This window comes from Acinetobacter sp. TY1 (assembly GCF_048551395.1).
In the GTDB taxonomy this organism is placed as follows: domain Bacteria; phylum Pseudomonadota; class Gammaproteobacteria; order Pseudomonadales; family Moraxellaceae; genus Acinetobacter.
This window is the reverse complement of sequence record NZ_JBLYZK010000011.1, coordinates 1-99,530: the sequence shown is the minus strand read 5'-3', so window position 1 is coordinate 99,530 and position 99,530 is coordinate 1. Positions and strand designations below refer to the sequence as shown.

Below are 99,530 nucleotides of genomic sequence, written 5' to 3'. Positions count from 1 at the left end.
TTCGGGGGTATAGTTTGGTTTTTTCATCGGGATAGTCTCTCAGAATATTGACTCTCCGACAAACCCGGTACGGTTCAAGAATATTTAGGTGCATGATCTAAACGAATAAATTGGCTTGCCTTTAATTTCCCTTGATTTTGTACAATAATAAATTTTACATTTTCACCTTTACGTGGCAATCCCCCTTCAGATGGAAAATCTGAGATTTCAAAAAAAATCGTCTCATTATTATCTTGTACTGTGACAAAACCGAAACCATGATCAGGCTGATATTCTTTTACTCTGCCTAAATTATACATGAGCTTATCCATATCCTTACTTCTCATTAGGTTATATGCGATTTAACTATTTTTTTCAAACACTGTTTTGATTGTTATGTGATCAATTTATCACTAATTATCCTATTGCGATGAATGGTTTATTTTTCTCGATTTTTTCCGAGTAATTCATCTAAGGCTTGATTTGATAGTATTTTATTTGGTAAGCGACCTAAAGCACGACGCTGTTCAGCTACCTGCTGTTTTTGTTCAGCAGTGAGCTTGTTTAACTTAATTGCTTGATCTTGTTGATAGTGCTGATAACGCTTATAGGTATATAGACCTAAATTGATACACAATAAGCCAATGAGACCCAAAACAATCCACCACCAATTAACTCCATTACTCTTACGTTGATTTTTCTTAAACCCCTCTTTAACAGTTGGCGCTTTGTAATGCCTATAGCCAAATTTAGCTTTTAAGTTTTGGTAGGTTGAACTCTTATGATACTGTGCAATATCGAGTGAATTACTCTGAACAGGTGGACTTAACGGTACTACAGATTCCACAGATTCCACAGATTCCACAGATTCCACAGATTCCACAGATTCCACAGATTCCACAGATTCCACAGATTCCACAGCGTTGATGTTTAACTCTACTCTAGGCAAGTGTTGTTCAGTGCTATTTTGTAAATCGGCTTGTTTATTGATTTGAATACCATCTTCTGCAAGCGTTACAAGTGGTGTCATAGACTGACGAACAATATCAAAACTATTCTTTTTCACTTCTATTTCTTGCGTATAAGCTGCATTTTTATAATCTAATCGGACAATCAGATTTGCGTGTAGCACACCATTTTTTTCTATAATAGAACACTTAATTCGTTCACCAATATGAGGAGCAATATTTGAATTTGGAAAGTCTGCACTAGCAAAAATAAGCTCTTGTTCATTGTCTAATAATACAATGTGGCCCTTTTTGGTTACTTTGTCATAAATTGTGACCAACCCCTTATAGAACATAATGAAGTACTCATTTTATTATAATTAAAATAAAAAAGGAGGTTATTAACCTCCTCTTTATAATACTCAATTTTAATCTTTTTGAACACTACCAAAAATTTTATCGCCTGCATCGCCTAAACCAGGAACGATATAGCCATTTTCATTTAAACCATCATCAATAGAAGCGGTGAAAATCGTAACATCAGGATGCGCATCTTCAACACGTTTAATGCCTTCAGGTGCAGCAACAAGAACCATCACACGGATGTCTTTACAACCACTTGCTTTCAATGCATCAATTGCAGCAACAAGTGATGAACCTGTTGCCAACATTGGATCAATAATCATGGCAATACGATTTTGTACATCAGGAACTAATTTTTTATAATAAGTTCGTGCTTCTAAAGTTTCTTCGTCACGCTCTAAACCGAGTACAGATACTTTTGCACTTGGAATAAGGCTTAAGAAGCCATCAAGCATACCAATACCTGCACGTAAAATTGGCACAACTGTAATTTTTTTACCCGCAATCCGATCTACAGTCACTTTACCATTCCAACCATCAATTTCATGGTCAACCATTGGCAAGTCTTTAGTTGCTTCATAAGTAAGCAACATAGTGACTTCTTGTGCAAGCTCACGAAAGTTTTTAGTACTAATTTCCGCACGGCGTAATAAACCTAATTTATGGCGGATAAGTGGATGGCGAATTTCTTGGATAGACACGGGAGAACACCTAAAAAGCGAACAATATAATATGGATAGTATAAATGTTTTTTATATAAGAAATAAGAAAAGCCCTCAATCAATGAGGGCTTTTTTTGTTAACAGCTATCGTTTTTTTGGATTACTGAAGTACTAAATGTAATGGTGCAAGCATTTGAGCTTGATTCGCCAAAGCAATAATCGGATCTGGGTAAACACCTACAACGATTACAAGCAATGCAGCAAGAAGTACCATAATACCACCCGCTTTTTGTCCCCAATGCTTATCTGCATCAATACGAGGAGTCTCAGGCGGTGTCATATATAGAACAACCATCACACGCAAGTAATAGTACAAACCAATACCACTACCAATCACGATCATTGCCGCATAGAACCAATGTTGTTGAGACACAACTGTCATCACCAACATGAACTTACCAATGAAGCCTGCTGTCAACGGAATACCTGCAAGTGACAACATCATTACAGTCAATGTTGCAGTCAATACAGGACGACGCCAGAACAAACCACGGTAATCAGCAAGTGATTCGGCTTCATCTACATTGTTGTATGGGCTAGACATCAATGCCACAACACCAAACGCACCAATGGTGGTAATCACATAAGTAAATACATAAGTACCCACTGATGTTAGGCTGAGGAATGATGCACTCACAAGACCCAATAACAAGTAACCGAAGTGTGCAATTGATGAATACGCAAGAATACGTTTCAAGTTCACTTGACGCACTGCAAGTAAGTTACCTGCAAGAATCGAAAGAACAGCAATGACAACAATTACAGTTTTGATTGATTCAATACCAATCACACCTGAAGACAACAAGTAACGAACCAACAAACCAATCATTGCAACTTTAGAAACCGTTGCAAGGAATGTTGCGATTGGTGCAGGCGCACCTGCATAAACGTCTGGTGTCCATTTATGGAATGGTGCGAGTGACAATTTAAACGCAACTGCCGCAATGATTAGACCCAAACCAATAATCGCAAGTGGAGATTCAATCAGTTGGTGATATTGACCAAGATACGTTTGTAACGCAGTCATCACTTCTGGATTTTGTGTCTTCGTCAATGTCCAGAATAATTCATCAACTTGACCTGCAAATGATAATGAACCTACTGTTGCATACACATACGCCATACCCATCAATAACATTGCAGAAGCAGTCGCTGAAAGAACAAGGTATTTAATCCCTGCTTCAAGCGATTTACTACGTTGATACGTATATGCCAATAGACCGTAAACAGGAATCGACATTAACTCAAGGCTAATAAAGAATGATGCGAAGTGTGTGCTTGCAACCATAAGCATTGCACCTGACACTGAAATTAGCATCAAAAGGTACAATTCTTCACGGTTGTCTTTATAATTTTCAATGTACGCATGAGAAAGTGTGAAACACGCAAGCGCAGCAATCAAAATAATAATTTGATAGAACAATGTAAATGGATCAACCATAAACATGCCCATCACCGTTGCAGGTTCATATCCTTTACCAAAAAGCGTAAATAAAATATTGAGCAATGCAAGGTTTAAACCAATTACTGAAACTGTTGCAATTAAATTATGGTTTCGTTTAATTGCAATTAGAATCATCACGACAATTGCGGTCAAAGCCACAATCATCACTGGTGCTAAAGGCATTAAGTCGGAAAAAGAGAGTGTGAAGTTCATGACTTATTGGATCTCCACATTTTGTTGAGTTGCAATTTGCTGAACAGCATCAGCAACATCTTGAGTTGGCGTAAAACTATTTGCTAACCAAGCCATGCTCGAATTTGAAACATCAAGGAACGTTTGCGGGTACAGACCCAACCAAATCAAACCAATCGCACAAACAAGAAGAAGACCAATTTCACGTGCATTGAGATCTTTCAAAGGCGATGCATAATGTTGTTTTTGCTCTTCATTTGGCGTACCAAATAAAGCTTTGTGGATGAGAATAAGACCGTAAAGACCTGCAAAAACCAAACTCACCGCGGCAAGAATTGTAAAGAGTGGGAATTTACCAAATGAACCCATCAAGATCAGGAATTCACCAATAAAGTTACCTAGTCCTGGAATACCGACAAGTGCCGATACAAAGAACATCAAGAAGAATGGCAAATATTGGAACTGACCACGAATACCACCCATCAAGCGTAAATCACGTGTGTGCAAACGTTCGTAAACTTGACCACACATAATGAACAATGCAGCAGAAGATAAACCATGTGCAAGCATCATGATCATCAAGCCTTGGAAAGTCAGGATGTTACCTGCATAAAGTGCAAGTAAAACAAAACCCATGTGCGAAATAGATGTGTACGCAAGCAGACGTTTCATATCTGTTTGTTGGAATGCACACACTGCACCGTAGAAAATACCGATCAAACCAAGAATAATCGCGATATCTGCAAACTGAGCAGATGCTGCTGGGAAGAATGGAATCACGAAACGTAATAAACCATAAGCCGCAGTTTTGATTAGAATTCCTGCAAGGTCAACAGAACCTGCTGTTGGTGCTTGCGCATGCGCATCGGGTAACCAGCCGTGTAATGGGAATACAGGAAGCTTCACTGCAAAACCAATAAAGAAACAGATCATCAATGCATAAGCAAAACTTGATGTTGCAGGGTTAGCATCTAATGCATTTGCTACAGCCATTAAATGTGTATAACCAAATTCAATGCCACCACCCATCATATAACCAGCAATCACAAGTCCTAAAATGCCGACAAGCATAATCAGACCCGCAACTTGGGTATAAATGAAGAATTTAGTTGCAGCATAAACGCGAGATTTACCATCTGCACCTGAATGTCCCCAAAGTGCAATCAAGAAATAGATTGGAACTAGCATCATCTCCCAGAAGAAGAAGAAGAGGAACATATCAATTGCAAGGAAAACACCAATGACACCACCCAAAGACCATAAAAGGTTTAAATGGAAGAAGCCAACGTTTTTCTGAATCTCGCCCCATGAACAGCCTACTGCAAGTACACCGAGTAATGCAGTCAAACCGACCATAAGAAGTGACAAACCATCCACAGCAAGGTGAATGTTAATGCCTAATGTTTTAATCCACTCAATTTTAAACTGTGCAGCCCACTCTGGTGCGCTTACACCCAACTGATAGTTATATGTACCAGAATGCCATAAAGAAATGGTCAATCCTAGTGTAACCAACATCCCTACCAACGCAATATAACGTGGTAGATGTTGGTCGATTTTATCGACCAACCAACAAGCAAAACCTGCAATGAACGGTACGAGGATCAGCGCTGGTAAAATCCAATTGTTTGTGATTTCCATCTTATTTCCCCACGACCTGAATCACGATCAGGATCATCAACACAACCACTACACCAAGAGACATACTTGATGCATATTCGCGTAATAGACCCGTCTGACGTGAACTTGTAAATTTATTACCACCTTTTACAATGGCTGGTAAAAGAAGCCACAAGCCATCAATTGGATCACGACCAAAGATCTTCGCCAATAACAAGTAAGGTTGAACAAATACAAGGTTATACAGTGCATCAAAACCAAATGCATTACGGCAAATATTCACAAGCCCTGCACCAAATGAAGTTGCTGCAAACCCTTTAACCGCATTATAAGCAAATGCAAATAAAACGACGCCAACTGCAAGACCAACGAGCGCAATACCGACAGCAGTATATTCAGCTGAATGCATGCCATGTGTTAAAGCTTCTGAAACTTCAAATACAGGAATGTTTGCAGCTGTCAGTGCTTTTTCAACGGGTGCTTTAAGGAAATAAGCTAAACCTGTTGAAAGAACAGCAAGAATACCCAATGGCGCCCAATATGTTGCGCCTTTGATTTCGTGATATGGCGTATTTTCTTTACCAAAGAATACAACCCAAATTAAGCGGAATGTATAAATTGAAGTTAAGAAAGCACCTGCTACACCCACCCAATACAACCAGCCAAAAGTTGCGATTGACTGACCTTGAACCCAAACAGCACCCAAGATTGCATCTTTCGAGAAGAAACCAACAGTAATGAAAGGAATTGCTGCTAATGCACCACCACCAATGGCAAAACATGCAAACAGGAATTTGTTCTTGTAGAACAAGCCACCCATTTTAAAAATATTTTGTTCGTGATGATACGCAAGAATCACTGCACCAGAAGAAAGGAACAATAACGCTTTAAAGAATGCGTGAGAAAGCATATGGAACAGACCAGCTTGGTATGCTTCAGCACCCACAGCCATAAACATATAACCCAACTGACTCATTGTTGAGTAAGCAAGAATACGTTTGATGTCTGTTTGAACCAATGCAGCAAAGCCTGCAACCAATAATGTTACAGCACCTGTAATTGAGATGAACTGCATTACTTCTGGTGTCATTTCAAACACAGAGAACATACGGCAGCACAAGTAAATACCCGCTGTAACCATTGTTGCTGCATGGATCAATGCTGATACTGGTGTAGGACCAGCCATCGCATCTGCTAACCATGTTTGTAATGGAATTTGCGCTGATTTACCTGCAGCACCCAAGAACAACATGAGTGAAGTCCAAAGTGCAAGGTTATGATCCAATGCCAATACTTTCGGTGCTTCTGCAACGATTGTACCAATGTGCAAAGTACCAAATTGTTGGAAAAGTAAGAACAATGCGATGAGTAAAAATACATCACCCACACGTGTTACTGTAAATGCTTTGATTGCTGCAAAACCATTTTCAGGGTTTTGATAGTAATAACCAATCAATAGGTAAGAACATAAACCTACGCCTTCCCAACCTAAGAATAACAACGCTAAGTTGTCACCCAATACAAGTACAAGCATGCTTGCAACGAATAAGTTGAAGTAAGAGAAGAAACGTGCAAAGTCTTCTTCGCCACGCATATACCACGTTGCAAAGATATGAATCAGGAAGCCTACACCTGTTACCATGCCCATCATGAGTAATGATAGACCATCAAGGTGCAAACTAATGCCCGGTGCAAAATCACCAACGCTAAACCAAGTCCATAAGTTTTGAACCACTGGCGTTGAACCATTGTTTACAAAACCAATACCTGCAATCAATGCGACTAAAGCAGATAAGCCGACAGAACCTGCACCAATAATTGCTGCTACATTTTCAGGAAGTTTATTACGACCTGCCGCTAAAAGGACAAAACCAATGAGCGGGAATAAAATCGTTAGATATAAATAACTCATCCGCGCATCTCACTGGCTGCATCCACATCCAAGTGATGGAAGCGATGGTAAAACTGAAGGACGATTGCAAGACCAATACAAGCCTCTGCAGCGGCAAGTGTCAAAATCAAAATGAACATGATCTGTCCATCTGGTTGCACCCAAGCACTACCCGCAACAACGAATGCAAACGCTGCTGCATTCATCATTACTTCTAAGCTCATAAGAACAAATAAAAGATTGCGACGAACCATTACACCGTAAAAACCAAGTGCAAAAAGGATAGATGCAACGATCAAACCATGTTCTAAAGGAATGTTGCCCATTATTCTTTCTCCTCATCTGCACCTGGTACACGTTTGCCCAAGTGGTATGCAGCTACAAGTGCAGCAAGCAATAACATTGCCGCAACTTCAACTAACAATACGTAATGTGAAAAGAGTGCCTGACCAACCAATTTAGGGCCGATCACTTGCGTACCGAGCAACATGCCTGTAGATGTATAGTCACCAGACAACATCCATACTAAGCATAAGCCCATCAAGAAGCTCAACATCGCTGGTACTGCCCAAGCATCTGAAGTTAACCATTTACGCTCTTGATCTACAGTCTCTTGACCAAGATTCAGCATCATCACAACGAATACGAATAACACCATAATTGCGCCGGCATAGACAATAATTTCAAGTGCCGCTGCAAAAGGTGCTCCAATGGTCAGGAACATACCTGCCACTGCCAACAATGAAACAATCAAGCTCAACAATGCGTGAACTGGCGTTGCATTGGTTACAACACGAATTGTAGAAACAATGGCCACGAGAGCCATTAAATAAAATGGCCACATCATGGTAATAAGCTCCGTACGTCTACAGGTGCGCTTTCACGCTGTGCTTGACCTTTCTCTTTACCATCAATTGCCATACCAGTTACACGGTAGAAATTGTAGTCTGGATATTTACCAGGACCTGAGATCAGTAAGTTTTCTTTTTCGTACACAAGATCCTGACGAACGTATTCGCCCAATTCAAAATCAGGTGTTAACTGAATTGCAGTGGTTGGACATGCTTCTTCACACATACCGCAGAAAATACAGCGTGAGAAGTTGATACGGAAAAACTCCGGATACCAACGACCATCTTCTTTTTCAGCTTTTTGCAGTGAAATACAACCTACAGGACATGCAACCGCACACAGGTTACACGCAACACAGCGTTCTTCACCATCTGGGTCACGTGTCAACACGATACGACCACGGTAACGTGGTGGTACGATCTGTTCGGCTGGTACTTCAGGATATAAAATCGTGTCACGTTTACGTGTGACATGGCTGAACACCATCCACAATGAACGTACGATCGACCCTACTCCAGCTAGAATTTTATACATTTTGTACTCCCTGCTGTCCTAGGCTTGATTCATCAGAATCACAGCACCAGTCACCAAAAGGTTGACTAACGCTAATGGTAAACATACTTTCCAACCAAAATTCATCACTTGGTCATAACGTGGACGCATTAAAGAACCACGAGCCAAGACAAACATCATTACAAAGAATGCTGTTTTGATAATGAACCAGAACGCATCTGGAATGAATGGAATATCTAAGTTAAATGGCGCTAACCAACCGCCGAAGAACAACGTAACAATCAACGCTGAAATTAAGATCACGTTCACGTATTCAGCAACGAAGAACATCCCCCACTTCATACCGCCGTATTCTACATGGTAACCTTCCGCAAGTTCTTGCTCAGCTTCAGGTTGGTCAAATGGATGACGATGCGTTACCGCTACACCCGCAACCACGAATACCATAAAGCCAATGAACTGTGGAATCACGAACCAGACATCACGTTGAGCTTCAACGATGTCACGCAAGTTAAATGAACCTGCAATCGCCACAACACCCATCAATGAAATACCCAAGAACACTTCATAAGAAATGGTTTGAGCAGCAGAACGTAAACCACCGAGCAATGCATATTTGTTATTTGATGACCAACCACCGAACAGTACTGCATAAACTGCAATACCTGCCATTGCCATAAAGAACAATAGACCAATGCTCATATCTGCAACACCTAAGTAAGGTGAAACAGGAATAACCATGAACGACAGTACCGCAGTTGCCATTGCAACTGCAGGTGCCATACGGAACGTTAATTTATCAACAAACTTTGGTGTCCAATCTTCTTTGAACATGATTTTAAGCATGTCGGCAACGATTTGGAACATACCGCCTGGACCAACACGGTTAGGACCATAACGGTCTTGCCACAAACCCAGTAAACGACGTTCAACAAATGACATCAATGCTGCGAGTAAAACCACAGCCAATAAGATGACAATTGCTTGAAGTACTGAGTAAGCAACTGGCCAGTCCTGTGCCCAAGTCGGTAAGGCGCGTAAAGTTTCATTCATGATTACACTCCTACCGCTACAGATACAGGTTCAGCAAGAGAAACCGTAGGTGCTTGACCAACTGGGTAACCAATATAACCTGCAGGTAAATATTCGATGACTTGTACAGGAAGACTTATTTCAGTTTCGCCTGCTTTCACCGTAATGTTTTGACCTTCTTGAACCTTCAAACGTGCTGCATCTTGTTCACCGACTGCAAACACAGCATTTGGAATACGTGTTTCCATCGCTGGTGTTTTCGCCGTAAATTCGCCTGATGCAAAAATATGATGCATAGGAACAAGACGGAAGCTTTCAGGATTCACGACAACAACAGCTGGCGCAACGAAAGTACGGACAGGACGCTTATTCAAACGGTCAAATAGACGTACGCCTGAATCACCACCTTTCAAATGACCACCCACTTTGTCTTGGAGTTTATTCCAAGATTGTGGTGAGTTCCAACCCGCAGACCATGCAAATGGAACCAATGCAGATGGAGTTTGATCACCAACATAACCTTCCATAGAGAATGCTAATGCAGAGTCTTTATCGACAGGTTGTTTTGGTTCATGAATTGAAAGTGGCGCACGAATTGCTGTACGACCTGAATAACGACGCGGTTCACGGGCAATTTTTAAGCCATGTACACGGAAGCCTGCATTCGGTGCAACATCTTGAATCGCTTCAAGTGTAGGCACATTTTTAGCAAGACTTTCAATCACATCATCAAGCACAGTCCATGCAATCGCTTTACCTTGCACACCTGTTTCAATGGCATGCAACCAGCGCCAAGATTCTTTAATCGCAAGTTCAGGCTTGTAATATGACGGATCATAAACTTGATAGAAGCGCTGAGCACGACCTTCTTGAGATACAACTGTACCATCACCTTCAGCAAAACTCGCAGCAGACAGAACAACGGTCGCAGCTTTTACAGTTTCAGTTTCAGTATGATCAAGAACAATCACATTTTTTGCTTTTGCAAATGCAGCTTGAACTTGTTTTGCAGGTAAACGACGGTATAAGTCATTTTCCACAATCATGATTGAGTCGTAATCTTGAGCAAATGCTTGCTCTAAGCTTAAGCCACCAAACAATGCAAGACCCATTGAGTTCACTTCAGGAACAGTTAAAGTCAAACCTGCATTGCCACCAAGGTTCTGTGCAACTTGTGCAGCAGCTTCCATGATCGCAACATCTTGTAAACTTGTACCTGAAATAATCAACGGTTTTTTCGCAGCTTTTAAAGTATCAGCAATGGTTTGAGCAAATGCTTTTGCATCATCATCTAAACCAAGAATCGCTTCACCTTTAACGCCTGCAGCAACTGCAAAACCTAAACGTGCAATGTCATTTGGAGAAGCAACAACTTCACCCGCAGCAACATCAGCAAGACGTGTTTGTGTTGCAGCTAAAATGTAAATCGGAGATTTAGCATCTTGTGCAATCCGTTGTAACGGCTCAGCCAACCACTCTTGTGTACGACGTTCTGCAGCCATTTCTTTGGCTTTATTTTTCGCAGCTTGGCGAACAGACAATGCCATACGTGGTGCAGTTTGCGTTAAATCTTCACCTAGAATCAGTACTGCATCATAGCTTTCAATTTCACGCATACCTGGGTTATAAACACCTTCGGTTTGCATGATTGATGCAGCAAGCTCAACTAGATTTTGCTCTTTTTGAGATAAACCTGTTGAATAGTTTTCTTGCCCAACCAATTCACGAAGTGCAAAGTTTGACTCTAAAGACGCACGCGGCGAGCCAATTCCTAATACTTTTTTACCTTGAATTGCTTCGATTACGGAATCAAGCGCAGCATCTACAGATACAGTTTCAACATTTGTGCCTTTACGGAACTGGGGTTGACGTGGACGATTTTCAAGGTTCACATAACCTGTACCAAAACGACCTTTATCGCAAAGGAAGTATTGGTTCACTTCACCGTTGAAACGGTTTTCTACACGACGAATCTCACCATAGCGTTCACCTGGAGAAATATTACAACCTGAAGAACAGCCTTGGCATACGCTTGGCGCATACTGCATGTCCCATTTACGGTTATAACGTGCAGAATGTGTTTTATCGGTAAATACACCTGTTGGGCATACTTCAGTCAAGTTGCCAGAAAATTCAGACTCTAAAGCACCTGATTCTGGGCGACCGAAGTAAACACGTGATGCATTACCATACACACCAAAGTCTGTACCGCCAGCATAATCGTTGTAATAACGAACACAACGATAACACGCGATACAGCGGTTCATTTCATGCGAAATAAACGAGCCTAACTCTTGGTTATGGTGTGTACGCTTAGTAAAACGATAGCGACGACGGTCATGCTGTGTCATCACAGTCATATCTTGTAAATGGCAATGACCACCTTCTTCACAAACTGGACAGTCATGTGGGTGGTTTGTCATTAAGAATTCTACAATTGATTCACGAAACGAAGTCGCTTCTTTGTCTTCAATTGAGATATAGGTATTGTCAGATGCAGGTGTCATACATGACATGACCAAACGACCACGGGTATCTTCCGGATTCGCATATTGAGTCACAGCACATTGACGGCAAGAACCGACAGAACCTAAGGATGGATGCCAACAAAAATACGGGATATCAATACCCAGACTTAAACACGCTTGTAGCAAGTTTTCTGAGCCATCGACTTCGTAAGATTTGCCATCGACATGAATTGTAGCCATAGTCGAATTCCTTAAGCTTGTTCTACGTTGCTAATTTGAGCGGCAGCATCGACTACCTTCGCTTCAAACTCGCTACGGAAATATTTGAGTGCACCCATTAATGGTTCCATTGCACCAGGTGCGTGAGCACAGAAAGTTTTACCAATCCAAAGCTTACGAGTAAGCTCCTGTAAATGATCGATATCTTCTTTCTTACCTGTGCCATCTTCGATTGCTTTAAGCGCTTTAACCGCCCAAGGCAAACCATCACGACAAGGAGTACAAAAACCACATGATTCACGTGCAAAGAATTCTTCTAAGTTACGTGTTGCTGAAACCATACATTGAGTTTCATCTACAACCATAAGCAAACACGTACCTAAACGTGAACCCGCTTTCATGATTGTTTCCGCATCCATAGGAAGATCGATGTGCTCTGCTGCCAAAAAGTCAGTCGATGCACCACCAGGTAACCATGCTTTAAGCTTCAAGCCATCACGCATACCACCAGCATAGTCTTCAATCACTTCACGCGCAGTCGTACCAAAAGGAAGTTCCCAAAGACCAGGGAATTTCACTTTACCTGATGCACCATAAATTTTTGTGCCTGGATCTTTCGATTTACCTTGAGATAAACCGTTATACCATTCAGGACCACGAAGCATAATTGCCGGTAAGTTGTTGTACGTTTCTACGTTGTTGACAATCGTAGGACGACCCCAAGCACCTGCAACTTGTGGGAACGGTGGTTTAGTACGAGGATTTGCACGGCGACCTTCAAGCGAGTTAATCAATGCAGTTTCTTCACCACAAATATAACGACCCGCACCGGTATGTACATGCATATCGAAGTTCCAACCTGTTCCAAGGATGTTTTCACCCAAGTAACCTTTGGCACGTGCTTGTGCTAAAGCTTCAGTTAAGTAGCCTGCAGCTTCGATGTATTCACCACGAATGAAGATATAACCTTGTGTTGCTTCTAAGGTATAACCTGCAATCAACATCCCTTCGATCAATTGATGTGGAAGTTTTTCCATCAACAAACGGTCTTTGAATGTCCCTGGCTCCATTTCATCGGCATTACAGATCAGGTAACGAGGACCGCCATCATTTGGCGCCATGAGTGACCATTTGATCCCTGCTGGGAAACCTGCACCACCACGACCTTTAACAGTCGCTGCTTTAATGATTTCAAGTACATCTTTCGGTGGCATTTCCAATGCTTTTTTAAAGCCTGCATAGCCTTCAAGTGCTTCGTAATCATCTGCACTGCGAACGTATTCCTGTTTACTCAAACGCCATGTTAATGGGTGAGTTTCAGGGTTACCTTCGCCATAAATTGGTTTTGGTTCAGTATTCATACATACTTCTCCAAGAGCTGTTTAACAGATGTCACTTCAACTAGACCGTGAGTATCTTCATCAATCATCAAAGTTGGACCTTTGTCACAGTTCCCTAAACAGCAGATTGGAAGCAAAGTGAAACGGTTATCGGCAGTCGTTTGACCGTACTGAATCCCCAATTCACGTTGGAATGCTTCTGCTAAAGTTTCCGCACCCATCAAGAAGCAAGCAATCGAATCACATAATAAAATTACGTGACGACCCACCGGCTGACGGTAAATACGGTTATAGAAAGTTGCAACACCTTCTAAATCTGCAACACTCATACTTAACATTTGAGCAATTGCATTCATTTGTGCATCATCGACCCAACCGTTACGGCGTTGTACATGCTTTAACGCATCTAAACACGCCGCACGTGGGTATGGATAATGCTCAATGTGATGTTCAATTTCATGAATTTCGTCCGCAGTCAAAATTCCTTCAACAGTCACACGTGGCTTTTTATCAGTCAAAATCATCATAATGCGTTGCCCCTTAGCGATCCACGTCAGCCATAACGACGTCAATTGTCGCTAAATAAATGATCAAGTCAGATACAAGACTGCCGTTAATCACGGAAGGCATTTGCTGCAAGTGAGTGAACGTTGGTGTACGAATACGGGTACGATAACTCATCGTTGACTTATCAGAAGTCAAGTAGTAGTTCGATGCACCTTTTACCACTTCTGCCATGACTGATGCTTCACCAGCAGGCATTACAGGACCCCATGACACGCTCAAGAAGTGCGTAATCAAGGTTTCAATATCTTGCAAAGTCTTGTCTTTTGGTGGTGGAACTGCCAATGGATGATCCGCTTTATAAGGACCAGAAGGCATGTTATCCAAACACTGTTTGACGATTTTCAATGATTCTTCGATTTCACGATAGTGAACCATAACACGTGCATACGCATCGCCTTCGTACTCTACAGGAACTTCAAAATCATAGTTTTCATAGCCACTGTATGGACGATATTTACGTACGTCAAAATCAATACCTGTTGCACGCAAACCTGTACCTGTAACACCCCAAGCCAATGCAGATTTAGCATCATATTGAGCAACATTACGTGTACGACCAATAAACACTGAGTTTTTCAATGCTGCTGTATGGTATTCCTTCAAACGTTTTGGTAGCCAATCTAAAATATCTTTGATCAGTTTCTGCCAATTATTTGGAAGATCGTGTGCAGTACCACCAATACGGAACCATGCTGGGTGCATACGGAAACCTGTGATTGCTTCTATCGCATCATAGATTTTTTGACGGTCAGCAAACATATAGAATACTGGAGTCATACCGCCGGCATCCTGAATCGCTGTACCCAAATACAATAAATGGTTATTGATACGGAATAATTCAGACATCATGACACGGATACATTGCGCACGGTCAGGAACTGTAATTCCCGCCATTTGCTCTACACCCATCACATAAGGCATGTTCTGCGCACAACCACCCAAGTAGTCAACACGGTCGGTATAAGGAATGAATGAATGCCACGTTTGACGTTCAGCCATCTTTTCCACACCACGGTGGTGATAACCAATATCAGGCACACAGTCTTTCACTTCTTCGCCATCAAGCTGCAAAATCACACGGAATGCACCGTGCGCAGACGGATGGTTCGGTCCCAAGTTCAAGAACATGAAGTCTTCGTCGGCATTACCACGACTTAAACCCCAATCTTCGGGAACGAAACGTAAGTGTTCTTGCTCAAAATCTTGCTTCGCTTGGTTCTGCATATACGGTGTATATTCAGTTGCACGTGCAGAATATTCTTTACGAAGTGGATGACCTTCCCAATAGGTTGGCAACAAAATACGACGGAGCATTGGATGCCCTTCGAAATTGATCCCGAACATATCGTATGCTTCACGTTCGTACCAGTTGGCATTTGGCCAAATATTGGTTGCAGTCGGAATGTTAATATCATTCTCGTTTAACGCAACTTTGATACGAATATCACTGTTACGCTCAAGCGATAACAAGTGATAGAACACAGTGAAGTCAGATGCAGGTAAATCATCACGATGTGTACGTAAACGCTCATCTACCGCAGACAAGTCGAATAGCATCACGTAAGGACGTGACACTGTACGTAAGAACATTAAAACTTCTTGTACGCGAGCACGCTCAACCCAGACTGTTGGAAAGTCTTCAAAGGTTGTTTGCACGTAAAAGTTCTCGCCAAATTTGGCTTTGAGATCTTCTACGATCGCAAATGCTGGGCGGGAATCAACAGGCGCTGATTCTGGCATAGCAATTTCAGTTTCAGCCATTGGCTTGGCTTCCTATTTAATACAAATTCTGTCAAATTTTCCGATGATCATATCCGTCTTAGATATGTCAAACATTCATCAGAAAAAATTACTCAATTTCGTCCATTGAACGTAAGTTTTTCACCGCAATACGTTCAGCATTCTTACGATCACGTTCTGGCATCATCTTTGGCTTATATACAGGCTTAAGATCATCACCAATTACGGCAGAAAGCGGACGGCGTTCCAATTGAATCTGATCCTGAAGCAATAAAAGTGCTTGGATCAAAGCTTCTGGACGTGGCGGACAACCTGGAACATACACATCTACAGGAATGATTTTGTCGACACCCTGAACGACAGAGTAAATGTCATACATACCACCTGAGTTTGCACATGCACCCATTGAGATGACCCATTTAGGTTCAAGCATTTGTTCATATAGACGCTGAATAACTGGCGCCATTTTCACAAAACAAGTTCCTGCAACAATCATCAAGTCAGCTTGACGTGGTGAAGCACGAATAACCTCGGCACCAAAACGCGACAAGTCATGCACACCTGTTAAGGTTGTTGCATATTCTACGTAGCAGCATGAAGTACCAAAGTTAAAAGGCCATAATGAATTTTTACGGCCCCAGTTCACAGCTGTATGTGCAACGTCTTCTAGACGCGTCATAAACACATTTTTATTCACTTCATCTTCAAGCGGATCGGTGACAATCTGACGCTCTTGAAGTGGATACTGGTCAGCTTCTGGATTCGCACGGGTCAATGTATATTTCATTCCCGGGTTACTCCTTTACAGATGACTGAGTCGGTGTTTTATCTTTCACACGACCAGAAGATTGAGCTGGAATTGTTCCTGTCGGATCCATTACCAGTTCTTCAATAGAGTTAAAGCGTGTAATTTCTGCGAGGTCCATATTAGGAGAACCAATTTTAACTTTAATTCCTGCTGCTTTACGCTTATCTGAAGGTGCCCAATTAAGCGCACCAGTCGACATTTCGTAAATCAGACCAACAAGTAAAACTAAAATAAATACAGCGGCTGTTACAAAACCAACCCAACCTACTTCACGCACAGATGCAGCCCATGCATAAAGATAGAGAGCTTCTAAGTCGAAGACGACAAAGAAAATTGCAACAAGATAAAACTTCGCAGACAGGCGGATACGTGCACCACCAGCACCAACCACACCTGATTCAAATTGCTCTTGCTTCGCACGTCCCCATGATTTACCCCCAAGGAGTAAAGGAACGGTGAGCATAAAGACACATAAAAATGTCACGCCGATCACGAAGGCAATGATTGCCCAATCGTATGGAGTAATGGCACTCATGCGGGGATAACTCCTGGCAGGCCTATTATTAACAAAGAATGCATGTATTGGCCTTGTAAATACACCAAACACAAAATAAATCTGGCTAATTGTACCCGATTGAGCAGGTCTGTTGCTAGCTTATAGGTCTAAGTCTTTCGGATGATTTTTTATGCTAATTTCATAATTCCTCTGCATTTATCACTTTAAAGACCTAATCTATCGCTTAATTAGATTCAAATCGAAAAAGTCATTATTATTTCCGAAAATGTATCTCAAATTTACAATACAAATAACAAATCAGACACTTAACAAGCCAAATTAAATCTAGAATATGTCAAATTATTTCAAAAAATGTTTATTTTTATATAAATTCAATCATTTCATCATAAAATTGTATTTTAAATATATCTTGTTACACTCTCTCACCTACTTCTGACCAACCTATAAAACCAAAAAAATAATTTATGATTTTTATCAAGATAAGGAAATAATAGAAATTATTAATTAGTTTCCATTATTTTATTTAAAAATATTACCTCAATTTGATATTTATTAAAAAAATACCAATCAAGCAAATATACCCAACATAAAACCCTAGGTGCGTATATTTATGCTGTATGAATAGACAAAATGTACATCAATCAACAATTTATTTTTCAAATAAGCAACATGATTAATTAATCTTATACATTTCAAACTACATTTAAGGTATATGCTAAAAACCAATAATAAAGAGGACAAACAATATGGACGTAAATTTCAGCCACAAACCTGACTATTTTTTATTTGCTCAATTGCTGATTCGTCATATTGAGGGGTATATTAAAAAACATCCTGATGCAAATAATGCCATTTTTGACTTGCGTGATATTTATGAGCTCTTTCGCCATGATCTCGCATCAACCACGACCAATTTAGAAGGTATTTTAAATATTGCAGATGAGTACACAGTAGATACACTTAATGGGGATCAGAAAATTATTAGCCACTATCATATCAATGCGCAAGAAAACAACTTGCTGATTGATTTTAATAGTGATGCATTAGAAGCACTTCGATCAGGAAAACTGATCGTTCCACCAGATGCCACAGTTCATCGATAATAAAAATAAAGTTTGTTTTAAAGAAAATATGAATCATAAAAAAAGCACCTTTAAGGGTGCTTTTTTTATGATTCATATTTTCTTTTTAAATCGGGTCACAGGCCATGACATAGTGAAACGCGCACCACCTAATGTTGGACTTGCATCTACTTGAATCGTACCACCAAACCAATATGCAATCCGACTCACAATAGATAAGCCTAAACCATACCCGCCCGATGCACGTGTCCGACTATCATCTAAACGTGCAAATGCTTCAAAAACTCGCTTACGGTCTTCTTCTGGAATTCCAGGGCCATCATCTTCAACACAAACATAAGCCATCTTCGTTTCTTCATCGATACCACCTGACAAAGTCACTTGTTTATCACAATACCGAATGGCATTACCTACCAAGTTTTGTACAACACGATGCAAATAACGGCGTTCAGCATCTACTCGCACTGTGTCTGACAAGGGGTTTAAATGAATAATTTTATGCGTTTTTAAAGCTTCTGTTTCAACTGCAACCTGCTCAAGTACGTCAACCAAAATAATATTTTCAAAATCGAGGGATGGTGTCCCCTGTTCCAACTTGGCATACGTCATAATTTCATCAATCAAAGTATTGAGAGCTTCAATATCTTTATCAATCATTTCGACTTGCTGAATTCTATATTCATATTCATCTTCATCTGCAAGCATTTCAAGCGCAAAACGAATGCGTGCAACAGGGGTTCGTAGCTCATGAGATACCGCCCGCATTAACTCTCGTTGCGACTCAATCAAACGCTCAATATGATCCGACATACCATTATAACTACTTGCCAAGCTTGCCATTTCATCGCGACCTTCAACAGGCACACGCATACTCATATCGCCTGTTCGAATCACATCTAAAGCTTGATTAACCTGACGCAATTTTCGCTGTATAGGGACAATTAAACCGTAAACCCCTAAACTAATGAGAAATAGGCTAAATAAGGTGATGCCTGCAGCAAGTTTAAATGGCATCCAATTAAACATTGGAATTGGACCCATAACCAAAACTGAACCAAGTGCATTCGGCATTGGATATAATACCGAGATATTTGTGCCATTTTCGCTAGCACTATCTCGATACACAATCACACCTTGATCTGCACGTAAACGTCCAATCTGTTCAGAATCTAAATTCAATTCCGCCGTTTTTTTAATATCAACAGGATAATAAAAATGTTGTTGAATTTTTTTAAGATATTCTTGCTCTTGACCCGGGTAGTACACTAAATAATCGAGAATAAAAATTGGCAAAGCTTTCATCTGCTTTTCACCAATTGATTCAATCTTTATATATAAATAGTGTTTCGGATCATTTTTCATCCCGATCACAAGGTAAGCCGTTTTTTTCTCAGCATCATAGCGAACAACCGCTTTACGCTCTGCTATTCGCTTTTCTTCAGTACGAGATAATTCAACTTTTGAAGCATCAAGATAGTAAATAGGAAGCTCCAGCAAATCTGAAGCATCCGAGATCCAATCCATTTTTTGCTGTTGGGTTTGCTGTCTTGCCACACCCTCGCTAATTACAAACGAAATACCGTCAGTGAGCGACTCTCGGTATTCTTGTGCACGTTGATAATTAATAACCTGAACCAGCAGATAACCAAAAATCGCCACAAGAAATACTAAAATGACCAATCCTGCGTAAATTCGCAAAAATATACTGTGTCTAGACACGCCCTTCACCCACCGACAATTCGCCTATTGGAAATTGGGGCAATTTATAGCCCCAATACTCATTTATAGACCATTGGTTTCTTTTACAAACAAGTAACCTTTACTACGCACAGTTTTAATACGTTTTGGATTTTCAGGGTCATCACCAATTTTTGGACGAATACGTGAAATACGCACATCAATCGAGCGATCTTGACCATCATATTCAATGCCACGTAGACGTTCAAAAATATCTTCGCGCGATAAAATACGACCAGCATTCGATGCTAACAACCATAATAAGTCATATTCAGCACTGGTAAAGTCAACCAACTCACCATTAAGAGTGACTGAGCGACCACCATTATCAATCACAAGATCATCAAATTCGATACGTTGTGCTACTTCATCGTCTGGTGTTTTATCTGTACGGCGTAACAAAGCACGTATACGCGCTAACAAAACACGAGGCTGTACAGGTTTTGCAACGTAGTCATCTGCACCCATCTCTAGGCCAAGAACTTGATCCATATCTTCTGTACGTGCAGTTAACATCAAAATCGGTTGATGATAATGTGGACGAACTTCACGACAAACGGTTAAGCCATCCGCACCCGGCAACATGACATCAAGTACAACCATGTCTGGCTGCTCAGCAATAATTCTACGAATCGCACGATTACCATCAGGCTCTACCCCGACTTCCAACCCATTACGAATCAAATATTCTTGAGTAAGGCGTGCAAGACGCTCATCATCTTCAACAATTAGAATTTTTGGTAATTTTTCTTCCTGGCTCATACAAGACCCCTGTAATTTGTTTCCATATCTACTGTAAATGTCGCAGATTCAACACACTATAATTGGCAATATACACACGTTTACATTGTAAACAAGACCCCATTCACCAAACTGATACATGTAAATATCAATTTGTTATCTTTTTTTATCAATTGAATTCAATTCGCTTTTAACATGTATTTGTATGTAACTAGAAAGCTTGGCACAAGACACATATTTACGATTAATTTTTAAACAAAATATTTCATTGTTCATAATATAGCTGATCAGTTAACACCTTTTTTACTTATCCACATAGTTATCTATAAGCACTTTGTTTTGTCTTTGTTATGCTATGCCCTTGTCTGATAAGGCATATAACAAATCTAATTGTAAATAGACAAGTCTAGGTAGAAAAACTGATTGATCAGGGAAAAAACTTTCTCAAAATGTCAATATTGATCTCACCTAAAAATTACCGTATCTTGTGTCTAAACCTAAATTAAACCACTAAGTCTTGTGTTTAACCTCAAATATCGTGACCTGACTATTTTTTAGCTCCAGTGCGATTCAAACGGCTTATAAACATAACAATGATGTCAATGGAGCTATGCTGACAATGAGCGTAATTACCACACCCGGTCAACTTCAAGTGATCAAACGTACAGGTGATGTTGCACCTTTTGATGCAGATAAAATATCTGTTGCGATTGGCAAAGCCTTCCTTGCAGTTGAAGGTCAGCAAAGTGCTGACTCAAGCCGTATTCACGACCGTATTACACAATTAACAGAAATGGTGATGAATACATTCAGCCGTCGCTTACCTTCTGGTGGCACGATCCATATTGAAGAGATTCAAGATCAGGTTGAACTTGCACTAATGCGTACAGGTGAGCAAAAAGTAGCTCGCTCTTATGTTATTTACCGTGAACAACGCACAACTGCTCGTCAGCAAACCAATGCACATCATCACCCAACGCTCCAAATTACCGATGCGAAAGGTCAGCTTCAGCCACTCGATTTAAGCAAGTTACAAGCAACGATTGAAAAAGCAAGTGAAGGCTTGGAAGGCATCAACGTTCAAGCTGTAATCGATGAAACCGTTAAAAACTTATATAACGGTGTAAAAGCATCTGATATTGCGACCACGATGATGATGGCGACTCGCACACGCATTGAACAAGAACCAAACTATACTTATGTGACTGCTCGTTTACTTCGTGATGAGCTTGTAAGCACAGGTTTAGCATTCTTAGAATTAGCTGCGGATACAGTTGAAGGCGATGCACTTGAAACTTTCTTAAAGAAAGGTATTGAGCTTGATCTTCTTTCTCCAGAATTATTGAACTTTGACCTTGCTAAATTGGCTGCTGCGATCAAACCTGAACGCTCAAATCAATTTACCTATTTAGGTCTACAAACATTGTTTGACCGTTACTTCATCCATTCAGATGGCGTACGTTTTGAATTACCGCAATTGTTCTATATGCGTGTATCAATGGGTCTTACACTCAATGAAGAAAACCGTGAAGATCGTGCAATCGAATTCTATGACTTATTGTCTAGCTTCGACTACATGGCATCTACACCAACATTGTTTAACTCAGGTACGCTTCGCCCTCAGTTATCAAGCTGTTATTTGACCACCATTGATGATGACTTGTTTGATATTTATGGCGCAATGCGTGATAACGCAATGTTGTCTAAATGGGCAGGCGGTTTGGGTAATGACTGGACACCCGTTCGTGCTTTGAACTCATACATCAAAGGAACTAACGGTAAATCACAAGGTGTGGTTCCTTTCCTTAAAGTTGCCAACGATACTGCTGTTGCAGTAAACCAAGGTGGTAAACGTAAAGGTGCAGTGTGTGCATACCTTGAAACTTGGCACTTGGATATTGAAGAATTCCTAGAGCTTCGTAAAAATACAGGTGATGACCGTCGCCGTACACATGACATGAACACAGCAAACTGGGTTCCTGACCTATTTATGCAACGTGTATTTGAAGATGGTGAATGGACACTGTTCACACCTTCTGAAACACCTGATCTACATGATTTAACAGGTCTTGAGTTTGCTGAACGCTATGCGCACTACGAAGGCATCGCAAAAGAAAATAATATGCTACACAAAGTCATTCGTGCGAAAGACTTATGGCGCAAAATGTTATCTATGTTATTTGAAACAGGTCATCCTTGGATCACATTCAAAGACGTATGTAACTTACGTTCACCACAACAACACGTGGGTGTTGTTCACTCATCTAACCTTTGTACTGAAATCACTTTAAATACAAATAAAGATGAAATTGCAGTATGTAACTTAGGTTCGATTAACCTTGTACAACACGTTCAAGGTGGTGTTTTAGACCGTGAGAAATTGGCGCGTACTGTTAAAACAGCAGTTCGTATGCTCGACAACGTAATTGACATCAACTACTACGCTGTTCCTCAAGCACGTACATCAAACTTGAAACATCGTCCTGTAGGTATGGGTATCATGGGCTTCCAAGATGCTTTATATGAAATGAATCTTGCTTATGGTTCAGATGCAGCGGTAGAGTTTGCTGATGAATCTATGGAAGTCATCAGCTACTACGCAATTTCAACTTCAAGTGATTTAGCCGTTGAACGTGGTACATACGAAACATTTAAAGGTTCATTGTGGGATCAAGGCATCTTACCAATTGACTCTTTAGACATCGTTGCAAAATCACGCCCAGAACGTATGTTTGAAGTTGACCGTACTCAACGTTTAGACTGGGACACTTTACGTGCCAAAGTTCAAAAAGACGGTATGCGTAACTCAAACGTGATGGCAATTGCGCCAACTGCAACCATTTCAAACATTTGTGGTGTTTCTCAGTCAATTGAGCCAACATTCCAAAACCTCTATGTAAAATCTAACCTTTCTGGTGAATTTACAGTGATCAACCCGTACCTAGTACGTGCGTTAAAAGATCGTGGTCTTTGGGACTCTGTGATGGTCAATGACCTGAAACATTTTGAAGGTTCTGTACAAAAAATTGCCCGTATTCCTGAAGAATTAAAAGCAATTTTTGCAACAGCATTCGAAGTTGAGCCTCGTTGGATTGTTGATGCTGCATCACGCCGTCAAAAATGGATCGATCAAGCACAGTCTCTTAACCTTTACATCGCTGGTGCAAATGGTAAGAAACTTGATATGACGTACAAAATGGCATGGTTGCGTGGTCTTAAAACCACTTATTACCTCCGTGCTTTGGGTGCGACTTCTGCTGAAAAATCAACAATCAATACTGGTGCATTGAACGCAGTAAAAGCAACAACTGTTGCGAGTCCTGTTGTCGCAGCACCTGTTGTTGAAACGAAAAAATCTGAAGCTATTGAAGAAGATGGTTTTGCAAATGCAGCGCCAGTGCCAATGGCGTGTTCAATTGACAATCCTGATTGTGAGGCTTGCCAGTAATTTAAATCCACCCGACTCTCCTTTTCCAAAGGAGGGAGAAAAGTCCCCCTTAACAAAGGGGGATTTAGGGGGATTCTAAATTTTGAAAATATTGTTGTAGTTTTTATATTATCGCAACTTTAGCTAAGTGACTCTCACCACGAAGCTTTCAAAAATTAGACATAAAAAAAAGGGAACCCTCTCACAGATCCCCTTTCTAGTCTAAGAACCGAGTTCTTCGACATATTGCTTCGCAAAAAGCAGGTGAATAATCGCCTGATCTCGCAATATCGTCAAGGACTTTTGAGTAACAACTGCTCTAACGATATCGAAGGAGATTAAAATGGCAGTTTATTCCGTAAGTTATGACTTAGTGAAGTCTGGTCAAAAATATGATGCTGTTATAAGCGAAATAAAAAGTTTTGCTGAATGGTGCCATGTCATGGATTCTTATTGGTTCGTTAGTACTGTTTTATCTGCCGAGCAAATAAGAGAAAGACTTCAGAAGCATACTGATAACAACGATCTAATCCTCGTAATGCAAGTGTTAAAAAACCATTCAGGATGGTTGAAACAAGAAACGTGGGATTGGATAAATAAACATATTTAAATATGTTTATTAAGATGAGGCTAAGAAATGTTCCATTTAAGTCATAACTACGAGTTAGGCATTTTTGTACTAATCTTAGCCTTTTTGATTTTTTATGTTCCTGTCGCGTATGCATTTTTTGCCATTCGTAAACAACACCAGCGTAAGCAAAATAAGTAGTATCGATACCCAATCTATCGAACAAGATTAAGACAGTCATCGGTAAAACTTAATTTTGCTTACACATAATGAGCGTATAGTAAGACATCTCTTGCTTGAGATGTCTAAACAAAAGATATAAAGCAACGAAGAGAGAATTGATATGTCTATCCTAAGTTGGGACGATTTCGAAGATGATGAACCGAAACAAGCTGCACAAGCTGACCAGCCTGCGCCCATCGAACCGCAGAAAACGACTAATTCACAAGTGGTATCTGATGCACAGCACTCAGCGCCGAGTGTGGCAGCATCACAACCCGCTAGAGCCAATAACAATCGACCAACAGATCCAGCCGATCCATTGGCAAGAGCATCTAACGCCTTAGAAAATTTAGATGTTGCACCAGGCTTAGAAGAGCTTGAAATGGGTGCTCAACGCGTTCAAGTTGATGACAAAGCAATGATCAACTGTCGTGCTGACTTGAACCAACTTGTACCATTCAAATACGAATGGGCTTGGCAAAAGTATCTAGATGGGTGTGCAAACCACTGGATGCCACAAGAAGTGAACATGACGCAAGATATTGCATTATGGAAATCCGAAAATGGCTTAACTGAAGATGAGCGCACCATTGTTATGCGTTCACTTGGTTTCTTCTCTACTGCAGATTCATTGGTTGCAAACAACTTGGTATTGGCAATTTACCGCCACATTACCAACCCTGAATGCCGTCAATACATTTTACGTCAAGCATTTGAAGAAGCGATTCACACACATGCTTATCAATACTGTATCGAATCATTAGGTATGGATGAAGGCGAAGTCTTCAACATGTACCGTGAAGTACCAAGTGTTGCACGCAAAGCAGCATGGGGCCTGAAATATACTCAATCTTTATGTGATCCAACATTCCAAACGGGTACACCTGAAAACGATCAAATTTTGCTTCGTAACCTGATTGCATTCTACTGTGTTCTTGAAGGGATCTTCTTCTACTGTGGCTTCAGTCAGATTTTATCTATGGGTCGTCGCAATAAAATGAATGGTGTTGCTGAGCAATTCCAATACATTTTACGTGATGAATCTATGCACTTAAACTTCGGTATCGATATGATTAACCAAATCAAAATCGAAAACCCAGGTTTATGGACAGCAGAGTTCCAAGAAGAAATTATTCAAATGATTCTTGAAGGTACAATGCTTGAAATTGAATATGCGCGTGACACTATGCCACGTGGCGTATTAGGTATGAATGCTGCAATGATGGAGGAATACCTGAAGTTCATTGCAAACCGTCGTTTAGCACAACTTGGCTTACCTGAACAATTTGCTGGTGTAAATAATCCATTCCAATGGATGTCTGAAATGATGGATTTACGTAAAGAGAAGAACTTCTTTGAAACGCGTGTTACTGACTATCAGACTGGTGGCGCTTTAAGCTGGTAATCTATTGATATTATTAATAAAACCGCCAAAAATGGCGGTTTTATCATTCAGTATAAATAAAAAATATGGTCAATATCAATTGATTTTTTCCACAACAAACTCAATAAAAATAAATAAAAAAATTAGTGTCATTTATATCTCAACCTAAATTTTTAATTTTTGCATTTCAAAGCACAATTAAGTTGATTTTATTGACTAATTTTCATGCTAATATTCAGATTAAATATCCACATACATTCAAATGTAAAATAATTAAATTTAACATTCAAACATTTATAACAGTGAAAATAATGAGGAAAATATGCAAGGTACTATTCTAGATTATGCAATTCAAACCAATACAGGTGTAATTAGTGGCGATGACCAACAACGCTACAATTTCAGCGGTTCAGAATGGCAAGGACAACGTGCGCCAACACGTGGAGATCGTGTTGATTTCAATATTGATGCGCAAGGCAATGCAACACAGATTTATATAGCGATCAATCACAATAGCCCAATCAATCAAATATCAGATCAACTCAATAAATTATCTGACCAAAATAAACATGAAGAACAATACAATCCAATTGATTGGTTTGTTAAAAGTTTAAAAAATTACGCAAATTTTTCGGGACGCGCTCGTCGCAAAGAATATTGGTTTTTCATTCTTGTACAATTTGGTGTAATACTTATCGCAAGCGTGATTGATTCTATTATTTTCAAAAAACCCTCAGTACTCTACATGCTAACAGCATTAGCCCTATTTATCCCATCCTTAGCGGTGTCAGTTCGCCGCCTACATGATATTGGGAAGTCAGGATGGTGGTACTTAATTTGCCTTATTCCTCTTATAGGAGCTATTCTACTTATTGTATGGTTCGCAACAGAAACAAAACCTGAAACAAATCAATGGGGAAAACCTGCGAAATAAAACCATTTCAACAGCGTAAAACCTGCATGGATTACGCTGTTTTTTCAATACTCATAGTATTCAAATACTATAAATTTATACAGATTCATGAAAGGTGGTATTTCAGACTATTCCACACTAAATAATACCGAGATTATTTTTGGGCATTAATTTTAATCGTACCAAACTAAAAATAACAACTCCAAGGCTTGTCGTAGCCATACATCATTTACATAGCATTGATCAATCAGGTTGATAGCACCTGTTATTTTTACCATTATCGGCGGGTACTGCCTCATTATTTGGTTAGCACGTAGCACCACTTCTAAAAAAGAATAAATATGGAGTACTTGCACATCAAAAAATAAAACTTAAAATAAGTGATTCTTATTATTTTTAATCAAAACAAAAAAGAATGTACAAATTCATGTACATTCTTTTATTTAATAAATACGTTATATATTTAATAAATACGTTATAAAAATACTAATATTCAACCATACTTATGCAGGAATACGTAATACCTGACCTGGAAAAATATCATCTGCATTTTTCAACAATGGACGATTTGCTTCAAAAATCTTATTGTATTGGTTTGCATCACCATAAAACTCTTTCGAAATTTTAGAAAGATTATCACCTGATTTTACTGTATAAAACTTACTTTCAGGCTCTGGTGCCACCACTGTCATCTGATCATCGACCTGTGCCACATGATCAATATTACCCACCGCAAGAATAATTTTTTCTTTATCTGCTTGAGTCTGTACTTGACCCGCAATGGTCGCCAAGTCTGATGCGCCATTATAGCTAACAGATAATCCTGTTACAGGTAAGCCCAATGCTTTAATGTGCCCTAAAAGCTTGTTTGCGATTTCTTGCGCTGATGGCTCTAAAGGAGTTGCTGGTGCAGCTTGAGTTTCTGCAGGTGCTGTATTTTTTTTACCAATGCCTTTAATAAAATCAAAAAGACCCATTGTTATTCTCCGTTGTGTATTTAGCTGTGTTTATTGAAGTGTTTTAAAAATTATGACTCTATTTTTATATCTAAAAAATATACTGAAAGTTGTTCTCATTGGTAAAACAAACGTAACGATATGTAAACAAGTATGTATTAAATTTATGATTTTAAAATAAAAAGCCACCTTACGGTGGCTTTCAATTCAGCACAGACTGAAATCTAACAATTAACCAAGTTTTTTAGAAACATAGTCAATTGCAGATTGAACAGTTGTGATTTCGTTAGAATCTTCATCTGGAATTGTAATGTCAAAGTCATTTTCGAAAGACATAACAAGCTCAACTAGATCTAAAGAATCAGCACCTAAGTCATCCATGAAAGATGCTTCGTTTTTGATTTCTTCAGCTTTAAGACCAAGTTGTTCAGCAACCGCTTGTTTAATGCGTAGTTCGATATCGCTCACAGGAATTCTCCTCATTGCTTGTGGCGTTTATAATTGCCACTAGTTTAATTGAATTTTAAAAATTTTCAAAGTTTACACATCGCATTAAGCCATGTATAAACCACCATTTACATGTAACACTGTACCTGTGATGTAACTTGCCTTGTCAGAAGCTAAGAAACTCACCGCATTGGCAATGTCTTGTGTCTCACCAAAACGACTTAATGCAACCTGATCACTCATTTTTTTACGAATCTCTTCGCTAAGTTGTTCAGTCATTTCTGTTGCAATAAAGCCTGGTGCAATACTATTTACAGTAATCTGACGACTACCCATTTCTTTTGCAAGGCTACGGCTAAATGCCTCAATCCCTGCTTTGGCAGCAGAATAGTTTGCTTGTCCTGGGTTAGCAAAATGTGCAACCACAGAACTAATGTTGATGATGCGACCGAAACGCGCTTTAGTCATACCTTTCAATACACGTTTAGACAATCGGAACACCGCTTTCAAATGAATATTGAGAATGTCATCCCAATCATCTTCAGACATACGAAGCAATAAATTGTCTTTGGTAATGCCGGCATTATTCACCAAGACCATTACTGAACCATATTTTTGTTCTATGTCTGATACTAAGGCATCAATTGCAGCACCATCACGTACATCAAGTACAGCACCCACCCCCTGATCAGCAAATGATACAGAAAGTTTTTCCGCACCTGATTCAGAAGTTGCCGTACCAACAACAAAATAACCGTCTAAAATAAGTTGCTGAGCAATGGCTGCGCCAATCCCTCGGCTTGCACCTGTAACAAGTGCAACTTTACGTTCTTGCGTCATGCAATTTTTCCTTCTGCCACTAGAATGGCATTCAATGCATCTTCCATACGGCTTTGCGTATCCAAAGGAAGAGCTTTTTCAATATTCGGCAATCGTTTTGCAAGATTGCTCAATACATTACCAGGACCACACTCTGCAACATACTGAATTCCTTGATCCTGTAAATATTGCATGGTCTTCGTCCACTGCACAGATTGATAAAGTTGCGCAGTTAAATTTTGACGTAATTGCGCGACATCAGTCGCAATCGCAGCGTTGACATTTTGTAATACAGGAATAGATGGCATCTCAATGGCAGTTTGTTCCAACGCTTCTGCAAACTTTTCTGCTGCTGGCTTCATCAGTGAGCAATGCGATGGAACAGAGACAGGCAGTGCAATAGCTTTACCACCACTCTCTTTCGCTGCCACCATGACTGCTTCTACTTTGGCTTTATCACCAGCAACAACAACTTGACCTTGTGCATTGTAATTTGCAGCATCGACAGAACCTTGTCCATCAACACTTGCTTGCGCGCAGAGTTCAAGCACTTTGGCATCATCCAGACCCAAAATTGCCGCCATCGCACCTTGACCTTGTGGTACAGCCGATTGCATCAACTTGCCACGTAAATGAACCAACTTCACAGCATCTGTCAGTGTCATTGCATTTGCCGCAACCAATGCACTGTATTCACCAAGTGAATGACCTGCAAGGTATTTTGGTGCAACACCACCTAAATCTAACCATACACGCCATAATGCAATACTTGCTGTTAAAAGCACAGGTTGTGTATTTTCAGTCTGATCGAGACCTTCTCCACTTTGCGCAATGTGCCATAAGTCACAACCCAATGCTTCAGAAGCTTCCGCAAAAGTTTCACCTACCACAGTAAACTGTTCAGCAAGCTCTGCAAGCATCCCGACTTTTTGTGAGCCCTGTCCTGGGAACAAAAATGCAGTTTTAGTCGCTTGAGCCGCTTGCTCGAGTCGTTTAGCAGACATATAAAAAGTCCCTTATTTAATCTTTGCTCGTTTCCGATGCGGCAATTCTACAGTAAATAAAAATTATTTTAATTGCGAAATACAACAAAAAAAGCAGATTTTACAAACAAAAAAAGGGAGCTTTCGCTCCCAATTTTTCACCAAGCTTACGCTTAATGCTGTTTCAATTATTCAGCAGCAGTTGCTTTAGCGAACAATTGACGACCACGGTAGAAACCGTCTTTAGTTACGTGGTGACGACGATGAGTCTCACCCGTAGTTTGGTCTACAGTTAATGCATTCTCGGTTAAAGCGTCATGTGAACGGCGCATGTCACGGCGAGAGCGACTTTTACGGTTTTGCTGAACGGCCATGATGGCTCCTTACAAATCGAAAAAATGGATCAGAACAAAGTCGGTTGTCTTAACTCGGCAGTATAACATAAAAATCAGTTAAGTTTACCTTTTAGACCTGCAAGAATATCAAACGGATTATCCTGTTTTTCTTCTACAGTGTCCTGAACAACTGGTTGATGCTTATGCTCACAAACGTCATGCTTAGGAGACAAAGGCATCAACAATAATAATTCATCTTCTATAAGTGCGAGTAAATCTACAGTCGGTGAGGTATTGGTTAAATAATCCCCCTTCGTTGTAGCTTCACTTTCACCTAAGACGATGAAATCAGCATCCTCATCCAAGCGCTCTATCAGTGACTCATCATCAACAAGTGCAAGATGGAAGTCTGAAGATAACGAAATTTCAACTGAATCCAAACAACGTTGGCATTCCACTGGAACTTGCGTTTCTACATGACCATCTAGCCAAATGATACGATGATACGCATCCATTGATAGCTTACAGTCTATGGTAATCAATTGATTATCAATTGATCCAACAGCTTCACGGGTAATTCGAACAAAACGAGACAAAGGCAGTGTTCCTGCCCATGCGTAGCCTTGTTCGGCCCATTTAAACGGCTCAATCTGTGCCGGAAAGGTATTTGCTGACATAATTTAGGCGGCAATTCTACAAATTCATCGGTACTCTGTCAAAGATTAAGATACAATTTTGTACTTATTTAGACAGATCATTTGGGTAATACAAGTCATGCAACAGTTGCAGCCGCAACCTGAAGTCACTCCTTCATTACAGTTCAATACAAATTCAACTCCAATATCTGCTGAGAACCTAGCCCTTGCACAACGTTTTCAATGGGTAGATTTACAGACTGAAGCTCAACAAGTTGATTGGCTTATCTTACACTTTAATGATTGGTTTTCCCACTTAAATGTTGTGCTGATTCGTGGAATTGATGAACCCGAATATTTTCCTTCGGTAGAACAACAACCTGCTCGTATTCAATTTGCACATGGTTTTTTTAACAGTGCATTACATGAAATTAGCCATTGGACGATCGCAGGCGAACAACGCCGACTTTTGCCTGACTTAGGCTATTGGTATGCACCCGATGGTCGAACAGCTGAACAACAGGCATTATTTGAATCGGTAGAAATTAAGCCACAAGCCATTGAATGGTTATTTTCTAAAGCCTTTGGTCGTAAATTTCGTGTATCACTTGATAATTTAACAGGTGATGGTGGTGATGGCGCTGTATTCAAAGACAATGTTTTCGCTCAAGTTCAAGATTATTTTAGCGGTAAAACGAAACTTCCACGTGATGCTCAACGTTTTATTGACTGTATTTGTACTAGCCTTCGCGGTGGCAAAACATTACAAAAGCACGATTTCTTACGTAGCGAACTCAATTAATCAAACTTCTATAGATTATAGATGATTCTATGCATTTCTAACTAAGTGAATATAACCCATGCTCAAAAACCAAGAAATAATCACTGTATTGCTAGAAAAAATAAAATTTGGCTTTCAACAAGGTGACCGAGAACTTTTAAAAAGTATATCTACATCACCTGCTCTTCTTGCATCGCTAATGAATACGCAAACTAAGCAAGAACGACAACGTATCATTTCCAATGTGCTACGCTTTTCAATATTCATAAAACTACTGTTTGTTATGGTTTGGGTTGCTTTTATATTCATTATTTTAGGTTCAAAAATGACCTTTCAATTTCATTCTTTACAAGATTCATTGTTTCGTTATGGATTTCTGATTGTATCTATTTATCTCTTATCGAAAAATATTCGCCATATCATCTACAATCGAAAACTGAGAAAGATAATCCAATTATGTTGAAATAATATGATTTAAAGTCAAATCGTCAAGATAAAATATCTCTCTTGAAATCATCAACTTTCTTTCGACAATTGGTCTATAATTACAATAATAATGATGTTTAATTGTACTAATTTTCACTACTATATAAATAGATAATTTGAATCAGGAGAAAAGATATGCTGCATTTAAGAGTACATCCTGACAACCCACAACCTCGTCTAATTAGCCAAGCTGTTGAACGCATACGTGCTGGTGATGTGATTGTTTATCCAACTGATGCCGCCTATGCCATTGGTTGTCAAATTGGTATTAAAAATGCCATGGAACGTATTGCACAAATTCGTGGACTTGGGGCAAAACACCAATACGCCATTATTTGTGCAGATTTATCTGATATTGCAACATATGCCAAAGTCGACAATGCCATGTACCGACTACTTAAAGCCAACACCCCTGCCGTGACGACTTACATATTGCCTGCAACAAGTGAAGTGCCTCGGCGTTTAATGCATCCGAAGAAAAAAACCATTGGACTACGCGTACCAAGTAATACTGTTTGCCAAATGCTACTTAAAGAACTTGGTGAACCTTTACTGACCAGTACGCTGATCTTACCTGGGGATGATGCACCACTCGATGATCCTTATGACATTGAGCAACAACTTGAAAAACGCATTGATGTGTTTATTGATAGCGGACTCGGAACTTTAACCACCACAAGTATTGTCGATTTATCAGGGCTAAATCCCGAAATCATTCGTCGCGGTGTCGGTGATGTAAGCGCATTTGAATAATTCAATATCTCAAATGATTTGAGACAATCATTCAAAAAATAGCCATTGGTCATTTAAAATGCCAATGGCTGATTTATATCAGTGATTAATCAAACACATTAATGATGTGTAAATAAGAACATATTTAACTTACTGTTGCCATTAAACGCTCTTTAATTTCTTTTTCTAAACGCCCTGTAATTGGATATTGTTTCATAAACTCTTCAAGACGAGTTTTTTGTTGACGATTTACTGTAAAATTATCCTGTTTTAACCAATCTTGAAATGCAAATGAAATACGCTTCCACTCTTCATCCAACATTGAAAAACAAGCCGTATTTCGGTTTTTGCCTTTCACAATACGATCTTGACGGAGTGTTCCTTCATAAAGGAAACCTAAACGTACAGCAGCATTGATAGATGCTTCATTCAAATCATCACAACGCCATTCAATTTTACGAAAGCCTTTGCAAAAACATTCTTCCAATAATAAGTAGATCACTTCTGTTGCAGCAGTCGTTTGTCTAAGTTGATCGGAAAAATAAAGATTACCAATTTCAGCAACCTGATCTTTTTCACGAATATTAATCAATCCCACCCATCCAATCGCCTGATGCCCAACCTGTACTAAATAGTGCAGTGCATGCTTTAATGCAAAATTAGATTTCAACGCGCCTTCAAGCTGAACTTGAAAAACAAATTCATCATAAGGCAAATAAGTCCAAACACCTTTATTGCTTTCACGTTCAATCGTTCGCCACATACTACGAAATAATGTTGAATCAGATTCTAATGTTTGCAATGGAATCAGTTTACCCCAACGACCATTAAGTTGTTCTGGCTGAAAATGTTGTGCTTGCTCAAGTTGAACATCAACACCAACCTGTTGACTTAAATCATTTTCTTGTATTTTTTGATAATTAAGCATCTTAATTCTTTAATTTTGTGACAAAATTTACAATAATGCATATTTTTGTAATTTTATCCACCTTTATTAACAAATAATTTTGAATACCAACTGAATAAAGAAAAAACCTTAACTTTTTTCGGGTTTTTTATCATTTTTATACATTTGGTAATTTATTCATCAGCATTTTTGCTCTAGAATAGGCAAACTTTCTCGAAATGCTTTTCGACATTCACTTTATCTTCTCTTTTATTCTGTAGTGATCTTCGAATCGCTTTTTTCATGCCTTTGAAAATTCGCGTGGCTAAAAACGGTAATGACTTTAGTAAATCATGATGTAATCGATCATCAAATGTTGCACATCCGTGTATTGGATGAATGGCAAGACTCGATCCCTGATGATCTGTATATTCCTCCCGCTGCATTCGAAATTCTGCTTGAACATTTCGAAGGACCACTCGATTTTTTAATTTATTTAATTCAAAAAAATGGCTTTGATTTATTACAACTTGATATTGCGCCTATTGCTGCACAATATTTGTCGTATATCAATGAAATGAAGTCACTAAATATTGAACTAACTGCAGATTATTTGGTCATGGCAGCTCTATTGGCAGATTTAAAATCACGTTTGTTATTGCCTAAACCGAAAGCAGTCACTTTAGAAAAAGATCCGAAAAAAGAACTGATTGACCGTTTAGAAACCTATTTACGCATTAAACAAGCAGCTGAACGCTTGGGTAAAATGCATATTTTAGAACGAGATACATTCAATAGTAATGTGTCATTAGGCGATATTCCTGTTGTTCAAGAAGGTTATGATGTTGCTTTGTTAAAAGATGCGCTGTATTGCATTTTTAACCGTCCTGAACCTGTAACGCATAATATTGAACAAGAACCTGTATTACTTGAAGAACGTATTGCCTATATTGAATATATGACTCAATCTGGCAATATCTTAGGTTTCAACGATTTACTTCGACCAAGTCAAGGTCGGATGGGTTTAGTCGTGACATTTATGGCGATTTTAGAACTGACTCGTCAAAATAAAATTCATATTCTTTCTTCAGGTGTCGATGCGCCATTGACGATACAAGGGGCAACACCATGAATATAGAACAAGATCAAAATTTTCAAGCCGATGAACATCGCCATGAAATTTTAATGCAACTTGAAGCTATTATTTTTGCAAGTGATGCGCCTGTTTCTGTTGCCCGTTTAAAAGAAGCGTTTCAAGATCAGTTCAATAAAACTGAATTACGTCATTACTTGCAGCAACTTGCCGTTCTGCAACATGGACGTGCAATTGAATTAATTGAAACTGCACAAGGTTACCGTTTTCAAGTCCGTGCAAAGTATCGCAATACGATTGCTCAAGTCTGGCCTGAACGCCCAACAAAATTATCTCCGTCACTGCTGGAAACCGTTGCAGTGATCGCTTACCATCAGCCCGTGACACGTGCTGATATTGAGCAAATACGGGGAGTTACGAATAATAGTCAGCTACTTCGGACATTATTTGATTGGAATTGGATTAAAGAATCTGGTTTTAGAGAACTCCCTGGAAGACCTGCGTTGTTGGTGACAACGCCCCAATTTTTAAATGCATTTGGCCTTGTTTCATTGGGTCAGTTGCCTCCCCTACAGGATGCCAAGGAAGCTTTTATGGCGTTGGATGCGAATGCTCCAAAATCATAAATAGGTGCACTGTTGAATATTATTTCTAAGGTTATGCTGTCATGAGTGAAAAATTACAAAAGGTGCTTGCGCGCGTTGGACTGGGGTCCCGCCGCTATATGGAAGAAGTCATTGCCGCAGGTCGTGTGAGCGTCAATGGTGAAGTTGCCTCTGTTGGTGAACGAATCGAACCCAATGATGAGCTTCGCATCGATGGTCGTAAAGTTCAGTTCCAAATTGAAGATGAAATTCGTCGTCGTGTGTTGATTTATTACAAACCAGAAGGTGAAATCTGCTCACGTAGCGATCCAGAGTCACGTCCAACAGTTTTTGAAAACTTACCAACCATTGCCAATGATCGTTGGGTCATGGTCGGTCGTTTGGACATCAACTCTACAGGTTTGTTAATGTTTACCAATGATGGTGAACTTGCTAACCGTTTGATGCACCCATCAAATGAAATTGAACGTGAATATGCTGTGCGTGTCATGGGTGAAGTAACGCCGCAACTGAAAAACAACATGATTAATGGTGTTGTTTTGGATGATGGTCCTGCAAAGTTTGAATCTTTCTCTGAAATTGGTGGTGAAGGGATCAACCGTTGGTATCAAGTTGTTGTAAAAGAAGGTCGTAACCGTGAGGTTCGTCGTATTTTTGAATCTCAAGGGCTGAAAGTTAGCCGTTTACTTCGTACTCGTTACGGTACAGTTATTTTACCACGTGAATTGCGCACAGGTCGTTGGATGGAATTGGACAAGAATGATATCGACAACTTAACAAAAGCTGTTGAGTTGAAACCACGTCAGGGTACAGGCTTATATGGTATGGCAAAACGCCGTACTGAACGTATGCAAGACAAACCTTTAGCTGCACGTCGTGGTGGCTATTTACGTCAACAACGCCGCGATACAGAAGGTGAAAACCAACCTGAACAGCAACAACGTGAATATCGTAACATGGGTGATAATAACCGTTTCGATAACCGTAATAATGACAATCGCTTTAACAACCGTTCACCACGTCCAGATCAGCGTACAGAACAACGTGGCGATCAACGCACTGAACAGCGTGGCGATAAGCGTCCTTATGGCGATCGTCCTCAGCGTAATAACTCAGCGGAAAATCGTGGTAATAGCTTCAATGCAGGCAATAACGATAATCGTGGCAATCGCTTTAATGCAGGTAACTCGGAAAACCGCGGTAACAGCTTCAATGCACGTAGCACTGAAAGTCGTGGCAACCGTTTTCCAAGTGAACGTCAAATTCGTACACCACGTCCTTCGTTCGATCAACAAGAACGTAGCGAACCACAACAAGTTGAAAAGAAAAAACCATTTGTCGTAAATAAAGGTTTCAAAAAGTTCTAAATTAAAGCGACATTTTTAAATGGTCTTTAAAAAAGAAGCCACTCAAATGAGTGGCTTCTTTTTTTGTTAGAATGAAATTTAATATTTTTCACAACACCTTATAAAATTGCACTTACTAAGCGCTTAGTATATTCATGCTTTGGTGAAGCGTATAACTCATCGGAATTGGCAATTTCAACAATCTCACCGTGGTTCATGACCATAATCTGATCAGAAATATATTTTACTACAGCCAAATCATGTGAAATAAAGATATAGCTCAACCCAAACTCATCCTGCAAATCTTGTAATAAATTCAATACTTGTGCTTGAACAGAAACATCCAATGCCGATACAGATTCATCACAAATCAAAATTTCAGGCTTCAAAGTTAAACAACGTGCAATGGCAATACGTTGACGTTGTCCCCCCGAAAACTCGTGCGGATAACGATCAAATGCTTGCGTAGGTAAACTTACACGCTCAAGTAAATCTAACGCCATTTGCTTACGTTCTACATCATTTTCACCAATTTTATGAACCTGCATTGGCTCCATCAAAATCTGTCCGACAGTAAAACGTGGATTTAGCGATGCATAAGGATTTTGAAAAACAATTTGAATCTTACGTTGATATTGAGTGAACTCTTTTTCAGACATCGCTAAAATATCTTTGCCTTGAAACAACACTTTACCGCTCGTTGCTTCTTGCAATCGCATCAGTAATAAACCAATGGTGGTTTTGCCTGAACCAGACTCTCCCACCAAGCCTAAAGTTTTACCCTTTGCAAGTTGAAAAGAAGCTCCTTTCACCGCTTGAAACTCATCTTTAGCGAAAAAACCTTTACGGTTAAAAAATGATTTTTTTAAATCATGTACATCTAGAATGATTTCTTCACTACCGTCTAAACCACGTTTATGATCTGTTGTATTCAACTCAGAAAGTGTCATACTCTCCACCCAATGACCATCCTGCTGTTTCAGAAAATCACTAATCACAGGTAAACGATAAGGTCGATGTAATAAAGAAGGACGACAAAGTAATAATGCCTTGGTATAGGCATCTTTCGGAGATTCCAAGACATCTTTTGCCAAGCCTTTCTCACGAATTTCACCATGACGCATCACAATCACTTCGTCTGCTATTTCACTAACCAAAGCCAAATCATGGGTAATGAACAGCATCGACATTTGACGACGTTTGCGTAAAGATTCAAGTAAATCCAAAATTTGCTTTTGAATCGTAACATCTAAGGCAGTTGTTGGCTCATCAGCAATGAGTAATTTAGGTTCACAAGCGATTGCCATAGCAATCATGACTCGCTGCTGTTGTCCTCCTGAAAGCTGACTTGGATACGCATCTATCTTCGTTTCAGGTGATGAAATACCGACTTCTTTGAGCAATTCTAAAACACGTTTTTTGGCTTGCTTACGCCCATAACCCAAATGAATACGCATGATTTCTGCAATCTGATCACCCACAGTAAATACAGGATTGAGTGATGACATCGGTTCTTGGAAAATCATGGCAATATCTTTACCACATATGGCCCGCATTTCTTGAGTTGAAAGACTGATTAAGTCTTTACCTTCAAACATGATTTTACTTTTTTTAGCAATTTCAGACTGTCCAATAGACAGCAAAGCCATCATTGCCAATGCTGTGACTGATTTACCACTACCCGATTCACCAACCAATGCCACTGTTGTATTTGGTGGTATTTGAAAAGAAATACCTTTGACTGTTTCGGTAAGTTGCTTATTTTCACCTTTAAAACAAACACTGAGATTTTCAACGCTGAGTAGCACAGAAGGTGTAGCGTTTTGTTCTGACATCTTTCTGCTCCTTACTTCAGTTTCGGGTCAAGTGCATCACGTAATGCATCGGTAAACATTGAAAATGCTGTGACTAGAACGGCCATCGCGACAGATGCTGCCACCAACTGCCACCATTTACCTAAAATCAATTCACTTTGCGCTTCATTGAGCATACTGCCCCAAGACACGACCCCTACCGGTACACCAAAACCTAAGAAGCTGAGAATCACTTCAGACTTAATAAATGAAACAACCAAAATGGACATTTGAACAAGCGCAATATGACTAACATTCGGAAAAATATGCACAAACATACGACGCATATGACTCACGCCAATGGCTTTGGCAGCCAATATATATTCACGTGAAGTATGTTTCATATATTCCGCACGGATGAGACGAAACACACCTGTCCAACCCGTCAACCCGAGAATCAGAACAATGGATAATATGCCTTTTTGTTGCAGTACAGCCGCAATTGCCAAGACTAAAAGTAAATAAGGAATCGAAGTAAAAACGTTATAGAACCAATTCAGGAGATCATCAACCCAACCGCCAAAATAACCAGCGATTGCACCTAAGAATGTTCCAATAACCACTGCAATTAAAGCGGAAATTAATCCCACTAAAATTGAAGTTTCAGCACCTTTAATGGTTTTTAATATAATATCTCGTCCCCATTTATCGGCACCAAAAGGCAAGCTGGTTTTCAGTTCGCTTTGTTGATCAAGTAAATGACCATCCAATTGTTGATCTATGGCTCTCATATCTTCTGCAAGTGGGTCTTGAATGCCATAATAATCAATTTGATTGCTCGATTGGTTTACTGTGCTTTGCTCAATCATTGTTGAGCGATCTATAACTTTTTGATCTATGGCTATGAATGTCGGTGGTGCATAACTCACAGCTACTTCTTTATTCCAATCTTTGGCGATCAAGCCTGTCATGGATAAAACCAACATCAGGAAAAAACTCAGCACAATGAACAATGAAGCCATCGCAATACGATCTGCTTTTAAACGACGCATTGCCAAGCGCCTTATACCTGATGATAAGTCTTGTTGTGAGGTATTAATTTTTTTAGTGAAAATATTAAGCATCATTCTCACCTACTTCAACTGTACACGTGGATCAACCACTTTATAGATGAGGTCTGCCATCAAATTAAAGATCATCGTTGCAGCAGCAACATAAACCGTAATGGCTTTAATTACAGGAAAATCACTACGCTCAACTGCAATAATCACTTCCCGCCCAATACCAGGAATACCGAAGAAACGCTCAATTAAAAAGGCACCAATGAGCAATGCAGGTAAACTTGACATCACATCCGTAATGATCGGAATGGATGCATTACGTAGGACATGCACACCTAAGACGCGTCGCTCACTTACGCCTTTTGCACGTGCTGTTCGAACATAGTCCTGATTTATTTCATCTAAAATAAAGCTTCGATATAAACGTAATGTTGGCGCAACACTGACCACTAACATAATCAAGATTGGAAGCAATGAATATTTCAATAAATTTTCGCTAAAGCTTCCCCCCCAACCTTGTACGGGAAACCAACCGAGCTTGTAGGCAAAAAAGTATTGGAACACAATGATATAAACCAAAATACTAATCGACATACCAATAGTACACAGCATCATCAGCATACGATCTGTCAATGTACCTCGAACCGAAGCAACTGCAAGTGCCAGAATGATTGAAATGACGGTTTGTAATATGACCAAAGGAATCATAATGGTGAATGATGGTCCCAAACGTGTCAGAATAATCGCTGAAACTGATTCGCCTGTACTCCAACTCACACCATAATCAAAGGTAATAATTTGCTTGATGAAAATGCCTAACTGTACATAATACGGCTGATCGACACCCAATTGTTGACGTATATTTTCAATTTGTTCAAGATTTGCCATTTTCCCTGCAAGAATATATGCAGGGTCACCACCGACCCAATTGAACAAGAAAAAAATTAGCAAAATCACACCCAACATGGTGGGAATCATTTGCCATAAACGCCGTATGATATATGCCAACATTCTTCATTCCTTTGTATTATTTTTTTGAATAACTTTTTTGAATTCGGTTTAATGGCGCTGACCTGTAATTTCTTGAAAGAATGCTTTGTTATCAGGTTCTCGACCTAAGAAATCGACCACAAGCTGCTTGGCTTTTTTCTGTCCGCCTTGTGACAAGATCGTTTTACGGTAGCGTTCACCCACTTCAGGATTATTTAAGTTATGTCCAAAAGCTGAAAGCATATCGAGAGCGATGACTTCAGACCACATATAACCATAGTACCCAACTTGATAGCCCCCCATAATGTGACCAAACTGCCCTGGAAATTCTGTCGTTGGCGTATAACCTAAGGCTGTTTTACCTTCTAATTTCTGCCATGTTTCAAGCGGTTGGGTTTGCAGTGCATCTGCGGTATGAATCGCCATATCATACTGTGCATATAATGTTTGACGTGCATATTTCAAACCACGCCCATAATTATGTACATCTTTTAATTTGGCAATTAATGCATCATCGACTCTAGGGCAAGCAGGTTGGCAGAAATCTGCAAGTGTTGAAAGAGTTTCTTTACGGCGTGCCCATTCTTCATACATTTGTGATGGTGCCTCAACAAAATCGCGCTCTACCGATGTTCCAGACTGTGAAGCATAGCGCGTATTGGACAATATGCCATGTAATGCATGACCGAATTCATGGACAAATGTTTCCAACTCATCACTATTTAAACCTTTACGATTAAAATTAGTGACGAGTGCTGAAATCGGTTTACGATCCGTCAGCGTACTTCCTCCTCGCACTCCCCATACAGCTGCATGACCATACTTACCTTCACGAGGAAATTTATCTAAATATAAACCACCTAAGAGCTGACCAGTTTTTTTGTCTGTTACATCATAATATTCAACTTCATTTTGCCAAGTTTCAACTTTGACAGGTTTAAATTCAATACCATACAGGTTGGATGAAATTGCAAATAACCAATCTTGTGATGCCTGTGTCGGGAAATATTCACGTAATTTTTCTTGATCAATTTGATACTTTTCTTGCCGTAATTTCTCACTCCAATAACCTTCACTCCAACGATTAATCTCTGCTTTTTCAACAGAAATATTAAGTGTTTTCGCTTTAAACTCACGTAAGGTTTGTACTTCTTTTTTCTCTAGAGGAGTAACAATATTATGTACTTCATTTAAAAATTGATTCACCGTTTCAGGATTCTGCGCCATGCGATTTTTTAGTTTCCAATCGGCATAACTTTTATAACCGAATAATTGTGCAAGCTCATAACGTAAATCTATGGCTTGTTTTAATAGCACTAAATTTTTTTCTGTTCCACGGCGTGTATAAGCAATTTGATAACGCTTCCGAGCATCATCACTGTCAGCAAGCTGCATAAATGGCAAATATTCAGGATAATCAAAACCTAGTAAATACTGACCCTGTTCATTTTTCTTTAAATTGGCAATATAACTGTTCGGTAAACCCCTTAACTCATCTGCAGAAAATTCAACTTTTTCAGGATTATCACGAATATTCCGCGCGAATTCTTGCTCAATCTTGGTCAAATTATCCAAAATAATTTTTAAACGAGCCTGTTGATCTTTAGAAAGTTGAATTCCCATATCTTCAAAATCATTTAAAATGTCTTGCCGATATTTAGCATCAATATCATTACTTGTTTTAATTTTTTTGATTTGTTGATAAAGCGCAGCATCTTGATAAATTTCAGTTTGATACTGATTAATTTTCACTTCACAATCATCTGCGGCTTGACGTACTTCCGCACTCGGATTGACATTGCTATAAAAACTAACAGGACCAATAAAATCATCAAATTCAGCAAAAATTTGATCCCACCGTGCCAATGCATTATTTTGAAGTGGCATTTTTGCAAATGTCGCTAATTTTACTTTTAAAGTGGCAATTTGAGCATCACATTGTGTCGTAATCGTTTTTGCATCTAACTGAGGTAAAGTTGCACGTTGTTGCTCAGCAAAAGTTATTTGACCTATACCCATTGTTAACATACACAAGGTGGTGAGTTTAAACATTTTCATCTTTTCTCTAAGCCTTTATTTTTGCAATTTCTCATTTGAAACTACATACAATTCAATATTCATAATAAAAATCTAAGTCATGAATATCAGTTATTTTTTCAGGTCAAAGTACATCCATTCTGATGGAATAATCGGATGCTTTTTAAACCCAATCACTTTTGGTTGAGCTAAAGCATTGCGATACCGTGTCGACTCCATTTGCACAGGCATATAAACTTCCATAATGCGTGCCATTTTCCGATATAAGGCATCACGCTCAGGACTTGGACGCATTTTTTGTGTCTGTTCATATAAACGATCATATTCAGGAATTTTCATGCAGCCATTGTTGGTGGCATGAATATTTTTGCCATAAAACAACTGCATAAAATTGTCGGCATCTGGATAATCTGCAATCCATGCAGATGCTTTGAACATGGTTTTACACTGTTTTTCAGCTTTAATCCCTTCAGCAAAAGGCATCGCTTTAGTGGTCATTTTAATCTTAATACCATCCAAAGTTCTTTTCCAAAACTCAGCCCCTTGCTGACTTCGTGCGGTATTTCCAATGGTCATTTCTATCACTAAGGGCTTTCCATTAGGCAATGTACGCCACCCATCTGCACCAACTTTATAGTGATAGCGATCGAGCAATAAATTGGCGGCTTTAGGCGAATAAGGAATACTGCTTCTATAATTTGGATCATAGCCTACAACACCATAAGGAATCGGATATTGCAGTTTTTTTGCATCGCCCTTAGATAAGATTTTGATTTGATTATCCGCAGAATATGCCATTGCCATTGCACGGCGTAACGCAATTTTTTCTTTGCTCAAACCACCTACGACTGGGTTTTGCATATTCCAATAATGATAATCAATGGATGGGTCGGCAATCCGTGAAAGTTGTATGCCTTTTTTTACCAATTCAGGTTTTAACTGACCATTTTCAATGGCTTGTGCTGTTAGATCTCCCCCCAAGACAAAGAGGTCTGTTTCATTTTTACTAAATGACAACCATCGTGATTGCTCTTCTTCCATGACTTGAATATCTATAACGCCAATTTGAGGCATTTTTTTGCCTTTCATTACATTAACGATTTTCTGATCTTCAGGACTTGAGGCTTTAAAATCCCAAATAAAACCTCGAAAATCAGGATTGGCTTTTAAAATAATCCGTGAACCGGGCACCCATTTTGCAAGTACGTATGGCCCCGTTCCTACAGGATTTTTCATGGCAAAGCCTGATTGATCTCGATAATATTCAATCACTTCACGAGCCACTGCACCTGCAGGTTGATGGGCAAGCAGCATCGGAAAGTTTTGATCGGGCTGAATCAGTTTAATCACAAGCGTATAACGATCAGGAGCGGATAAGCCTGTCACAGGCAGATCATAGTTAAACTTACCTGTTTTTTTGGCTTGTTCGAGTACTTTATCCATGCCTAAAAATTTACCATCAAACAACCAACTGTTCGGTGAACGTAACGTTGGATCAAGTAAACGCTTATAAGAATATACATAATCTTGTGCGGTCAATTCTCGTGCTTTACCTTTAAATGCAGTATCTTTTGCGAAATAAATACCTTTTTGAATTTTAAAGGTATAGGTCAGACCATCTTGACTCACATCAGGCAATGCAACCGCAGTACGAGGGACTAACTTTAATGGTGATGCCAAGTAGTCATAGGTATACAACCCTTCAAAAATTGAATTATGTACATGTGCAGAATATAAATCCTGTGTTCCAGCAGGATCAAAACCTGTTTCCGCCACTGGAAAAACATAACGTAAAATTTTATTAGGATCGGCAGAACTTTGAGCAAATGTGGGTAAAGCGCCAACGAACAATGCACTTCCCAATAAAACCCAACCTCCACGCTGTATCAATGTCCGATTCAAATTATCCCTCATTATGTTCTTTAACGTATTCTTATCTTGCGCTTGATTTTTTCATCACAACGAATCTGCTTCATTTACTTTGAATGTATTTTGTTGTTTATCGCAATTCTATTTATACCTTGAATAAAGTAATAAAAGTCAAAAAGAAGGTTCATTTACGCTATTTTTCTTTTTCATACTCATGATATCCGCATATTAGATACTAAAAATCATACTTAAAACTATCGCATTCACCATGTCGTTATTGTCTAATTACTTTTTATATGAAAAGATTTCTATTCACTTCAAAATATAAAAATTAATTTTTAAATATGAAACATAAGTATTTTATTTATCTCATTTTGCTCATTATTTGGCTTTTAGCAAGTGCGTATATGGCTTGGCAAGGACAATATATTTCAAGCTATCTTGAGTCGCGCGGTATGCTTCAACAAGAGTATAATTATCCTACAGATGGTGTACTTTTCTGCATTGCAGTATATGCTTTTGTCTGTATCAATTACGCATTATTATTTAGTTTTGATTTTTGCATTAAGCACCCATACAGCAGTTACTTACTTGCAACTATTATTCCTACACTAATGACTGCATTGGCTTTTTTAGGTGCAATGCATGCCTCAAGTCATTGGGGCGCTTTTATTGTGGTCATGCTTTTTACATTTTTATTACACTTTTTATTGGTGCCTATTCTCATGAGCATCCATCGGAAATATATTTCAAATTTACCAAAGACAGCCGAGTAAAAGCTGTCTTTTAAATTTTCATATTACCCAATATTTTAAACTGATTGATTCTGTTTCCAAAATGCATATAAATCGGTATCTGAACTAGACTTTAACTGAGTAAAGCTTAAACCCTCTTGCACGTGTGGGTCTAAGCGTAACTTTTCAGCAATACTTGCTGTCGATAAACCATATGGTTCAGCATCTACATTGCTAAAAGCATAAATAATTTTTTCAATACCAGACATTCGCATCGCAGCCAAACACATGGGACATGGTTGCCCACTCGCATAAACAACACAATCTTTCAGTAAAGTACTTTGCAATTTTAGTGTTGCCTGACGTAATGCATTCAATTCCGCATGTGAAGTCGGATCACCTGTCGTCAAAATTTGATTCACACCTGTACTGACAACTTCACCATTTTTGACAATCAGCGCGCCAAATGGACGACCACCCTGTTCCACATTGGCTTTGGCAAGTTCAACTGCCTGAGTTAAAAAATGACTATCTTTCATCGTATCATCATTCATGGTAGGTGCGTTCATCACTTTATCCATCACATTTCATTCAAAGCATTGAATTATAAATACTGATAGCCAATTTTCTCAACGTGCTTTCTTACTATGTCCGTATCCTGCACACGATGAACTAAAAATACATAAGCATCTGAATCTGTGTCTATTTGCCCAATGGTCAATCCGTGAGGCAATAAACCCTGATTATAAACCGTAAATACACCGTCATTTGATACGGTCGCATCCTGACCAAACTGCGTATTTGCATCAGGCAATTGCGTTTCAATCTGCCAATTATCCTTTAAAATATATTCTAAATGCCACTTTAAATCTGTAGCTTCTTGCTTCCAATCCATATTGACAAATAATCGGATGTTTTCTTGCCATAAATACTGAATTAACTCATCAAGTGGACTAAAAAAACCATCTTCATCAGCTTGTTTGAGTTGCTGAATATGCTCAATGACAACTACTCTTTTAGAATGATTCTGTAGTGCAATATCTACTAGCTTTAAATACGCATTTTTCTGTTCAGGCTCTAAGTTATCAAGCTCACCATGGTCTTCAGACTCAATAACTTCATGATTTGGATCAGGCTTTGATTTATAAACGCGCTCAACTTCTTGCCTCAGTGCAACAAAGGACTGTTCTATTTTCTGAATGGTTGCGGAATCAGTCACCGCTTCATGTAAAGCAGGGATTTGATACCATTTAACATCTATCCCAGCCTGACATTTTCGTAATTCTAATTGTGCTTCAATTTTTGCAATAAAATAGAATTCGCTTGGAAAATTTGCATCATCAATATCATAGAAAATCAAAGCCACAGGTAAGTAAAAATCACCTTCCGAAGTGCTATAAGGAAAACCATCTCGGCTTAAATGAACAAATCTAAATTGTGATTTAGCAGAGGACTGACCCAAAAGTTTCTTAAAAAATCCAACAGGTTCAGCAACAAAAAATTCAAATAGATTTTGTTCAGTTTGTTCAAATAACTCATCGAACTTTTTAAGATCAATCACTCGACTGCTTAAAGCATTCTCTGCTAATTGATTTTGATGATAATAAATCCGTACCATTCTTAAGTTCTTATTTATCGTATATTCATCTTCAAATTATAGGAATATCAATCCATAGACTGTTCGGAAAATGTTTCGCCAAATATCCTTTTAAATACTCTGCGGTGTCTTTAGAAATGAGTTCATCTTGTGATTCATCTTTAAGATTATAGGCAACAGCATATAGCTCTAAACCACGATTTTTAATGGCTTCCAGACTTAAAATAGTATGGTTAATACTGCCCAAACGCCCTGAAGTCACAAAAATGATAGGATGTTTTTTCTCAGCCACATAATCAATAGTCAATAAATCGGTCGTTAATGGAACCATTAAACCACCTGCTCCCTCAAGCAAAACGATTTCATATTTTTCAGCGAGTTGTGCAGTGGCATTTTCTATTTTTTGAAAATCAATTTCACGACCATCAATTTTGGTCGCTAAATGTGGCGATGCAGGATAAGTGAAAATCTCAGGCATAGTCAGCTTCATTTCATCTTCAGGAAACCACCCCATACCCATAATTTCACGATGCTGTTCAATGTCTTCTGAAATATCAACATTGCCCGTTTGAATTAGTTTTTGCGTGATGGTTTTTTTGCCTTGCGCATTCCACAATTTTGCCAAATAGCCTGTCGTGTAAGTTTTACCAATGCCTGTGTCAATACCACTAATAAAGTAAACTGAACCTGTCATGGCATTCTCCGTGCGATGCAATAAATCGGATGATAAGTCAACAGATACTGCTGTTGACCTAACTCATCACTGAATGAAAATTTTTGATAATCTTGATAAAAATCTGCAAGTGTTTGTTTCGTCCAACGAAAATTAGACGCGGTTGCCGTTACACCTGTGGCTTTTAAATGTTGTAAAACGTGTTTCGGATGGTCAAAGTTTAAATGCGCAATTTGCTCTGAAATATGCAAAATTTCAAAACCATTTTTTTCAAGTAAACGCTGAATATTTTTAACAGATAAATAATCTAAACCCTGCCCTGTTAAGGTTTTAATTTCTTCTAGGTTTCGCTGTCCAAAGGTTGAAAAGCAAAAATATGCCTGATGATTTAAAGTTAAAAAACCTTTTTTGAAAATAGCTTCTAAATTTGTCACCCATTGCAAAGCTGAACTCGAAGCAATCAAATTTAAATCTTCTGGAAACTCCAGCTGTTCAATATCGCCAATCAGATATTCTATCTTGGCATTGGCTAGAAAATGTTGCTGAATTTCAGAATAGAGATCATTTAAAATCAGTTTTTTAAACTGTAAATTTTCCATCAATAAATGGCTTAAATTACCCGAACCACACCCTATTTCAAAAATATTGAGCGATAAATGAGATAATAAATTAGGACAATATTCACCTATTAATTCAAATAAATGCTGTGCAATCTGTTTTTGTACAACGGCATGTCCTGAATAGCTTTGCCCTGCTTGTGCAAAACGCAAAGCCACATGTGATTTATTTATTTCAGATTTTTTATTCACGCGATCCATCACCATCAGCTCACAACAATTGTGCAAGCTGAGCAATTTCAACATCGGAAATTTGTGCAGTCAATGAAATACGTAATCGTGAACTATGTTGTGGCACAGTCGGTGGACGCACAGGCATGATGTAAAAACCTGCATCTTGTAAAGCCTTTGCTTTCTCTACAGTTTTTGTCGACTCACCAATAATAACAGGCACAATATGTGAAGTTGATGGGCAATCAAAACCTTTGGAAATCACAGCTTGCTGTAAAGTTTGGCTGATCTGTTGTAAATGCTGACGCTGAGCATTTAGATTCAGCACTTTTTTAAAAATAAAATCTGTCCAAGCCATACAAATGGGCGGTTGTGCAGTACTAAAAATAAGAGGACGCATCGAATTTATTAAATAATCTCGAATAATCGAATGACAAATCAAATAGCCACCAATCGAGGCCATCGCCTTACCAAAAGTTCCGACTAAAAAATCAATATTATCGACTACGCCATATTGTTCAGCACAGCCCAAACCTTGCTCACCACGAACACCAATCGCATGCGCCTCATCGACATACAGCATAACTTTTGAAAATTGCTTTTTAATTCGAACCAATTCAGCTAAATCGGTTTCATCACCATCCATGCTAAAAATGGATTCTGTGACGATAATAATGCGTTCGAAGAGTTCATCTGCATGATATTTTTGTAAAAGCTCTGTCAAATGTCCGAGATCATTATGACGATAACGCACATATTTCGCAGTCGATAAACGAATCCCATCTATCATACTGGCATGAATCAGTTTATCGGCAAGAATCAGCGTTTTACTGTCAGATAATGCAGGTAAAACTCCAATATTCATGTGATAGCCACTGTTAAATAATAGTGCAGAACGACCATGAAAAGCCTGACTTAAACTCGCTTCAAGCTGTTCATACTCTGCGAAATTTCCTGTCAATAAACGGGAAGATGATGAACTCATCCAACGCTGGGCATTTGGTGTTTCATCAAAAAACTGTTCACGAAGCTCAATATCGGATGCTAAACCTAAATAGTCATTCGATGCGAGATTCAACATTTTTTTATGCTGAATGGTGATGTAGCGATCTTGCTGAATATTGGACGTAAATTGACGTAAATTGCCTTGTTGTTTTAGGTCATCAAGCTGGGCTGAAAAATGCTCAAGCAAATGGTTCATGCAACATACTCCTGATTTGGAGTCATGGTTTCAACAACTTCAACCATTTGTTCCAACAAAATTTTTAATTCTTGCTCAGAGATAATGTAAGGAGGCATCACATACACCAATTTTCCAAATGGACGAATCCAAATACCACGGCGTACAAACTCTTGTTGAAGGATTTTCATATCAACATTAAAGGTCAATTCGACTACACCTATTGCGCCTAAAACACGTACATCACGCACATGGTCAAGCTGTTCAAGTGGCTGTAAATTTTTACTTAATTGTTTTTGGATGCGCCCTATATTGGCTTGCCAATCTTGTGAAATCAGTAATTCTGTGCTTTTTACAGCCACCGCACATGCAAGCGGATTTGCCATAAAAGTTGGACCATGCATAAACACGCCTGCTTCGCCTTGACTGATGGTTTCAGCGACTTTCTTGGTAGTTAATGTCGCTGATAAGGTCATGTAACCACCCGTCAAACCTTTGCCTATACACATAATATCAGGTTCGACACCTGCCCACTCCCACGCAAAGAGTTTTCCTGTACGCCCAAAACCTGTAGCAATTTCATCAAAAATCAATAGGATATTGTATTTTTCACACAACAATTTAGCTTGACGTAAATATTCAGGATGGTAGAAACGCATTCCACCTGCCCCCTGAACAATCGGTTCTAAAATTAAACCTGCAATGTGTTCATGCTGTTCTGCTAAGGTTTTCTCAAGTTCAGCTATGTCATCCTGATTCCATTCTTCATCAAAACCCACCTGTGGTGCTGGTACAAAAATCCGATTCGGCAAACTTGAACCAAAAATTTGATGCATCCCCGTAACAGGATCACAAACCGACATGGCATTCCATGTATCTCCGTGGTAGCCCGAACGTGGCGTGACAAAATTGTTTTTAATAACCTTGCCTTGAGCATGCCAAAACTGCACCGCCATTTTCAAAGCCACTTCGACAGCGACTGAACCTGAATCAGCAAAGAAAATTTTATCTAAACTTGGCGGAGTGATTTTAAGCAGTAATTTTCCCAGTTGAATCGCAGGATCATGGGTAAAACCACCAAACATGATATGTGACATATTTTGTAGTTGATCAGTCACCGCCTGATTTAGCTCAGGATGGTTATAACCGTGAATCGCACACCACCAAGATGACATCCCATCAATGAGTTGACGACCATTTTCAAGTTCAATGATTGCCCCTTGTGCCCTTTTCACCTTAAAAGTCGGTAATGGATGTGTCATCGAAGTATAAGGATGCCAAATATGTTGTTGATCAAAAGCTTGATCATCTAATCCGGTTAATGAATTAGTCAATGAATCGGTCATCCTTAACTCCATGTGCAACATCTACAGCAAAAAATTTAATTCACTGATCTTAAACCTGCATGAATTAAAAATAAATTGCGAGATTTGCCACTTATCAGGATGTTTGATTTATTTTTTGTAAATATTGGCAGATTTTGTCAGTTATGCTTTCAAATTGAAAAATAGGAAAGCCATGTGAGCCACTTACTAACTCAACCGCTAAAAACTTTGCATTGAAATTTTGAAGATTCTCTACAACTTTGTAACTAACTAAAAAATCTTGTTTAGCAAACAAATGATATTGATGACCTATATAATTTTTTAAGATACTCACAGTATTAAGTTGCTCCAAACAATTCAAACCTTGTTTTAAAATGTCTAAATTCTGTGGCTGTATCAAACCTTGTAAAGTGACAAATTCTTGCTTATGGGTTGCTGTACCCTGACAAACCATAAAGCCAAATTTACGTAATGTCGCAATGGCATCATGTTCAAAAGACTGTGTAAAGTTCTGAAATGTCAGTTGATCCATTGCCGTATGCCATTCTTCATTTTGTACAAAAGAAGGATTCGATGCTAACGTAATCAAAGTTTTTTGCTGCTGAAATTGTTTTGAAATTTGATCAACCAAGAGTGTTGCAAGTTGCCCACCCAATGACCAACCTATAATTACATCAAAATCTTTGGCTTTTTCTACTTGTTCTTGCAAAATATGCTCATCTAAAGCATTAAAAATATTGATCAACTCAACGATATGACCTTTAGCTTCTAAAGCCTGTTTAAGTGATGCCAACAATTTTGTTCCACCGCCCCAACCTGTAATGAGTAAAATATTTTGCAAGATAGATCCAATTTAAAAGTGTGTTTGTAATGAGTATATCGAGTTCTTAAACAATTATTCATTGCAAATCAATATCAATAACATTATTCACTCACAAGATTTTGAAAAAATTGCTAAGATAAAATTGTACTCATTGAGGGAAGTAACCATATGTCAAATCAACAAATAAAGTCATCAAAAATATGTCATATCAGTCTACTTTCCACCCTACTCATTTTCGGGTTCAATAGTACAGCTCAAGCAGAGACTTCAATTTTATCAGATCCATCAAATCAACAAAAACAATGGGTTGGAAAACCTGCACCCGCTTTTAAACTGCAAGACCAAAACTCTAAATGGCATGAGTTAAAGCAATACAAAGGCAAATGGGTTGTCTTATATTTTTATCCTAAAGACAATTCACCTGGCTGTACCCAAGAAGCCAATGAATTTAAAGCACTTTATCCGCAATTTATTAAAAACAATGCCGTAGTTTTTGGTGTTAGCTTAGATGATGTCAAATCACATCAAAAATTTTCTGAAAAGCTAGGGCTAAATTTCCCAATTCTTGCTGATCAGAATCACCAATTGGCAACGCAGTTTGGTGTTGTACGTAATTTAGGTATTACCAAAATTGCCAAACGTGAAACATTCCTTATCGATCCACAAGGCACTATTGTTTATCACTACAGCAGTGTCAATACACAAACCCATGCAGGGCAAGTATTGGCGGATATTCAGAAATTTTCTAAAAAATAAAATGGTCTATGATGTACTTTAATAAAATACATCATAGATATAATTTCTTTTAAAGAATAAATAATTAATAGTGATGTATTTCACTTTAATACATTCATTTCTTTGTAATTCCAAAAAATTAACAAACTTTCCACGCTTAGCTTTAAACGGGAAGTCAATTGTTAACCCTGAATGACTTGTTAAATTTAAATCATCTACATGATATTCATAGAATTCACCATATTTTGTCTTATATTTACCTGAATAATAGGCACAACCCTCAATAATATTATTAGGATCTTCCGCTTTAAATAGAGCGTACTTTGGCAAAACAATATATGTATATACAGGTCGTATGATCAACTGAAAAAGCATCAATAACAAAAGTAAAAGTATCACAGGGATAAAAACAGTCTTGTGGTTAAAGTCTATCATTGTTTTAAATTTTATCACTGACTATCACCCACTCACACATAGAGCACCTCATCATATCATTATTTTATTCAGTCATAATCAATTACCAATCTTCTTAATATAGATTTTCAATTCCTAAAAAAGTTAAACATTCTTAAATTTTTATTCAATTTCAAAGAAATGCTTTTCTGTCACAAGCTTAATTTTGATCTCATTATAATACCGAATCATTGGATCTCGAACGTCTTTACTTAACATATCAACAAAACTATCTTCTTTCATGAGTTTAGAATACGTTTTATAACCCAAAATTAATTTTTGTGGTTCTGCATTCTCTCTAAAATCTTTAATTCGCTTATTAAGCTCTTTTAAATCAATAATCATATTTACCACTCCCGACTGTTTTACCGACTGTAGCAATTAATTATTACAGTTTAATTGTCACGCTTTTCAAAAATAAAAACTTTAGTTCTATTCATGGAGTTTCAAATTGAATTCATTCTATTGACCAAAAATATCATCAGACTTTCCCATTCTCGTCATTGCACTCTGTACTTTATTTAGTACACTCGAAATACATAACAATTTTAAAGTCATATACAAAGGAACAGCTATGAGCGAGGCTTACATCATTGATGCCATTCGCACACCACGCGGAAAAGGGAAAAAAGATGGTTCACTCTATGAAGTGAAACCGATTACATTACTCACCACATTACTCAACGAACTCAAAGATCGCCACAATTTAGACACCTCTAAAGTTGATGACATCGTACTCGGTTGCGTGACCCCTATTGCCGATCAAGGTGGTGATATTGCCAAAACTGCAGCGATTGCGGCAGGTTGGAACAATGATGTTGCAGGTGTTCAGATTAATCGCTTCTGTGCATCGGGTTTAGAAGCTGTCAATATGGCAGCGCAAAAAGTTCGTTCAGGTTGGGAAGATGTTGTCGTTGCAGGTGGCGTAGAATCAATGTCACGCATTCCAATGGGTTCAGATGGTGGACCTTGGGCGCTTGACCCTGAAACAAATTTAAAATCACATTTTGTTCCACAAGGTATTGGTGCCGATCTGATTGCCACTTTAGATGGTTATAGCCGTTCAGATGTTGATAGTTTTGCGGCAAACTCTCAACAAAAAGCTGCTGCTGCACAAGCTGCAGGACGTTTTGATAAATCTGTTGTGCCTATAAAAGACAAAGCTGGTGTATTAATTTTAGATAAAGATGAGTTTATCAAGCCACAAACAACGGCTGAAGGCTTGGCAAAACTTAATGCAAGCTTTGAAATGATGGGTGGTATGGGCTTTGATGCAATTGCTCTTCAACAGTATCCTGAAGCACAAAAAATTAACCATGTACATCATGCAGGAAACTCATCAGGTATTGTCGATGGTGCTGCAGTGGTATTACTCGCTTCTGAAAAAGCAGTGAAAGAACAAGGTTTAAAACCTCGTGCTAAAGTTCTTGCAACTGCACTTGTGGGTACAGACCCAACAATCATGCTTACAGGTCCTGCACCTGCTGCACGTAAAGCTTTGGCAAAAGCAGGCTTAACCATTGACGATATTGACTTATTTGAAGTGAATGAAGCTTTTGCATCTGTTGTGATGCGCTTTATCAATGAATTGAAAGTTCCTATGGAAAAAGTCAATGTGAATGGTGGTTCTATTGCGATGGGTCACCCACTCGGTGCGACAGGTGCAATGATTTTGGGCACACTGCTTGATGAATTAGAACGTCAAGGCAAAAAACGTGGTTTAGCAACATTGTGTGTAGGTGGTGGCATGGGTATTGCGACCATTATTGAGTTGGTATAAGGAGAATAATAATGAGCGCAATTCAATATGAAAAAAATGCGGATGGTATTGTTATCCTTACACTAGATTCGCCAAATCAATCTGCAAACACCATGAATAGTGACTTTCGTGTCGCTTTAGAAAATATTGTTTCAAAGCTTAAATCTGAAACAGATATGACAGGTATCATTTTCCGTTCAGCGAAAAAAACCTTCTTTGCAGGTGGTGACTTAGACGAGCTGATTCAAGCTCGCCCTGAAGATGCAACACCATTTTTTGAAATGATTCAAAAGATGAAAGCAGAGTTTCGTTATATTGAAACTTTAGGTCTTCCAGTCGTCGCTGCTTTAAATGGTACGGCGCTTGGCGGTGGTTGGGAAATTGCTTTAGGTTGCCACGCACGTATCGCACTCAATGATCCAAAAGCAAAATTCGGTTTACCTGAAGTGACTTTAGGTTTACTTCCCGGTGGTGGTGGTATTGTGCGTATGGTTCGCCTTTTAGGCTTACAAAATGCATTTCCATTCCTCATGGAGGGTAAGCAGTTTGGTGTAGATAAAGCTAAATCTTTAGGTTTAATTCAAGACACAGCTGAAACTATTGAAGAGCTGATGGATAAAGCGATTGCTTGGGTCAAAGCCAATCCAAAGTCACAACAACCTTTTGATGTAAAGGGCTATAAAATTCCAGGTGGTGATCCTAAAACCCCTGCTGTTGCGCAAGTTCTTGCGATTGCACCTGCAATGCTGCGTGATAAAACGAAGGGTTGTTATCCTGCGCCTGAAGCAATTATGTCTGCTGCAGTTGAAGGCGCTCAGGTCGATGTTGATACAGCACTGACGATCGAATCACGTTATTTCACTTACCTTGCGACAGGTCAAGTGGCGAAAAATATGATCGGTACATTCTGGCACGGTCTAAATGCCATTAAAGCAGGTGCAAGCCGCCCTAAAGATATTGCAAAATGGCAAGCAACGAAAGTTGGTGTACTTGGTGCAGGTATGATGGGTGCAGGTATTGCCTACTCAACTGCGACCAAAGGTATTGCTGTTATCCTGAAAGATGTTTCTCAGGAAAATGCCGATAAAGGTAAAGCTTATAGCCAAAAACTTCTCGATAAACGTGTTTCACAAGGTCGCATGACAGCTGAAAAACGTGATCAAGTTTTAAGTTTAATTACAGCGACAGCAAATGCTGAAGATTTAAAAGGCTGTGATTTGATTATTGAAGCTGTATTTGAAAATCAAGAACTTAAAGCAAAAGTAACACAAGAAGCTGAACATTACCTTACGGATGGTGGTGTGTTTGCATCAAATACATCGACATTGCCAATTACAGGTTTAGCAAAAGCTTCTAGAAATGAAGCAAACTTCATTGGTCTTCATTTCTTTAGCCCAGTCGACAAAATGCCGTTGGTTGAAATCATTAAAGGTCAAAATACGTCTGCGGAAACTTTGGCAAAAGCATACGACTATGTTCAGCAAATTGGTAAAACGCCAATCGTGGTGAATGACAGCCGTGGTTTCTTTACAAGCCGTGTATTTGGTACTTTCGTCAATGAAGGCTTGCGTTTACTTGCAGAAGGTGTACACCCTGCACGTATTGAAATGGCAGCGCTTAAAGCGGGTATGCCAGTGGGTCCATTGGCAATTCAAGATGAAGTTGCATTGACTCTGTCTGAACATGTGACCAATGAAACGCGTAAGGCATTGCAAGCTGAAGGTAAAGACTTACCGCACTCGCCTGCCGAAGATGTATTAAAACATATGATTCACGAGTTTAACCGTAAAGGTAAAGCTGCTGGTGCTGGTTTCTATGAATATCCTGAAAGTGCTAAAAAATATCTTTGGAATGGTTTGAGCCATTGGTCGAAAGAAGTGGATATTTCTGAACAAGAAATGATTGATCGTTTCCTCTTTGTTCAATCTTTAGATACTTTGCGTTGCTATGAAGAAAATGTACTTGAATCTGTGGTTGATGCCAATATTGGTTCAATCTTCGGCATTGGTTTTGCGCCGTGGACAGGTGGTGCAATTCAATTCTTAAATCAATATGGTTTAGAAAAAGCATTACTACGTGCCAATACACTTGAAGCAAAATATGGTGAGCGTTTTAAAGCACCACAGAAATTAAAAGATTCTGTTACTCAGGGTAAAATCAGCTAACTTATTTTGATTTTTAATCAACAAAAAGGGATTGTTCGCAATCCCTTTTTTATCTCTAAAAAATACATCTAAAAAATTTGATTCACCATAAAAAAGGCGATATAAAATTGTATCCGCTAGCTTTGAACCATCATTTCACTCAAATTACTGCTGATGAATCATACTGATTCACAAGATTAAAAATATAAGAATCTAATGCATATTTAAGCTAAAAGTATCCCTCAATAAATCATAGTTTTTACATTTTTTTGGTCTGAATATTGTACTTTTCATGTTATAACATTACTTAGTTCTTATCCTTTTTATCTGGAATACTCCCATGTCAGATGCCATTAAGTCTCAAGAAATTGCCAACGAAAAAAAAGGTTGGAAAGGTTTATTCATTGCCGCTGTTCTCAGCGTGTTTTTTCTAGGCATTTTTTATATGGCAATGAGTAATGAACCTGATTATATGCCAAGCAAGCAAAATCAAACTCAGCCTAATAATCAAGCGTCTACAGAACATCAACACAATGGTAAAGCCATGTCTGATGAAGAAATGAAACAGATGAACCATACAGAATCGTCATCTGAACATGCACATTAATAACATTAAAAAATGATTTGATTACGCTTATCGCAGATCAAAATAAAAAAGGCTTATAGCATGCTATAGGTCTTTTTTATTTATATATCGTACAACTCAAAGTGATTGAACTAAATCAAGTAGAAGTATCAAGCATCATAGCCATATCAACATGTGGAATACCACAATCTAAATACTCACTGCCCTGTACAGCAAAACCTAAACTTTCATAAAAATGAATTGCATGAACCTGAGCGGACAGTTTTAATAATGGACGTTGTTCAATTTTTGCCTGAAAAATAATCTGTTGCATCAGTATTCGACCAACGCTTTGACCACGATATTGGCTTAAAACTGCAACTCGACCCACACTGTGATTTAACAATAACCGTGCTGTTGCAATCGCCTTTTGCTCGTCATAAACCATGAAATGCAACGCGATTGCATCTTGATCATCCCATTCATCTTCTGCTGCAATACCTTGTTCTTCAATAAATACAGCTGTACGAATATGACGTGCATCTTGCTCTACAACAGCCCAATCTGCATGTTGAATATTTAATCCTTTCATATACACATTTTTCCTCTGTATTTGCTAAACACTCTACAATTTCAAAAACAATAAATATGTGTAAAGCCGCCACAATTTTTAAATTAGTGTTAATTTAAGTACGAACTACATCATACTTTTACATAGACCTAACTCAAAATATGAAATTTAAAACATTAAAATATACATTCATCCTCAGCACTATCCTTAGCTCAGGAATTGCATCTGCACAGAAAGTTGATGAACCTCGTGCCATTGCGCTAAGTAATGCCATGATTCAAATGTTTGCGACTACACATCTAAACAAGCCAGATGCACAAATCAAAATGACCGCTTTAATCCAAAATGTATCTGAAGCAGATATTCGCAAAGAAAATCAACAGAGTTTATCTACCTTTGCTTCCCCAACAGCGAGTATGTTTGCAACTTTAGAAGAACAATTTGGCGTAAGTGATTTCAAAGTGATTAAACCTGCTTTTGAACATCAACTCAAAACGCAAAATTCTTTTTATCAAAGTTGTAAGATTTCAGGAAAAGTCGCTGAACAACAAAATGACTTACTTGTTCCTATTTTGTGTCAAATCCCCGATTTTGATATGAATACACTCAACATTCCTGAACGTAGAAGTAGCGAAAGTGATGCTCAGTTTATGGCTCGTTCAATTGATACGCTATCGACAAGTTTAGATAAAGCCCCTAAAAAAGCATTTCCAACGCATATTTTAATCCATCGTCAGGATCAACTTTATATCCCTGAAATGGATTCATCACAGTACTTTCCAGGCAGTATCACGCAACAGATTAGTGGTACACCTGAAGAAGAACTCGATACACAAATAGATGAAGAAGATGCCGCACCTTAAAGCCCAATAAATTTTCAATCTGAAAATCAAGGTAATGAGCAACTTTAAAATTAATCATTACCTAAATACACGCTTAAACGATTAACACTTACTACCAATACCCTGCTGATCCCACATATCGTTCAACAATAATTCAAGCGAATGTTGTTGAATACCATACATTTCTTTCAAAGCGTCAATCTGTGCTAAAACGTCTTGATCAGGCGTTGTATAGCCTTTACGCTTCGTTGCTAAAATCATTTTATTTTTACTTGTATGTTCGAGTGCCACAAATTCAAAGACCTTGGTATCGTAGCCGTAGGCTTTTAAAAATAATGCACGAATCGTATCAGTCAACATTTCTGCTTGCTGCCCCGCATGAATACCAAACTGTAACATTGGTTGAAATACAACAGGACTTTTGAGCTGTGGACGTAATTCTTTATGACAACACGGCGCACACATAATCATTTGGGTATTCAATCGAATACCTGTATGAATGGCAAAATCGGTGGCAACATCGCACGCATGTAAGGCAATCATTACATCAAGTTGTTCAGGTTCAAAGGTGCGGACATCGCCCTGAAAAAACTCTAACTGCTTAAACTCAGACTGCTTTGCTACATCTTGGCAAAAGTTCACCATTTTCTCATTGAGTTCAACGCCTGTAACTAAAGGTTGTTGATGATTTTTTTGCAAATAATCATATAAGGCAAAAGTTAAATAACCTTTACCTGAACCAAAATCAACGACATGTAAGGGACGAGAATCCGTTGAAATTGCATCTACTGCACCTGCAAAAATTTCAACAAATTTATTAATCTGTTTCCATTTTCGTGCCATGCTCGGAATAATTTGTGCTTTCGCATCGGTAATACCTAAAGGCTGTAAAAAGTAACTCTGTTGATCGACAAATCGATTTTTTGCACGATCATGTCCTTGTTGTTCATCGACTTTTTTCACTGTATTGTTTAGCTTAGTCATGCTCAATATGGCTTTCTTTTTATTTTTTTTCAGTTGATATTCTTGCTCATACGTCAGCAAGTTCGCTTGTTTACAGTGTGCAAGTAATTCACTCACTAAGGCTAATGCTTCTGTAAGTGAATAGTTTTTAGTCACATCCTGAGTCTTGTAACGATACAATACATTAAGCACCGTATCATTTTGCAGAAGAATTGTACGAACAGTGATTTTCTCTAAATGCTCTAACTCTCCTTTGTATTGGCTTAGAATTAGACGATCAAAGCTTTTTGAATCAATTGCTTGCTGAAAGGCATCGAGCAATTGTTGTTCTTGAACTGAAAATAAAGCCACATCGGACATAACAAAAACCTAAAGGAGATATACCGTGATTTTAAAACGTCTTACCTAAAAGGTAAAATTACATTACTATACATATGTATTTTTAAGAAAACAAAAGCAATGAATACTTCAATCTCTCCCCTACAAACATATGATCCTGTTGAAGAACGTATCAATGGGCTCAGTCATGCCTTGGGTGCTATTCTTGCACTCATTGCGACTTGCTTTATGCTGATGAAGGGTAGTTATTTACCTGCATGGCAGTATTTTGGGCTAATTGTTTATGGTCTGAGCATGATTTTGCTCTTTTCAAGTTCTGCTGTTTACCACTTTTGTCAAGATGAACAAAAACGAGCTTGGTATAAAAAACTAGATCATACCGCTATTTATTATTTAATTGCAGGCACCTATACACCTTTTCTAGCGATTGCTCTGCCAACAGCCAAAGCACATTACCTCCTGATTGCCTTGTGGGTCATTGCTGCAATTGGGACACTATTCAAGTTAATTTTCATTCATCGTTTTCAAAAGATTTCTCTCATTGCTTATTTGGTCATGGGTTGGCTCGCTGTGCTTGTAATTGATGATATGCAACGCTTTTTAAAACCAGATGCATTAAAATTATTAGTAATTGGTGGCTTAGCTTATACGATTGGTGCATTGTTTTATGCCCTAAAAAGAGTAAGATACACGCATGCAATTTGGCATATTTTTGTATTGATTGGGGCAGGATCACAATTCCTATCCATCTATCTTTACGTCATTTAATCCTTTGCCACTCAAAATTCAGTGACCCTGAATGTGTGAAATAGGATTGATCCCGTTGTTTTTTTAAGAAATTACGCCTTTTTTAAAAAGATTACGCTTGAGAACTATTTTTTACTTTTTCAAAGTGTAAGGTCTATCATGGCGTCATCAACATCTACAATTGAAGTTCCAACAAATTCAAAAGCTCGTGTACTTATGGCGAGTTTGGTTGGTACAACCATCGAATTCTTCGATTTCTATATCTATGCAACTGCTGCAGTGATTATTTTCCCGCATTTGTTCTTCCCTGCAAGTACCGATCCGACTACAGCAACAATTCAATCGCTTGCAACTTTTGCCATTGCCTTTATTGCTCGCCCAATTGGTGCAGCACTATTCGGGCATTTGGGTGACCGAATAGGACGAAAAGCAACGCTCGTGGCAGCATTACTGACCATGGGGATCTCGACTGTCTGTATTGGTCTACTCCCAACCTATCATCAAATTGGCATCGTTGCACCGTTGTTACTTGCGCTTTGTCGTTTAGGTCAAGGCTTAGGTTTAGGTGGTGAATGGAGCGGCGCTGTACTGCTTGCCACCGAGAATGCGCCTGAAGGTAAACGTGCTTGGTATGGTATGTTCCCTCAATTGGGTGCGCCAATTGGATTTATTTTGGCAACGGGCTCATTCCTCACTCTCGGTGCATTTATGTCTGAAGCAGACTTTATGCAATGGGGCTGGCGTATTCCGTTCCTTGCAAGTGCTGCCTTGGTGATTGTAGGTTTGTACATTCGTTTGCAATTGCATGAAACACCTGCATTCCAAAAAGTACTCGATAAACAAAAAGAAGTGAATATTCCGTTTAAAGAAGTTATGACCAAACATTGGGGCATGCTTATTTTAGGTACGATTGCTGCGATTTGTACTTTCGTGGTGTTTTATCTCACCACAGTTTTTGCACTGCAATGGGGTACAACGGAGCTAGGTTATACACGTGCTGAATTTCTTAAGCTTCAACTGCTAGCAACTCTATGTTTTGCTGCATTTATCCCACTTTCAGCAATTTTAGCTGAAAAATTTGGTCGTAAAACTACATCAATTGGTGTCTGTATTTTATCGGCATTGTTCGGTTTAGTATTTTCAAGCATGCTTGAGTCAGGTAGCACGCTTGTTGTATTCCTGTTCTTATGTACAGGTCTTGCGATTATGGGGCTGACCTATGGTCCAATTGGTACTGTATTGTCTGAAATTTTCCCAACTTCAGTACGTTATACCGGTTCTGCTTTGACCTTTAATCTTGCAGGTATTTTTGGTGCATCGTTTGCGCCATTGATTGCAACAAAATTGGCGACTACATACGGCTTGTATGCTGTCGGTTATTACCTCACTGCTGCCTCTATTCTTTCACTCCTTGCTTTCTTAGCGATTCGTGAAACTAAAAATGATGATGTGAATAATCAAATCTAAAGATGATTTACACATCTAAATGCCCATAAAAAAGCCAACAAATATGTTGGCTTTTTTATTGTAAAAACGAAGTGTAGCTAAATACGTTGAGAATCAAGCTATAACTTATTGTTCAAGCTCTAAGTCTGCCATCATCAAGTCATAAGTATCATTAAAAACTTCTCGATCACCACCTGCATTGTAAAAACTCGGAATAATAAAAGTCACTATTTCTTGTGTTTCTTGAGTGAAATATAGATGATTGACGAGTGCTTCTAAATCACCATCTGCAATACCACAAGCTTTGATCAAGTCTTCAAATTGTTGATAGAATTTCTTGGCAAAACTCTCTGCATTAACATCATCCGCCGCATGAAATTCATTCTCAAGTGACTTTAGACCTTCTTCCAATTGTGCTGATTGTGATTCAGACAGACCAAAAGGTATTCCAACTTCTTTATAAAATGTCATATTATTGCCCTCTATTGTTTTTATTTGCTTGCTTCAACACGCTTAAATAGACATATGTGAGGCATCGCACATTCTTTATTTTTAGAATATACACGGAAAAAAACAGATAGCCAACCCATTGATAAAAATAAATTTTATTATTTATTAAATGTTTATAATAAAACCACATCTGTTTAAAAAATATTCAAAATAAAAGCTGTGTGAAAATTATTTTTCATCAGTATTTACAGGTTTTTTCATTTTCTATACAGCTTGAGACTATTAAAACTCGACCTAAATTAATTCAATAATATCAATTGTTGGCGGTACACGAAAACGAAATGGTACACCGACCATTCCTGTACCCACACTCACAAACACATCAGCATTATCATGATGATACAAACCACGTTTGTGGCCAAGAATAGATACCTTTTTCATCACATAACTCGTCAACCAAGGTAGTTCAACCTGTCCACCATGCGTATGCCCCGAAAGCATTAATGGACGAGTGGGTAAATCAGGAACCATATCAACGGTATCAGGGTTATGTGACAAAATCAGCCAAGGTTTATCTTGCGGTAATTCTGGCATATAACGCATATCTGCTTTACCTGCCCACAAATCACCAACGCCTATTAAGCGAAATCCATCAAACTCAACAATCTTTCCTTCAATGTCCATGACATTGTTAATCTCTAAAGCATCTTTTAAAAGTTGCTGAATTGGTGGTCCAGGATATTGTTCATCATGATTACCATTGACCGAATAAACTGGAGCTTCAATTTGCTTTAATACTGCTAACTCTTCTGCAAGTTTATTTTCAGGCTCATAGGTCCAATCACCAGCAACGACAACAAAATCAGGTTGTTGTTGATTAATTTTGTGCACAATCTGTTTGAGTTGGCGTTCATGCCCTGAAAATAAACCGATATGTAAATCTGCAATAAGTGCAACACGAACAGGTTTAGGCAGTGGTTTTTTCTGTCCTAAATCATAATGCACATAATTGATCCGAATCATATGTGGTTCAATAAACCGTGCATAAATCAGTAAACTGCTCATCAAAAAAGCAAAAATACTTTCATGTAAAGAGAAGATTTTTATCCAACCTGCGTATAAACTAAAAAAGAACAACGGAAATAATAAATAAGACAGGTAAAATGCCAATAAATGGACAAATGATTTAAATGGATGAATTGTTTCTGTACGTGATTGACTGATCCAGGCTTGGGCAATGCCCCAAATCCCAACAACAGCAAAACACACGTAAAAGTAAAATTCGATTGAATCACTCATCCACATATTAAATCTCAACCTCTAGATTGATCTAATTGATTAATCTGCTCGATCATCACCATGATGATCTCAATTAGCTTAAACATTGAAGACATTATGACTCGAACGCATCAGATACAGGTTCAATTGCATCAATTGAATAACAAAAAAAATAGCATACATCGATCTTCAATATTGATGCTGACGAGCTGTATCTTGTTGAGTCTGTCCGCATGTAGTACCTTGCCCAAGCAAATAGCGCAACATGCAGAATATGCTAAAGATATAGACACATCAGAAACGACTCTTGCCCATATTATTACGCCATTAAAGCAACACAATCCTGAATTAACAGGCTATCATGTCCTCTATGATCCACTTGAAGCCATTGCAGCAAGAATACATCTAATTGATAAATCAGAAAAAACCTTAGATTTACAATACTACATTTGGGACAACGATAAAATCGGTTCATTGGCTTTATATAAAATTATTCAAGCTGCTGATCGTGGCGTTAAAGTTCGCCTGCTCATTGATGATAACAATGCTAAATCGATGGAAGCTATTTATTTGGCTTTAGATCAACATGCCAATATTGAAGTGAAACTCTTCAATCCTTATAAATTTCGCCGTTTACGCCCATTAGAGATGGTCATTGATCTCAAACGCATTAACCGCAGAATGCACAACAAAAGCTTTATTGCTGACAATCAGATTGCTTTAATTGGCGGTCGTAACATGAGTAATCATTATTATAATGTCAGTGAGAACTATCAATTTTCAGATGTAGATGCCATGTTGGTTGGCAAGTCTGTAGATGATATAAGCCATTCTTTCGATGAATATTGGAATGATAGCTATGCCTATCCTGTACGCCAAATTGTCAATCCTGCACAATATAGTTTGCGTTATGAGGGTTTAAAACAACAACTGACACAGCACTACGAAGATATTACCGTGCAAAATTATCTTGATTTAAGCAATCGCTCAAATGACTTTGATAATTGGCTAAGTACCCATGTACAACTCGATTGGGTCAAAGCAGAAGTAGTCAAAGACTCACCTGATAAAATTCGCTCTAAAGCTAAAAAAGAGCAACATATTAATTTCCAAATGATTAAACAATTGGAAAAACCCGAGACGAGTGTCGATATTATTTCCGCTTATTTTGTACCGCAAAAAAAAGGCGAAGAGCGTTTAACTGAACTATCAAAGGAAAATGTTCATGTTCGGGTATTAACCAATTCATTCAAAGCCAATGATGTTGCACTTGTCCATGCTTTTTATGCTAAATATAGAAAAAATTTACTGAAAAATGGTGTAGAACTTTATGAATTTCTCCCTGCTGTTTCAGATGAAGAACTGAAAAAAAGTAATGAAGAACTGTCAGAAAAAACTAAAATTAGTATGAAAGGATTAAGTCGCTCAAGTCTGCATGCTAAACTGATGGCAATTGATGAAAAACAAGTCTTTATTGGCTCATTTAATTTTGATCCACGCTCTGCAAACTTAAATACTGAAATTGGTGTGATTATTAACAGCCCACCGCTTGCCAAAGCCGTGCATCAAACAATGGACAATAATTTAAAAAAATATGCCTATAAATTGGTTTTAAACGCTGAACAGCAAATCAATTGGCAACGCCAAACTCCTCAAGGGATCGTGACACTCACTAAAGAACCAAAAATGAAATGGTGGCAAAAAGCTGGAGTCAAATTTATTTCTTGGCTACCAATTGAAGGTTATATGTAAAACTAACGGAACATGAAGTTCTAACCAATAAAAATGGCAATGAAAGCTCATTGCCATTTTCAATCTAATGTTAAAACTTATAAATCAATTACATCGTGACTGAATTTAAGCCTTTAATATTTCCTTTTGTAACTCTTCTAAACCCTCTTGCATCATCTTTTGAACTTTTTGCGTCAAACTTTCAACCGTATGACCTTCTACAGAAATAGCAGGAAATGTCTTCAAATGTGCAGTCACTTTTGGCATTTCAAGTACTGCTTGCACATGTGCTGCAAAACTAAGATCACCGACATAAGGTGTAATCGTATCGAGTTGACCATTTTTATTGACATAGCAAATCAAGCAGACTTGTACAGGTTTTTGCGCTTCAATGGCAGCACCTAAAATACGCCCATGCACTTTTTTAACTTTTGTTCCATCTGTTGTCGTTGCTTCAGGGAAAAATAATACGGGAATATCATGCTTCAAAAAATCTGTAATCTGTTCACGAATTCGAACTGAATCACCCGAACCACGCTGAATAAATAAAGTTCCACCACCTTTTGCCAACTTGCCCAACACAGGCCACTTTTCAATTTCAGCTTTTGCCAAAAAGAACACTCGTGCACCTGAACCAAGTACAGCGACATCTAGCCATGACACATGATTACTCACCCATAGGGCTGGCTCTCTTGGAATTTCACCATGTACTCGAACATCTAAATTAAAAACATCACATAAGCGACGACAAAAATACTGCACATAACGGGTATTTTTAGGATTATTTGGATCTTTATACAATTGATGGCGATATACCAAATAAAAACCTTCAGAGATCACGGCAGTGCCTGTCAGTAGTTTTTTACTGTATAAAAATGCACGAGAAACTAGATTCAATTGAGAGTTTTTTGACTTTACTGTGGTTTTTTCTTGAGTCATAAATATTCACTAAATGGAAAGATTGCTGAACGACTACACATTATTCTATACAGATCTCTGCGAAGTTGCATTGATCATAAAAACACAATTATGTTGTCAATTCATTTACACTAAGGTTTTATACCTGCGTGAGCAAAAATATCTGTGGAATCGGCGCTACAACATCAGGACACTGAACATACCCTTTTGGTCAGTATTTCCGTTCAAATTCTCGATGATCTCGATACTGAAGAATTTCGATTACTCGCAAAATCTGCTGGTGCAGACATTCTTGAACATATTCATGTTCAACGTGTTAAACCCGATCCTAAATATTTTATTGGCTCAGGAAAAGCGGAAGAAATTGCTGAACGTGTACAAGCATTAGAAATCGGTTTGGTGATTTTTGATCAAGCACTGACACCAAGTCAGGAGCGAAATTTATCTCGTGTTTTGAACTGCCGTGTTATCGATCGTACTCGTTTAATTTTAGATATTTTTGCACAACGTGCGCGTACTCATGAAGGAAAATTACAAGTTGAATTGGCACAACTTGATCATTTATCTTCACGTTTAGTCGGTTTGGGTGTATCACTCGATAGTCAAAAAGGTGGTATTGGTTTACGTGGACCAGGTGAAACTCAGCTTGAAACAGATCGCCGTTTGCTCCGCATACGTATTGGGCAACTCAAAGATAAACTTGAAAAAGTTCGTCAGACTCGTATTCAAGGACGTGCAGCAAGGCAAAAAGCAGCCATTCCAACGGTTTCCTTGGTCGGTTATACCAATGCAGGAAAATCTACACTATTCAATATCTTAGCAAAATCGGATGTTTATGCGGCGGATCAACTCTTTGCAACGCTTGACCCAACTTTACGCAGACTCACTTGGGATGGCATTGGCACATTGGTTTTAGCCGATACTGTTGGATTTGTTCGTAACTTAGCCCATGCCTTGGTTGAATCCTTTAAAGCCACTTTAGAAGAAACGCTAGAGGCAACGCTACTCTTACACGTGATTGATTCAAGCAGTCCTGATGTAGAAGAACAAATTGAAGCAGTTGAAAAAGTACTGAAAGAAATTGGCGCAGATATTCCGATTCTTCGTGTATATAACAAAATTGATCAATCAGGTGAAGATGCTAAAATCATTTATGCTAAACCGCATGTACCTGATCGTGTTTATGTTTCTGCACATTCATCGCAAGGATTAAATCTATTACGTCAAGCAGTACAAGAATGCTTAATGGGACAAATTCAAAGTTTTGATCTCGTACTTAAACCTGAATATGGCAAACTTAAAAACCAACTTTATACGTTAAATGTCATCCAATCTGAACAGTATAATGAACAGGGAGAATTACTTTTACGGGTCAATATTGCGCCACATAAACTTGAACAATTAATTCGTCAAGCACATCTTCCACTCCGTGAAATATTGGGTTCGAAAGCAAAAATGTTCGAAAAGTCATTGGAAGAATTTGAAATTAAGCGTTAAATAGGTTAGAACGTAAATGGTAGAATTTTACTCAAATAAGACAGCACATGGATCAGTTTAAAAATATCGATTGGCAAGCATGGATTGGCACACTTGCCCTTATCATCGTTGTACGTGAAAGTGCTGTGTGGATCATGACACAGTTCAGCCATCCTGAATTGGGCAATCTGGTTGGCTTACTCAGCCTACTCGGTGTTTTGCTTCTTTGGCGTAAATTCAAGAAAATTCCCGCTCGTCTTGTCGACACCAACAATAAACTGATGAAAGAAAGCGGCTTTGCTTTTCTTCCTGTTTGTGCAGGTTCATTATTAATGTTGGTTTCAATGGGCAAAGAAATTCCATTATTTTTATTGGTGATGTGTGTGAGTACACTGATTCCATTGTGGATTTACGCAAAAATGGCAAAAAAGTGGCTTTAGGAGCTTCATTATGTTCTCTGTACTCATCGGTTTCCTAATCACCTTTATTGCATATATTGCAGCAAAACCTGTCAATAAGCGCTTTCCACAAATCCCTTTATTGGTCATTGGCATGTTCTTTGTCATTGCACAATTGTTAATCTTTAAAATTCCATACGAAAAATATAATGCTCAAATGAATGGGCTTTTTAGTCATTTGCTAGGTTACGTTACTGTTGCACTTGCCATTCCATTGGCTTCAATGCGTTATGATGACCTACCCTTTAAATCAATTGTCGGCATTTTAGTATTTGCAAGTCTTAGTGCTGTGGCTTTACCTATGAGTTTGGCTTATCTACTGCATATGTCTGAACCAACCATTATGGCTTTTGCTACACGAGCGGTAACGACCCCAATTGCCATTAATATCGCAACGCTGTTGCACTCACCAGTCACATTGGTCATTTTAATTGTAATTTTATCTGGTGTGATTGGTGCAGCATTTTCATCCATTATTTTACGTAATATAAATGATGAACGTGCATCAGGTTTAGCCTTAGGGCTTGCGGCACATGCTATTGGCACAGCACAAGCTTGGCAACGAGGTGCTGTTGCAGGTCGTTATGCAGCCTTTGGTATGGCGGTAAATGCTGTATTTACTGCAATCTGGCTTCCGACATTTATGCACTTTATAAAATAACTGTGATTTAGTTAACATTTCACATGATTGCATCGGGTAATTTTTCATCTTAATATAGAGCTTATACTCTCACTCCTCCCAAGACAGGAACTTAAGTATGCAATGCAAGACCTTACTATCTGCACTCTTATTGACCGTTTTTACTGCAACCGCTGCCATAGCACAGGACATTACGGGTACATGGAAAAGCATTGATGACAAAACTGGATCATCAAAAGCTATTTTAACGATTCATCAGGAAAAGAATGGCACTTATACAGGTAAGGTCGTCAAAATTACTCCACGCCCAGGTTATACACCGCGTGAAACGTGTATTGACTGCCCTGCACCGTATACCAACAAACCTATTCTTGGACTTGAAGTTCTTAAAGACCTTAAAAAATTGAATTCGGAAGAATATGCAAATGGTCGTATTCTTGATCCATTGACAGGCAAAACCTATTCTGTAAAAGCAAAACTCAGTAGTAATGGTAAACGTTTACAACTTCGCGGTTATGTCGGTGTGTCTGCACTTGGGCGTAGCCAAACTTGGATTCGTGAAAACTAAAACTCGTTTTCACCTGACAGCATTATAAAAAAAATTAAAATACCCCCCAAATATAACAAGGATAAATAACGATGAAAAAAGGATTTTTCTGCTGTCTATTACTTAGCTTCGCAAGCTATACCTCTGCTGCCGATATTGCAGGGGTATGGCGAACGATTGATGATAAAACTGGCTATGTACGAGCGCATATCAAAATTACTAAATCGGATAATGGTGTTTATACAGGAACCATTATTCAAGACTTTCCTGCACCAGGTGAAACGCCATTATTGCAATGCAACAATTGTCCTGCACCTTATACGAATAAACCCCTCATTGGCTTAGATATTCTTAAGAATTTAAAAGCAGACCCAAAACATCCAAATCTTTATATAGGCGGTTCAGTTTTAGATCCTCGGGTTGGAAAAATTTATCATGGTAAAGCAAAGCTCAATGCGAATGGTAATAAAATGACACTGCGAGGCTATATCGGTATTTCGATTGCTGGGCGCAGTCAAACATGGATTCGTCAAGAATAATCAAAAGGACTGATCTGACCTTTTGTCGGATCAGTTTTTTTATTTTATCCTTCATTTTGATCTTACAGATGTAAGCAACCTAGTTAATTAACAAAATATTCAATAATTTACAAATACTTATAAAATAAAATCTAAAATTTTCTCCAATATTATTCCCTCTATACTTGATTAATTCATATTTTCACAATAAATGAAATCACATAAATAATCTATTATGTGATTTATTTTACCTTTTTAATGAACTATAGTGCTTCAATTATTAATACTATATTTTCAATAACAAGAGACTAACTATGGAGACCTATTTCATAAAGGATCCAAATCTCATTGAAATACTTCTTTAATTAAAAATAATTGAGTGACCTAATGATGAAAAATATAATACTGAACAACAAAATAATAGCCATAATTTTTACATTACTCATATGTGGTAGTCAGATGGGTTTCGCAGAAGATATCTCAGGACTATGGCAAAGTATTGATGATAAAACAGGTAATGTGAAAACGACTGTTGAAATTCGATCTGATGCTCAAGGTATTTACAGCGGTACAATTAAATCCATTAGCCCTCGTGTTGGCTCTAAACTACAAGAAACATGTGTAAGTTGCCCTGCACCTTATACCAATCAACGCTTGGTTGGCTTAAAAACCATTACAGGACTTAAGCATGTGTCTGGCAATGATTATGCTGAAGGTCAAATTTTTGACCCAATTTCAGGTAAACAAGCGAGTTTAAAAGTAAAACTCAGTGCTAGCGGTAACCGATTAAATTTACAAGGTTTTTCAAATAATATAGCAGGTCGAACTCAAGCATGGATTCGTGTGAAATAGTGTTTAATTCTAGATTCTATTTACTTGATATTATCGATTCATGCTTCATCCATCTAAATTTAAAACAGACAAATGAAGCTTGATTAAATTAACTGAATATTACGGGTTAGGTTTTAAATAGCTTAGACCTGTAATTTTCAGCTGAATATCCGCTTTAGCAGGAATCGCAAGAGCAAAATTATTTTGCAATGAATTGGCAAAATTACCCGAATAAATTTTTGCACCCTGATGGGTCAAATTCGATTGACAATCAATATAAATTTTACCCCCCATATTTTCCCACAAACGACAAAAACCATAATCTTCAGATAAATAGCGGTTTGTTTCAGGGTCAACCATGACATCAAAGAAACGGTAATGTAAGCCTTTGTTTTCCACACCATGCGAATCTGAAACATACTGTAATTCGGGATAGTGTTGCATCATTTTTTCAAAAACGGAACGTTTAATGACCATAAACCCTGTGGGTGCTTCAGCCATTTCCAAAAAACCATCTTCTTGAATATCAAGTTGAAAAAAATCTGCTCCTGCAGGTACACGAGCATTGACCGTATATTTTTGATATAACGCTTTAAATTCAGCATAAGTCATATCTTTTGGTAAGCCATCTACTGGCCATTCTTCAGTTTTCAGCGGATAAACCCCCGCTACAATTTCATAGTCCGCTTGAAGTAAACGCAGTGCTGCCTCAGGACTAAAGCCAATGTCTGAATCAATCCAGAAAAGATGAGTCCATTCAGGATTCTGTAGAAAGGATGCAACACAGTTATTACGTGCACGAGTGATGAGACTTTCACCTTGCATCAGCAAATATTGTGTAGGCATTCCAATGTGAAGCGCTGTATTTTGAAAATTCAACAAAGAATTTACATAGTTATGAAAATATTTTCCATCATGACTTGGGGTAACAATAAGTGGATAAATCGTTGTTAATTGTTCAATAGAAAGCATTTTCTTTATTCCATCTTTTACAGCAAAATTGCTTTTTTCTTCTCGTCTAACATAACAATTTTTATATTAAAATTCTGAATTTTCAACATATATTCACTACTTTATTTCATTCTATTTTCTCACTAAATTTTTAAATCAAGTTCAATAAAAACTAAATATTAATTTTTAATGCACCATATTGAATTCATAGTTAAATAATACTTAATAAAAAATTTTAATTATTTTTTAATTAAAAAATTAATATGCATACATTTTATCCGATTAAAAATAATGTGATTTATTTATCTTTTTAAACAAAATAAAGTGACTTTTGATACAAAATACCTCGATAAACTAGCAATTCAATAATGGTCTTAAATAATTTATTTATAGCCATTATTCATAAAGTTTGATTAAAACAAATGAGTAAAATAATATGAAAAACAACTTTAAATTACTTTCTCTTGGCCTATTATTGGGTTTCAGTACATTAACTTCAGCGCAAGATATTACAGGTCTTTGGCAAAGTATCGATGATAAAACAAGTGAAGTGAAAGCCATTATCGAAATCAGCCCCAATGATCAAGGGATTTATACTGGAACTATTAAAACCATTACACCTCGTGTTGGTTATCAACCTAAAGAGCTTTGCTATAAATGCCCTCCTCCTTATACCAATCAACCGATTTTAGGACTGAAAACCTTTACAGGGCTTAAACTTGCTAAAAACAATGAGTATGCTGATGGTAAAGTCATCGATCCACTCACAGGTAAAATATATAACTTAAAAGCTAAACTGAGTACCAATGGAAATCGTTTAAATTTACGTGGTTACGTCGGCGTTTCAACCATTGGACGTAGCCAAACTTGGTTACGAGTAAAGTAACCATCACTTTCAAATGATTGTTCAACTATTTGTATTATTTATTGAGTTTTTAATTTACGTATTCATAAAAAAAGCCACTGAAGTGGCTTTTTTTACTGACTTAAAATCGAGTAGTTACATTGCAGGATTATCAACGGCGAAAGACTTTTTATCTTCAAGACGATAGGCAATTAGTTGATGTCCCCAAACTGCCCCACCATCGACATTTTGAATACATTCATTAATGGTTTTGCCCTGTAATGCAGCCCAATGTCCAAAAACAATTTGATGGGTTTTTGTGGCTTTTGAGTCAAACTCAAACCATGGCTGAAAACCTTCAGGCATTGATTCATCAAGTGAATCTTTAAAACTAAATTCTAAACGCCCTTCTGTATCAGTCAAACGCATACGAGTTAAGTAGTTAGTAATACAGCGTAAACGGGCATTGCCTGTCAGTTCATCCGACCATAGGTTGGGTTCAGAACCATACATTTCTTTGAGAAAGGTATCCATGACAGTAAAATCATCATCAGACAAGACCACCTCAACTTCTTTGGCTAAAGTTGCGGCTTGCTCTGCTGTCCAAATAGATGGAATTCCTGCATGCGTTAAAATTGTATGTTCATTTGGAAATAGACATAAAGGTTGTTTGCGTAACCAATCGATCAGATCATCACTCTCTAGAGCATGAATCACATCATCAATTTTATCTTTGTCTTTCAAAACTTTAATGCCACGTGCGACAGCCAATAAATTGAGATCATGGTTACCCAAAACCGTTGCAGCGACACCACGATCCACTAATTTTTTAATAAAGCGTAATGCACCAATTGAGTTTTCACCCCGTGCGACTAAATCACCTGCAAACCAAATAAAATCTTGATCTGCATCAAATTGAATCTCTTTGAGTAATGCTTTTAGCGCTTCAAAACAGCCCTGCACATCACCAATGACATAATTATATCGAATTTTGTCGCACGCCATTTTAGATTCCCACCATTTGATCAGATAAAGCTACAAATTGTGCAAGTGTCAACGTTTCAGGACGTGCCATTGGATCAATGCCTGTATTTTCAAAACCATCTTCAACTAACATACCTTTTAAGCTATTACGCAATGTTTTACGGCGTTGAGTAAAGACATGTCCAACCAGTCGAGCCAAGGCTTTTTCACTTTTGGCAATAATCGGTTTCGTCGCATACGGCTCTAAACGAAACACAGCTGACGTTACTTTTGGTGGTGGATTGAATGATCCCGGTGGGACTTCAAATAAATACGTTGGTTTACAGAAATACTGAATCATCACTGATAAACGACCATATTCTTTAGTATTTGGTGATGCGGTAATACGGTCAACCACTTCTTTTTGCAACATAAAGTGCATATCTTTGACTTTATCGCCAAATTGCAAAAGGTGAAATAATAAAGGTGTAGAAATATTATAAGGTAAGTTGCCGACTACACGTAATGGTTTATCATCTTTAAACAATGTGGTGAAATCGAATTTCAGTGCATCGGCTTCAATAATCGTTAAACGCTCAGGATGTGGCACACGACCAGGTAAACCTGCAGCCAAATCACGGTCAAGCTCAATCACGGTTAAAGCATCACATTCACCAATTAATGGTGAAGTCAACGCTGCAAGACCAGGACCAATTTCAATGATATTTTCACCTGTACGTGGATGTACCGAACGTACAATTTTAGCAATCACACGTTGGTCATGTAAGAAGTTCTGCCCAAAACGCTTACGGGTATGATGCCCTTCATCTTTGGGGTTTAAGGCATTAATCTGATACATAAAAAATTTCCAACGGGTAAATAAGACAAAATCAGTGAGGTGCCAATTTAAGCGTTAAATTGACAATAAACTTTTCACCTGCTCCGTATCTGCAAGGGAGAATGCAGTCACAGCTCGACAGAAGTTTGGAAAAGTAAACCATCTTCGTATTCTTGATGGCTTCACCAGAGTGGTGTGATTTTAACACAGGTAAAGCCTGATCGTGATATATCGCCAAAACTGCATCTGTATGTTGTTATTGCTTAGAGATTCAATAAGTCTTTTCAAAGTGCTTGGAATGATACAAAAAAGCATTCCGTCTAACTTTTTAAACATAAAATCATTTCAATAATATATAGACTCTAGTGCGCTGTATTTCGCTCTAATTGATTCAGTTTAATAAATATTTCATCAGAAATTTCAACATTATCTCTCGCTGCTTGATAGGTACTTGCCAAAGGTTCACGTTTTTGCAGTAACTTAAATGTTTCAGAATCTAAAATCACCTGAATATCTTCTTGAATGGAAAGCAGACTTTCACGCATTTCGGTATCTTTAACTCGCTCAACACCTAATTCTGCATTGCCATTCAGTTGTGCGTGCAAATACACATTAAATGTTTCTAGATCAGCCAAAAAATCATCCATACTATGTCGAGAAAATTCATTTGATTTGGATAAACTACCGATTGAACGCAATATTCTCTCGCCCATAAACACTTGGTTTTTTGCAATGACCACTTGCGTTGCAGGATAATTTTTCCGTGCCATCATATCGGTTAATAAATTATACTCAGCTTGAATATTCGGAATTTGTTCAAAAACAACGATTTGATAATCATACAACCTGTTTAAATTGTCTTGGTTCTTTGCAATAACATCAATGTTCTTACTGATTGCTTGGCTATTTGCAAGCATTTGGCTTAAATCTTGATGATTTGAATCATTTTTTTGTATTAAATACATCGTTTGATTCAGTTTTTCTTGACTCCGTTTTAAGACTTGGATTGATTCTAAACTCCCAGATTCCACCGCTTCTTCAGACTGCTTCGGAATCAAAAGTGACAAGACTTTTAACTCACACAGATTTTGCGCAGTCATTGGTGTTGAACATGCAGATAAAACTGTTGTCATTAATAGTAATGACAACACACTCACTCGCCTAATGATGGACGGTGTTTCTCTCTGTTTTTTATTATGAATCATCATCGACATGTTCAGCCTCTTCTTGATATTAGTTTTATTAAAATTATGATGATTTTACTTAATAGCGTGCCAATTCTAACGCCAAATCAACAGCAATATTTAAACTCGAACTTTTTGCCTGCCCTGTACCTGCAAGAGAAAGCGCAGTGCCATGATCAACCGAAGTCCGAATAAAAGGCAAACCCAAAGTAATGTTAATGGCTTCACCAAAACCCTGCGCTTTTAACACGGGTAAACCTTGATCGTGATACATCGCCAAAACAGCATCGGCATCTTTTAAATTTTCAGGAGTAAATAAAGTATCGGCAGGCATACTCCGACTCATATTGATGCCTTGCTCACGGTAACTTTCAAGCACAGGATTGATCACTTCAATTTCTTCCATGCCCAAATAACCATCCTCACCTGCATGTGGATTTAAGCCACAGACTAAAATATGTGGTTGTTTTATTTTAAATTTGGTTTTTAAGTCATGAATAAGAATATCAATGACCTGATGTAAACGCTCTTTAGTAATCGCATCTGCAACATCACGTAAAGGTAAGTGCGTTGTTGCCAAGGCAACACGTAAAGTTTTAGTAGCGAGCATCATTACGACACGCTCTACGTCAGCAAACTCTTGGAAATACTCAGTATGACCGCTGAAATGAATACCTGCATCATTAATGACAGACTTTTGAACAGGCGCAGTCGCAACACCAACACTTTGTCTTTGCATTGCATAAAAAGCTGAACGACGAAGTTGTTCTAATACATAAGCTGCATTTTTTGGATTTAACTCGCCTAAAACGACATCTTCATATAAAGGCACATGCTCAACATAAAGTTGACCTTGTTTGGAAGATTCGGTTTGCCCCATATATTCAATCAGTTCGACATTTTTATTCAAAATTTTGATACGATCACGTAACATATTAATATCTGCCAATACCACGATTGGGCGCTCATCAATACGATCTGCCAAACTCAAACAAATATCTGGACCAATACCCGCAGGCTCACCACTGGTAATATATAAGGGAAGCATAAGCAACCTGAAAAAAATAATCTCAAGATAATCAGTTTACATAATCTTAAAAAAAAATTCTGATATTCTTATTTAAAGTTATTCAAAGTCATGCCATTTAAATAAGCAATAAAAGTGGCAACATAGATCAAAATGCCCAGTACAAAAAAAAAATAAAACTAATTTTCAAAAAATACTGTCTTTTTTTAGGTTTAGACTGTAATAAAAAAAAGAGAGGAATAACAAAGCAAACGAGATAAGTAACATATACGAAAGGAAACTTAATGATTAACCCGAACATAACAACAAGTAGAATTGGAACCAGTAAAATACCCCACGAAATCGCAATCATTGTTGCTAATAAAATGAATATCGTCCAAACACCTGAATTTGGATGAATAATTAAATAATATAATGGGAAATATACTGTTGCTAGAAGATGGAGTAATACGATGAAACGAACATTCTGAATATTTATTATCATCATCAAAACTCATTTCAATTAAGCCTAACCTTTTCTTATTTATAATAAAAAGACTTATAATGCACAAATATTATATTACATAAAAAAGATCTAGTTAAATAACGAGCAATCCTTTATAATTCAGCGCTTGAAATCCTAAATTTCAATTGTGAATCTATGTAATTTCATGTAGAATTTGCTCTCCTTTTGTTTGGACAGATTCCATAGTCCAAACCAACTATAATAGGTAGTGGTTTAATGAAAACTCTCAGCGCTAAGCCAGCTGAAGTTCAACACGATTGGTACGTTGTTGATGCTTCTGGCAAAACTTTAGGTCGCCTTGCGACTGAAATCGCTCGTCGTTTACGCGGTAAGCACAAAACTTCTTATACTCCCCACGTTGACACAGGCGATTATATCGTTGTAATCAATGCTGAAGAAATTACTGTAACTGGTAAGAAATCTCAAGATAAGAAATACTATCGCCACACTGGTTTCCCTGGTGGTATCCGTGAGACTAACTTTGAAAAGTTAATCGCTCACAAACCAGAAGCAGTTTTAGAAAAAGCTGTTAAAGGTATGTTACCAAAAGGTCCTCTTGGTTATGCAATGATCAAGAAAATGAAGGTTTATGCAGGTACTGAGCATCCACATACTGCTCAACAGCCACAAGTTTTGGACATCTAAGGGATACAGCACATGGCTACTAATTATGGTACAGGTCGTCGTAAGACCGCAACTGCACGTGTTTTCCTATCAGCTGGTACTGGTAAACTCGTAATCAACAACCGTTCTTTAGAACAATACTTCGGTCGTGAGACTGCTCGTATGGTTGTTAACCAACCTCTTGAGCTTCTTGATGCTGTTGGTAAATATGACCTTTACATCACTGTTGCTGGTGGTGGTATTGGTGGTCAAGCAGGCGCAATTCGTCACGGTATTACTCGTGCATTGATCGCTTCTGACGAAACGTTAAAACCTGCTCTTCGTCAAGCTGGTTTCGTTACTCGTGATGCTCGTGAAGTTGAACGTAAGAAACTTGGTTTACGTAAAGCTCGTAAACGTCCTCAGTTCTCTAAACGTTAATTCGTTTACCGAATCGGACAGAAAACCTCGGCATTTGCCGAGGTTTTTTTATGCATATACTTTATTTTTTATTATTTTTATTTGAACAGTCTTTTATTGCATCGATTATACCGTCTGCTGCAACGGACTCTGTGATTATGCAACCATTGTCTTCATAAGTATTAATATTTTTGGAGAATTTATGATCTTTGGGAATAGGAGCATTACAAGGTTTATCTGTTTTTTCGTTTACCATTTTAACTGGCCCATCATTATAAATTGTAACTTTACAGCCTTTTACGACATATTCACGCTCAATACCCCCATAATACGCATCCTCAGAGGCACTTGAAGCTATATCACAAGAATCATTTTCAGAACATGCTGACCCAATATTAACAGTGGCAATCGCATCTCTGGTCGTTTCACAAGTTGGGTCTGCCTGACATGCAGACTCTTCTGCAAGTATCATTACCTCCTCATCTTGCATAGAAGATTGCTTCTTGGCATAAGTATTTGATAATCCCATCATCAAAAAAATGATAATCCATGTTTTTGTAAAAATCCTTAGTCTATTTCTTAATATAATCACGCTGTAATCCCTCTTTTTAACTTTTCAAGTTCACTATCTATCGTTATCTTAGAAAAGTTAAGATGATTTTTATGTCTAATTTTAGTATTCTAGATTATTCACTTTGCATAGCTTTGGACATAATGTCAGTCGAAACTGCACCTCCACAAGGGATTACGTTGTATAGCCACGAGGATGATTTTCGTTCACACTGGATTCGATTTCTACTTGCTGAAAAACAAATAAAATATCACTTGATCATTGTAAGTGAAGATGACGAAGATTTAGCGAGTTTAAATCCTTATAACCAACTTCCGATGCTCATTGAAAATGATCTAAAACTTTTCAATACTACGATTATTTCTGAATATATTGATGATCGTTATCGTCAAAATAAACTCTATGCCGATGCACCTGCACCACGCGCGGAACAACGCCAATATATTTGGCGACTTGAACAAGATTGGCTCAAATTAGCAGATATCATCTTGTGTCATTCAGATACGCTCAAGCCTGCTGAAGCCAAAAAAGCTCAACAACAATTGAAAAATATTCTGATTTCTCTAACTCCCTTGTTTCAGCATTATCCTTATTTTATGTCTGAACATTTCAGTATTTTAGATTGTATGCTTGCACCCATTTTTATTCGCTTAAACCAAATGGGTATTGAGCTCCCCCCACAACAATGCCGCCCTATCCTCCTGTATTATCAACGTATTTTTAAACGTCCTGCCTTTTTAAAGTCCATGACGTTACAAGAAAAAAATCGTTATAGTGCATTGATTACCCATTAAAAATAAATTTTGAGTATTTAACTATGTCTGAGCAAGAATTGAATTTAACCCCTACACGTCCTTATCTAGCTCGTGCAATTTATGAATGGATTTGTGATAACAACCTTACCCCATATTTATTGGTCGATGCCACCCAACCACATACAGATGTTCCAACTCAATTTGTGCAAGATGGTCAAATTGTGCTTAATATTGCGCCACATGCCGTACATCAATTTCATATGAGCAATGATGCCATTCGCTTTTCTGCTCGTTTTAGTGGTGCATCAAAAGATATTTATGTACCTATTTCTGCTGTTTTGGGTCTTTATGCACGTGAAAATGGACAAGGAATGTTCTTTGATCCTGACGAATATGCCAATGTTCAAACCGATGAAGATGCTTTAGAATCTAAAGTAGCTGAAACAGAAGAACAAAGTGTCACAAAGAAAAAATCGACGCTGAGATTACTAGACTAATTTAAATACAACCTGATGGAGTAGCTTATGGCTTTTGATTTAGTACATTATTTTGCAGAGCAGATTAAGATTCAAAAGCCAGCTCTTCTGAGCGAGTATCCTGTTGCCGAACGTAATGCATATATTGAAGAAATAAATATTCTATGTTTAGGTAAACTTATTAGTTTATGGAAAACTGATCAAAATGCTGTTTATCAAGAAATTCAATCGCAAGATCGTCTATATATTCAAGAAATTGCCCGTCATTTAACAACATCTCCTGATAATAAATCAGCACTTGCTAAAAATGATATGGAATCTAGCTATACTGAGATTTTAATTCTACAGTTTGCAGAGTTAAAACAACTCGATACCACAGGAAATTTCGGTCAAAATGGTTTAGGAGAATTGCTCCTTGGACAGATTGAACATCTATCTGGTCATGCCCCTGATTGGGTTTGGTCAACAAACAATCTAAAAGAGCTTATTGGCTCTCAACCTCTAGTAGAAGAAGAGCTATCATTAGAAGATACAATGAAAGAGTTCAATCAAATGGTTCATCAAACAACAGACTTACATGCAACAGCGGATCATGCTGTCACTGAAACAACTTCACAGCCTACTACACCAACTTGGGGACGTATTGCTGAACCTTTAGTTGCTTTGGTGGTTTTATGGGTACTATACAGCGCAGCGCAGCATATTTTCGCTTAATTCAAAATAAATCAAAAAGTGACCTATATGGTCGCTTTTTTTCACGTTCATCCACTCAAAAATGATAAATAAATATATGCCACCAATTTAAGTGATAAATATCACATATTTTACATATTAAACAAATAAATCTGCATTTTTATTAAATTATATTAATAGTACCGAGTAATAATTCTTGATTATAAAAAAATTAATTAGTGATACTGATCAGCTCTGTAGATTTTTAAAAAAATAAACTATAATTTCCTAATACATGACAATCATAATAATTTTTTAAAATATTCACTTACAGTAAAGCGAGCCCATTATGAAAAAACCTAGGTTTAAAGTTATTGATAAACCTGATAAAGTATCTTCTATCATGGCTTCAATTCAAAATCAAAAATCATTTTATGCAGTAATATCAAATTTAAAAATCTACATTATTAATATTTTCTTTATTTTAAAAGTTATTGGTAAACAAAAATGGGATAGTATACTTTTAAAGAAGATTGTTTTTAGGCGATTGTAAGACTAATTAGCGGTATATTCATATAATTTAAAACAACATATTACGTGATGCATTTAAAATTTTATTAGAGTCGTCTTATGAACAATATTCGTATCAATATCGCGATTTCAGGTCTTAGCTCATCATCGACAGATCAACTAAAAATCTGTTTGCGACAAATACTACCAACTGATGTTGGTATTAACTGGAGCAATATTGCGGATCAAAATATTGACTGCTTATTTGTTCATGAGCATTTCTATGATTCAGATCATGTTCAACGTATCATTGTTAAGCAAAATACACCTTACCTCAAAATTTCACGCAATAATCCTCCTCTAGATCAGCCCAATCGAGATACACTCTATTTACCAATTCAAGCAGATGAATTTTTTCAAAATTGGATGACAATCCATGTATTACAAAAACTGGATAGAACATTTTTAGAAGACAATACTTTAGATATTACATTAAGCCAAATTGAACATCCGATTGAGATCGATGAAATTAAACTCTCCATCATTCAGGATTTGTATCAGTATGATACTAGAAAGTTTCATCTGACAGATCAGCAAGGTACACTTGCAATTACCGATCGTCGTAATCATCAGGTATGGCTCGATCCATCAAGAAGTGAAATTCGAACATCAGGTACAGCACATTGTGCCGATGCTGTACTGACTGACTTTGTTAAAGTTTCAAGAAAAAATGCTTATAATCTAGAAAACTGGATGTTCACCTTGGGTTGGAACTCAAAAATCACATCTGAAATGCCACATGAAAATGATTACTATAAATTGAATTATTGGCCACAATTACTTGATGACCAATCAAAGAATATCGTCATTAAACTCTCTGCAAGTTTTATTTTAGGTGCTCAAATTTCAGAAGTCGCCTCTCATTTCGATATTCCTGTTAACACTGTACAGAAATTCATAGCTACGAATATTGTTTTTGACAATGCATTTACCGTATCTGCACAGCAATCTTTATTTAAAAAACAAAATTTAGATGATATTCCACAACAGGAACAAAGTGTAGTTAAAAGCTTTTTTGGTAGACTCAAAAAACGTTTTGGTTTTTAACTAAATTTATGACCTGATTTTTCAGGATAATTTCATGTCTTAAAGAGAAATATTATGATTATTCAACAATATAAAATTGTATTTGCAGGTTCAATGGGGTCGGGGAAAAGTGAGGCAATTAAGTCTTTATCTGAAATTCCTGTACTTGCAACTGAAGTGCTGAACACTGATGATCACAGTCATAAAAAAATGCAAACGACTGTAGGCATAGATTATGGTGAAGTCACTTTAGAAGATGGGACAAAAATTGGTTTATATGGAACACCGGGACAAAATCGTTTTGATTTTATGTGGGGTGTTATTTGTAAAGGCGCTATTGGCACAGTCATTCTCATTGACCATACCATTGAAAATCCGCTCGATGATCTAAAACATTATCTCGAAACGTTTAAACAATATGGTGAAAATATTGCGATTGGTATTACTCATATTGATGAAGAAACATCAAAATCAACTCACCAATACCGTGAATGGTTAATTGAAAATAATATGAATTACCCACTCTTTTTTATTGATGCACGTAAAAAGAATGATGTGTTAATGTTGCTTGAAACACTTGTAACCATTTTGGAAATTAAATATATACAAGGATAATAATAATATGTCAAATACCCTTGAAGGAAGAACAGCCCCAACAGTATTGGTCGAATTTGCTAAATCACAGATTCACCAAGTTTTGATGAATGTCAAAGGTGTTGAATTTATCATGATCAGCTCAACGGATGGTTTTGAGCTTGCAAGTTTATCAAGGGTTAAAGCTTATAACTCAACAAAACTCGCTGCGGTGAGTAGCTCTATTTTAGCCATGGTGGGTGCATTTCTTGGCGAGATTAATCTTTCAGGCTGTCAAAGTATTTCGCTAGATGCTCAAAATGGGCGTGCCATCCTAACCTCTATTCCTACAGAAAAACATCCAATGATGATTGTCACGTTAGTGTCTAAAGATGTACTTTTAGCACAATTACTCAATGGTTTAAAAGACGCGGGCAATGCGATTATGCAATTGGATTATTAATCCATAACCGAAAAAAGCCCCTTATCTGAGATCAAGGGCTTTATATACAAAATTATTCACTTGCTTGAATATTAAAAAGTACCTGCCGTTTTTTCACTTGTTGAGCCGTTTGAGCAATAATCTCATTCACTACACCATCAATATCAGACTTAATTTGTTGCTGAATTTTCATCGCCTCCAAGATCAATAACGTCTGCCCTTTTTCAACCTGATCACCAACATTGACCAAAATTTGAATCACTGCACCATCCATCGGTGCTTTGATTTTGCCATCTCCCACAAGATTGGTTGTTTCTGGCGGTGCATAGGTCATATTTTGAATCGAGACATTGCCATTATTGACATCTAAATAGAGTTGTTGATCTTGCAATGTATAATTTAATTTACGGCGTACACCATTTACCACATACACCACTTGTTGTGCTGTTTGTGAAATCATTTCAATACTTTGAATCTGCCCACAAGTTTCAATACTTAAGCCATTACTATTAAACTCAAGTGATAATTCCAATTTTTGCTCTTCAATTTGCAACTTCAATGGCAATTTTGGACTCAGCCCTGTACTCCAACTTGCTTGCTGTTGAGTCTGGGTAAACAATGCCGCAGCAACCGCAAGATGTTCTAAGCTTAAAGTCTGAACTTGTAAACTCTCATCTGCCTGAAAATGTTGCTGAATAAAAGCGGTATTGGTATCACCTGCAACCACCACAGGGTGACGCAATAGATTGGCGAGGAATTGTTTATTACTGTTTACACCAAGTAAAACACAATCATCCACTGCACGCGCTAAAAGGCGAATCGCGTCTTCACGAGTCTGTGCATAAGCAATCACTTTTGCTACCATCGGATCGTAAAAGGAGCTAATTTCCCCTTGTTGCAATAAACCATGATCAATGCGGACATTGGGTAAATCTGCACCTTGCCAATGTAGTACTTGACCCGTTTGAGGCAAGAAATCTTGACGAGGATCTTCGGCATATAAACGTACTTCAATGGCGTGACCATTCAGTTGTAATTCATCTTGCTTTAACGGCAAAACCTCATGATTTGCCACACGCAATTGCCATTCAACTAAATCAAGCCCTGTCACCATTTCTGTCACAGGATGCTCAACTTGCAAACGTGTATTCATTTCTAAGAAATAAAACTCACCTGATGCATCAAGTAAAAATTCAACCGTTCCTGCCCCAACATAATCACACGATTTTGCTGCTTGTACCGCAGCCTCTCCCATACGTTGACGTAGTTCAGTTGTCATCACTGGACACGGCGCTTCTTCCATCACTTTTTGATGGCGACGTTGAATCGAACAATCTCGTTCAAACAAATAAACATAATTGCCATGCTGATCGCCAAAAACCTGAATTTCGACATGGCGTGGTGCAATCACGGCTTTTTCTAAAATTAATTCCCCCGAACCAAACGCATTTTCAGCTTCAGATCTCGCCGTTTTTAATGACTCCATCAGCTCAGAAGATTGCTGTACAAGGCGCATTCCGCGCCCACCACCACCTGCTGATGCTTTCACCATCAGGGGATAACCAATTTTTTCTGCTTGTTCTGCTAAAAATTCTAAATTTTGTTGATCACCTTCATAGCCTGGAACACAAGGTACACCTGCTTGAATCATAGCAATTTTAGATAAGCGTTTACTGCCCATCAGTTCAATGGCTGCTGACCCTGGTCCAATAAAGGTGATTTGATTCGCTTCACAAGCTGCAGCAAAATCGGTATTTTCCGATAAAAAGCCATAGCCAGGATGAACTGCATCTGCACCCGTTTTTTGACAGGCTTCAATAATTTGATCAATCCGTAAATAAGATTCTGATACTTTTGATGCACCAATATAAACCGCTTCATCTGCTACTTGAATATGACGTGCATTTGCATCGGCATCTGAATACACCGCTACAGTGCAATACCCCATCGCTTTTGCTGTTTGAATGACTCGAACAGCAATTTCACCACGGTTTGCCACCAATACTTTTGAAAAAGCCATGGTTATGATTCCTTATTTGGCTCGTTATTTTTCATTTTTGTCTGCGCTTACATCCAATTTGGTTCACGCTTTTGTACAAATGCCATCGTGCCTTCCATACCTTCCTCACTACTCACCGCGTCTGCAAAAAGTTGAGCAGCATCATCAAGTAAAGTTTTTAATGGCTCATTCAATGTTTTATGTAATAAAGCTTTGGTCGCCCGTGATGCATGTGGTGCTGTACGGCGAATTTGAATCAGAACATCATGCAGTGCTAATTCAAGTGCAACTTCATTTTCAACCACTTCATGCACAAGTCCCATATGCAATGCTTCTGAGCCTTTAAAACGTTTACCTAGCAAAGCCAAACGACGTGTATGAGTCAAACCAATACGTTTAACTACAAATGGTGCAATTTGCGCAGGAATAATCCCTAGCCCTGTTTCAGGTAAACCAAAGGTGACATCTGAACGACTAATTGCCACATCAGAAACACATGCCAATCCAAAACCACCACCCAAAACAGCACCTTCTAAAACGACTACAACCGTTTGTGGTGCTTGATCAACCTGTTCAAGCATACGACCAAACTGACGGTTAAACTCAACATAAGGCTGATTTGAACCTGCATTTGTGGCATCTACACGCAACTGTGCCATATCTTTAATGTCGCCACCTGAGCAAAAGTGCCCATCTTTACCCCGTAAAACTACCGCACGAATACTCACATCATGTTCAATACTGCTAAATACCTGCTGAATGGCTTTGACCATATTCAGGCTCATAGCATTACGACTTTCTGGTCGATTTAAATAAAGCGATAAAATTCCTTCGGCAAAATCCAATTCAATACTGTCATCTAGCTGTAGCGCTGATAATGTCTGTGGAAGAGTCATCGTCATCTCCTTATTTACGCTTAGATGGTAAAATATCCATCAATTTACAAATAATGCCGAGCATGATTTCATCTGCTCCACCGCCTATTGAACCCAAACGACCATCACGATAAAGTTGCGATGCTGGGTTGTCCCACATGAAGCCATTACCACCCCAAAATTGTAGACAACTGTCAGCAACTTCACGGGTTAAACGCCCTGCTTTGAGCTTAGCCATCGAAGCAATTTCGGTGGCATTACCACCATCAATATGAATATCACAGGCACGATAGGTCAGTGCACGTAAAGCTTCAACTTCAGTCATTAACTCGGCAAAACGAAAATGTACATATTGATTATTAATCAGTGGTTGCCCAAATGTATGACGCTCTTTTGTGTATTGAATGGTCTGTTGAATAACGCTTTCTAAACCGCCAATTGCATTGGCAGCCGCCCACATGCGTTCTTCTTGGAATTGCATCATTTGCATCATAAAGCCCATGCCTTCTGCACCAACCAAATTACGTTGTGGCACACGGACATTGTCTAAATATACTTCGGCAGTAGTGGTTGAACGCATGCCTAATTTATTCAGTGGCTCAGAAAAACTTATGCCTTGAGTCTTTGCAGGAACAATAATCATCGACTTATTAACATGTGGTTTGTCATCGGAAGTATTGGCAAGTAAGCAAAAGAAATCGGCTTGGAGTGAGTTGGTAATCCACATCTTACTGCCATTAATCACATAATCATCACCGTCTTTTTTCGCTGTGGTTTTAATGGCTGCAACGTCTGAACCTGCATGTACTTCTGATACTGCTATTGCAGCCACGTATTCCCCTGCAACAGCAGGCGTTAAAAACTCATCACGCAATTCCTTGCTACCAAAACGTGCCAATGCGGGTGTTGCCATGTCCGTCTGTACACCAATAGCTAAAGGTACACCGCCACAGGCAGCACGACCTAATTCTTCGGCAACCACCAAGTTGTAAGAATAATCGAGTCCTGAGCCACCATTTTCTTCAGGCTTACAAATACCCAATAAGCCCAAATCCGCCATTTTCTTAAAAACTTCATGGATCGGGAATTTGCCTTCAGCTTCCCATGTTGGGATAAATGGATTCAATTCAGTTTCAACAAACTGACGTGTTGTACGGCGTAACGCTTCATGTTCTGGTGTAAATTTCATTGTTTTATCCTGTATATACTAATTATTTCCAAAATTTTGTTAGTAGTTTGAGCTTCTTAGACCGTCTACTCCCTCTCTTTTAGGAGATGAGAAGCAAAGCTTCGCAAGGTGAATGCTCTTAAAATTAAAATCGCGATACGCCAAAACGTGTTGGATTCAGTTGACGTTTTGATGCTTCATCAATGGTTTCAAGTAAAAATATCAACACTTTACGGGTATCTCTCGGATCAATAATGCCATCATCATGTAACATTGCTGTATTAAACAAAGCTGTCGATTGTTGTTCTAACTTCATCGCTGTACTTTGTTCCAAAAAATCGAGCATTTGTTCATTTGGCTCCATACCTGAAGCACGTTGTTTCCCTTCCGCCACAATACGAAGTACCTTGCCTGCTTGCGCTGAACCCATCACCGCCACATGAGAATTTGGCCATGCAAATATAAAATCAGGCGACAAGCTACGCCCACACATTGCATAGTTGCCCGCACCATACGACCCTGCAACTACAACCGAAATTTTAGGCACTGTTGTATTGGCAACCGCTTGAATCAGCTTAGATCCATGTTTGATGATTCCGTTTTGTTCCGCATCCGTTCCGACCATAAAACCTGTGGTGTTATGTAAAAATAAGAGTGGACGTTGGGTCTGTTCGCACAAATGAATAAATTGTGCAGTTTTGGCAGCACCATGCGGTGTAATTGGTCCATTATTGGTAATAATCCCCACATGCAAGCCACCCATTTTTGCCCAGCCACACACGGTTAAATCATCATATTCTTGTTTAAATTCTAGAAAATCTGAATCATCGACCAAACGGGCAATCACATCTTTCATATCAAAAGGTTGTTTCGGATTATTGGGAATAATGCCAAGCAACTCCTCTGTCGCATAACGAGGTTCTTGATATTGCTTTTTTGTTGTATTGACCTGCTCTTTCCAATTTAAATGCTCAAAAACTTCACGAGCAATTCGAATACCATCGGCATCATTTTCCGCCAAATATTCTGCTGTTCCTGCTACTTGCGCATGCATTTCCGCACCGCCCAACTCCTCTGCCGTTGCCACTTCACCTGTTGCTGCCATCAATAACGGTGGCCCTGCAAGAAGCATTTCCGTTTGCTTACGAATGGTAATCACATAATCAGATAAACCTGGTTGATATGCACCGCCTGCCGTTGCGTTACCATGTACAACCGACAATTGTGGAATACCTGCCGCAGACATACGTGCTTGATTGGCAAAAGTCATGCCGCCTTGAGTAAAGACTTCTGCTGCATAATTGAGGTTTGCGCCTCCACTTTCAGACAACGTCAGCATCGGAAGTTTTTGTTCTAAAGCAATTTTTTGCAGACGTAAGGTTTTATGTACCCCCATTGGCGATATTGTTCCGCCTTTAATGGCACTATTACTTGCTGAAACCAAACAACGCACACCGCTGACAAAACCAATTCCTGCAATAATGCCACCACCCGCTTCTGAGCCATCTTTATCATCATGCATTTGGTAACCGACCAATCCGCATAATTCAACAAAAGGAGAATTGGCATCAAGAACTAAACGGACACGTTCATGCGGTAAAATTTTACCTTTTTTATCAAACTTGGATTTAACCGCATAAGACTTCTCAAAACTCTTATTCTGTACGGCTTTCACTTCATCGAGTTGGCTGAGCATATGGGCTTTATTTTGCTCATATTGTTCACTGCCCACCGCAATTTCAGATTGTAGAATGGTCATCTTCTTTTAGTCCTTGTCCTTATTTGGAATCTTGTGCTTCTTTGCCAAGCCCATCTTTTAAAACATCGGGAATAAATGCACGATGAAAACCATTAAACGAATGGCTATTTTTAGCATCGGCAAGCGGATACATACGAGTACCTTGTGATGCTGCACCATCAATCCGAATGGTCATTCCAGAAATAAAATCTGCGGCATCTGATAGTAAATAACAAATGGCAGAAGATACTTCTGACTCTGTCCCCATCCGTTTGAGAGGTACGTTGCCTGCTAAACTTGGGATAATAAATTTGGCAAAGTCACCTGAATAATTGTCCATTCCTGATGAAATAATCCACCCAGGTGCGACACAATTCACTCGTACGCCTGCATGTCCCCACTCCACTGAAGCGGTTTTGGTCAAATTGTCTACGCCTGAACGTGCAGCACCTGAATGTCCCATTCCTGGCATACCGCCCCACATATCTGCCGCCATATTGACAATATTGCCACCATGTTTCGACATCCATTGGTTATAGGCTTCTTTCATTAGATAAAAGCTAGAATGTAAATTGTTGCGTACCACGGCATCAAAACCATTGGCAGAAATACTGTCTAAGCCTGAGGGAAATTGCCCTCCTGCGTTATTCACTAAACCATCCAACTTGCTATATTTTTCGATAACCTCTGCAATCATATCTTTGACTTGTTGCTCTTCGCGGTTATCACACACAATGAAATGGACTTTGCCACCATCTTCTAAAATTTCAGCACTTACATTTTGTAGTTTTTCAATTTTACGTCCTGTAATGACCACTTGTGCGCCCAAAGATGCCAATTCATGCGCTGTACAACGACCAATGCCTGAGCCACCACCTGTGACAATAATGACTTTATCTTGAAAAGCATCTGATCTAAAGATTGAGTTATATTGCATTTTTTATTTCCAATTTGTTTTCTTTGATTTCCATAGCTCCCTCTCCTCATAGGAGATGAGAATCCTCAGAAGATATTCTGAGTTCGCAAGGGTGAGGTGTTTTTAAATAAAAAAAATCCCCCTAAGTCCCCCTTTAAAAAGAGGGGACTTTCATATTCTCTACTAATTCCCAATCAATCCCTTCGGCACTTTCACAGGCATATCCAACAACTGTTGTGCAAAGGCTTTACCTTGTGGGTCGATGCGTAAACTGGCAATTCCCCCACCACCTAAAGCATTTTCCAATAGAATATTTAAGGCATTAAGCCCTTCAATTTCATAGCGAATAATTTTGCTTGTTTCAGGATTAAGCACGTGTTGCATATATTTCGTGACATTCTCATCGGTTAAATTGGCACGAATCCATGGTAAAAACTTAGGCTGACGTGCAATCACACCAATATTGCTGTGATTACCTTTATCACCACTACGTGCATGGGCAATATCAACCAATGCAATCTCAACTTCATCACCTGTAAATTGAGCAACTTCACCGATTGGTAGTTGTGTAAATGACTGCTCTGCTGAACCTTGAGGAATTACGACTTTTTGACGTTGACCATTGATGTCTATTTCAATATTTAGTTTTGATTTATCAGCAAGGAATGAAAAAAGTTTAATCACTGGTGATGCTTTTGGACGACCACCAACTATACCCGCCAAGGCAGGTGCCATCCCTGTAGAGGCTTGTGCAATTTCCGAAGCAAAGAACATACATGCTTCTTTAAACATATGTTTAACTGCGATTTTCACTACAACTTCACGACTGTCTGTATGACGAGCATTTGCACCATAAGTACTTTCAATGCCGAGAATTTCAACCGATTTTTCTTGAAATGCAGGGACAGAACGCAAAGCTAAAACACGTTCACACTTCGTCAATATTGCATCAGCAATAACTTGTGCTTTGGCAGGTGCTTCACGCCCTGCAATTAAGAAACTAACTAAGACACGATAACCATCAGGATAGGTTGCACTGACTTTATATTGTTGTGTAGGCGCACGACCTGTTGCACCCGTTACCGCAACACGATGCTCACCGACTTGTTCCAATTTTACTTGGCTAAAATCACAGCTTACATCGGGTAGTAAATAGGCTTGAGGGTTGCCAATTTCATAGACAATTTGCTCTGCAACCGTTGCTGTTGAAACTAGACCACCTGTGCCATTTGGTTTTGTTACAATGAACGATGCATCTTCTTTTACTTCGACTATGGGGAAACCCATATTGTCAAAGCCTTCAACTAAACGCCAGTCGGTAAAATTTCCACCTGTACATTGCGCACCACATTCAATGATATGCCCTGCCAATGAACCTTGCGAAAGCTTGTCATAATCTTCGGGCGACCATTTGTACTCATGTAATAATGGTGCTAATGCCACCGCAGAATCTACAACACGACCTGTGATGACAATATCTGCACCTGCATCTAAAGCATCACGAATGGGAATCGCACCGAGATAAGCATTACAGCTTGCCAAATGATCTGGTAAATCCTCACCATTAAACATTTCTTTGATGTTTTGGTTTTTTAGTTCAGCTTGATTTGGCATCAAGTCATCGCCTAAAACCACAGCTACTTTAAGATCTAACCCTTGTGCTTCAATGACTTTTTGCAAAGCATCACGACATGCCAACGGATTTACACCGCCTGCATTACTAATCACTTTAATTTTTTTATCACTGATTTTTTTGATCAATGGTGCCATGACACGACTGACAAAATCCAAGGCATAACCATGTTCAGGATTGGTCATCATAGCCTTTGCCATAATCGACATGGTGATTTCTGAAAGGTAATCGAAAACGAGATAATTAATATCGGACAAATGCACCAATTGGAAAGCTGCCGTATTGGTATCTCCCCAGAAACCAGAAGCACATCCAATTTTGACAATACGTTGATCTTCCATTTTCACACCTATTTCGTGATGAACTTATTTTGCTTATTGTGAATAAAATTTATACTTCATTTTATACCAAGCAAGCGCTTGGTTTGTAAAGTGCAAAATGTTATGCTGTAATGACCAATGTGTTCAATCTACACATCATCACCTTATAAATATTTAAATTTTGTAGGAAATATCTAAAAAATGATTGCTGCTTCTATCAATGATATTCAACCGATTGCCTGTTTCGATTACAGCCCTAAAGGTCGTCTATTGCTTGGTGCAGCTTATCTGTTTCACAAGCAAGGCTATGCGAAAACAACAGTTCGAGAATTAGCAAATTTCATTGGTATTCAGTCAGGTAGCTTATTTCATCACTTTACAAGCAAGGATGATATTCTTGCCAATGTGATGAAACAAACCATTATTTATAACCATGATCGTCTTTTAGATGCCATTCAACAATCAGATGATCCTGAACAACAACTGAAAAATTTAATCAAAGCTGAGTTAATTTCCATTACAGGAGATACAGGATCAGCAATGGCTGTTTTGGTTTATGAATGGCAAGCTTTATCGCAAGAGCGTCAAAATGAATTACTCAAAATGCGTAATGCTTATGAAGACATTTGGTTTGAAGTGATTCATCAGTTACGTAAACTTGGCAAAATTAAGCATGATACTTTTATTTGGCGTCGTTTAATGGGTGGTGCGATTGCTTGGACGGTGACTTGGTATAATCCAAATGGTAAAATAAGCATAGATGAATTGACGGAAATAGTATGGGAAATGGCTATAAGCCACTAAAATTAAATCAATTATTACAATAAAATTATGCTCTCATTCAAAAAGAGTAATAAGGTTAATTTAAAAAAGATCAGCTTTAAACATCATGTTATGATGAAATTTCAAAACATTTTTATAAATTATTTTAACTAAAACATATAAATTAATAACTTTACCAATAGGAATGACATGAAAAATACCTATGAAAATTTAAAAAATAGCTTGATCACACATAATATTTTTTTTCAATCATCAGGCGCAGAACGATTTAAAAATACCGATGAACTTAATTATTTAGTTGGTGCAAAAATAGAACCTTATAGTGCATTTATGGTTGGCAATCACTTATGGGAAATGGGCGCTTTTTCCTACTCATGGTCAAAATTTTCAATAAAAACTAAAATTGGTAGATATTGTTCAATTGCAGCAGACGTAAAACTCATGGGGTTCAGACATCCATATGAATGGTTAACCACATCTTCAACAACTTACGATAAAAATTTTATTATTTATCAAAAGTTTTTAGCAGATACGCAAACTGAACAACATGCACGAATTTTACCTCGAACAAATCAAGAAGGCTTAAATATCGGACATGATGTTTGGATTGGTGCCCGTGTGGTGTTAAAACAAAATTTAAATATAGGCACAGGCGCTGTCATTGCTGCAAATTCTGTTGTCACCAAAGATGTCCCTCCTTACGCTATTGTTGGTGGAAATCCTGCAAAAATAATTAAATATCGTTTCAGTGAAACACATATTCAAAAATTATTAGCATTACAATGGTGGAATTACGCATTCACGGATTTTCAACAATACGACATTACCAATATTGAAACATTTATCGATCAATTTAATGACAATATTGAATCTCTAACTCCCTTAAATTTAACTCCACTTATTCTAAAATAGAAAAATAAGTTAAATTTTTGAAAATGCTTAACTTACCAAAACACCTCAATTGAATGCTGATGAAAGTGTATTTTCTAAAATACACTTCAATTCTGAAAATAAAGATTTAACTGATTTTAATCGCAATCAAAATCCTAATTGACGGCTCGCTAGATCCTTCATAATTTCTTCCGCTCCACCACCAATCATATTCACTTTAACATCACGGTAGATCCGTTCAGATTTAATCCCTCGCATAAAGCCCATACCACCTAGTGTCTGCACAGATGCATCGGCACAAAATTGCATAGTTTGTGTCGCAACATTTTTCAGCATACAAATTTGTGCAATCAATTCACTACCCTGCATATCAGCTCGTCCTAAACGGTACGCTGTATCTTCAAGCAAAGCCAAAGTCGTGGTTAAACGTGTCGCCATGTCTACCAATTTATGTCGTACCACTTGATGATCAACCAAGCGCTTGCCAAACGTTTTTCGTTGCTGTGCCCACTCCAAAGCTTCCTCATAACAGACCAATGCAAAACCATAACTACTTGCCGCAAGGAAAAAACGCTCCATGTTGAAATTATTCATGATGACTAGGAAGCCCATATTTTCTGCACCCAGTAAATTTTTCGCAGGGACTCGTACGTTATCAAAATGTAAATGTGCGGTATCTGAAGCCCACCACCCCATCTTATCGAGTTTAGATTTGGTAATACCTGCACTATGCGCATCAATTAATAACATTGAAATACCATTAGGCCCTTTGGCCTCAGGATCAGTTCGCACTGCTACGGTGTAATAATCGGCACGAATACCCGAGGTAATAAATGTCTTTTCACCAGTGACAATATAGTCATCACCATCACGAACCGCTTTGGTTTGTAATGCTGCAACATCTGAACCACCTGTCGGCTCAGTAATGGCTAAAGCCGAAATTTTTTCTCCCGATAAAATTTTCGTCAGTACAGCTTGTTTAATTTCAGCCGAGGCAAAATGATTAATCGGGGGGGCACCAATTGAATGTGATAATAGTGATGCACATAACCCACCTGATCCTGTTTTTGCAAGCTCAATGGATGATAACAACACATGAAAGGCATCTGTCCCTGCTATGCCACCATAATTTTCATCAAAACCTAAACCAAGCAAACCAATATCCGCTGTTTTTTGATAAAGCTCGCGTGGAAAGGTTTCAGCTTCCTCCCATTCATTAATATGTGGCATCAATTCTTTTTGGACAAATTTACGAACGGAATCTGCAAATGCAAAATGTTGATCTGTATAGTAAATTGGATTAGGTTTCATTATTTTCAGCATCCTTACGTTTTTGTACGAATCATTCAGAAATCTATACTGACAGATTTTTAGGCTTTTTAAGTTGCAGAAATCATCTTTTAAAACAAACTAATTGTTATTTTTAGTCAATCAAAAAATCAACAATCTACCATCTTTAATGCATTCTCGATGATAAAACTACGCTAGACTAAGAGTAATATTTTTCACTATTTATGTTTTAAATTCATGATGACACTGGATCAGTTTTTAGCACGATTTAACACTGCAACACTGCAACGCAGTATCAGTTATGTCGGAAAAATTGATTTTAAATCACTCGAAATGTATCAAGATCGCCAAAATATTGTGGTTGAAGCACGTATTATAGGAAGCTATCGTTATGATACCACCCTCATTTTTAGCCCATTGAAACAAGCGATTATTGACACTGATTGTAGTTGTCCTGTCGGATATGATTGTAAACATGCAGCGGCTTTAGCCCGTTATTTTTATGATCGACAAAATTTAGAACAAAGTAATCTCAATCAACCTCAGCAAAATTCACAACAACAAAACCATCACACTGCAAAAGTATGGTTAGATCAATTTAAACAACAATTGGCTCAAGTTAAAACTGAATTGCAACATCAACTTATTTATGTGTTTCAGCCAAAAAATAATAGCCAACAACTACACATTAGTATTTATAAAGTACGACGTACCAAAGATGGGCAAATTCGAGATACGACACCTTATATTAGTTATGATAATGTTCTCAACGAACGCTTAAAAGTAAGTTCTGAAGAAAAAAAAATCTTTAGCCATTTGTATTTTTTTGCCAAATTAAATTTTCCAAATGCACATTATTATCCACCAACATGGGATATTTCAGGCATTTACCAAGAACAGCTCAAAACTGCGATTCAAAGTGGTACTTGCTATGCACTAAATACGACACATCCGATATTAACTTGGTCTGATCACAACTATCAGCTTGAATTCAATTGGCAAGCTCATCCTCAAAATAAGACTGAAAAACTCACAGCACAATTCTTTGATGCACAGCATGCCCCCCTTTCAATAGAACATTGTCAGCAAATTTATATTATTCATTCTCATCCACTTTGCTATTTAGATACACTCAATAATCAAGTGGGTATGCTTGAATCATCTTATTCAAGTGAAATGATTAATGAATTGATGGATATGCCACAAATGCCTGTGGAAATATTGGCTGAATTTAAACAAACGATTCAGCCTTACTCTGCTTTTGCTTATTTACCACAGGCACAATCTATACTCAATATACCAACTCAAACTGGAAAGCCGGCACCTATTTTAAAGTTCGGTTATTTTTCACAATATGATCGTTTAGGACAGATGCATCATTATGCGATGGCTGAAATTGAGTTTGAATATCCAGCGGGCCGTATTAAAAAGGGTTCTCCCGATCATTATTTTATTGCTCAAGTCAATGAACAAACTGTGCGTCAACAGCGTGATTTAGCCTTAGAAAAAGATGCGATTGACACCCTAAAAGAAGCCATCCCATCATTAAAGTGGCTCACTCAAATCACTAAGAGTAAACGTCCTGCTTTTGATGATGTCACCGAAAATTCAATTGTTTGTGCAAATCCTAATATTTGGATCAACCAACTGATTCCTAAAAATAAAATTGCCCTACTCGGGTGGCAAGTTGATCATCATAAAAATAGTTTATTTAACTTAAATGCCACGCATAATTTACAATTATTATTAACTGAATCTGATCAAAAACAAGATTGGTTTAATGTCGGTGCAACCATTCAAGACAGCCAAGGTCAAACCTACAATCTCATCGAACTGCTTGGCTATGTCATACAGTCCAATCCCCATTTACTTGAAGATCAATATATTGATCAACTTAAAGAAGATGAGTTTTTTCTTGTTCCTATCACTGAAAATGAAACACAACTTGCACTCAGTATCAAAGATATCAAGCCCATTCTAAGCTATTTAAAAGATATTTTACGTTATCCGAAATCAAACGCAATTGATCAATATGAAGCTACACAACTCTTAAATTTAGAACATCATTTAGGTATGCCTTGGCACAGTAATGAACGTTTAAAAACCTTTGCACATAAACTACAAACAAGCTATCAACAACAGATTGCCACACCACAAGGTTTTCAAGGTGAATTGCGTCATTATCAACAACAAGGTTTGGCGTGGTTACAGTTTTTACGTGAAACTGAGCATGGTGGCATTCTTGCCGATGATATGGGCTTAGGTAAGACGGCACAGACACTTGCACATTTACTCATTGAAAAACAAGCAGGTCGATTAGAGCAGTATCCTGCTCTCATTATTGCCCCTACATCTTTAATGTATAATTGGCGTAAAGAAGCTGAAAAATTCACACCTGAATTAAAAGTCTTAGTACTACAAGGTCATGATCGTCAAAACTTCTTTGACCAAATCTATGATGCCGATATCATTCTCAGCACTTACCCACTTTTAGCCCGTGATGAAGAGTTTTTCTTATCTCATCAATATCATATGCTCATTTTAGATGAGGCCCAAAACATTAAAAATCCACGAGCTAAAGCATCACAAGTTGTCCGACAACTTAATGTAAAACATCGACTTTGCTTAACAGGTACACCTATGGAAAACCACTTAGGTGAACTTTGGTCATTATTCCATTTCTTAATGCCTGGCTTTCTCTATAGCCAGGATGTTTTTAATAAAACATATCGCAAACCAATCGAAAAAAATGCCGACCTAAGTATTAAAAGTAAGCTCATTTCTCGTATTAAACCCTTCATGTTACGCCGTTTAAAAACTGAAGTTGCCAAAGAGCTTCCTGAAAAAACCATGATTGAAGTCAATATTGATTTGAATGAACAACAGTCCAAACTTTATGAGGCTGTTCGTGCAACCATGCAAAAAAATATACGTGAGCTAATTGCAACTAAGGGCTTTCATCGTAGTCAGATTCAAATTCTCAGTGCGTTACTGAAACTTCGACAAGTCTGCTGTCACCCTGCACTTTTACAATTGGATAATGTCAAAAATCAAAATATTGAATCAGCAAAATTAGACCACTTATTGCAAATGGTTCAAGATATGGTTGAAGAAGGTCGTAAAATTTTGATTTTTTCACAATTTACAACAATGTTACAAATTATTGAAAACCAATTAAAAATACTCAATATTCCAACAGTTAAACTGATAGGACAAACGAAAAAACGTGATCAAGTCATCACAAAATTTCAAACTGGAGATATTCCTGTTTTCTTAATTAGCTTGAAAGCAGGTGGTGTTGGTTTAAACCTCACCGCTGCAGACACAGTTATTCATTATGATCCTTGGTGGAATCCTGCTGCTGAAGATCAAGCCTCTGATCGTGCTTGGCGTATTGGCCAAAAAAAACCAGTCTTTGTTTATAAATTAATTACTAATCAAAGTATTGAAGAAAAAATACTTGCTTTACAAAAAAACAAAGCTAATCTAACCCAATCTATTCTCAGTATTGATCATGAAAATGAAGTTAAATTGTCTGAAAATGACGTCATGAGCTTATTAGATTAAGACCTTATAAGTTCATTAAATACTCAACAATCTGTTGCTGATCGGCCATTTCAGCGAGCTGTAGTGCTGTATATTCACTTTTATAATGTGCATCTGCGCCTTGCTGAATAAGTAATTGAACAATCTCGAAATAACCATTTTCAGCGGCTGCCTGCAATGTACTATAGCCCTTTCCCCTGACAATAAAAAACACCCTCTGTCTTATGACAGAGGGTGTTTTAGATTTAAAAGCTGGCGATGACTTACTCTCACATGGG

Annotated in this window: 94 protein-coding genes and 3 pseudogenes; 39 read left to right on the top strand and 58 right to left on the bottom strand. The window is 38.1% G+C overall.

Features of this window, described 5'->3' with window-relative positions; genetic code table 11:
• Positions 1-74 precede the first annotated feature (74 nt).
• From ACK2M2_RS09035 to ndhC, 16 genes are all read right to left on the bottom strand, one after another.
• A complete protein-coding gene (locus ACK2M2_RS09035; protein ID WP_419347648.1) occupies positions 75-299 on the bottom strand; it encodes a cold-shock protein in 225 nt (74 codons plus the stop codon).
• 119 nt (positions 300-418) lie between these two features.
• The gene (locus ACK2M2_RS09030; RefSeq protein WP_419347645.1) at positions 419-1,282 is read right to left on the bottom strand and encodes a hypothetical protein; all 864 of its coding nucleotides are present in this window, start codon (positions 1,280-1,282) and stop codon (positions 419-421) included.
• A 72-nt stretch (positions 1,283-1,354) separates the two neighbouring features.
• Complete coding sequence (gene upp, locus ACK2M2_RS09025) at positions 1,355-1,990, bottom strand: uracil phosphoribosyltransferase (protein WP_409511168.1); 636 nt, start codon at positions 1,988-1,990, stop codon at positions 1,355-1,357.
• Between the two features lie 121 nt (positions 1,991-2,111).
• On the bottom strand, positions 2,112-3,668 hold the full coding sequence (gene nuoN, locus ACK2M2_RS09020; RefSeq protein WP_409511167.1) for an NADH-quinone oxidoreductase subunit NuoN: 1,557 nt from the start codon (positions 3,666-3,668) through the stop codon (positions 2,112-2,114).
• A gap of 3 nt (positions 3,669-3,671) precedes the next feature.
• Positions 3,672-5,282 (bottom strand): NADH-quinone oxidoreductase subunit M, encoded by a 1,611-nt coding sequence (gene nuoM / locus ACK2M2_RS09015; protein WP_409511220.1) that lies wholly within the window; start codon positions 5,280-5,282, stop codon positions 3,672-3,674.
• 7 nt (positions 5,283-5,289) lie between these two features.
• Positions 5,290-7,179: an NADH-quinone oxidoreductase subunit L gene (gene nuoL, locus ACK2M2_RS09010; protein ID WP_409511166.1), complete on the bottom strand. Its 1,890-nt coding sequence runs from the start codon at positions 7,177-7,179 to the stop codon at positions 5,290-5,292.
• Positions 7,176-7,484 (bottom strand): NADH-quinone oxidoreductase subunit NuoK, encoded by a 309-nt coding sequence (nuoK, locus tag ACK2M2_RS09005; protein WP_409511165.1) that lies wholly within the window; start codon positions 7,482-7,484, stop codon positions 7,176-7,178. Before nuoK ends, nuoL begins: the two co-directional genes overlap by 4 nt.
• The gene (nuoJ, locus tag ACK2M2_RS09000) at positions 7,484-8,002 is read right to left on the bottom strand and encodes an NADH-quinone oxidoreductase subunit J (RefSeq protein WP_409511219.1); all 519 of its coding nucleotides are present in this window, start codon (positions 8,000-8,002) and stop codon (positions 7,484-7,486) included. Before nuoJ ends, nuoK begins: the two co-directional genes overlap by 1 nt.
• Positions 8,002-8,544, bottom strand: a complete 543-nt coding sequence (nuoI, locus tag ACK2M2_RS08995; RefSeq protein WP_196077635.1) for an NADH-quinone oxidoreductase subunit NuoI — start codon at positions 8,542-8,544, stop codon at positions 8,002-8,004. Before nuoI ends, nuoJ begins: the two co-directional genes overlap by 1 nt.
• Before the next feature lie 18 nt (positions 8,545-8,562).
• The gene (gene nuoH / locus ACK2M2_RS08990; RefSeq protein ID WP_409511164.1) at positions 8,563-9,576 is read right to left on the bottom strand and encodes an NADH-quinone oxidoreductase subunit NuoH; all 1,014 of its coding nucleotides are present in this window, start codon (positions 9,574-9,576) and stop codon (positions 8,563-8,565) included.
• A 2-nt stretch (positions 9,577-9,578) separates the two neighbouring features.
• Positions 9,579-12,263 (bottom strand): NADH-quinone oxidoreductase subunit NuoG, encoded by a 2,685-nt coding sequence (gene nuoG / locus ACK2M2_RS08985; protein WP_419347640.1) that lies wholly within the window; start codon positions 12,261-12,263, stop codon positions 9,579-9,581.
• A gap of 11 nt (positions 12,264-12,274) precedes the next feature.
• A complete protein-coding gene (nuoF, locus tag ACK2M2_RS08980) occupies positions 12,275-13,603 on the bottom strand; it encodes an NADH-quinone oxidoreductase subunit NuoF (RefSeq protein WP_419347638.1) in 1,329 nt (442 codons plus the stop codon).
• Complete coding sequence (gene nuoE / locus ACK2M2_RS08975) at positions 13,600-14,109, bottom strand: NADH-quinone oxidoreductase subunit NuoE (protein WP_409511161.1); 510 nt, start codon at positions 14,107-14,109, stop codon at positions 13,600-13,602. Before nuoE ends, nuoF begins: the two co-directional genes overlap by 4 nt.
• Before the next feature lie 13 nt (positions 14,110-14,122).
• Positions 14,123-15,910 carry an NADH-quinone oxidoreductase subunit C/D gene (gene nuoC / locus ACK2M2_RS08970; protein ID WP_419347636.1) on the bottom strand — a complete coding sequence of 596 codons (1,788 nt, stop codon included), beginning with the start codon at positions 15,908-15,910 and terminating at the stop codon, positions 14,123-14,125.
• A gap of 88 nt (positions 15,911-15,998) precedes the next feature.
• Entirely contained in the window at positions 15,999-16,676 is a 678-nt protein-coding gene (locus ACK2M2_RS08965; RefSeq protein ID WP_409511159.1) for a NuoB/complex I 20 kDa subunit family protein, read from the bottom strand.
• 7 nt (positions 16,677-16,683) lie between these two features.
• Positions 16,684-17,232 carry an NADH-quinone oxidoreductase subunit A gene (gene ndhC, locus ACK2M2_RS08960; protein ID WP_409511158.1) on the bottom strand — a complete coding sequence of 183 codons (549 nt, stop codon included), beginning with the start codon at positions 17,230-17,232 and terminating at the stop codon, positions 16,684-16,686.
• Between the two features lie 728 nt (positions 17,233-17,960).
• Between ndhC and ACK2M2_RS08955 the strand changes: the two genes are divergently transcribed.
• Positions 17,961-18,317, top strand: a complete 357-nt coding sequence (locus tag ACK2M2_RS08955; RefSeq protein WP_409511157.1) for a hypothetical protein — start codon at positions 17,961-17,963, stop codon at positions 18,315-18,317.
• A 72-nt stretch (positions 18,318-18,389) separates the two neighbouring features.
• Here the strand turns inward: ACK2M2_RS08955 and bfmS are convergent, their stop codons facing one another.
• Entirely contained in the window at positions 18,390-20,015 is a 1,626-nt protein-coding gene (gene bfmS / locus ACK2M2_RS08950; RefSeq protein WP_419347633.1) for a sensor histidine kinase BfmS, read from the bottom strand.
• 63 nt (positions 20,016-20,078) lie between these two features.
• Entirely contained in the window at positions 20,079-20,795 is a 717-nt protein-coding gene (gene bfmR / locus ACK2M2_RS08945) for a response regulator transcription factor BfmR (protein ID WP_409511155.1), read from the bottom strand.
• A 598-nt stretch (positions 20,796-21,393) separates the two neighbouring features.
• On the opposite strand from bfmR, the gene ACK2M2_RS08940 reads away from it, so the two are divergent.
• The 5 genes from ACK2M2_RS08940 (at position 21,394) to ACK2M2_RS08920 (ending at position 27,309) form a co-directional block, all read left to right on the top strand.
• Entirely contained in the window at positions 21,394-24,222 is a 2,829-nt protein-coding gene (locus tag ACK2M2_RS08940) for a ribonucleoside-diphosphate reductase subunit alpha (RefSeq protein ID WP_419347630.1), read from the top strand.
• Between the two features lie 322 nt (positions 24,223-24,544).
• Positions 24,545-24,811, top strand: a complete 267-nt coding sequence (locus ACK2M2_RS08935; protein WP_419347627.1) for a hypothetical protein — start codon at positions 24,545-24,547, stop codon at positions 24,809-24,811.
• 27 nt (positions 24,812-24,838) lie between these two features.
• Positions 24,839-24,970, top strand: a complete 132-nt coding sequence (locus ACK2M2_RS08930; protein ID WP_409511152.1) for a preprotein translocase subunit YajC — start codon at positions 24,839-24,841, stop codon at positions 24,968-24,970.
• Between the two features lie 142 nt (positions 24,971-25,112).
• Entirely contained in the window at positions 25,113-26,396 is a 1,284-nt protein-coding gene (locus tag ACK2M2_RS08925; protein ID WP_419347624.1) for a ribonucleotide-diphosphate reductase subunit beta, read from the top strand.
• Between the two features lie 301 nt (positions 26,397-26,697).
• On the top strand, positions 26,698-27,309 hold the full coding sequence (locus tag ACK2M2_RS08920) for a DUF805 domain-containing protein (RefSeq protein ID WP_409511150.1): 612 nt from the start codon (positions 26,698-26,700) through the stop codon (positions 27,307-27,309).
• Positions 27,310-27,791: 482 nt separating this feature from the next.
• Here the strand turns inward: ACK2M2_RS08920 and lysM are convergent, their stop codons facing one another.
• From lysM to ACK2M2_RS08890, 6 genes are all read right to left on the bottom strand, one after another.
• Positions 27,792-28,265 (bottom strand): peptidoglycan-binding protein LysM, encoded by a 474-nt coding sequence (gene lysM, locus ACK2M2_RS08915; RefSeq protein ID WP_409511149.1) that lies wholly within the window; start codon positions 28,263-28,265, stop codon positions 27,792-27,794.
• 210 nt (positions 28,266-28,475) lie between these two features.
• On the bottom strand, positions 28,476-28,712 hold the full coding sequence (acpP, locus tag ACK2M2_RS08910) for an acyl carrier protein (protein WP_004651013.1): 237 nt from the start codon (positions 28,710-28,712) through the stop codon (positions 28,476-28,478).
• A gap of 84 nt (positions 28,713-28,796) precedes the next feature.
• The gene (gene fabG, locus ACK2M2_RS08905; protein ID WP_419347621.1) at positions 28,797-29,531 is read right to left on the bottom strand and encodes a 3-oxoacyl-ACP reductase FabG; all 735 of its coding nucleotides are present in this window, start codon (positions 29,529-29,531) and stop codon (positions 28,797-28,799) included.
• Complete coding sequence (gene fabD / locus ACK2M2_RS08900) at positions 29,528-30,514, bottom strand: ACP S-malonyltransferase (RefSeq protein WP_419347619.1); 987 nt, start codon at positions 30,512-30,514, stop codon at positions 29,528-29,530. The genes fabG and fabD overlap by 4 nt, the downstream gene beginning before the upstream one ends.
• A 167-nt stretch (positions 30,515-30,681) precedes the next feature.
• Positions 30,682-30,867 carry a 50S ribosomal protein L32 gene (gene rpmF, locus ACK2M2_RS08895; protein WP_409511146.1) on the bottom strand — a complete coding sequence of 62 codons (186 nt, stop codon included), beginning with the start codon at positions 30,865-30,867 and terminating at the stop codon, positions 30,682-30,684.
• A gap of 74 nt (positions 30,868-30,941) precedes the next feature.
• Positions 30,942-31,505 carry a YceD family protein gene (locus tag ACK2M2_RS08890; RefSeq protein ID WP_409511145.1) on the bottom strand — a complete coding sequence of 188 codons (564 nt, stop codon included), beginning with the start codon at positions 31,503-31,505 and terminating at the stop codon, positions 30,942-30,944.
• A gap of 97 nt (positions 31,506-31,602) precedes the next feature.
• Here ACK2M2_RS08890 and ACK2M2_RS08885 point away from each other — a divergent pair, with 97 nt between their 5' ends.
• A complete protein-coding gene (locus ACK2M2_RS08885; protein WP_409511144.1) occupies positions 31,603-32,265 on the top strand; it encodes an elongation factor P hydroxylase in 663 nt (220 codons plus the stop codon).
• A gap of 600 nt (positions 32,266-32,865) precedes the next feature.
• A complete protein-coding gene (locus tag ACK2M2_RS08880; RefSeq protein ID WP_419347614.1) occupies positions 32,866-33,483 on the top strand; it encodes an L-threonylcarbamoyladenylate synthase in 618 nt (205 codons plus the stop codon).
• A gap of 124 nt (positions 33,484-33,607) precedes the next feature.
• Here the strand turns inward: ACK2M2_RS08880 and ACK2M2_RS08875 are convergent, their stop codons facing one another.
• Positions 33,608-34,390, bottom strand: a complete 783-nt coding sequence (locus ACK2M2_RS08875) for a GNAT family N-acetyltransferase (protein WP_419347611.1) — start codon at positions 34,388-34,390, stop codon at positions 33,608-33,610.
• Between the two features lie 295 nt (positions 34,391-34,685).
• On the opposite strand from ACK2M2_RS08875, the gene ACK2M2_RS08870 reads away from it, so the two are divergent.
• The 3 genes and pseudogenes from ACK2M2_RS08870 to rluB form a co-directional block, all read left to right on the top strand.
• Positions 34,686-35,480, top strand: coding sequence for a segregation and condensation protein A (locus ACK2M2_RS08870; RefSeq protein ID WP_419347608.1), 795 nt, complete (start codon positions 34,686-34,688; stop codon positions 35,478-35,480).
• Positions 35,477-36,067 carry an SMC-Scp complex subunit ScpB gene (gene scpB / locus ACK2M2_RS08865; protein ID WP_409511140.1) on the top strand — a complete coding sequence of 197 codons (591 nt, stop codon included), beginning with the start codon at positions 35,477-35,479 and terminating at the stop codon, positions 36,065-36,067. The genes ACK2M2_RS08870 and scpB overlap by 4 nt, the downstream gene beginning before the upstream one ends.
• A 41-nt stretch (positions 36,068-36,108) precedes the next feature.
• Positions 36,109-36,966, top strand: a pseudogene (gene rluB / locus ACK2M2_RS08860) (23S rRNA pseudouridine(2605) synthase RluB); the annotation flags it as partial.
• A gap of 545 nt (positions 36,967-37,511) precedes the next feature.
• Here rluB and ACK2M2_RS08855 read toward each other — a convergent pair.
• From ACK2M2_RS08855 to ACK2M2_RS08835, 5 genes are all read right to left on the bottom strand, one after another.
• Complete coding sequence (locus ACK2M2_RS08855) at positions 37,512-39,227, bottom strand: ABC transporter ATP-binding protein (RefSeq protein ID WP_419347604.1); 1,716 nt, start codon at positions 39,225-39,227, stop codon at positions 37,512-37,514.
• Positions 39,228-39,238: 11 nt separating this feature from the next.
• The gene (locus ACK2M2_RS08850) at positions 39,239-40,309 is read right to left on the bottom strand and encodes an ABC transporter permease (protein ID WP_419347601.1); all 1,071 of its coding nucleotides are present in this window, start codon (positions 40,307-40,309) and stop codon (positions 39,239-39,241) included.
• A gap of 9 nt (positions 40,310-40,318) precedes the next feature.
• Positions 40,319-41,257: an ABC transporter permease gene (locus tag ACK2M2_RS08845; protein WP_409511137.1), complete on the bottom strand. Its 939-nt coding sequence runs from the start codon at positions 41,255-41,257 to the stop codon at positions 40,319-40,321.
• A 48-nt stretch (positions 41,258-41,305) separates the two neighbouring features.
• The gene (locus tag ACK2M2_RS08840) at positions 41,306-43,294 is read right to left on the bottom strand and encodes a M3 family metallopeptidase (protein WP_419347598.1); all 1,989 of its coding nucleotides are present in this window, start codon (positions 43,292-43,294) and stop codon (positions 41,306-41,308) included.
• Positions 43,295-43,384: 90 nt separating this feature from the next.
• Positions 43,385-45,187, bottom strand: coding sequence for an ABC transporter substrate-binding protein (locus tag ACK2M2_RS08835; protein ID WP_419347596.1), 1,803 nt, complete (start codon positions 45,185-45,187; stop codon positions 43,385-43,387).
• 299 nt (positions 45,188-45,486) lie between these two features.
• On the opposite strand from ACK2M2_RS08835, the gene ACK2M2_RS08830 reads away from it, so the two are divergent.
• Positions 45,487-45,918, top strand: coding sequence for a hypothetical protein (locus ACK2M2_RS08830; RefSeq protein ID WP_409511134.1), 432 nt, complete (start codon positions 45,487-45,489; stop codon positions 45,916-45,918).
• A 35-nt stretch (positions 45,919-45,953) separates the two neighbouring features.
• Here the strand turns inward: ACK2M2_RS08830 and ACK2M2_RS08825 are convergent, their stop codons facing one another.
• The 7 genes from ACK2M2_RS08825 to ACK2M2_RS08795 all read right to left on the bottom strand — a co-directional run bounded on the left by ACK2M2_RS08825 (position 45,954) and on the right by ACK2M2_RS08795 (position 52,283).
• Positions 45,954-46,415 carry a nucleoside deaminase gene (locus ACK2M2_RS08825; RefSeq protein WP_419347656.1) on the bottom strand — a complete coding sequence of 154 codons (462 nt, stop codon included), beginning with the start codon at positions 46,413-46,415 and terminating at the stop codon, positions 45,954-45,956.
• Between the two features lie 65 nt (positions 46,416-46,480).
• A complete protein-coding gene (locus ACK2M2_RS08820) occupies positions 46,481-47,494 on the bottom strand; it encodes a DUF6630 family protein (protein WP_419347593.1) in 1,014 nt (337 codons plus the stop codon).
• Positions 47,495-47,525: 31 nt separating this feature from the next.
• Positions 47,526-48,167, bottom strand: coding sequence for a dethiobiotin synthase (gene bioD / locus ACK2M2_RS08815; protein ID WP_419347591.1), 642 nt, complete (start codon positions 48,165-48,167; stop codon positions 47,526-47,528).
• On the bottom strand, positions 48,164-48,964 hold the full coding sequence (gene bioC, locus ACK2M2_RS08810) for a malonyl-ACP O-methyltransferase BioC (protein WP_419347589.1): 801 nt from the start codon (positions 48,962-48,964) through the stop codon (positions 48,164-48,166). The genes bioD and bioC overlap by 4 nt, the downstream gene beginning before the upstream one ends.
• Before the next feature lie 10 nt (positions 48,965-48,974).
• Positions 48,975-50,135 carry an 8-amino-7-oxononanoate synthase gene (locus ACK2M2_RS08805; RefSeq protein WP_419347586.1) on the bottom strand — a complete coding sequence of 387 codons (1,161 nt, stop codon included), beginning with the start codon at positions 50,133-50,135 and terminating at the stop codon, positions 48,975-48,977.
• The gene (gene bioA / locus ACK2M2_RS08800; RefSeq protein WP_419347584.1) at positions 50,132-51,460 is read right to left on the bottom strand and encodes an adenosylmethionine--8-amino-7-oxononanoate transaminase; all 1,329 of its coding nucleotides are present in this window, start codon (positions 51,458-51,460) and stop codon (positions 50,132-50,134) included. The genes ACK2M2_RS08805 and bioA overlap by 4 nt, the downstream gene beginning before the upstream one ends.
• A gap of 94 nt (positions 51,461-51,554) precedes the next feature.
• Positions 51,555-52,283 (bottom strand): lipase family protein, encoded by a 729-nt coding sequence (locus ACK2M2_RS08795; RefSeq protein ID WP_419347653.1) that lies wholly within the window; start codon positions 52,281-52,283, stop codon positions 51,555-51,557.
• Between the two features lie 147 nt (positions 52,284-52,430).
• Here ACK2M2_RS08795 and ACK2M2_RS08790 point away from each other — a divergent pair, with 147 nt between their 5' ends.
• Entirely contained in the window at positions 52,431-53,018 is a 588-nt protein-coding gene (locus ACK2M2_RS08790) for a peroxiredoxin (protein ID WP_419347581.1), read from the top strand.
• 555 nt (positions 53,019-53,573) lie between these two features.
• Here ACK2M2_RS08790 and ACK2M2_RS08785 read toward each other — a convergent pair.
• Positions 53,574-53,795 (bottom strand): hypothetical protein, encoded by a 222-nt coding sequence (locus ACK2M2_RS08785; RefSeq protein ID WP_409511127.1) that lies wholly within the window; start codon positions 53,793-53,795, stop codon positions 53,574-53,576.
• A gap of 229 nt (positions 53,796-54,024) precedes the next feature.
• Between ACK2M2_RS08785 and ACK2M2_RS08780 the strand changes: the two genes are divergently transcribed.
• The 3 genes from ACK2M2_RS08780 (at position 54,025) to ACK2M2_RS08770 (ending at position 57,960) form a co-directional block, all read left to right on the top strand.
• Complete coding sequence (locus tag ACK2M2_RS08780; RefSeq protein ID WP_409511126.1) at positions 54,025-55,230, top strand: acetyl-CoA C-acetyltransferase; 1,206 nt, start codon at positions 54,025-54,027, stop codon at positions 55,228-55,230.
• Between the two features lie 11 nt (positions 55,231-55,241).
• Complete coding sequence (locus tag ACK2M2_RS08775; protein WP_419347578.1) at positions 55,242-57,374, top strand: 3-hydroxyacyl-CoA dehydrogenase NAD-binding domain-containing protein; 2,133 nt, start codon at positions 55,242-55,244, stop codon at positions 57,372-57,374.
• A gap of 319 nt (positions 57,375-57,693) precedes the next feature.
• Entirely contained in the window at positions 57,694-57,960 is a 267-nt protein-coding gene (locus ACK2M2_RS08770) for a hypothetical protein (protein WP_419347576.1), read from the top strand.
• Positions 57,961-58,075: 115 nt separating this feature from the next.
• Here ACK2M2_RS08770 and ACK2M2_RS08765 read toward each other — a convergent pair whose 3' ends face one another.
• Complete coding sequence (locus ACK2M2_RS08765) at positions 58,076-58,510, bottom strand: GNAT family N-acetyltransferase (RefSeq protein ID WP_419347574.1); 435 nt, start codon at positions 58,508-58,510, stop codon at positions 58,076-58,078.
• Between the two features lie 140 nt (positions 58,511-58,650).
• Here ACK2M2_RS08765 and ACK2M2_RS08760 point away from each other — a divergent pair, with 140 nt between their 5' ends.
• Positions 58,651-59,352, top strand: coding sequence for a hypothetical protein (locus ACK2M2_RS08760; RefSeq protein ID WP_419347572.1), 702 nt, complete (start codon positions 58,651-58,653; stop codon positions 59,350-59,352).
• Positions 59,353-59,433: 81 nt separating this feature from the next.
• On the opposite strand, the gene ACK2M2_RS08755 is transcribed toward ACK2M2_RS08760, so the two are convergent.
• A complete protein-coding gene (locus tag ACK2M2_RS08755; protein ID WP_419347571.1) occupies positions 59,434-60,654 on the bottom strand; it encodes a class I SAM-dependent methyltransferase in 1,221 nt (406 codons plus the stop codon).
• A 99-nt stretch (positions 60,655-60,753) separates the two neighbouring features.
• Here ACK2M2_RS08755 and trhA point away from each other — a divergent pair, with 99 nt between their 5' ends.
• Entirely contained in the window at positions 60,754-61,401 is a 648-nt protein-coding gene (gene trhA / locus ACK2M2_RS08750) for a PAQR family membrane homeostasis protein TrhA (RefSeq protein WP_419347568.1), read from the top strand.
• Between the two features lie 138 nt (positions 61,402-61,539).
• Positions 61,540-62,847, top strand: coding sequence for an MFS transporter (locus ACK2M2_RS08745; RefSeq protein ID WP_409511119.1), 1,308 nt, complete (start codon positions 61,540-61,542; stop codon positions 62,845-62,847).
• Positions 62,848-62,952: 105 nt separating this feature from the next.
• On the opposite strand, the gene ACK2M2_RS08740 is transcribed toward ACK2M2_RS08745, so the two are convergent.
• Both ACK2M2_RS08740 and ACK2M2_RS08735 read right to left on the bottom strand, forming a co-directional pair.
• Positions 62,953-63,297 (bottom strand): hypothetical protein, encoded by a 345-nt coding sequence (locus tag ACK2M2_RS08740; protein ID WP_409511118.1) that lies wholly within the window; start codon positions 63,295-63,297, stop codon positions 62,953-62,955.
• 273 nt (positions 63,298-63,570) lie between these two features.
• Entirely contained in the window at positions 63,571-64,581 is a 1,011-nt protein-coding gene (locus ACK2M2_RS08735; RefSeq protein WP_409511117.1) for a metallophosphoesterase, read from the bottom strand.
• Positions 64,582-64,671: 90 nt separating this feature from the next.
• Between ACK2M2_RS08735 and ACK2M2_RS08730 the strand changes: the two genes are divergently transcribed.
• Positions 64,672-66,306 carry a phospholipase D family protein gene (locus tag ACK2M2_RS08730; RefSeq protein WP_419347650.1) on the top strand — a complete coding sequence of 545 codons (1,635 nt, stop codon included), beginning with the start codon at positions 64,672-64,674 and terminating at the stop codon, positions 66,304-66,306.
• Between the two features lie 105 nt (positions 66,307-66,411).
• On the opposite strand, the gene ACK2M2_RS08725 is transcribed toward ACK2M2_RS08730, so the two are convergent.
• A complete protein-coding gene (locus ACK2M2_RS08725) occupies positions 66,412-67,224 on the bottom strand; it encodes a lysophospholipid acyltransferase family protein (RefSeq protein ID WP_409511116.1) in 813 nt (270 codons plus the stop codon).
• Positions 67,225-67,368: 144 nt separating this feature from the next.
• Between ACK2M2_RS08725 and hflX the strand changes: the two genes are divergently transcribed.
• From hflX to ACK2M2_RS08695, 6 genes are all read left to right on the top strand, one after another.
• On the top strand, positions 67,369-68,700 hold the full coding sequence (gene hflX, locus ACK2M2_RS08720) for a ribosome rescue GTPase HflX (RefSeq protein WP_409511115.1): 1,332 nt from the start codon (positions 67,369-67,371) through the stop codon (positions 68,698-68,700).
• A 47-nt stretch (positions 68,701-68,747) separates the two neighbouring features.
• Positions 68,748-69,119: a hypothetical protein gene (locus tag ACK2M2_RS08715; RefSeq protein WP_409511114.1), complete on the top strand. Its 372-nt coding sequence runs from the start codon at positions 68,748-68,750 to the stop codon at positions 69,117-69,119.
• A gap of 10 nt (positions 69,120-69,129) precedes the next feature.
• Positions 69,130-69,798: an LrgB family protein gene (locus tag ACK2M2_RS08710; protein ID WP_409511113.1), complete on the top strand. Its 669-nt coding sequence runs from the start codon at positions 69,130-69,132 to the stop codon at positions 69,796-69,798.
• Between the two features lie 97 nt (positions 69,799-69,895).
• On the top strand, positions 69,896-70,345 hold the full coding sequence (locus ACK2M2_RS08705; RefSeq protein WP_419347561.1) for a DUF2147 domain-containing protein: 450 nt from the start codon (positions 69,896-69,898) through the stop codon (positions 70,343-70,345).
• Positions 70,346-70,416: 71 nt separating this feature from the next.
• Entirely contained in the window at positions 70,417-70,863 is a 447-nt protein-coding gene (locus ACK2M2_RS08700; protein WP_409511111.1) for a DUF2147 domain-containing protein, read from the top strand.
• Positions 70,864-71,301: 438 nt separating this feature from the next.
• On the top strand, positions 71,302-71,694 hold the full coding sequence (locus tag ACK2M2_RS08695; protein ID WP_409511110.1) for a DUF2147 domain-containing protein: 393 nt from the start codon (positions 71,302-71,304) through the stop codon (positions 71,692-71,694).
• A gap of 99 nt (positions 71,695-71,793) precedes the next feature.
• Here the strand turns inward: ACK2M2_RS08695 and ACK2M2_RS08690 are convergent, their stop codons facing one another.
• A complete protein-coding gene (locus ACK2M2_RS08690) occupies positions 71,794-72,645 on the bottom strand; it encodes a hypothetical protein (protein WP_409511109.1) in 852 nt (283 codons plus the stop codon).
• A gap of 415 nt (positions 72,646-73,060) precedes the next feature.
• Here ACK2M2_RS08690 and ACK2M2_RS08685 point away from each other — a divergent pair, with 415 nt between their 5' ends.
• On the top strand, positions 73,061-73,510 hold the full coding sequence (locus tag ACK2M2_RS08685; protein ID WP_419347557.1) for a DUF2147 domain-containing protein: 450 nt from the start codon (positions 73,061-73,063) through the stop codon (positions 73,508-73,510).
• 114 nt (positions 73,511-73,624) lie between these two features.
• Here ACK2M2_RS08685 and ACK2M2_RS08680 read toward each other — a convergent pair whose 3' ends face one another.
• The 5 genes and pseudogenes from ACK2M2_RS08680 to pdxA form a co-directional block, all read right to left on the bottom strand.
• A complete protein-coding gene (locus ACK2M2_RS08680) occupies positions 73,625-74,473 on the bottom strand; it encodes a symmetrical bis(5'-nucleosyl)-tetraphosphatase (RefSeq protein ID WP_419347554.1) in 849 nt (282 codons plus the stop codon).
• A gap of 1 nt (position 74,474) precedes the next feature.
• On the bottom strand, positions 74,475-75,290 hold the full coding sequence (gene rsmA / locus ACK2M2_RS08675) for a 16S rRNA (adenine(1518)-N(6)/adenine(1519)-N(6))-dimethyltransferase RsmA (protein ID WP_409511106.1): 816 nt from the start codon (positions 75,288-75,290) through the stop codon (positions 74,475-74,477).
• A gap of 145 nt (positions 75,291-75,435) precedes the next feature.
• Positions 75,436-75,525: pseudogene (locus ACK2M2_RS08670) on the bottom strand (hypothetical protein); the annotation flags it as partial.
• A gap of 106 nt (positions 75,526-75,631) precedes the next feature.
• Entirely contained in the window at positions 75,632-76,483 is an 852-nt protein-coding gene (locus ACK2M2_RS08665; protein ID WP_409511105.1) for a pilus assembly protein PilJ, read from the bottom strand.
• 49 nt (positions 76,484-76,532) lie between these two features.
• Positions 76,533-77,501: a 4-hydroxythreonine-4-phosphate dehydrogenase PdxA gene (gene pdxA / locus ACK2M2_RS08660; RefSeq protein WP_419347550.1), complete on the bottom strand. Its 969-nt coding sequence runs from the start codon at positions 77,499-77,501 to the stop codon at positions 76,533-76,535.
• Between the two features lie 700 nt (positions 77,502-78,201).
• Between pdxA and rplM the strand changes: the two genes are divergently transcribed.
• Positions 78,202-78,630, top strand: a complete 429-nt coding sequence (gene rplM, locus ACK2M2_RS08655; protein WP_409511103.1) for a 50S ribosomal protein L13 — start codon at positions 78,202-78,204, stop codon at positions 78,628-78,630.
• A 12-nt stretch (positions 78,631-78,642) separates the two neighbouring features.
• The gene (gene rpsI, locus ACK2M2_RS08650; RefSeq protein ID WP_409511102.1) at positions 78,643-79,029 is read left to right on the top strand and encodes a 30S ribosomal protein S9; all 387 of its coding nucleotides are present in this window, start codon (positions 78,643-78,645) and stop codon (positions 79,027-79,029) included.
• Positions 79,030-79,090: 61 nt separating this feature from the next.
• Here rpsI and ACK2M2_RS08645 read toward each other — a convergent pair.
• Positions 79,091-79,372, bottom strand: a pseudogene (locus ACK2M2_RS08645) (hypothetical protein); the annotation flags it as partial.
• A gap of 350 nt (positions 79,373-79,722) precedes the next feature.
• On the opposite strand from ACK2M2_RS08645, the gene ACK2M2_RS08640 reads away from it, so the two are divergent.
• The 7 genes from ACK2M2_RS08640 (at position 79,723) to ACK2M2_RS08610 (ending at position 84,114) form a co-directional block, all read left to right on the top strand.
• Positions 79,723-80,373, top strand: coding sequence for a glutathione S-transferase N-terminal domain-containing protein (locus ACK2M2_RS08640; RefSeq protein WP_409511101.1), 651 nt, complete (start codon positions 79,723-79,725; stop codon positions 80,371-80,373).
• 23 nt (positions 80,374-80,396) lie between these two features.
• On the top strand, positions 80,397-80,831 hold the full coding sequence (locus tag ACK2M2_RS08635; RefSeq protein WP_409511100.1) for a ClpXP protease specificity-enhancing factor: 435 nt from the start codon (positions 80,397-80,399) through the stop codon (positions 80,829-80,831).
• Between the two features lie 27 nt (positions 80,832-80,858).
• Positions 80,859-81,524, top strand: a complete 666-nt coding sequence (locus tag ACK2M2_RS08630; RefSeq protein ID WP_409511099.1) for a hypothetical protein — start codon at positions 80,859-80,861, stop codon at positions 81,522-81,524.
• A 307-nt stretch (positions 81,525-81,831) separates the two neighbouring features.
• On the top strand, positions 81,832-82,035 hold the full coding sequence (locus ACK2M2_RS08625) for a hypothetical protein (RefSeq protein WP_409511098.1): 204 nt from the start codon (positions 81,832-81,834) through the stop codon (positions 82,033-82,035).
• Between the two features lie 77 nt (positions 82,036-82,112).
• Positions 82,113-83,099: a hypothetical protein gene (locus ACK2M2_RS08620; RefSeq protein ID WP_419347544.1), complete on the top strand. Its 987-nt coding sequence runs from the start codon at positions 82,113-82,115 to the stop codon at positions 83,097-83,099.
• Between the two features lie 54 nt (positions 83,100-83,153).
• Positions 83,154-83,693 (top strand): GTP-binding protein, encoded by a 540-nt coding sequence (locus ACK2M2_RS08615; RefSeq protein WP_409511096.1) that lies wholly within the window; start codon positions 83,154-83,156, stop codon positions 83,691-83,693.
• Positions 83,694-83,700: 7 nt separating this feature from the next.
• A complete protein-coding gene (locus ACK2M2_RS08610) occupies positions 83,701-84,114 on the top strand; it encodes a roadblock/LC7 domain-containing protein (protein ID WP_409511095.1) in 414 nt (137 codons plus the stop codon).
• A 52-nt stretch (positions 84,115-84,166) separates the two neighbouring features.
• Here the strand turns inward: ACK2M2_RS08610 and ACK2M2_RS08605 are convergent, their stop codons facing one another.
• From ACK2M2_RS08605 to ACK2M2_RS08580, 6 genes are all read right to left on the bottom strand, one after another.
• Complete coding sequence (locus tag ACK2M2_RS08605; protein WP_419347540.1) at positions 84,167-86,113, bottom strand: acetyl/propionyl/methylcrotonyl-CoA carboxylase subunit alpha; 1,947 nt, start codon at positions 86,111-86,113, stop codon at positions 84,167-84,169.
• A gap of 47 nt (positions 86,114-86,160) precedes the next feature.
• Positions 86,161-86,988, bottom strand: coding sequence for an enoyl-CoA hydratase/isomerase family protein (locus ACK2M2_RS08600; RefSeq protein WP_419347538.1), 828 nt, complete (start codon positions 86,986-86,988; stop codon positions 86,161-86,163).
• Between the two features lie 10 nt (positions 86,989-86,998).
• The gene (locus ACK2M2_RS08595; protein WP_419347535.1) at positions 86,999-88,156 is read right to left on the bottom strand and encodes an acyl-CoA dehydrogenase family protein; all 1,158 of its coding nucleotides are present in this window, start codon (positions 88,154-88,156) and stop codon (positions 86,999-87,001) included.
• A gap of 124 nt (positions 88,157-88,280) precedes the next feature.
• Complete coding sequence (locus ACK2M2_RS08590; RefSeq protein ID WP_419347534.1) at positions 88,281-89,894, bottom strand: acyl-CoA carboxylase subunit beta; 1,614 nt, start codon at positions 89,892-89,894, stop codon at positions 88,281-88,283.
• A gap of 19 nt (positions 89,895-89,913) precedes the next feature.
• The gene (locus ACK2M2_RS08585) at positions 89,914-90,810 is read right to left on the bottom strand and encodes an SDR family oxidoreductase (RefSeq protein ID WP_419347531.1); all 897 of its coding nucleotides are present in this window, start codon (positions 90,808-90,810) and stop codon (positions 89,914-89,916) included.
• Between the two features lie 162 nt (positions 90,811-90,972).
• Positions 90,973-92,763, bottom strand: a complete 1,791-nt coding sequence (locus ACK2M2_RS08580) for an acyclic terpene utilization AtuA family protein (protein WP_419347528.1) — start codon at positions 92,761-92,763, stop codon at positions 90,973-90,975.
• Between the two features lie 180 nt (positions 92,764-92,943).
• On the opposite strand from ACK2M2_RS08580, the gene ACK2M2_RS08575 reads away from it, so the two are divergent.
• Positions 92,944-93,546, top strand: coding sequence for a TetR/AcrR family transcriptional regulator (locus ACK2M2_RS08575; RefSeq protein WP_419347525.1), 603 nt, complete (start codon positions 92,944-92,946; stop codon positions 93,544-93,546).
• Positions 93,547-93,714: 168 nt separating this feature from the next.
• A complete protein-coding gene (locus ACK2M2_RS08570) occupies positions 93,715-94,437 on the top strand; it encodes a CatB-related O-acetyltransferase (protein ID WP_419347523.1) in 723 nt (240 codons plus the stop codon).
• A 126-nt stretch (positions 94,438-94,563) separates the two neighbouring features.
• Here the strand turns inward: ACK2M2_RS08570 and ACK2M2_RS08565 are convergent, their stop codons facing one another.
• A complete protein-coding gene (locus ACK2M2_RS08565) occupies positions 94,564-95,727 on the bottom strand; it encodes an acyl-CoA dehydrogenase family protein (RefSeq protein WP_409511086.1) in 1,164 nt (387 codons plus the stop codon).
• A 216-nt stretch (positions 95,728-95,943) separates the two neighbouring features.
• On the opposite strand from ACK2M2_RS08565, the gene ACK2M2_RS08560 reads away from it, so the two are divergent.
• Positions 95,944-99,273, top strand: coding sequence for an SNF2-related protein (locus tag ACK2M2_RS08560; protein ID WP_419347520.1), 3,330 nt, complete (start codon positions 95,944-95,946; stop codon positions 99,271-99,273).
• Between the two features lie 4 nt (positions 99,274-99,277).
• On the opposite strand, the gene ACK2M2_RS08555 is transcribed toward ACK2M2_RS08560, so the two are convergent.
• The coding region (locus ACK2M2_RS08555) for an ankyrin repeat domain-containing protein (RefSeq protein WP_419347517.1) at positions 99,278-99,530 on the bottom strand (253 nt) is incomplete at its 5' end.

Coding starts and splice junctions, on each gene's coding strand:
- ACK2M2_RS08935 (WP_419347627.1), top strand. CDS start 24,545: ATGGCAGTTTATTCCGTAAGTTATGACTTAGTGAAGTCTGGTCAAAAA.
- ACK2M2_RS08870 (WP_419347608.1), top strand. CDS start 34,686: ATGACTTTAGTAAATCATGATGTAATCGATCATCAAATGTTGCACATC.
- ACK2M2_RS08610 (WP_409511095.1), top strand. CDS start 83,701: ATGTCAAATACCCTTGAAGGAAGAACAGCCCCAACAGTATTGGTCGAA.
- ACK2M2_RS08840 (WP_419347598.1), bottom strand. CDS start 43,294: ATGAAAATGTTTAAACTCACCACCTTGTGTATGTTAACAATGGGTATA.
- ACK2M2_RS08805 (WP_419347586.1), bottom strand. CDS start 50,135: ATGAACCATTTGCTTGAGCATTTTTCAGCCCAGCTTGATGACCTAAAA.
- ACK2M2_RS08760 (WP_419347572.1), top strand. CDS start 58,651: ATGAAATTTAAAACATTAAAATATACATTCATCCTCAGCACTATCCTT.
- bioA (WP_419347584.1), bottom strand. CDS start 51,460: ATGACCGATTCATTGACTAATTCATTAACCGGATTAGATGATCAAGCT.
- ACK2M2_RS08885 (WP_409511144.1), top strand. CDS start 31,603: ATGCAACAGTTGCAGCCGCAACCTGAAGTCACTCCTTCATTACAGTTC.
- ACK2M2_RS08855 (WP_419347604.1), bottom strand. CDS start 39,227: ATGTCAGAACAAAACGCTACACCTTCTGTGCTACTCAGCGTTGAAAAT.
- ACK2M2_RS08640 (WP_409511101.1), top strand. CDS start 79,723: ATGTCAGTCGAAACTGCACCTCCACAAGGGATTACGTTGTATAGCCAC.
- ACK2M2_RS08955 (WP_409511157.1), top strand. CDS start 17,961: ATGGACGTAAATTTCAGCCACAAACCTGACTATTTTTTATTTGCTCAA.
- pdxA (WP_419347550.1), bottom strand. CDS start 77,501: ATGCTTCCCTTATATATTACCAGTGGTGAGCCTGCGGGTATTGGTCCA.
- nuoE (WP_409511161.1), bottom strand. CDS start 14,109: ATGATGATTTTGACTGATAAAAAGCCACGTGTGACTGTTGAAGGAATT.
- ACK2M2_RS08880 (WP_419347614.1), top strand. CDS start 32,866: ATGCTGCATTTAAGAGTACATCCTGACAACCCACAACCTCGTCTAATT.
- nuoN (WP_409511167.1), bottom strand. CDS start 3,668: ATGAACTTCACACTCTCTTTTTCCGACTTAATGCCTTTAGCACCAGTG.
- ACK2M2_RS08585 (WP_419347531.1), bottom strand. CDS start 90,810: ATGCAATATAACTCAATCTTTAGATCAGATGCTTTTCAAGATAAAGTC.
- ACK2M2_RS08590 (WP_419347534.1), bottom strand. CDS start 89,894: ATGACCATTCTACAATCTGAAATTGCGGTGGGCAGTGAACAATATGAG.
- ACK2M2_RS08850 (WP_419347601.1), bottom strand. CDS start 40,309: ATGCTTAATATTTTCACTAAAAAAATTAATACCTCACAACAAGACTTA.
- ACK2M2_RS08925 (WP_419347624.1), top strand. CDS start 25,113: ATGTCTATCCTAAGTTGGGACGATTTCGAAGATGATGAACCGAAACAA.
- ndhC (WP_409511158.1), bottom strand. CDS start 17,232: ATGAGTGCCATTACTCCATACGATTGGGCAATCATTGCCTTCGTGATC.
- fabG (WP_419347621.1), bottom strand. CDS start 29,531: ATGACGCAAGAACGTAAAGTTGCACTTGTTACAGGTGCAAGCCGAGGG.
- ACK2M2_RS08665 (WP_409511105.1), bottom strand. CDS start 76,483: ATGTCGATGATGATTCATAATAAAAAACAGAGAGAAACACCGTCCATC.
- fabD (WP_419347619.1), bottom strand. CDS start 30,514: ATGTCTGCTAAACGACTCGAGCAAGCGGCTCAAGCGACTAAAACTGCA.
- ACK2M2_RS08600 (WP_419347538.1), bottom strand. CDS start 86,988: ATGACTCTTCCACAGACATTATCAGCGCTACAGCTAGATGACAGTATT.
- ACK2M2_RS08700 (WP_409511111.1), top strand. CDS start 70,417: ATGAAAAAAGGATTTTTCTGCTGTCTATTACTTAGCTTCGCAAGCTAT.
- trhA (WP_419347568.1), top strand. CDS start 60,754: ATGAATACTTCAATCTCTCCCCTACAAACATATGATCCTGTTGAAGAA.
- ACK2M2_RS08735 (WP_409511117.1), bottom strand. CDS start 64,581: ATGTGGATGAGTGATTCAATCGAATTTTACTTTTACGTGTGTTTTGCT.
- ACK2M2_RS08780 (WP_409511126.1), top strand. CDS start 54,025: ATGAGCGAGGCTTACATCATTGATGCCATTCGCACACCACGCGGAAAA.
- ACK2M2_RS08620 (WP_419347544.1), top strand. CDS start 82,113: ATGAACAATATTCGTATCAATATCGCGATTTCAGGTCTTAGCTCATCA.
- nuoK (WP_409511165.1), bottom strand. CDS start 7,484: ATGGGCAACATTCCTTTAGAACATGGTTTGATCGTTGCATCTATCCTT.
- nuoJ (WP_409511219.1), bottom strand. CDS start 8,002: ATGTGGCCATTTTATTTAATGGCTCTCGTGGCCATTGTTTCTACAATT.
- ACK2M2_RS08560 (WP_419347520.1), top strand. CDS start 95,944: ATGATGACACTGGATCAGTTTTTAGCACGATTTAACACTGCAACACTG.
- nuoG (WP_419347640.1), bottom strand. CDS start 12,263: ATGGCTACAATTCATGTCGATGGCAAATCTTACGAAGTCGATGGCTCA.
- ACK2M2_RS08890 (WP_409511145.1), bottom strand. CDS start 31,505: ATGTCAGCAAATACCTTTCCGGCACAGATTGAGCCGTTTAAATGGGCC.
- ACK2M2_RS08685 (WP_419347557.1), top strand. CDS start 73,061: ATGAAAAACAACTTTAAATTACTTTCTCTTGGCCTATTATTGGGTTTC.
- bioC (WP_419347589.1), bottom strand. CDS start 48,964: ATGGATCGCGTGAATAAAAAATCTGAAATAAATAAATCACATGTGGCT.
- ACK2M2_RS08940 (WP_419347630.1), top strand. CDS start 21,394: ATGAGCGTAATTACCACACCCGGTCAACTTCAAGTGATCAAACGTACA.
- ACK2M2_RS08710 (WP_409511113.1), top strand. CDS start 69,130: ATGTTCTCTGTACTCATCGGTTTCCTAATCACCTTTATTGCATATATT.
- ACK2M2_RS08765 (WP_419347574.1), bottom strand. CDS start 58,510: ATGAAAGGATTAAATATTCAACATGCAGATTGGGCTGTTGTAGAGCAA.
- ACK2M2_RS08630 (WP_409511099.1), top strand. CDS start 80,859: ATGGCTTTTGATTTAGTACATTATTTTGCAGAGCAGATTAAGATTCAA.
- ACK2M2_RS08965 (WP_409511159.1), bottom strand. CDS start 16,676: ATGAAATATACATTGACCCGTGCGAATCCAGAAGCTGACCAGTATCCA.
- ACK2M2_RS08930 (WP_409511152.1), top strand. CDS start 24,839: ATGTTCCATTTAAGTCATAACTACGAGTTAGGCATTTTTGTACTAATC.
- nuoL (WP_409511166.1), bottom strand. CDS start 7,179: ATGAGTTATTTATATCTAACGATTTTATTCCCGCTCATTGGTTTTGTC.
- ACK2M2_RS08785 (WP_409511127.1), bottom strand. CDS start 53,795: ATGATTATTGATTTAAAAGAGCTTAATAAGCGAATTAAAGATTTTAGA.
- ACK2M2_RS08755 (WP_419347571.1), bottom strand. CDS start 60,654: ATGTCCGATGTGGCTTTATTTTCAGTTCAAGAACAACAATTGCTCGAT.
- ACK2M2_RS08575 (WP_419347525.1), top strand. CDS start 92,944: ATGATTGCTGCTTCTATCAATGATATTCAACCGATTGCCTGTTTCGAT.
- ACK2M2_RS08595 (WP_419347535.1), bottom strand. CDS start 88,156: ATGAAATTTACACCAGAACATGAAGCGTTACGCCGTACAACACGTCAG.
- scpB (WP_409511140.1), top strand. CDS start 35,477: ATGAATATAGAACAAGATCAAAATTTTCAAGCCGATGAACATCGCCAT.
- ACK2M2_RS08725 (WP_409511116.1), bottom strand. CDS start 67,224: ATGACTCAAGAAAAAACCACAGTAAAGTCAAAAAACTCTCAATTGAAT.
- ACK2M2_RS08825 (WP_419347656.1), bottom strand. CDS start 46,415: ATGAAAGATAGTCATTTTTTAACTCAGGCAGTTGAACTTGCCAAAGCC.
- ACK2M2_RS08835 (WP_419347596.1), bottom strand. CDS start 45,187: ATGAGGGATAATTTGAATCGGACATTGATACAGCGTGGAGGTTGGGTT.
- ACK2M2_RS08790 (WP_419347581.1), top strand. CDS start 52,431: ATGTCAAATCAACAAATAAAGTCATCAAAAATATGTCATATCAGTCTA.
- ACK2M2_RS08740 (WP_409511118.1), bottom strand. CDS start 63,297: ATGACATTTTATAAAGAAGTTGGAATACCTTTTGGTCTGTCTGAATCA.
- bioD (WP_419347591.1), bottom strand. CDS start 48,167: ATGACAGGTTCAGTTTACTTTATTAGTGGTATTGACACAGGCATTGGT.
- ACK2M2_RS08775 (WP_419347578.1), top strand. CDS start 55,242: ATGAGCGCAATTCAATATGAAAAAAATGCGGATGGTATTGTTATCCTT.
- rplM (WP_409511103.1), top strand. CDS start 78,202: ATGAAAACTCTCAGCGCTAAGCCAGCTGAAGTTCAACACGATTGGTAC.
- ACK2M2_RS08920 (WP_409511150.1), top strand. CDS start 26,698: ATGCAAGGTACTATTCTAGATTATGCAATTCAAACCAATACAGGTGTA.
- rpsI (WP_409511102.1), top strand. CDS start 78,643: ATGGCTACTAATTATGGTACAGGTCGTCGTAAGACCGCAACTGCACGT.
- ACK2M2_RS08705 (WP_419347561.1), top strand. CDS start 69,896: ATGCAATGCAAGACCTTACTATCTGCACTCTTATTGACCGTTTTTACT.
- nuoH (WP_409511164.1), bottom strand. CDS start 9,576: ATGAATGAAACTTTACGCGCCTTACCGACTTGGGCACAGGACTGGCCA.
- nuoI (WP_196077635.1), bottom strand. CDS start 8,544: ATGTATAAAATTCTAGCTGGAGTAGGGTCGATCGTACGTTCATTGTGG.
- rsmA (WP_409511106.1), bottom strand. CDS start 75,290: ATGTATCAGATTAATGCCTTAAACCCCAAAGATGAAGGGCATCATACC.
- ACK2M2_RS08770 (WP_419347576.1), top strand. CDS start 57,694: ATGTCAGATGCCATTAAGTCTCAAGAAATTGCCAACGAAAAAAAAGGT.
- ACK2M2_RS08635 (WP_409511100.1), top strand. CDS start 80,397: ATGTCTGAGCAAGAATTGAATTTAACCCCTACACGTCCTTATCTAGCT.
- ACK2M2_RS08820 (WP_419347593.1), bottom strand. CDS start 47,494: ATGGTACGGATTTATTATCATCAAAATCAATTAGCAGAGAATGCTTTA.
- ACK2M2_RS09035 (WP_419347648.1), bottom strand. CDS start 299: ATGTATAATTTAGGCAGAGTAAAAGAATATCAGCCTGATCATGGTTTC.
- nuoF (WP_419347638.1), bottom strand. CDS start 13,603: ATGAATACTGAACCAAAACCAATTTATGGCGAAGGTAACCCTGAAACT.
- ACK2M2_RS08845 (WP_409511137.1), bottom strand. CDS start 41,257: ATGTTGGCATATATCATACGGCGTTTATGGCAAATGATTCCCACCATG.
- ACK2M2_RS08565 (WP_409511086.1), bottom strand. CDS start 95,727: ATGAAACCTAATCCAATTTACTATACAGATCAACATTTTGCATTTGCA.
- ACK2M2_RS08745 (WP_409511119.1), top strand. CDS start 61,540: ATGGCGTCATCAACATCTACAATTGAAGTTCCAACAAATTCAAAAGCT.
- lysM (WP_409511149.1), bottom strand. CDS start 28,265: ATGGGTCTTTTTGATTTTATTAAAGGCATTGGTAAAAAAAATACAGCA.
- ACK2M2_RS08625 (WP_409511098.1), top strand. CDS start 81,832: ATGAAAAAACCTAGGTTTAAAGTTATTGATAAACCTGATAAAGTATCT.
- ACK2M2_RS08605 (WP_419347540.1), bottom strand. CDS start 86,113: ATGGCTTTTTCAAAAGTATTGGTGGCAAACCGTGGTGAAATTGCTGTT.
- nuoC (WP_419347636.1), bottom strand. CDS start 15,910: ATGGCTGAAACTGAAATTGCTATGCCAGAATCAGCGCCTGTTGATTCC.
- ACK2M2_RS08695 (WP_409511110.1), top strand. CDS start 71,302: ATGGGTTTCGCAGAAGATATCTCAGGACTATGGCAAAGTATTGATGAT.
- ACK2M2_RS08580 (WP_419347528.1), bottom strand. CDS start 92,763: ATGGAAGATCAACGTATTGTCAAAATTGGATGTGCTTCTGGTTTCTGG.
- bfmR (WP_409511155.1), bottom strand. CDS start 20,795: ATGAGCCAGGAAGAAAAATTACCAAAAATTCTAATTGTTGAAGATGAT.
- ACK2M2_RS08875 (WP_419347611.1), bottom strand. CDS start 34,390: ATGCTTAATTATCAAAAAATACAAGAAAATGATTTAAGTCAACAGGTT.
- ACK2M2_RS08730 (WP_419347650.1), top strand. CDS start 64,672: ATGACTCGAACGCATCAGATACAGGTTCAATTGCATCAATTGAATAAC.
- ACK2M2_RS08715 (WP_409511114.1), top strand. CDS start 68,748: ATGGATCAGTTTAAAAATATCGATTGGCAAGCATGGATTGGCACACTT.
- ACK2M2_RS08690 (WP_409511109.1), bottom strand. CDS start 72,645: ATGCTTTCTATTGAACAATTAACAACGATTTATCCACTTATTGTTACC.
- ACK2M2_RS08680 (WP_419347554.1), bottom strand. CDS start 74,473: ATGGCGTGCGACAAAATTCGATATAATTATGTCATTGGTGATGTGCAG.
- rpmF (WP_409511146.1), bottom strand. CDS start 30,867: ATGGCCGTTCAGCAAAACCGTAAAAGTCGCTCTCGCCGTGACATGCGC.
- ACK2M2_RS08830 (WP_409511134.1), top strand. CDS start 45,487: ATGAAACATAAGTATTTTATTTATCTCATTTTGCTCATTATTTGGCTT.
- ACK2M2_RS09030 (WP_419347645.1), bottom strand. CDS start 1,282: ATGTTCTATAAGGGGTTGGTCACAATTTATGACAAAGTAACCAAAAAG.
- ACK2M2_RS08615 (WP_409511096.1), top strand. CDS start 83,154: ATGATTATTCAACAATATAAAATTGTATTTGCAGGTTCAATGGGGTCG.
- ACK2M2_RS08570 (WP_419347523.1), top strand. CDS start 93,715: ATGAAAAATACCTATGAAAATTTAAAAAATAGCTTGATCACACATAAT.